Genomic DNA, 115,343 nt, shown 5'->3' with positions numbered 1-115,343 from the left:
GCGTGAACAGCAGCCGATGCTCGAACGCGCGCAGAAGTACATGGACGACCCGTCGCTGTTGCGCGCGATCGTCGCCGACGGTTGCGACAAGGCCCGCAAGTACGCCACGGAAACGATGCGCGACGTGCGCGAGGCCATGGGCCTGTCGTATAACTGAGCCGGCGGATCGCAGCGATGAGCACGCCCGCCGCCGTCATCCATGGATTGGGTGAGCCGTCGCACTGGGTGCGCCAATGGGCGCATCTGATCGCGCCCGGCGGCGCGGTGCTCGATGTCGCATCGGGGGCGGGGCGGCATGCACGCTTCTTTGCGTCGCTGGGCCACCCGGTGACCGCGCTCGATCGCGATGCCGCCGCACTCGGCACGCTGCGCGGCGAACCATTTATCACGCCGCTTGCCGCCGACCTCGAAGGTGCCGCGTGGCCGTTATCGGCCGACGCGAGGTTCGCCGCCGTGGTGGTAACGAACTATCTGCACCGGCCGCTATTTCCGCAGCTACTGCGCGCGCTGGCGCCGGGCGGCGTACTGGTTTACGAGACCTTCGCGCAAGGAAACGAAAGCGTCGGCAAGCCCTCCAATCCAGCGTTTCTCCTCGCGCCCGGCGAGCTTCTCGACAGGGTGCGCGGCCAGCTCCGGGTGGTCGCGTTTCAGGACGGTTTTCTCGCGCAGCCGCGCCCGGCCTACGTCCAGCGGATTTGCGCCATTCTGGAGGCGGAGCGCCCAGACGACCCCGTGCAGGCGGCGCCCCCGCCTTGTTACGAGTTGGCTGGCTAATCCGCTACAATCGCGGTTTACCTGATCAAATTCATGGCGTTTCATGACTAACGGCAACCACAGCAACGACGGCGTTCAGATTCGCGGCAGCATTCCTGCCATCATTACCCCGATGCTCGAAGACGGCAGCCTCGATCTGCCGGCGTTTCGCAAACTGATCGACTGGCACATCGCGGAAGGCACGGATGGGCTCGTGGTGGTCGGCACGAGCGGCGAGTCGGCCACGCTGTCGGTCGAAGAGCACGTGCTGATGGTCAAAACCGCAGTCGAGCACACGGCGGGCCGTATTCCGGTGATCGCGGGCTCGGGCGGCAACTCCACCACCGAAGCGATCGAACTCACGCAGCAGGCGAAAGACGTTGGCGCGGACGCGACGCTGCAGGTCGTGCCGTACTACAACAAGCCGACCCAGGAAGGCATCTATCGCCACTTCGCGAAGATCGCCGAAACCGTCGATCTGCCGGTGATCCTTTACAACGTGCCGGGCCGCACCGTTGCGGACATGAGCAACGAGACCGTCCTGCGCTGCGCGCAGGTGCCGGGCATCGTCGGCGTGAAAGAAGCGACCGGCAACATCGAGCGCGCCGCGCATCTGATCAAGTCGGCGCCCGCGCATTTCGGCATCTACAGCGGCGACGATCCCACCGCGATCGCGCTGATGCTGCTCGGCGGCCACGGTAACATTTCGGTCACCGCGAACGTCGCGCCGCGCGCAATGAGCGAACTGTGCAAGGCCGCACTCGCGGCGGACGCGAAGACCGCGCGCGAGATTCATCTGAAGCTCCTGTCGCTGCATAAAAACCTGTTCATCGAATCGAATCCGATTCCGGCCAAATGGGCGCTGCAGCAACTGGGCCGGGTGCAGGGCGGCATCCGCCTGCCGCTCACGCCGCTCGCCGCGCAGTATCACGAAGCGGTGCGCGCCGCGCTGCGCGAAGCAGGGCTGCTGGCCTAAGCGGTTCGACCGCGGCATCCCGCAGCGCCAACCAAAGACCGCCACCGGCATTCCCTTAACCGACGTCGATCCAGCCCACGTTCCCGGCAGAACCAGGCACCGCGTTCCAGCATCACGAAGGACCTCATGAAACGTTCCGCACTTTCCCTCCACGCAACCCGCATGGCGGCGCTGGCGCTTGCCCTGACGACGCTCGCCGGCTGTGACACGCTGAACGACTGGTTCGCTTCCGACCGCGTCAACTACAAGGGCGCGGGGAGCGCGCCGCCGCTCGCCGTTCCGGGCGACCTGAGCACCTCGCCGACCGATCAGCGTTATGTCGCACCGCCCGCCAATCTGGCGCTGGGCGGCGCGACGGCGCGCAGTGTCACGGCAGCGGGCAACGCGACCGAAGGCCAGCCGACCGCGCAGGACCCGTTCGGCATGCACATCGAGCGTGATGGCGATCGCCGCTGGCTGGTGATCGACGGCCGCTCGCCGGAACAACTGTGGCCGCAGCTGCAGGAGTTCTGGCAGGAAAACGGCTTCGTCCTGAAAACGGACGCGCCGGCCACCGGCATCATGGTGACCGATTGGGCGGAAAACCGCGCGAATATTCCGGACGACTGGTTCCGCCGCACGGTGGGCAAGGTGATCGACTTCGCGTACTCGTCGGGCACGCGTGACAGCTTTCGCACGCTGGTGTCGCGCGGCTCGTCCGACACCACGGACATTTCGATCACACATAGCGCGATGGAAGAAATGATGACGGGCCAGGACAAGACGTCGTCACGCTGGGAAGAGCGTCCGCGCGACCCGGCGCTCGAAGCGATGTTCCTCGCCAAGCTGATGGAGAAGTTCGGCCTGACAGAAGCGCAATCGAAGCAATTGCTGACCGACGCACGCCCGGCTACCGCGTCGGCGACGATCGACAAGAGCGCGGGTGCGTCGACGCTCGACCTGCAGGAATCGTTCGACCGTGCATGGCTGCGCGTGGGCCTCGCGCTCGACCGCACCAATTTCACCGTCGATAACCGCGATCGCGCGAAGGGCATCTATTACGTGCGCTACGCGGACTCGATGCAGGAGCTGAAGCGGGAAGGGCTGCTCGGCAAGCTGTTCTACAGCGGCAGTAGTTCGTCGAAGAAGCCGGGTCAGGAATTCCTCGTCAACGTGCGCTCGAAGAGCGACTCCGTGACGCAGGTGGCGGTGCTCGACGCGAACGGTCAGGTGGACACGTCGTCCGACGCGCAGCGCATTGTGACGCTGCTGCACGCGCAACTCAACTAAGCGAGCCGTGCGCTTCGCGAGTCTCGGCAGCGGCAGTGAAGGCAATGCGTTGCTGGTGGAGGCGCAAAGCGGCGCGACCACCACGCGCGTGTTGCTCGACTGCGGCTTTTCGGCGCGAGAAGTCGAGCGGCGCCTGACGCGGATCGGCGCGAGCGTCGAAGGTCTCGACGCCATTCTGATCACGCATGAGCATAGCGATCACATCGGCAGCGCGCTGACGCTGGCGCGCAAGTGGTCGATTCCGTTGCACATGAGCTGGGGCACCGCCCGCGCGGTAGGCGCCGATGAAGCCGATGTCGACCTTCAGGTGTTGTGGGGCGACGAGGCGGTGGCGATCGGCGACCTCAGCATCCTCCCTTACACTGCCCCTCACGATGCCCGCGAGCCGTTGCAATACGTGTTCTCGAATGGCGCGAGCCGGCTCGGCGTGCTGACCGACGTCGGCACGTCCACGCCGCATATCAGCGCGGTGCTGAGCGGCTGCGACGCGCTCGTGCTCGAATGCAATCACGATGTGCGGATGCTCGCGGGCAGCCGCTACCCGCAATCGTTGAAGGCGCGCATCGGCGGCAATCATGGGCATCTGAACAATGACGCGGCGGCCGATATTCTGGCTTCGCTCGACCGCTCGCGCCTTCGCCACCTCGTCGCTGCGCATTTGAGCCAGCAAAACAATCTGCCGGAACTGGCGCAGGCGGCGATGGCCGGTATATTGGGTGCGGCGCCTACCGACGTGGTGGTCGCTTCGCAGGATGAGGGGTTTGCTTGGCTGAGCGTGTGATGCCCGGCCGTGGGTGGTGGATCGATCACGATCGCTAACGCCGCAAGCATTGCGGCGGGACAAAGAAAAAGCCCATAACGATTTCTCGTTATGGGCTTTTTTCCTTCAGGGCGAAGCGTTCTGGGAACACCGCGCCCGCGTCAGACTCAGTTGCGGTTGCCGCCGAAGATGCCGAGCAGCGCGAGCAGGTTGACGAACACGTTATACAGGTCCAGATAGATCGCGAGCGTGGCGGTGATGTAGTTCGTTTCGCCGCCGTTCACGACGCGCTGGACGTCGAACAGCATGTAGGCCGAGAAGATCACGATGGCCATCACCGAAACCGTCAGCATCAGTGCCGACAGTTGCAGGAACACGTTGGCGACCGAAGCCAGCAACAGCACGATCACGCCCATGAACAGCCACTTGCCGAGGCCGGAAAAATCGCGCTTGCTGACCGTGGCAATGGTGGCCATTGCCGTGAAGATCACACCAGTGCCACCGAAGGCGAGCATGATCAGCGACGGCCCGTTCGAAAAACCGAGCACGAAGCTCAGGATGCGCGACAGCATCAGGCCCATGAAGAACGTGAAGCCGAGCAGCACGAACACGCCGAGCGAGCTGTCTTTCGTTTTCTGGATCGCGAACATGAAGCCGAACGCGATCGCGAAGAACGCCAGCATGCTCATTGCCGGGCTGGTGGCGGCGAACAGCGTGAAGCCGGTGGCGAGACCCACCCACGCGCCGAGCACGGTCGGAATCATGGACAGCGCCAGCAGCCAGTAGGTGTTCCGTAGTACGCGGTTGCGCGTTTCGACCGTGCTGACAGCGCCATTGCGGCCAAAGCTATACGGATGTTCGTTCATGGTCTCTCCTTACCTCAGAAACGTGTTTCGTGATGGTGGTACGGCGGTTGGGCCGCGCCGGGCGCATGGGGTGGCCGCGAGGCGCAGGTCTTCATTCCTAAGATTAGCGCCGAAGCACGGAGTTTCAATACCTCGAAATGCCCGTACGTCCTACGCTACCAGTATTTTAGAGCGCGTGCTGCGATCCTTTCAGTTCTGTAAGGGTTCAATCGCAATCATACACGGGAACATGCTACAATAGCGGATTCATTTGAATCTGTAACCTCTTAATTTTTTGGAGTTTTTATGGCGATCGAACGCACCCTGTCGATTATCAAGCCGGACGCAGTGGCCAAGAACGTGATCGGCCAGATCTACACCCGTTTCGAAAACGCTGGTCTGAAGATCGTGGCATCGCGCATGGTTCACCTGTCGCGCGCTGACGCGGAAAAGTTCTACGCCGTGCACGCTGCACGTCCGTTCTTCAAGGACCTGGTCGAATTCATGATCTCGGGCCCGGTTGTCGTGCAAGCGCTGGAAGGCGAAAACGCAATCCTGAAGCATCGCGATCTGATGGGCGCAACGGACCCGAAGAAGGCGGAAAAGGGTACGATTCGCGCCGACTTCGCGGACAGCATCGACGCTAACGCAGTCCACGGTTCGGACGCGGCTGAAACGGCTGCCGTTGAAATCGCATTCTTCTTCCCGCAAGTGAACGTCTACTCGCGTTAAGCCGCGCGTCAAGCCGGTTTGTTTTCACGCAGTTCGTGCAGCCGATCTGTTTTATCGCACGAATCGCCCGGCAAAGTAGTAAGGTAAAAGCAGCAGGAATGGGCGCGAACGGCATTGCGTTCATGCAGCTTGTTGCATGAACGCAGTCTCGCACTGAAATGGCAGGATTCGATATGACGAGCAGTCCCACCGTCAACCTTCTCGACCTTGACGCCCAAGGGCTGGTCGCCTATTGCGACAGCCTGGGCGAGAAGCCGTTTCGCGCCAAGCAATTGCAGCGCTGGCTTCATCAGTACAACGCTGCCGACTTCGACGGCATGACCGATCTCGCGAAGTCCATGCGCGAAAAGCTCAAAGGGCGCGCTTCGATCACGATGCCCGGCATCGTCAGCGACCATATTTCGACCGACGGCACACGCAAGTGGCTGATCGACGTCGGTAACGGCAACGCGGTTGAAACCGTCTACATCCCCGAAGAAACGCGCGGCACGTTGTGTGTGTCGTCGCAGGCCGGGTGTGCGGTCAATTGTCGTTTCTGTTCGACCGGCAAGCAGGGTTTCTCCCGCAATCTCTCCACCGGTGAAATCATCGGCCAGCTGCGCATGGCCGAATTTGCGCTGCGCGCATCGCGCGGCGTGGCCGGCGGCCGCGCCACGGGTGGCGACGGCAAGGGCGAGCGCGTGGTCACGAACGTCGTGATGATGGGTATGGGCGAGCCGCTGCTCAATTACGACGCGGTCGTGCCGGCCATGCGCCTGATGCTCGACGACAACGCGTACGGTCTTTCGCGCCGGCGCGTCACGCTGTCCACCTCGGGTGTCGTACCGATGATGGATCGGCTCGGCGCCGATCTGCCGGTGGCCCTCGCGGTCTCGCTGCATGCGCCTAGTGATCCGCTGCGCGACATGCTGGTGCCGTTGAACAAGAAGTATCCGCTGCGCGAACTGATGGCGGCTTGCCAGCGCTATCTGAAAGTCGCGCCGCGCGATTTCATTACGTTTGAATACTGCATGCTCGACGGCGTGAACGACAGCGAAGCGCAAGCGCGCGAATTGCTGGCCGTGACGCGCGACGTGCCGTGCAAATTCAATCTGATTCCGTTCAATCCGTTCCCTGAATCGGGCCTGATCCGCTCGAAGCCGGAACAGATCAAGCGGTTTGCACAAGTGTTGATGGACGCGGGCGTCGTCACCACGGTGCGCAAAACACGCGGCGATGACATCGACGCTGCCTGCGGTCAGTTGGCCGGTGCGGTTCAGGACCGCACGCGCCTTGCTGAGCGCACCGGGAAGGCAGCGAAGGTGATCGAGGTTCGCGCCGTGTAATCGCGCGGTATGGCAGGACCGTCGGCGTTCGCTGGAAAGTTGAGTCGATCCGCGAAAGTCGTCATGCCACCGTCGATTGAAAAGAAAGTTTGCAGAAGCGATCGGAAGCGGCACACAAAGCCGCGCATTTTGTTATAAACGGTCTGCGATCCGGGCGCGAGGTTTCAGCGGCTCCGGGTGGCACGAGTGAAAAAAGAATCGACGCGAAAGGATTTGGGATGAGTGAGCCGCAGCACCCGCAGCCGCACGACACAGACACGAACGAAGGCCATCCGGCGCCGGTTGCACGGGCGGTAGTGCAGCCTGTTGTGCAGTCGAACCTGGATTCGTTGGCGGCGGCTGGCGCACGCTTGTCCCAGTTGCGTGAATCGAAGGGCTGGTCGATCGAAGACGTATCGGCCCGCCTCAAGGTGTCGGTCAACAAGTTGCGTGCGCTCGAGTCGGGCGACATCAGCCAGTTGCCGGATACGACTTTCGCGCTCGGCGTGGTGCGTAGCTACGCGAAGATGCTCGGCGCCGATCCGGCGCCGTTCACGCAGGCATTGCGCCGCGAAACGGGTGTGCCGGCACCGGATCTGTCGATGCCGGCGTCGTCGGGTAAGGATTTGCCGCGTGGCCGGGTGTCGCTGTCGCTCGGCGGCGGCGGGCAGAAAAGCCGTTCGTGGCTGTGGGGCGTGGCGGCGGTTGTCGTGGCGGTGATTGCGCTCGCTATGTGGCATACCAATGGCGGCGATTCGACTGCGTGGCTTGCGCGTCTGAAAGCAAGCGCGAATGGCGCCACGGGCACCGCGACCGGCGCATCGGGCGCGGTGGCGCAGGGGCCGTCGGCGGGCGCGACTGCGGAAGAAGAAGCGTCGGCGCCGGAAGCGCCGGCCGCAGCAGAAAACGCAGCGTCGGCCACGCCGATGCCCGCGCCGCTGGCTACCGGTGCGGCGCCGTCATCGGCACCTGCGGTTACTGCAATGACGGCGGCGCCGAAGGGCGGCTCGCAGGCTCAGGCCGCGGCACCTGGCGCGAGCGCGCCGGCTGCCGTCGTGGCCGGGGCTTCGGCGGCAACGGTGGCGCCTGCTGCAGGCGAAGCGATCGTCGCGCTGCGGGTGACGCAGGACAGCTGGTTCAGCGTGCGCGGCAAAGATGGCAAGGAAGTGTTTTCCGGCCTCGTGCACGCAGGCGATACGAAGGAAGTGACAGGCGAGGCGCCGTTCAAAATCACGCTCGGCAACAAGGCCGGTCTCGAGTCGCTGACGCTCGACGGCGAACCGGTCGATCCGGCGAAATATTCGGCGGCCAAAGGGAATGTGGCGCGTTTCGCGCTGCCTTGACAGGTACGGTATGCGCCGCGGCCAACCAGTCTGCGGCGCTTTTTCAATTCAGGCGCTACGTTTTTGTGTAGCGCATGCGGCGTAAATGGGTTTTTCGATGCAATCCGAAGCTCAATCCCGATCCAGTAGCAAGATCGTTTCTAACGAACCGGTGTTCGGCGGCCAGGCTGCGCGGCGCAAGTCGCACGCAGTCGACGTGCGTTGGGGCGGCCAGCTCGTCACCATCGGCGGCGACGCGCCCGTGCGCGTGCAGTCGATGACCAACACGGACACGGCGGACGCGATCGGCACCGCGATCCAGATCAAGGAATTGGCGCAAGCCGGTTCGGAACTGGTGCGCATCACGGTGAACACGCCGGAGGCGGCCGCGGCCGTGCCGGCCGTGCGTGAGCAGCTCGACCGCATGGGCGTGTCGGTGCCGCTGGTCGGCGACTTCCACTACAACGGCCATCTGCTGTTGCGCGATTACCCCGCGTGCGCGGAGTCGCTGTCCAAGTACCGGATCAATCCGGGCAACGTCGGCCACGGCGCGAAACGCGACACGCAGTTCGCGCAGATGATCGAAGCCGCGGTGAAGTACGACAAGCCGGTGCGCATCGGCGTCAACTGGGGCAGTCTCGATCAGGACCTGCTCGCGAAGATGATGGACGAGAACGCGTCGCGCGCCACGCCGTGGGAAGCGCAAAGCGTGATGTACGAAGCGCTGATCCAGTCGGCGATCGGCTCGGCCGAACGCGCGGTGGAACTCGGCCTCGGGCGCGACAAGATCATCCTGTCGTGCAAGGTCAGCGGCGTGCAGGACCTGATCGCCGTGTACCGCGAACTCGCGCGCCGTTGCGAATTCGCGCTGCATCTCGGCTTGACCGAGGCAGGCATGGGTTCGAAGGGCATCGTTGCGTCGACCGCGGCGTTGTCCGTGCTGTTGCAACAGGGCATCGGCGACACGATCCGTATCTCGCTCACGCCGGAGCCGGGCGCATCGCGCACCGGCGAGGTGATCGTCGGCCAGGAAATTCTGCAGACCATGGGGCTGCGTTCGTTCACGCCGATGGTGATCGCGTGCCCGGGTTGCGGTCGCACCACCAGCACGCTGTTCCAGGAACTGGCGTCGCAAATCCAGACCTATCTGCGCACGCAAATGCCGGCATGGCGCGATCAGTATCCTGGCGTCGAAAAGATGCACGTTGCGGTGATGGGCTGCATCGTCAACGGTCCGGGCGAATCGAAGCAGGCCAATATCGGCATCAGCCTGCCGGGTTCGGGCGAAAACCCGGCCGCGCCGGTGTTCATCGACGGCGAGAAGGTCAAGACGCTGCGCGGCGAGAACATCGCGCAAGAATTCCAGCAAATCGTGAGTGACTACGTCGAGCGCCGCTACGGCCGCGCTGAAGCACTCAACTAAACATCGGCTATCGAACACAGATGACTGAACAGAAGAAAAAGCTCGAAAAGCTCTCCGGCGTGAAGGGCATGAACGACATCCTTCCGCAGGAAGCCGGGCTGTGGGAATTTTTCGAAACCACCGTCAAGTCGATGCTGCGTTCGTACGGATACCAGAATATTCGTACGCCGATCGTCGAGCATACGCAGCTGTTCAAGCGCGGTATCGGCGAAGTGACCGACATCGTCGAGAAGGAGATGTACAGCTTCACCGACGCGTTGAATGGTGAAAATCTGACCATGCGTCCCGAGAACACGGCGGCGGTGGTGCGTGCGGCTATTGAACACAACATGCTGTACGACGGTCCGAAGCGGCTGTGGTACGTCGGTCCGATGTTCCGTCACGAGCGTCCGCAGCGCGGCCGCTATCGTCAGTTCCATCAGGTCGGTGTGGAAGCGCTGGGCTTCGCGGGTCCGGACGCCGACGCTGAAATCATCATGATGTGTCAGCGGCTGTGGGACGACCTTGGCCTGATGGGTATCAAGCTCGAAATCAATTCGCTGGGTCTGGCGGAAGAACGCGCGGCGCACCGCGTCGAACTGATTGCGTACCTCGAAAAGCACGTCGACGTGCTCGACGAAGAAGCGAAGCGCCGTCTCTACACGAACCCGCTGCGCGTGCTGGACACAAAAAATCCGGCCATGCAGGAAGTCGCGCAGAACGCGCCGAAGCTGATCGATTTTCTCGGTGACGAGTCGCGTGCGCACTTCGAGGGTTTGCAGCGCATCCTGAAAGCGAACAACGTCCCGTTCACGATCAACCCCCGTCTCGTGCGCGGTCTCGATTACTACAATCTGACCGTGTTCGAGTGGGTGACCGACAAGCTCGGCGCGCAAGGCACGGTCGCGGCTGGCGGCCGCTACGATCCGCTGATCGAGCAGCTCGGCGGCAAGCCGACGGCAGCGTGCGGCTGGGCGATGGGCGTCGAGCGGATTCTCGAATTGCTGAAGGAAGAGGATCTCGTGCCCGAGGCTGAAGGCTGCGACGTGTACGTGGTCCATCAGGGCGACGCCGCGCGCGAGCAGGCCTTCATCATCGCGGAACGTCTGCGCGATACGGGGCTCGATGTGATCCTGCATTGCAGCGCCGACGGTCAGACGGCCAGCTTCAAATCGCAGATGAAGCGCGCCGACGCGAGCGGTGCGGCATTCGCGGTGGTGCTCGGCGAAGACGAAATCGCCAACGGCATGGTCGGTGTCAAACCGCTGCGCGATACAAATGCTAACGGCGGTAAAAACGAGCAACATAACGTGCCCGCCGAAGACTTGACCGAATTTCTAATCAATGCGATGGTTGCAACCGCCGAAGACGGCGACGACTGATCGCGATGTCGCCGGGCCGATTGGCTCGACACGCACACGTATCAAGAAAGAGGAAATCGCCGGGCAATGAGTTACCACGACGAACAAGAATCGATTGAAAGTCTGAAGGCATGGTGGACGCAGTGGGGCAATGCAACCACGTGGATCGTGCTGGTGGCATTGGTTGCAGCAGCCGGATGGAACGGCTGGAATTTCTGGCAACGGCGCCAGGCGGCAGAAGCCGCGGTGCTGTATGACCAGGTGCAGCAAGCCGTGGCATCGGGTGACAAGGCCCGGATCACGCGCGCCGCCACCGACATGGAAGACAAGTTCAGTCGCACCGCGTATGCACAGATGAGCGCGCTGGGCGCAGCCAAGGCGCTCTACGCGGCAGGCGACGAAGCCGGTGCGAAGGCCCAGTTGCAATGGACCATCGATCACGCGAAGGACGACGAGTTCAAGCAGATCGCCAGGCTGCGCATGGCGTCACTGCTGCTCGACGAGAAGGCTTACGACCAGGGCCTCGCGTTGCTCGCCGAACCGCAATCCGACGCGTTCAAGGGCGTCGTGGCGAACCGCCGCGGCGATCTGCTCGCCGCCCAGGGCAAGCGCGACGATGCGCGCACGGCCTACAAACTCGCGCTCGACTCGCTGTCGAAAAACGACAGCTCGGCACGCCAGTTGATTCAGTTCAAGCTGGACGCGCTGGGCGGCTGACCGCCGCACATAGTGCGCCGCACGAACGACCAACCGGTCTCCTTTAATTAATTTCCTGAATGCTTCGTCCACCGATGAATCTGCTGAAACGTTACGCCGTGCCCGTTATCTGTGCGATGACCGTCCTCACGATGGCGGCTTGCTCATCCACGAAAGACGAGCGCCGCGTGCCGACGCCGCTCACCGAGTTCAAACCCGTGCTCGACGTGCAGCAGGCCTGGACGGCGAGCGTAGGCAAGGCGGGCCGTTACCTGTTCGCACCGGTCGCTGTCGGCAACGCGGTGTTCGCCGCAGGCGCGAACGGCTCGGTTGCGAAGATCGACGCGCAAACCGGCAAGGACATCTGGCGCGTCAAGCTGCGTGACGATCTGTCGGCGGGTGTCGGCAGCGACGGCACGCTCACGGCGGTCGGCGGTCTGAAGGGCGACGTCTACGTGCTCGGCGCGGATGGCAAACAGTTGTGGACCGCGAAGGCGCCGGGCGAAATCATTTCGCCGCCGCTGGTCGGCAACGGTCTCGTGGTGGTGCGCACGGTCGACGGGCAGCTCGTCGCTTTCAATGCGCAAACCGGCGAGCAGAAGTGGAACTACCGCAACCGCGCAGTGCCGCTCAATCTGCGGGTGTCGGCGGGCATGACCTTCGCGGGCGACGCGGCCGTGCTGGCCGGTTTCCCGGGCGGCTCGTTCGCCGCGATCAACCTGCAGACCGGCGACGCTTACTGGCAGACCCCGGTGTCGTATCCGAAGGGCGTGACGGAAGTGGAGCGTATCAACGACGTGACCGGGCCGCCCACGCTGGTCGGCTCGCAAACCTGCGCGGTGACGTTCCAGGGCCAGATTGGCTGTTTCGACGCGAACTCAGGCCGCGTGGTGTGGGAAAAGGCGTTCTCGAGCACGAGCGGCCTCGCGCAGGATGACCGCACCGTGGTGGCGGCGGACGACTGGTCGGTGGCGTCCGCGTTCGACGTCAACACCGGCGCGGTGCTGTGGAAGAATGACCAGTTGAAGAACCGCGATCTGAGCGTGCCGTTCCTGCTGGGCCGCGCTGCGGTGTTTGGCGACTATCAAGGCTACGTGCACTTCCTGTCGGCTGCCGACGGCACGCTCGTCGCCCGCGTGAAGACCGACGGCAGCGCGATTACCGCGGCACCGGTGCTGGCCGGTGAGACGCTGGTCGTGCAGACGCGCGACGGCGGCCTGTACGGCTTTCGCCCGCGCTGATCGCGCGAGGCTTGCGTTCGAGCGCGCAGGCCGGCTTCGCCGGCCGCGCGCGTTTCTGTCGAGCGGGTTTTGATTGTTGTCGTATCGCAAAGCAAGTAGAAGAATTTTGCCGGAGTGGCTGGTCCGGCAAGTCGGATCGGACAGGGCACGTGTGAGCCTCGTGTCCCTTGGTGGCTGCTTGCGGCACCACCTGTCGGCGGCCTCGCAGATCCATCGCCCGCGAACGGGCGTGCGGGCCGTCGAGCAAGAAAGACTGAATCTGGCGGCCCGTTGGCGCTGCCCATACAGCCAAATCCCCGTCCGCCCGGGTGTGCATATTGCCCGCACATCCGAGGCTGGTCGAATTCGTGATAATTTTCGTCAAACGCTGCCGTGTGGCGGTCGCATGGCGTCGCTACGCGAGCGGTCGATTTCGATCCCGCGTTTCACCGTGAACAACATCTGATGAAACCCGTTATTGCCCTCGTCGGGCGCCCCAATGTGGGGAAATCCACGCTGTTCAACCGCCTCACGCGCTCGCGTGACGCGCTGGTTGCCGACCTGCCCGGTCTCACCCGCGATCGCCATTACGGCGAGGGGCGCACCGGCGAGCGGCCGTATCTGGTCGTCGATACCGGCGGCTTCGAGCCGGTCGCGAAAGACGGCATCCTGCACGAGATGGCGCGTCAAACCCGCCAGGCGGTCGAGGAATCCGACATCGTCGTGTTCATCGTCGACGGCCGCAACGGTCTCGCGCCGCAGGACAAGTCGATTGCCGACTATCTGCGCAAGGTCGGCAGGCCGATCTTCCTCGTCGTCAACAAGGCCGAGGGGATGAAGTACACGACTGTCGCCGCCGACTTCTACGAACTCGGTCTCGGCGACCCGCGCGCGATTTCGGCCGCGCACGGCGACGGCGTCACGGAAATGATCAACGAGGCGCTCGGCGTCGCGTACGCCGGCCAGCCGGAAGAAAGCGACGACGAGAAAGCGGCGCGCGGCGTGAAGATCGCGATCGTCGGCCGTCCGAACGTCGGTAAGTCGACGCTGATCAACGCGCTGGTCGGCGAAGAGCGCGTGATCGCGTTCGACATGCCGGGCACCACGCGCGATTCGATCTACGTCGACTTCGAGCGCCAGGGCAAGCCGTACACGCTGATCGACACGGCCGGCTTGCGCCGCCGCGGCAAGGTGTTCGAAGCGATCGAAAAATTCTCGGTGGTGAAGACGCTGCAATCGATCTCGGACGCGAACGTCGTGATCCTGCTGCTTGACGCGCGCCAGGACATCTCCGAACAGGACGCGCACATTGCCGGTTTCGTCGTGGAGCAGGGCCGCGCGCTGGTGGTGGGCGTGAACAAATGGGACGGTCTCGATCCGCATGTGCGCGAGCGCACCAAAGCGGACCTCGAACGCAAACTAAAATTTCTCGACTTCGCGAAATTCCATTTCATTTCCGCGGCGGAGAAAACCGGTATTGGTCCGCTGATGCGTTCGGTCGACGATGCATACACTGCGGCAATGGCCAAGCTGCCGACGCCGAAGCTCACGCGCGCGCTGATCGATGCGGTCGAATTCCAGCAGCCGCGTCGTCGTGGTCCGGTGCGGCCGAAACTGCGTTACGCGCACCAGGGCGGACAGAATCCGCCGATCATCGTGATTCACGGCAACGCACTCGATGCGATCACCGAAACGTATAAACGTTACCTCGAAAACCGCTTCAGGGAAACTTTCAAGTTGACTGGGACTCCATTGCGAATAGAGTTCAGATCATCGACGAACCCTTACGCGGACAAAGGCTGAAACCCGCGTGCGTGTTGGGTTTGGGCGCAGGACCCCGGCTCTCGCGCAAAAACGAAAATCGGCTATAGTGTAGCGGTTGACGGCTGATCTCTTTTTCCTCACCGTCAATTCAGTCAACCTGCAAAAAAATACGGAGTTTGCTATGAGCAACAAAGGGCAATTGTTACAAGACCCGTTTTTGAACGCACTGCGTAAAGAGCATGTGCCGGTGTCGATCTACCTGGTCAACGGCATCAAGCTTCAAGGGAACATCGAATCGTTCGACCAGTACGTCGTGTTGCTCCGGAATACGGTCACCCAGATGGTCTACAAGCACGCAATCTCGACGGTCGTGCCAGCCCGCCCGGTGAATTTCCACCCGGATTCCGAACAGTCCTAACCCCCGTCGCGGCCGGCGTAGCGTCGCCCGTTGGCGATTACTCCCGGCCGCCTCATTTTGATACCCTCCAATTTGATCAATGCAGCGCTTGTCGGCATCGACTTCGGTAAGATCGATTTCGAAGCCAGTCTCGAAGAACTCAGCCTGCTCGCGCAAAGCGCGGGCGCGAATCCCTTAGTCACCCTCACCGGACGCCGCTCCAGTCCCGACGCGAAGATGTTCGTCGGCAGCGGCAAGGCCGAAGAATTGCGCCTTGCCTGTGAGGCGAACGACATCGAACTCGTGATCTTCAATCACGCTCTGGCGCCTGCGCAGCAGCGCAATCTGGAGCAAGCGCTTAATCGGCGCGTGGTCGATCGCACGAGTCTCATCCTCGATATTTTTGCGCAACGCGCCCGCAGTCACGAAGGCAAGCTGCAGGTCGAGCTCGCGCAGCTGCAATATCTGTCGACCCGGCTGATTCGCGCATGGACCCACCTCGAACGCCAGAAAGGCGGTATCGGTTTGCGCGGTCCCGGCGAAACGCAGCTCGAAACCGACCGCCGTCTGATCGGCGAGCGCATCAAGGCGCTCAAGACGCGGCTCGAAAAACTGCGCCGTCAGCACGGCACGCAGCGCCGCGCGCGCAGCCGCAACCAGACGATGTCGGTATCGCTGGTCGGCTATACGAACGCGGGCAAGTCCACGCTCTTTAATGCGCTCACGAAAGCTCAGGCGTATGCCGCCGACCAGCTGTTCGCGACGCTCGACACGACCTCACGGCGCGTCTATCTCGGCGACGAAGCGGGGCAGGTGGTGGTGTCCGACACGGTCGGCTTCATTCGGGAATTGCCGCACCAGCTGGTCGCGGCGTTTCGCGCGACGCTCGAAGAAACCATTCATGCCGACCTGCTTCTGCATGTGGTCGATGCGTCGAGCGCGGTGCGCCTCGACCAGATCGATCAGGTGAACGAGGTATTGCACGCGATCGGCGCGGACACGATCCGCCAGGTGCTGGTGTTCAACAAGATCGACGCGGTGCCGGAGCTGGCGGCCCGTGGCGACGCGGTCGAGCGGGATGAGTATGGTAATATTTCGCGCGTCTTTTTGAGCGCGCGCACCGGGCAAGGGCTGGATACGTTGCGTGCTGCCATCGCTGAAATCGCTACTGCTGAACCGCTTGCCGATACGTTGATCGATCGGTCGGAAGAAGGCCGGTCGGCAGCACCGCGCGACGACGACCGCAAGGTTCCAGAACTCGGGCACTGACCCATTCCAATTGCACTGACCCGCTGTCTACTCTGGTGAACGAACACAGGTGAACGATTACAACGAGCGGAGTATCTGGCTGCGCATGCGAGCCTTGCTTTCACTGAACGATCCGCGCTGGGGCCGGGGAGACGGCAATGGCGACCGGCAACGGCCCAACGATCCCAAGCGTCCGCCGAAGGACGGAGAAGGTCCGCCCGATCTCGACGAGATGTGGCGTGATTTCAACCGCCGCTTGAGCCGGATCTTCGGACGCAAGGGCGGTGGTGCGGGCGGCGGCCGTCCGGACAACGGACGTGGCGCGCGCATCGGCGTGGGCATCGTGATCGGCGTGCTGATCGCGATCTATCTCGGCAGCGGCGTGTTTGTCGTTCAGGATGGCCAGGCCGCGGTCGTCATCCAGTTCGGTAAGTATCGCTACACTGCAGGGCAAGGCGTGCACTGGCGTCTGCCGTATCCGTTCGAAGCACATGAGTTCGTCAATATCGGCCAGGTCCGCCAGGTCGAGATCGGCCGCAACAACGTGGTACGCCCGGCGAACGTGAAGGACGCGTCGATGCTCACGCACGACGGCGATATCGTCGACGTTCGGTTCGCGGTGCAATACCAGGTGCGCAAGCCCACCGACTATCTGTTCCGCAGTGGAGACCCTGATCAGAGCGTCACGCGTGCTGCTCAGTCGGCGGTGCGCGGCATCGTCGGTGCGCGCAGCACGAACGAAGTCCTCGATCAGGATCGCGAAACAATGCGCCAGCAACTGGTGGCGGCGATCCAGCAATCCCTCGATCAATACGAATCCGGCCTCGCCGTGACGGGTGTGACGATCCAGAGCGTGCAGATGCCCGAGCAGGTGCAGGCCGCGTTCGACGACGCCGCCAAGGTGCGTCAGGAAAACGAGCGCGCGAAGCGCGATGCGCAGGCTTATGCGGCGGATCTGTTGCCGCGTGCGCAAGCCGATGTGGCGCGCCAGATCGAAGAAGCGAAGACCTACAGCGAGAAGACGGTGGCGCAGGCACAAGGCGAAGCCGACCGCTTCAAGCAGGTATTCGCGCAGTACTCGAAAGCGCCCGCCGTGGTCCGCACGCGCATGTACATGGAAACCATGCAGCAGATTTACTCGACTACGACCAAGGTGTTTGTGGACAGCAAGAACGGCAACAACGTGTTGTATCTGCCGCTCGACAAGCTGGCCGAGCAGGGCCGGCAGCGCGTCGCCGACGCCGCTGCGGCCACGCCGGGCGCTGCGGCCGCAGGTGCGCCGCAAGCGGCGAGTGCCGCGGCGCCGTCGGGCGCTTCCGCCCCTGTCGCGGGAGCGGCAACCGCACCCGCCGCGAGCGATGTGCCCGCCAGCCAGCCGGGAGCCAGCGGCGCCTCGATGCGTTCACGCGAAGCCTTCCGCAATCGCATGCGCGAAGACGACGTTCAATAAGGAGCGCACAACATGAACAAGATCATTGCGCTCGTCGTGGCTGTCGTCATCGTGCTGTTTGCGGCTTCGTCGATGGTGTTCGTCGTCGATCAGCGGCACATGGCCGTGTTGTCGTCGCGTGGCGATACGCCGTCCACGTTGCTCGGCCCGGGTCTGCACGTCAAATTACCGCCGCCGCTGCAAACGGTTACGCTGGTCGACAACCGCATCCAGTCGCTCGACACGCCTGACGAAGACCGCTTCGCCACGTCGGATAAGACCGATCTGCTGGTCAATCCGGTCATCAGGTTCCGCGTGACCGATCCGCTCAAGCTGCTCGCCGAAACGAAGGGTGACGTGCAAAGCCTGCCGGACCGGCTCGCGTTGCTGTCGCGCACTGCGCTCGGCGATGCGTTCGGCAAGTTCACGCTGACCGATGCGCTCTCCAAACAGCAAAGCGTCGCCGACGAAGCACGCGGCGCGATGGACAAGGGCGCGGCCTCGCTGGGCGTGTCGGTGGTCGACGTGCAACTGACGCGTGTCGATTTCCCGGCGGGTATGACCGATTCGGTCTTCAAGCGGATGATCGCCGCCCGCGAGCAGATCGCCGCCGACGAACGCGCGAAGGGCGCGGCCGAGGCCAACCAGATCAAGGCGGACGCACTCGCGCAACAGCAGGCGGTGCTCGCCGATGGTTATAGCCAGGCGCAGACCATCCGCGGCGAAGGCGATGCGAAGGCAGCGGAAATCGCCGCCGAAGCGTTCGGCAAGGATCCGCAGTTCTATCAGTTTTATCTGAGCATGCAGGCATACAAGAAGACCTTCAAGCCGGGCGACCTGATCGTGGTCGATCCGAACAACGAGTTCTTCCGCTTCATGCGTAGTCCGACCGGTGGCGTTACGCCGGACGCTCCCGCGGTCTCGCGCAAACACTGATAACCGGAAGGCCGCGGCATTCGCATCGCGGCCCGTTGAATTCGCATGGATATAGCCGGCTCGTTACTGCTCGCGATCGCGTTGATGCTGATTATCGAGGGGATGTTCCCCTTCGTTTTTCCGGCCGCCTGGCGCGACACGTTCCGTAAAATAGCGGAACGGCCTGCGCACCAGATTCGCGTGGGCGGTCTGATCGTGATGCTGCTCGGGCTAATCCTGCTGTTCATCGTGACCTGACGGGCCGCGTCGGCGAGTGGGCGGCACGTGTGCTGCCCGATTGCTCGCAGGGCCAACGCCCGGTTTGGGTGCGCTGGGCGCTGTAGCACACGGTGATATCCGCTTGAAGCGCTGTCGGCGGATCGCGCCGATGCCCGCGACAGTCGCCAGAATCGAGCCGCCGCCCGCCATTCACACACTCACTTACCGGCGCTTCAGCCGCCGTGTTCAACGTCGTAGGACTGTATCGATGTCGACCTGGTTACTTCCCGAGAATATTGCCGACGTGCTGCCGTCGGAAGCCCGCAAGATCGAAGAGTTGCGGCGCCATTTGCTGGACCGTTTCCGTTCGTACGGCTACGAGATGGTGATGCCGCCGCTGCTCGAATACCTCGAGTCGCTGCTCACCAGTGGCGGCCATGATCTGAATCTGCGCACCTTCAAGCTCGTCGATCAATTGTCCGGCCGCACGCTCGGCCTGCGCGCCGACATTACGCCGCAAGTTGCGCGTATCGATGCGCATCTGCTGAACCGCCAGGGCGTTACGCGTCTTTGCTACGCGGGCAACGTCGCCCATACGCGGCCGCGCGGCCTGCACGCGACGCGCGAGCAGATCCAGATCGGCGCGGAAATTTACGGTCACGCCGGCCTCGAAGCGGATCTGGAGATCCAGCAACTGATGCTCGACGCGCTGCGTCTGGCCGGGCTCGCCAAAGTGCGCCTTGATCTGTGTCATGCGGGCGTGCTCGCGGCCTTGATCGAAGCTGAGCCGGCTGCGGCCGACCTCGGCCAGTCGCTCTACGACGCGCTGGCGGGCAAGGACGTGCCGCGCCTCGTCGAACTGACGGAGGGGCTCACGCCGGTGATTCGCGACGCGCTGCGCGCGCTGCCCACGCTGTACGGCGACGCCTCGATCCTCGACGAAGCCCGGGCGCGCCTGCCCAACGCACCGGCGATCGCCCGCGCGCTCGACGACCTCGCGTTCCTCGCGAGTCAGGTGGACGGCGCCGAAGTGATGATCGACCTCGCCGACTTGCGAGGCTATGCGTACCACAGCGGCGTGATGTTCTCCGCGTACGTCGACGGCGTGCCGAACGCGGTAGCGCGCGGCGGTCGTTACGACCACGTCGGCCAGGCTTATGGCCGGGCTCGCGCGGCAACCGGTTTTTCGCTCGATCTGCGTGAAGTCGCGCGCATCTCGCCGGTCGAAGCGCGCAGCAGCGCGATTCTCGCCCCGTGGCAGCACGACGACGCGTTGCGCGTGAGCGTCGCCGCGTTGCGCGATGCCGGTGAAGTGGTGATCCAGGCGCTGCCTGGCCACGAGCACGATCTGGATGAATTCGCGTTCGACCGCGTGTTGGTCGAGCGCAACGGTGCATGGGTCGTCGAACCGCGCGCCTGAGCGCGTTCCGGCTGATCCTTGAGGGGTTATTCCCGACACCTGCCAGACGGCGGCGAAAGTGCCGCTGAACCAGGCGCGGTGAGTCGCCGCGCCGTCTTTCCTATACCCAACATAACGTGCATACCGTTGAGCGGAAACGGAAAAATTCGGAAGGTTCCGCGAACATAGGTAGAATACGTTTTTAACCAGCTTACGAAACAACATGTCTGCCAGCGCAGTGAATGTGAACCCCGGGCGTAACGTCGTCGTCGTGGGAACCCAGTGGGGTGATGAGGGCAAGGGCAAGATCGTCGACTGGCTGACGGACCACGCCCAAGGCGTCGTTCGCTTCCAGGGCGGTCACAATGCCGGTCACACGCTCATCATCGGCGGCAAGAAAACCATCTTGCGTCTGATTCCGTCGGGCATCATGCATCCCGGCGTCGCGTGCTACATCGGCAATGGCGTCGTGTTGTCGCCGGAAGCGCTGTTCAAGGAAATCGGCGAACTCGAAGCCGCCGGCGTCGATGTCCAGAACCGCCTGTTCATTTCCGAAGCCACTACGCTGATCCTGCCGTATCACATCGCCATCGACCAGGGCCGCGAAGCGCGCCGTGGCGCGGGCAAGATCGGCACGACCGGCCGCGGCATCGGCCCGGCCTACGAAGACAAGGTGGCACGCCGCGGCTTGCGCGTGCAGGACCTGTTCGAGCCGGCGACGTTCGCCGAACGCCTGCGCGAAAACCTCGACTATCACAACTTCGTGCTCACGCAATACCTGGGTGTCGCCGCTGTCGACTTCCAGCAAACGCTCGACACGATGCTGAGCTACGCCGACCGTCTGAAGCCGATGGTCACGGATGTTTCGCGCCGTCTGTACGACGCGAATGCCGCCGGCAGCAATCTGCTGTTCGAAGGCGCGCAAGGCACGCTGCTCGACATCGACCACGGCACCTATCCGTTCGTCACGTCGAGCAACTGCGTGGCAGGTGCGGCGACGGCGGGCGCGGGCGTCGGTCCGCAAAAGCTGAACTATATTCTCGGTATCACCAAGGCGTACTGCACGCGCGTCGGTTCGGGCCCGTTCCCGAGCGAACTGTACGATGCGGACAACGCCGCGCGTCAGGAAGCGATCGGCCTGGAACTGGCCACCGTCGGTAAGGAATTCGGCTCGGTCACCGGCCGTCCGCGCCGCACCGGCTGGCTCGACGTCGCCGCGCTGCGCCGCTCGATCCAGATCAACGGCGTGTCGGGTCTATGCATGACCAAGCTCGACGTGCTCGACGGCCTCGACGAAGTGAAGCTATGCGTCGGCTACACGGTCGACGGCAAGAATGTCGATCTGCTGCCGCGTGGCTCGTCGGAAGTCGCGCGTTGCGTGCCGGTGTACGAAACCTTCGCGGGCTGGAAGGAAAGCACCGTCGGCATCAAGGAATGGGACAAGCTGCCGGCCAATGCGCGCGCGTATCTGTCGCGTGTGCAGGAAGTCGCGGGCATTCCGATCGACATGGTGTCGACCGGTCCGGATCGCGACGAGACCATTCTGCTGCGTCATCCGTTCAAGGTTTAAGCCATGGTTCAAGGTGTACCCATGATCGCGATGAAAGATCCGCGCAATGACGACAAGAACCTGTGGGTCGGCTGGGACGAGTATCACCGGCTAATCGAATTGCTGGCGCTCGACGTGCACGAATCGGGCTGGAAGTTCGATCAGATCCTGTGCCTCGCGCGCGGCGGCCTACGCGTGGGCGACCAGCTCTCGCGCATCTACGACCTGCCGCTGGCGATTCTCGCCACCAGCTCGTATCGCGAAGCGGCCGGCACGGAGCAGGGCGAACTCGACATCGCGCAATACATCACGATGACGCGCGGCGAGCTGCACGGCAACGTGCTGCTGGTCGACGACCTGGTCGATTCGGGCGTCACGCTGGCGCGGGTTCAGCAGCATCTGAAGGAACGCTATCCGGCGATTACCGCGGTGCGTTCGGCGGTGCTCTGGTACAAGGGCTGCTCGAAGGTGAAGCCCGATTACCACGTGCAGTATCTGCCCACCAATCCGTGGATTCATCAACCGTTCGAGGAGTGGGACACGGTTCGTCCGCACAACCTCGGCGCGTGGATCAAGCGCGGTGTCGCGCAGGCGCAGGAGTCGTCGGGAGAGTGATGTGGACTTCGGCGCTTTAACCATCGCGTCGTTTGCACCGCAGTGCCCGCAAAGCGGAGCCCGTATGGGCTCCGTTTTTTTTTGCGCATCCATCCCGCCTGCGCGCGGCTCGAATGCACTTCGCAATCCGCGTGATGGCGGCGCCGGCCGGACGGCCGACCCCGCAGACGCGTGCAAAACGCAGTGCTACACTGCGCGGACTATCCACGTGGTGTATCCACAACAAGCAGGGCGGCGTCAGGCGGGCAGTTTAGAATAGCGGTCGTTTTTTCCGCTCAGGGAACGGATTCCTCGCGTCTATGACAGATAACAATCACGAGCACAAACAGCCACTGCCTTCCCTCGCGATTGCTGCGATCGGAGTGGTGTTCGGCGATATCGGCACGAGCCCGTTGTATTCGTTGAAAGAGGCATTCAGCCCGTCGCACGGCATTCCACTGACCGAGCAATCGATCCTCGGTGTGATCTCGCTGCTGTTCTGGGCGATCATGATCGTGGTCGGCGTCAAGTACGTGCTGTTCGTGATGCGCGCGGACAATAACGGCGAGGGCGGCGTGCTCGCGCTGATGGCGCTGGCGCTGCGCTCGCTGGACGAGAAGTCGAAAATGGCCGGCCTGCTGGTGATGCTCGGCATCTTCGGCGCCTGCATGTTCTATGGCGATGCGGTGATTACGCCGGCCATCTCGGTGATCTCGGCGGTCGAGGGCCTCGAGATTGCGGCGCCCCATCTGTCACATCTGGTGCTGCCGCTGACGATCGTCATCCTGATTCTGCTGTTCTGGATTCAGCGGCACGGCACGGCGATGGTCGGCCGCCTGTTCGGCCCGATCATGGTGGTGTGGTTCGTCGTGCTCGCCGCGCTCGGCCTGTGGCATATCGGGCAGGCGCCCAACGTGATCCGCGCGCTGAACCCGTATTACGCGTACTCGTTCATGGCCGCGCACGTGCTGCAGGCCTATGTGGTGCTCGGCTCGGTCGTGCTGGTGCTGACCGGCGCCGAAGCGCTGTACGCCGACATGGGCCACTTCGGCGCGAAGCCGATCCGCATGGCGTGGTATCTGCTGGTGATGCCGTCGCTGGTGCTGAACTATTTCGGCCAGGGCGCGCTGCTCATGCACGACCCGAAGGCCATCGAAAATCCGTTCTTCCTGCTCGCACCCGACTGGGCGTTGCTGCCGCTCGTCGTGCTGTCGACGGTGGCGACGGTGATCGCCTCGCAGGCCGTGATCTCCGGCGCGTATTCGCTGACGAGCCAGGCGATCCAGCTTGGCTACGTGCCGCGCATGAAGATCCTGCACACGTCGGAACTGGCGATCGGGCAGATCTATGTGCCCGTGGTGAACTGGATGCTGCTGTTCATCATCCTGTGCATCGTGATCGCCTTCAAGAGCTCGGACAATCTCGCCGCCGCGTACGGTATCGCGGTGACGGCGACGATGGTCATCACGACGATCCTCGCGTGCGTTGTGATGGTCAACGTGTGGAACTGGAACAAGCTGCTGGTGGCGTTGATCATCGGTGTGTTCATGACGATCGACCTGGGCTTTTTCGGCGCCAATCTGCTGAAGGTCGAGGAGGGGGGCTGGCTGCCGCTCGGTATCGGCGCACTGCTGTTCTTCCTGCTGATGACCTGGTTCAAGGGCAGGATGATCGTCAAGGAGCGCACGGCCGCCGACGGTATCCCGCTGATGCCGTTCCTGCAGGGGTTGCTTGCCCATCCGCCGCATCGCGTGTCGGGGACGGCGATCTATCTGACCGGCAGCGATACGCTGGTGCCGGTGAGCCTGCTGCACAACCTGAAGCACAACAAGGTGCTGCATGAACGCACGATCTTCCTGACCTTCGTGACGCGCGATATTCCGTACGTGAACGACGCGGAGCGTGTGACGGTCAAGGATTTCGACGGTGGTCTGTATCTCGTGAAGGCGGCGTACGGCTTCAACGAAACGCCCGATGTGAAGGCGGTGCTGCTCGAAGTCGGCCGCACGCACGACATGACCTTCGAGCTGATGGACACGTCGTTCTTCCTCGCTCGCGAAACGGTGGTGCCGACGCAACTGCCGGGCATGTCGGTGTGGCGCGAGCGCGTGTTCGCATGGATGCATCAGAACGCCGCGAAGCCGACGGACTTCTTCAGCATTCCGGCCAACCGGGTGGTGGAGTTGGGAACCAAGATCGAGATCTGAGCACGGTCACAGCGGGTTGCTGGGCGCTTCGTACGACGGGGCGCGAAAACAAAAAGCCCACGCGATTGCGTGGGCTTTTTGTTTGGGTTTCTTCAAGGGCTTCGTTGCCGCATCGGCGCATTCATCGCCGCGCGAGCGCTCAGGCGATGAAGGTGCGCACATGCCTGCCCGGAAGCATACGTAGGCCAGCGCGTGAGCGGGTCAACATACCGCCCACGCGCAAACCCGACGCGCTTACTTCTGCTTGAGCTTCGCGAACGCGGCAGCCATCGCACCACCCGGTTCCGGTTCGCGCGAGCGTTGCTGCGAAGCGCCTCGTCCTGCACCGCCCGAGCGGGCGGCACCGCCGCGATCCTGCTGCGCGCCGCCGCCGCTGCGTGCTGCAGCCGCGCCGAACTCGTCGTCCAGACGCATGGTCAGCGCGATGCGCTGACGCTTCACGTCGACTTCGAGCACCTTCACCTTGACGATCTGGCCGGCCTTGACGACTTCGTGCGGGTCCTTGATGAACTTCGTCGACATCGCCGATACGTGCACGAGACCATCCTGATGCACACCGATGTCGATGAACGCGCCGAACGCCGCCACGTTCGTCACCACGCCTTCGAGCACCATGCCCGGCGTCAGATCGCTGACCTTCTCGACGCCTTCGCGGAACGTCGCGGTCTTGAACTCGGGGCGCGGGTCGCGGCCCGGCTTTTCGAGTTCGAGCAGAATATCGCGCACGGTCGGCAGGCCGAAACGCTCGTCGACGAATTCACTCGGTGACAGCCCGCGCAGCGCGTCGCGATTGCCGAGCACTTCGCCGACCTGCTTGCTGATCTTCGCGAGCATCCGTTCGACGACCGGATACGCTTCCGGGTGCACCGACGAACGGTCGAGCGGATTCTCGCCGTTGTTGATGCGCAGGAAGCCGGCGGCCTGTTCGAAGGTTTTGTCGCCGAGACGCGGCACCTTGCGCAGCTGCTCGCGCGACGGGAACGGACCGTTCGCATCGCGATAATCGACGATGTTGCGCGCGAGCGTTGCGTTCAGGCCCGACACGCGCGCGAGCAGCGCGACCGACGCGGTGTTCGCATCGACGCCGACCGCGTTCACGCAGTCTTCGACCACCGCGTCGAGCGAGCGCGCCAGTTCGCGCTGATTGACGTCGTGCTGATACTGGCCGACGCCGATCGCCTTCGGCTCGATCTTCACGAGTTCGGCGAGCGGGTCCTGCAGGCGGCGCGCAATCGACACTGCGCCGCGCAGCGACACGTCCATGTCGGGGAATTCCTTCGCCGCGAGTTCGGAGGCCGAGTACACCGACGCGCCCGCTTCGGACACGACGATTTTCTGCAGCTTGAATTCCGGATGACGCGCAATCAGCTCGCTCGCGAGCTTGTCCGTTTCACGCGACGCCGTGCCGTTGCCGATGCTGATCAGCTCGGCCTGCGTCTGCGCGCAGATGCGCGCGAGTTTCGCGATGGAGCCGTCCCAGTCGCGGCGCGGTTCGTGCGGATAGATCACGTCGGTGGCGAGCACCTTGCCGGTTCGATCGACCACCGCGACTTTCACGCCGGTGCGCATCCCCGGATCGAGACCGATCACGGCCTTCGGGCCGGCGGGTGCGGCCAGCAGCAGGTCCTTCAGATTGCGCGCGAACACGCGGATTGCTTCGTGTTCGGCTTCGTCGCGCAGGTTGGTCAGCAGTTCGTTTTCGATGTGCGGCTGCACCTTCACGCGCCAGCACCAGCGGCACACGTCGGAGAGCCATTTGTCGGCCGGGCGGTTCTGATTGGCGATGCCGAAGTGGCGCGCGATCAGCGCTTCGCCCGGATGCGGCACTTGTGCGTCGAGCTCTTCGCCGAGGCCCAGCTTGACCATCAGCACGCCCGCATTGCGGCCGCGGAACAGCGCCAGCGCGCGATGCGACGGCACCGTGCGGATGGTCTCCGCGTAATCGTAGTAGTCGCGGAATTTCTCTTCTTCCGCGTTCTCCTTGCCCTCGACCACTTTCGACGACACCACGCCCTGGTTGAACAGGTAGTCGCGCAGCTTGCCGAGCAGCTCGGCCGTTTCGCCGAACTGTTCGGAGAGGATGTCGCGTGCGCCGTCGAGCGCGGCCTTGACGTCGGCGACGCCTTTCTCGGCGTCCACGTACGCGGCGGCTTCGGTTTGTGGATCGAGCAGCGGATTGGCCAGCAGCGCGTCGGCGAGCGGCTGAAGACCGGCTTCACGCGCGATCTGCGCGCGCGTGCGGCGCTTCGGCTTATACGGGAGGTACAGATCTTCCAGCACCTGCTTGCTGTCGGCGCCTTCGATCGCGCTGCGCAGCTCGTCGGTGAGCTTGCCCTGTTCGTCGATGCTCGTGATGATCGCGGCGCGCCGGTCTTCCAGTTCGCGCAGATACAGCAGGCGTTCCTCGAGATTGCGCAGTTGCGTGTCGTCGAGATTGTCGGTCACTTCCTTACGGTAGCGGGCGATGAACGGAACAGTCGCTCCTTCGTCGAGAAGTTGCACCGCGGCCGCGACCTGGCGCGGCTGGACGGACAGTTCGGCGGCGATGCGCTGTACGATCTTGAGTGCTACGGTTTCCGTCATAAGGTCTTGGTGTTCCTGCGGACTCAGTCAGGGGCCGCGCGCTGACGGCGCGTCGGGACACGCCGGGCGTGTGCGCTGCGACCAGGTTGCTGGAGCGGGGCATTTTGCCATAAATGCCAAAGGGCTCAACCGCAGGGTGATAGAATTTCGGGCATGTTCCGCTGACCCTCTACGACGTTGCCAATCTCCTTGTCCCTCAACCGCCTGGGCTCCCGCTTGGTCTCTCGCCTGTCACCGGGTTTGTCGCCGGTATTGCCAGAATCGCCGCTGTTTTCGTCGCGTTTGTCGCTCACCTCGATGGTGTCGGCGGCGCGCGCCGCGCTTGGGTCCATGTTCGGGTCCACCTTCGGGTCCACTATCATCGCGCAGCGGATGTTCGCCGTATCGTGCGCGTCGTGTGTGATGGCGGCCGCGCTGGCCCTGTCCGCAACACCGGTCGCGGCGCAAACGCCGGCGTCGGCGGGCAATAGCCCGGCGGTGCCCGCGGAGGCTGTAGCGCCGGCAGCAGCAACAACCGCGCAGGACGAAGCGCCGGCCGGCGACGCGGACACCGACAGCGCGGCGAGTGCCGATAGCGCGAGCGACGCGGCCGCACCGGACAACTCGTTCGAAGCGCGGCAACGCGCGCTGGATCAGCGCAGCGACGAGAACAACTACACCTACGGCGTCGCGCAGCACAATTGCTACAGCCGGTTCTTCGTCAATCACTGCCTGAACCGGGCGCGCGACAGCATGCGTGCGGTGCAGGCGGAGATCCGCAAGGAACAGCTCGCGCTCGACGGCGAGCAGCGTGCGCAACGCGCGCGCGCGCGCGACGAACGGGCCGCGCTGCGCCGCGCCCGCAACGAAGCGGATGCGCCGCAGCGTGCCGCCGAAGATACGCGCAACGAACAGGCTTACCAGGACAAGCAGCGTCAGCACGCGATCGATCAGGCACAACGCGGCGCCGAAGCGCCGCAACGCGCGGCCAACGCGCAGGCCTACGAGGACAAGCAGCGCCAGCATGCGATCGATCAGGCGCAGCGTGGCATCAGCCCGTCGCAGGGGGCGGCCAATCAGCAGGCCTACGATCAGAAGCAGTCCGACTATCAGCGCAAGCTCGAGGAAGCGCGGCAGCAGGGCGCGCAGAAGGCGCAGGAGCGCGTTGAGAAGCAGCAGAGCTTCGAGAAGAAGCAGGTCGATGCCGCCCAGCACAAGGCCGATGTGGAAGCGCGTCAGAAGCAGGCGACCGAGAAGGCCGAGCAGAAGCGGCAAGACCAGTTGAAGCAGCAGCAACTCGAAGAGCAGCAAAAACAGCAACAGCAGCAACAGTAAATGTGCTGTAGTGGGTCCTGGCGGGTTCTGGCCAGGACCGTAGTCCGTAGTCGCCGTAACGCGTTTTAAGCCGGACAGCAACCTCAGGCGTCGGTCTGCGCGCGCAGCCCGCGCCGCAGACGGGAGGAGGCGAGCATGCGCGATCATCACCACGTCATCAACGCGGACACACTTCGCGACCGGATTCTGCAACTGGAATCGGAGCACAGTGGGCTCGATCGGTTGATCGACCGAATGTCGGATGAGCCCGGCATCGACGACTTCGAGTTGCAGCGCCTGAAAAAGCGCAAACTCAAAGTCAAGGACACCATCATCTTGCTGCAATTGCAGCTCGAACCGGACGCACGCGCCTGAGTTCGCGGCCTGGCAGGCGCCGGGCGCGCGCCGCGCGAGCCGGACTTTGCAGGAACGCTTGCCTTGAATTCACCGCTTGAAACTTCATCCCGGCGCACGTCGGACGACGACACCGCAGCAGCTACCGGCACGCCGGCGCCGCGTCCTGGCGCGTCCGCGCTGAGCGCGTCGTTAAATCCGCGGCGCGTCGCCGAGCTGGATCAGATCTTCGCCGACGACGGTCTGCTGGCCCGGCAGATCGACGGCTATCGCTCGCGGGCCTCGCAGATCGAAATGTCGCGCGCAGTCGCCGCGGCGATGGAAGCGTCGGGCCGCGCGATGCCCGAGCCCGCGATGTTCGAGGCGCAGAAGCGTCCTGCACGGCGTCTGCAGACGGCCGGCGCGGCCGGCGCCGAGGCCGCGGCCGACGCCTCTGAAAACACCGGAGCGAGCGGACTCGACGGCAGTGAGAACACGCTGATCGTCGAAGCGGGCACGGGCACCGGCAAGACCTATGCGTACCTCGTGCCGGCCATGCTGTGGGGTGGCAAGGTGATCGTCTCCACGGGCACCAAGCACTTGCAGGACCAGCTCTTCCAGCGCGACATTCCGACCGTGCGCGACGCGCTCGCGGTGCCGGTGTCGGTCGCGATGCTCAAGGGGCGCGCCAACTACCTGTGCCACTACTATCTGCAGCGCACCGCGGATAACGGCCGTCTGCCGTCGCGCCAGGAAACCTCGTATCTGCAGGACATCGTGCGCTTCGCGAAGATCACGCGCACCGGCGACAAGGCCGAACTCGCGAGCGTGCCGGAAACGGCGGCGGTGTGGTCGATGGTCACGTCGACGCGCGAAAACTGTCTCGGCCAGGAGTGTCCGCATTACAAAGACTGCTTCGTGATGCAGGCGCGCCGCGAAGCGCAGCAGGCCGATATCGTGGTGGTCAACCATCACCTGTTTTTCGCCGACATCATGTTGCGCGACACCGGCATGGCCGAGCTGCTGCCCACCGCGAACACCGTCATCTTCGACGAAGCGCATCAGCTGCCCGAGACCGCGACGCTGTTCTTCGGCGAGACGCTGTCGACCACGCAGTTTCTCGAGCTCGCGCGCGACTCGGTCGCCGAAGGTCTGGGCCATGCGCGCGAAACGGTCGACTGGGTCAAGCTCGGCGCGACGCTCGAGCGCGCGGCGCGCGATGTGCGGCTCGCGTTCAAGGAAGACTCGGTGCGTTTGTCGATCGGCCAGTTGCCCGACGATCATCCGCTGTTCCCCGCGCTCGAAACGCTCGAAACCGAACTCGACGCATTGGCTACCGCGTTGGCGGGGCAGGCCGAACGCGCCGAGTCGATCGGCGCGTGTCTGCGTCGTGCGCGTGAATTGCAGGGCGTGCTGGCCGGCTGGACCACGCCGCCCACCGCGACCGAGCGCAATGCCGCCGACGCACAGCAGGCCACCTCGAACGACGGCAACGCCGAACGCGCGGACCCGAACGAAAAGGTGCGCTGGATCGAAGTCTTCTCCCATACCGTGCAGTTGCACGAGACGCCACTGTCGGTCGCGCCGATCTTCGCGAAGCAGCGCGCCGGCGTGCCGCGTGCGTGGATCTTCACGTCGGCGACGTTGTCGGTGCGCGGCGACTTCACGCACTACGCCGCGCAGATGGGTCTGAACGCCAGGCGCTCGATGACGCTGCCCAGTCCCTTCGACTATCCGACGCAGGGGCTTCTGTACGTGCCGCGCAACTTGCCGCAGCCTTCCTCGCCGATGTTTACCGACGCCGTGTTCGACGCCGCGTTGCCCGCGATCGAAGCCTCGGGCGGCGGCGTCTTCATGTTGTGCACGACGCTGCGCGCGGTGGATCGCATCTCGGCGAAGTTGCGCGACACGATCGAAGCGCGCGGCTGGAACTACCCGCTGCTTGTGCAGGGCGATGCGAGCCGCACCGAGTTGCTCGACCGGTTCCGCTCGTACGGCAATGCGATTCTGGTGGGTAGCCAGAGCTTCTGGGAAGGGGTGGACGTGCGCGGTGATGCGCTGTCGCTAGTGGTGATCGACAAGCTGCCGTTTGCGCCGCCTGACGATCCGGTGCTGTCGGCGCGGCTCGATGCGTTGACGAAGAAAGGCTTGAGCCCGTTTGCCGTGCATCAGTTGCCGCAGGCCGTGATCACGCTGAAGCAGGGCGCGGGCCGTCTGATTCGCGCGGAGACCGATCGCGGTGTGCTGATGATCTGCGACACGCGCCTCGTCGACAAGCCGTATGGACGTCGTATCTGGCAAAGCCTGCCGCCGTTCAAACGTACCCGTGAGATCGAGGTGGTGCGCGAGTTCTTCGAAGAGAATTCGACGCCGGTTCAATAGGCCGGATGTGGGTCGAACCGCCGTTGAAAAACGGCGCCTGAATGGCAAAACGCCACGGATGTGAATCCGTGGCGTTTTGCTTTACCACCCGCGAAATCGGGAAGATTTCGCGGTGCGGTTTTCGCCCAGAGGCGAGCCCTAAGCTACAGCTTAGTTGCTTGCAGCCGAAGCCGGAGCAGCAGCCGAAGCAGCAGCGCCTGCGTCCGAAGCAGCAGCGCCTGCATCCGAAGCAGCAGCCGTAGCCGAAGCAGCAGCGTCGCTCGCAGCAGCAGCCGAATCGGAAGCTGCAGCAGCAGCCGGTGCCGAAGCAGCAGCTGCGTCGCTAGCCGGGGCAGCGGCCTGATCGTTGCTCTTGTTGCATGCAGCCAGTGCCACAGCTGCCAACAGGGATGCTACGAGGAGGGATTTCTTCATGATCACGTCCTTTTATGGTTTAAAGGTAAGCAACAGCGCAAAATAAAACCGGTAATGTGCTCCAACACCGACCTGGGCCGCTGGTGGAGACGCTCTTTCGACGAGCTGGAATCTTCCCTACGGCTTGGGCGGAAATTATATGCACTTTCGTACTGACAGTCGATAAATCCGGGGTCAATACGTTGTCTTTCTCATACAAAATTTCAACGGTACGGTATATAGCAGGCGAGCAGAGTTACGCAAGCTCGCCCACTTGTATCCAGCCCGCACAATACCACTCGTGTAGCAGTGCTGTCACCGACGAATCGTGTGAGAGTGTTACAAAGCGTTTCGCACTCAAGCACCGGTGATCCGCGAGATCAAACAGCCATTTTTTTGCGCCATCAAATGACGTTTCTTCTCCATTTACGAAGAAAAAACGGCGGTTGTACAACAGATTGGTCTTGCGGTCGAGCCGCAGGCCGGACTTCGCTGCCTGACTGATAAAACGGGCTTCGTTGAGCGGCCTTTGCGGCGGATCAAACACGACACTCGGCTTCGGTTCGCTGAGATAGGTGCCAAGGAACGACGCAATATCCTGCTCTTTCCATTTGATGCCAGCAAGGATTGCGCCAACCTTCTCGACCAGCGCCGCCGGCAACTCCGCAGGACGGTCGACGGCGGGCTGCTGCGGATCGCGGTAAAGCGCGCCCGTCCTGCCCGCCGATTCGCCGCGCTCGGCCAGATGGTAGAGAAACTGCGCGGTCAACTCGCTCGCGGCAGGGGCGCGAAAGCCGATCGAGCAGGTCATGCATTCGCCTTCCGCGATGCCGTCATGCGCGATGTGCGGCGGCAGATACAGCATATCGCCCGGCTCGAGCAGCCATTCCTCTTCGGCCTGGAAATTCTGTAAAACTTTCAAAGGCAGGCCGGCTTGCAAGGTCAGATCTTTCTGCGAGCTGATGCGCCAGCGCCGCTTGCCTTTTACTTGCAAAAGAAACACATCGTAGGAATCGAAGTGGGGGCCTACGCCGCCGCCATCGGTTGCGTACGAGATCATCAGGTCGTCGAGGCGCGCGTCCGGCACGAAGCGGAAGCGGTCGAGCAACGCGCGCGCGCGATCGTCGTAAAGATCCACGCCTTGCACGAGCAGCGTCCACGCGCGCTGCTTCACCGAGGGCAGTTCGTCGGGCGCGAACGGGCCGTGCTCGAGCTGCCATTTGTTGCGGAAGTGGGTGATCAGGCGCGCTTCGACTTCGTCCTGATCGGCCAGTTCAAAGAATTCGTCACGTGAGAGCGGCGCCTCGACGTTCGGAATCGCCTGGCGAATCAGCAACGGCTTTTTTTGCCAGTACCGGCGCATGAATTGCGACGGACTCAAATTGCCGAGCAACGCAGTCGGCGTGTCGGGCGAGGGTGGAAGAACGGCAAGCGCCGGCTTTGAAGCCGGCGACGAATTCCGTGCCGAAGCTGCATCGGCCGGGTGGTCTGTGGGCCGCTTGGGCATCGTATAATGTGAGTTGTATTCTGGAGAATCGAATGAAAATCGCAAAGAACACCGTCGTGTCGGTCGCTTACAAGCTATCGGATGCGCAGGGCAATCTGATTGAAGAAAGCGACGAGCCGATGGTCTATCTGCACGGCGGCTATGATGGCACGTTCCCCAAGATCGAGGAAGAGCTCGACGGCCACGAGGCCGGCTTCGAGACTCAGATCCAGCTCGAACCGCAAGACGCGTTCGGCGAGTACGATGCCGATCTCGTGAAGATCGAGCCGCGCGATCGTTTCCCGGAACCGCTTGAAGTCGGCATGCAATTCGAAGGCACGCCGGAAGAAGGCGACGAGGATCTCGACTCGCTCGTCTACGTGGTGACCGAAGTCGCGGAAGACAAGGTCGTGCTCGACGGCAACCATCCGCTCGCGGGCATGGCGCTGCGTTTCGCGCTGACCGTGAAAGACGTACGCCCGGCTACCGAAGACGAAATCCAGCACGAGCATGCGCATGGTGCTGACGGCCTCGAAATCCTCGACGAAGACGACGAGGAAGACGAAGACAAGTCAGGGCCCACTCTGCACTGAACTTGCCGGCACGCCGCCGGGCACGCTCGAGCCTGATGAGGTGCCGGGCGCGTGCGGCGTGGAGGCCGGGGCGGGCGGCGCCGACATCGCCGGTCCATATCCGCCGCCGCCCTGATCGGCCGGCAGGCGCGGCACTTGATCCGGTTGCGGCTCGCCGGGAGTCTGCAGTAGCGGCGGCAATTCCGATGCCGGTCCGAGTGCGGGTACGGCCGGCATCGAAGCAGCCGGTTCCTCGCGCGGCCATGCCGGTTGCGTCGCGGGCATCGGCATATGCTTCGGCACATCGCGCACGCTCACACGGAACGGCGGTTTCCTGCCGGGCTCCGCTTCAATCTGAATCCATTGGTTAAGACGATCATGCGGCGCAAGCGCGACTCGCGTGAGATTCGTCACCAGCATCCCCTTGTCATTGCGTAGCGGCTGATCGATCACGAAGCCGCCGTTGGCGCGTTCGTCGTCCTCGTGTATTACCAGTATGGGTCCGTGGAAAATCTGCGCGAGCTTGACAAGGCTGCGTTTGAATTCCATGAAGCCGTCGCGGCGAGGGCTGTGCGCAAAGCGCAGCCACGCGAAACGGTCAGGCCGTTCGTAACGTTCCGGATCGAAGTCGCCCTGAAGGAATACGACGATCGCGCGCGCGTCGCGGCGTTTGGCGTATTCGCCGGCGTGTTCGAGCCAGAAGGCATTGGCGATGACCCGGTCTTCGAATTCACCGTTGCGGCCGCCCGCGGTCAGATAGTGATTGTTCGGGCTCGGCGCATTCAGGCCGACGAACACGATGTCGCCGGGCTTGTCACCTTTGTCGCCCGAGTTGTCGTTGGATAACCAGCGCACGTTCTCGCGAAACGGCCGAAAGCGCGAGACTTCGCTTTCGCGCGTCAACGCGATCGGATTCTGGCCCATCGACGTGGCGTCCGCGAACAAAGTCTGACGCAGCAGGTCGAGCCTTTCGACCGGGTCGAAGCCACCGGCTTCGGCCGTGCCGCAATCGACCCAGTCATGTTGGCCCGGAATGAAGAATAGAGGGATGCGCGAGGTTTCGAGCAGCGTGTGACGGCGCTCGTAGAGCGCATCGCGGCAGGCTTCTTTCGGTCCCTTCAGATTGCCGTTGTAGACGATGAACGACACGTCGCGCTCGCGGTTGATCGCCTCGATCAGCCGCTGCGTGGCGGGTTCGTCGGCGGGGCCGTGCATCGTGTTGGCGACGACCGCGAAGGTAAAGCGCGGCGCCGCGGCGTAGGCGGGCGTGGCGAATGCGATGAGTCCCGCGAGAGACAGAAGTCCCGCGAGAGCGCCGATCAACGCGAAAGCGAAAGTCAGCGCCGCGCGAATTCCGCGCGGACGCTGCGAGGGCCTGTGTGCGTCAATGATCCGCATCCGGCGCGGAGGCCAGTTCGTGCAGCTCGTACAGCAGATCGAGTGCTTCGCGTGGGCGCAGATCGTTGGGGTCGATGCCGCGCAAACGTTCGACGAGTGCCTGCATCGCGGGCGATGCCGACGCTTGTGCGGACCCGGCGTCGTGTTCAACATCGTCCGCGTCTTCGACCAGCATCGGCATGGGCGCGGCGAACAGATCGAGTTGCGGCGCGGGCTGCGCCGCCGACTGCTGTTCGAGATGGGCGAGATGCTTGCGCGCCGCGCGAATCACCGCGTTCGGCACGCCCGCGAGCTGCGCGACCTGCAGACCGTAGCTCTGATTGGCCGGACCTTCGCTGACCGCGTGCAGGAACACGATACCGTGTCCATGTTCGACCGCCGACAGATGGACGTTGGCAGCATGCGGAAACTCGGCCGGCAACTGCGTCAGTTCGAAGTAGTGCGTGGCGAACAGCGTATGGCAGCCATTGTGCGCAAGCAGATGCCGCGCGATGGCCCACGCCAGCGCGAGCCCGTCGAACGTCGACGTGCCGCGGCCGATTTCATCCATCAGCACGAGGCTTTGCGGCGTGGCGTCGTTCAGGATCGCAGCGGCTTCGGTCATCTCGACCATGAAGGTCGAGCGGCCGCCGGCCAGGTCGTCGGCCGCGCCGATGCGTGTGAAGATGCGGTCGATCGGGCCGAACGCAGCGCGCCGCGCCGGCACATAGCTGCCCACGTACGCGAGCAGGGCGATCAACGCGGTCTGGCGCATGAAGGTCGATTTACCGCCCATGTTCGGGCCGGTGATCAGCAGCAGTTTGCGCTCGGGCGTAAGCGTGCAGTCGTTGGCGATGAACTGCTCGACCTGCGCCTCGACGACCGGGTGCCGTCCCTGTTCGATCTCGATGCCGGTGTCCGGCGAAAACGTCGGCGCCACCCAGTCGAGCGCGCGGGCGCGCTCGGCGAATGCGGCGAGCAGATCGAGTTCGGCGAGCGCCGAGGCGACCCGCTGGCAATCCGGGATGAAGGGCAGCAGCGTTTGCAGCAGCGCGTCGTACAGCGAACGTTCGCGGGCGAGCGCGCGCTCCTGTGCCGACAGCGCCTTGTCCTCGAAAGTCTTCAGTTCCGGCGTGATGTAGCGCTCGGCGTTTTTCAGCGTTTGACGGCGGCGATAGTCGTCGGGCACCTTGTCGGTCTGGCCGCGCGTGACTTCGATATAGAAGCCATGCACCTTGTTGTATTCGACGCGCAGATTGCCGATCCCGGTACGTGTGCGCTCACGCGTTTCGAGGTCGATCAGGAACTGTCCGCAGTTTTCCGAAATATCGCGGAGTTCGTCGAGTTCCGCATCGTAGCCTCGCGCGATCACGCCACCGTCGCGCACCATCGCCGCGGGCTCCTGCGCGACCGCACGCGTGAGCAGTTCGACGCAGGCTTGCGGCGGTTCGAGCGACGCATCGATGCGCGCGAGCGAATCCGCGTTCGACGACACGGCCGCGAGTTGCGCACGCAGTTCGGGCAGTGCGATGAAAGTGTCGCGCAGACTGGACAGATCGCGCGGGCGCGCCGACAGCAGGGCGAGCCGCCCTGTGATCCGTTCGATATCCGAAATCTTCCGCAACGCGCCGCGCAGCGTGTCGACGTCCGCGCCCGGCGGCGCGTCGAGCAATGCGCCGATCGCCTGCTGACGCCCCTGCGCCACCGCGGACTCGCGCGGCGGATGATGCAGCCAGTGACGCAGCAGACGGCTGCCCATGGTCGTGCAGCAGGTGTCGAGCAGCGAACACAGCGTGGGCGATTCGGTGCCGCGCAGCGTTTCGGTGAGTTCGAGGTTGCGGCGCGTGGCAGGGTCGAGGCCGATATATTCCGATTCGTACTCGACCTTCAGACTGCGCACGTGACGCAGTTGCTGTCCCTGTGTGGACGCCGCATACAGCAGCAGCGCGCCGGCCGCGCCGCACGCGCAGGTCAGCGAATGCGCGCCGAAGCCGTCGAGGCCCGCCACTTCCAGCTGATCGCACAGGCGTTGCGTGCCCGAGGCGATATCGAAATGCCAGACCGGCACGCGTGTCAGCGCACTCGCGTTCACGGGCGGCGTCCAGCTTGCGGAATCGGAGGGCGTGTCGGCGACCAGAATTTCGGCGGGACGAATCCGCTCCAGTGCGGCCGCCACCTGGTCGGGCGCGACTTCCGCGAGGCGCAGCGCGCCGCTCGCCAGATTCAGCCACGCGAGGCCGACGCTGGTCGCGACGCCGCGCCGGTTGTGCGCGACGCACATGGCGAGCAGATAGACGTCGTTCTTGTCGGACAGGAGCGCTGCGTCCGTCAGCGTGCCCGGCGTGACCACGCGCACCACCTTGCGCTCGACCGGGCCCTTCGACGTGGCCGGGTCGCCGATCTGCTCGCAAATCGCGACGGATTCGCCGAGCTTCACCAGCTTGGCGAGGTACTGTTCGACCGCGTGATGCGGCACGCCCGCCATCTTGATCGGATTGCCGCCCGACGCGCCCCGTTGCGTGAGCGTCAGATCGAGCAGACGCGAGGCTTTTTCCGCGTCTTCGAAAAAGAGTTCGTAGAAGTCGCCCATCCGGTAGAACACCAGCGTGCCCGGATGCTCTGCCTTGATGCGCAAATACTGCTGCATCATCGGCGTGTGTTGTGCGACGTCGTTGGCCGCTGCGGTTTGAATGCCCATCCTCGGTGTCTTCTTGCGTTAGCTGTTCAGGGCGTGAGTTTAACCCGCCGGCGCAGCGAGCGGACCCTGGCCGGATGGCCAATCCGCGCAGCGGTTCGTCCCGCGCGGTGCAGCGGCTTGCGCGCGCTCGAATGCGCACGGCGTGCCGCTGCGATGGCGTCATTCCCCGGCCATCGCCCGCATGTCCACCGTGCGCTCGTTCACCGCACTGCGCCGTTTGGCGAGCCACATCATGAACGTGATGAAGCTGCCGAACACGACGATGATCCATTGCGCCGGCATCTTCGCGGTGAGCAGCAGCGCATAGGCGCCGAGCATCAGCAGCACGGCGAGGTTCTGGTTGAAATTCTGTACGGCGATCGAATGGCCCGCGGACAGCAGCGTCGCGCCGCGATGCTGAAGAATCGCGTTCATCGGCACGATGAAAAAGCCCGAGAGCGCGCCGAGCAGGATCATCAGCGGATACGCGAGCAGGATATAGAACGGCGCGACGTACGAGCCGATCCGGATGCCAGCGCCCGGCGGGAACAGGTCCTTGTTGTAGAAGGCCATCGCGATCGCCACCGCGCCGGTCAGAATGCCGACCGGCAGCACCCGCAGCGACTTGCGCAAGGGAATCAGCGCGGCCGCCGCGGCTGCGCCGGCCGCGATGCCGAGCCCTGTCACCCCTTGCATCACCGCCGCCTTCGATAGCGATAGCCCGAGGTTCACATTGGCCCATTTGAGCACCAGCAATTGCAGCGTCACCGCGCCGCCCCACATCAAGGTGGTGACCCACAGCGCGATCTGCGCGAGTTTGTCGGCCCACAGCACGTTGAAGCAGTGATAGAAATCGCCGACCAGCTTCGTGGGTTCTGACAGACGATTCGGATAACGGGCGCCGGTATCGGGAATGAACATGTTGATCGCGGCGGCGATCGCGTAGGTGATCATCACCGCGAACATCGCCAGATCGGCGGCGGAGCGGATTAGCGGCAGCTGCGCATGGGCGACGAATCTGTCGGCGAAGCTGCTGATCAGCGCGCCGCCCACCATGGTGCCGACGATGGTCGAGAGGACTGTCGCCGATTCGAGCCACGCGTTCGCCTTGACGAGCTTTTCCGCGGGCAGCAGTTCGGTGAGGATGCCGTACTTGGCGGGCGAATACGCGGCCGCGCCGAAGCCGACCACGCCGTAGGCGATCATCGGGTGAACGCCTGCGATCATCATCAGACAGCCGCTCGCCTTCAGCGCATTCGAGATGAACATCACGTGGCGCTTTTGCAGCGAGTCGGCGAATGCGCCGACGAACGGCGCGAGCAGCACGTACGAGACGGTGAAGAAGATCTGCAGAAGCGGGGTGATCCAGGCGGCCGAGCGGATCACGGAGAGCAGCGCGATGGCGGCGATCAACAGGGCATTGTCCGCGAGCGACGAAATGAACTGCGCCGCGATGATCGTGTAGAAGCCTTTGGACATGAATGGCGGTATGCGTTATCTGACGCGGTGGAGCGGGAGCTTGCCTCACTTGGGGGAATCCTTTCCCCCCGCAATTCCCCGCACGATTAGGCGAGGGGACAGCATACCCGGCTTGTGTCAAAGGCGTGACGGATCGTTCATCCGATGCTGTCATTTCCACGCCGGGACAGATCAGCACCAATCCCGTTTTCGAGAATATGACGGATTACCTGTTCAGTCGATGAATTGACGGATTATTCATTCTATTTTGCAGTGCAATTGCACTGTATTTCCAAAACGCGTTCCTCCACCATGAAAGATGGTTGAATTGACTTTGCCCGCTTTATTTAAAATTGTTATTTCATTAATTGGAAAAAGTCATAATGAAAAATTGGTAAACAGTGACGATATCCGGGTTGAATCTGCGCCGCTGGTGGCGCGCGTGCAGACGACGTGCGCAAAGTGTGCGCAGGCCTTGCAGCAGGAGGGGCGTGAGGTCGAATGCCCAGCTCGACAACGCGGTGGACATGGTGCTGTCCGCGCTGGTCTACGTCTTGGTCACGGCAATGCCGATCACGTGCAGGCCCGTGTCCGATACGCGATAAATGTCAGGGATTGTCAGGTTTATTCGCGTTGCATGATCTGCGAGCAATTTTTGGATTCGTGTCATTGCTTTCTCACGAATACAGTCCGCGCGCCCCCGACAAAGCCTGTAAGGCGGTGACGAAGACCACGCCCACGCCTGGGCCGGTCTTTCCGGCTGTAGATTCGTGCAGCGAGGCTGTCTCATTTATATTGCATCGGCTAGTGCATGCTCGTTGTAGACGATCCCAAGGCACAGGGTTCCATCTCGTCTTCGGCAACAGAGCAAGCCTCAAACGGCGGAAAGGTCGACTGAGATGGTATGATTTCTATTTAATGACGCCGCTCGGGCCGCGAAATTAAAGTTCGATCTGTACTTTAGAGATTATTCCGTCATGCAACGAAACTCATCCGCACTTGCGAGCGCAGCACGCAAACTGGACGCGGATAATTTTTCCGTTTTTTCATTGATCAGCGTTGCCAGAAGTTGTTAATTATCGAGACAGATTAACAATGAAGTACATCTCTGCTGTTGAATGTTCGAATCAAGTTGTCGCCCTCTACAGAAAGGGGGACTTCAATGCGGCTCTTGATGCTGCAATATCATCCAGCAGATGCGGAAATATTAAATATCGCGCGGGCGCGCGCATTTCAAATGGGCCGATTGGACAGTGCAGGCGTCTGCTGGTCCCAAGCCGTTGAAAAAAATCCAGATAGCGCGAATGCGCAGACCAACATGGGCTTGGTGCATAGAAGCCGAAAATGTCTTTCGGAGGCGGAAGCATGCTTTCGACGTGCGCTGGCGATCAACTCAGACCATATGGCCGCTTTGTTTAATCTTGGTGACACGCTTCGTATCCAGAGGCGCCTTGGTGAAGCAGAAGCGACATAACGTCAGGCTATCGGTGTTAATCATGATAATGCTGAGGCGTTTGCGAAATTGGGTTTTCTGTTAAAAGATTTCGGACGTTCGCAGAAACCGAGGCGGCCTACCGGCATGCTCTCGGTATTTCTCCGGATAATGCCACTTATAAACTACAGCTCGGCGTGCTGCTCTTGTATGCAGGGCGATGGTCGGAGGGAGGGGCACTTTTCGAGGCCCGCCTGGATAAGGGATTTAAAGGGGTTTTGTGCATCCTCCTTTGATCGGATTCCCTCGGTGGCAAGGCGAATCATTGATGGGAAAGACCTTGCTCATCTTGCCCGAGCAGGGATTCGGAGATCAAATTCAACTGGTCAGATATGCTGGCGTATTGAAGCATCGCGGAGCGAAACGCATTACTCTCGTCTGCAAGCCTGAAATTCGAGCGATATTTGAATCTGTCGAAGGCATAGACTCGGTAATCTCCACTATCGTATTTAATACTTCCAGATGTCAGGCACACGATTTTTGGAGGTACATACATAGCGTTCCATTCCTGCCCGGAACAACTGCAGCAACTATCCCTGCGAGTTTGCCTTACCTGAGCGTGCCAAAGAAAAGGATTGAGAATTGGTCGCGCCGCCTCCCCAAGTCCGGACTGAAAATCGCCGGACGAAGCAGCGCGCCGGCACGGCATCCCGCTTGTAGCACGAACGCGCATGCGATGCAGAGCCGCCAACAAAAAAGCGGCCGAAGCCGCTTTTTTGTTCAACACGCCGGCGCAGGGCCGAATTGATGCCGGTTCGAGCTTGAATCAAAGCCGAAGCAATATCGACTCAGGCCAGCACCCTGACGACAGCCGTCCTTAAGCCGACTGCTCGCGCGTGCGGCTGTAACGCGACAGGACCGGGATCATCTGCGCATAGATCTTCGGGTTGCCCGCGACGATTTCGCCGACGTGCAGGAAGTCCGAGTCGCCCGTGTAGTTGCCGACCAGACCGCCGGCTTCCGTGATCAGCAGGCTGCCCGCGGCCACGTCCCACGCACTGAGGCCTTGTTCGAAGAAGCCGTCCATGCGGCCCGCGGCGACGTTCGCCAGATCGAGCGCGGCGGCGCCCGGACGGCGCAAGCCCGCGCAGGCTTCGGTCATTTCAGCGAACTGGCGGCCGTAGGCTTCGATGCCGTCCTTTTCACGGAACGGGAAGCCGGTGCCGATCAGGCCGTCGGCGAGACGGTCGCGCTTGGCCACGCGGATGCGGCGGTCGTTCAGGAACGCGCCACGGCCGCGCGACGCGGTGTACAGGTCGTTGCGGGTCGGGTCGTAGACCACCGCCTGCGTCACGATGCCCTTGTGCGCGAGCGCGATCGACACGCAGTAGTACGGAAAACCGTGGATGAAGTTGGTGGTGCCGTCGAGCGGATCGATGATCCACTGGTACTCGGATTCGTTATCCGACTTGCCGGATTCTTCGGCGAGGATCGCATGATCGGGGTAGGCGGTCTTCAGCGTGTCGATGATCGCCGCTTCAGACGCTTTGTCGACCTCCGTGACGAAATCGTTGTGCTGCTTCTTGCTGACCTGGATCAGATCGAGGTCGAGCGACGCGCGGTTGATGATCTGGGCTGCGCGGCGCGCGGCCTTCACAGCGATATTGAGCATGGGATGCATGAGACTGATCCTTGTGCCGGGGCAGCACGGCTGCTGGCCGGTAAATGAGCGCTAAACCTGCGCTGACTGGGCGCCCGAAGAGCGCGGAAACAGCACGGAACGCCCGCCCGGTACAGGACCGGTGCGCATTCCGCCGACGGAGACGAATTGAATAAGAACGAGGCGCCCGGTTGAGCGAAGGGCCGAAACCGGGCGCGAATCCTGGTATTTTACCTGAGTCCGGGCGACGCGGCAGCGTTCGCGTTGGGGGCGGGAATTCGGCGGCGAGCGGGGCGCTTTGGGGCGCTGTGGAGCAGCCGCATGGCCGGTTCGCGGCGGCGGAGCGGGGAACGTCTGGCGGAGGGCTTCGCTTCTGCAAGGCGGTCGCCTCCCCGGCTGCCCGGCTGTCACGCGGCGGTGAAATTGCGCTCCGCCGGCAGCGGCGTGGCGAGCGCGAAGTGGCGTCGCGGGCGGCGTCACCGCTTCTGTGTGACGACCGCCTGACTCGTTGCCTGGCCGCCGCGGGCGATGAAATTGCCTTCGGCCGGCAGCGGCATGGCAACGGCGAAGTAGCGCCGCGGCCGCCACATCGTTCGCCTGGCGGTGCGGAATTCGCCGCCCCGCCTCGCGGCAATTCGGAGCCTGCCCGAGGTTGGCGCTACCATACGCGTCTTTAGCTTGCAGAGTGCCATCGTGGACCACACCCACCATTCCTCCGATCCCGCCGTGGCCGAGCTGCGCGGCGGCTTCACCTCGACACGCTTCGTGCTCGTCGAACCCAGCCATCCCGGCAACGTCGGCGCGGCGGCGCGCGCGCTGAAGACGATGGGCTTCTCGCGGCTCGTGCTGGTGTCGCCGCGCGTGCCGCATGTGCAGAGCGATCCGGAAGCGATCGCGATGGCGAGCGGCGCCGACGACGTGCTCGCTTCCGCGCACGTCGTGCCGACCCTTGCCGACGCGTTGGTCGGCGTGCACTGGTCGATCGCGCTGACCGCGCGGCTGCGCGAATATGGTCCGCCGCAGTGGACGCCGCGTGCCGCGGCCGCGGTCGCGCATGACCAGGCGGTGCATGGCGAGATCGCGCTGGTGTTCGGCAACGAGCGCACGGGTCTGTCGAACGAGGACGTCGAGCGCTGCAGCGCGCTCGCGCATATTCCGGCCAATCCGGCCTACAGCTCGCTGAATCTCGCGCAGGCCGTGCAGGTGCTGGCGTACGAATTGCGCACTGAGTATCTGTCCGAGGATGACGCGACGGCCCGCGCGCTGGTCACCGCTCAGGCGAGCGCGACGCAGGTCGAACCGGCCGGCCCGCGCGCGGCGAGCGACGAAATCGAAAGCATGTTCACGCATCTCGAGAGCGCGCTGGTCGCCCTCGACTTCCTCGATCCGGCCAATCCGAAAAAACTGATGTCGCGCTTGCGGCGGCTCTTCGCGCGCTCCGGGCTGGAGCGCGAGGAAGTGAACATCGTGCGCGGCATCGCAAAGCACATTCTGCTGAAGGCGAAGCGAACCGACGGCGACGCACCCTGAGCCGCATTCGGCCGACGACCTTGCCGGCAGCGTGGACTTCCGGCAGGTTTCTCGCAATCGACCTACAATCCCCGCAACGTTCTAACTAAATCTGCAGCCGTGCTAAGCGGCCGCATCGCCGTCATGCGTGACGCAGCAGTGTCGCAGCGCGCAGACGGTCCTTCTCCCACAACACACTGTCCCTGCTATGTTCACGAGACTTCGCGAAGACATCGCCACGATCCGCGAGCGCGACCCCGCCGCCCGCAGCGCATGGGAAGTGCTCACGTGTTATCCGGGGCTGCACGCGCTCGTGCTGCACCGGCTCGCGCATGCGTGCTGGCAGGCGAAGCGCCGCTGGCTCGCGCGTTTCATCTCGCAGATGGCGCGCTTCATGACCGGCATCGAAGTCCACCCGGGCGCGACGCTCGGGCGGCGCGTGTTCATCGATCACGGTATGGGGGTGGTGATCGGCGAAACCGCGCAGATCGGCGACGACTGCACGATCTATCAGGGCGTGACGCTCGGCGGCACGTCGCTCACGCGCGGTGCGAAGCGGCATCCGACGCTCGAACGCGGGGTGATCGTCGGCGCGGGCGCGAAGGTGCTCGGCGGCTTCACGATCGGCGCGGACGCGAAGATCGGCTCGAACGCCGTGGTGACGAAACCGGTGCCCGCGCGCGGCACGGCGGTGGGCAATCCAGCGCGGATCATCGTGCCCGCGGCGGCGAGCACCGCCAACGTAGACGGCAACGACGCCGCACGCGATGCGAAACGCGCGAGCGAACGCAGCGCATTCTGCGCATACGGCATCACGCCGAATGCGGACGATCCGGTGTCGCTGGCGATTCACGGGCTGATCGATCATGCCGCCACGCAATCGAAGCGTATCGACGAGATCGTCGACGCGCTGGAGCGCTTGGGCACGAGCCTCGAAGGTCTGCAAGGCTTGCAGGGCGCGGACGCGGCGTTGCTCGATTTGCGGCGCCTGTCGGCCGCGATTGCAGGGAAAGAGGAAGGTGCGGTGGCGCAGCGGTAATCGCCGGCGGGCCGGTCGTTGTGAAGGGTGGCGCCGGCTCGGGAGGTTTCTGGCGGGGTGGTTTCAGACGGCGGGCCTTGCCGCAGGAAGCAAAGCCGGCAAGCCCATTTCAAACGAGTCGGCCGCGAGCCGAGCCATTTCGGATCAGCGTGTCGTCAAGCGAGTCAGCGTAAAGCAAGTCGACTTCAAGCGGGTCGGCAGGGCAGTAAGCCAAAGATCAAACCGGCCAGAAGTCAGGCCACTCACGTCGACCAGTCTCACTCAGCCAGCCTCATCCCAACGGCAACGCCCGAATCCCATCCGCATCGATCCGCAGATACCCGCCGCGGTGGGCGCCATGGTCGAGATCCCAATCCGGCAGAACCCAGCGTGTGCCGCCCGGCTCGCGATGCCGCGCGGGCAGATGCGTGTGCCCATGGATGATCGTCGCCGTTTTCGACGCTTTGAACAGCGCGGCAACGGCCTTCGCCGTCACGTCATACTTCAACGAGACCGGCCGCATGCGGCCATGCTCGCTCTTCGCGCGCATGTTTTCGGCGAGCCTCTGGCGCCAGCGAAACGGTGACGCGAGAAACAGCATCTGCGCGAAACGGTTGCGCGCGAAACGCCGGAACATCTGATAGCCACGATCCGCGGTGCACAAACCGTCGCCATGCGCGAGCGCGACACGGATGCCGAACGCGGTGATCACGAACGGATCGGGCAGCCAGATCGCGCCGGCCACTTTCATGAAGCGCTTGCCGAGCAGAAAATCGCGATTGCCGTGCATGATGTAGAGCGCGATGCCGCGCTCCGACAGCGTGTGCAGCAGCGCCGCAATACGCGCGACGAACGGCTCGACCAGCATGTCGTCGCCGACCCAGTACTCGAACAGATCGCCGAGTATGAACACCGAGTCCGCCTGCTCGGCGGTCACGCGAATGAAATGCTCGAACGCGGCGACCGTATGCGGGATCGCCTCGCTCAAATGAATGTCGGAGAGGAGAAAAAACGGGCGTGCGGCGCGCGGGCGTTGGCCCTCGCCAGGCACGCCCGCGGCGACGCTTCGCAGCGGCGTCTCTTGCAGCATTGAAGGTGCCTGATTTCAGTTCAAACGAGTCGACGCGTGGTGGATTAGTCGACGATCACAGCCTTTTCGATCACGACGTCGTCGGCGGGCACGTCCTGATGGAAGCCCTTCGAACCCGTCTTGACCTTCTTGATCTTCTCGACCACGTCCATGCCGTCGACGACCTTGCCGAACACCGCGTAGCCCCAGCCCTGCGGCGTCGGCGACGAGTGGTTCAGGAAGTCGTTGTCGTTCACGTTGATGAAGAATTGTGCCGTCGCCGAATGCGGGTCGTTGGTGCGCGCCATCGCGATCGAGCCGTTGACGTTCTTCAGGCCATTGTTCGCTTCGTTGTTGATCGGCTCGGCCGTCGGCTTCTGCTTCATGCCGGGTTCGAAACCGCCGCCCTGGATCATGAAACCGTCGATCACGCGGTGGAACACCGTGTTGTCGTAGTGGCCGGCCTTCACGTAGTTGAGGAAGTTCTCAACCGACTTCGGTGCTTTCTCAGCGTCCAGTTCGAGTTTGATGACGCCGTGGTTCGTATGCAGTTCAACCATGATGGAATCCTTTGATGAACGGGTGGGTAAAAAGGGCGCGGCGAGTCGTCATGCGTTGCGTACTGCATTGACGGCGGCCCGCGCCGGGGCGTGGATTGTGCACCAACAAGTCGACGTGCGGGCGTTGCTGTGCTGATTCGAGAGCACGCTTGCGTTCGTTCATGCGCGCTCGTCGTGTTTCGTCCGCTTAGCTGCTCACTTACTTGCCGACCACCGTGGCCGACTGGATCACGATCGGCGTCTTCGGCACGTCGCTCATCGGGCCGCGCGAGGTGGTGGGCGTGGCTTCGATCTTCTTCACGACGTCCATGCCGCTCGTGACCTTGCCGAACACCGCATAGCCGCTGCCGTCCGGATTCGGATAATCGAGGCCGGCATTGTCCACCGTGTTGATGAAGAACTGCGCGGTGGCCGAATTCGGATCGCTGGTGCGCGCCATCGCGAGCGTGCCGGTCAGGTTCTTCAGACCGTTGCGGCTCTCCAGAGGAATCGGCGCGCGCGTCGGCTTCTCGGCGAAGCTCTGCGTGTAGCCGCCGCCCTGAATCATGAAGCCGGGAATCACGCGATGGAAGATCGTGCCGCTGTACTGGCCGGACTTCACGTAGTCGAGGAAATTCGCGACCGTCTTCGGCGCTTTCTCAGGATACAACTCGACGCGGATGTCGCCCTCCGATGTCTTGAGCAGCACGGACGGATGCGCGGCTTGCGAACCGGACTGGGCAAAAGCGGGTGCGTTTGCGATCAGGGCGGCGCTGCCGAGCGCCAACATCAACCATTTCATGAAAATCCTCGGGGTTGGAAAAAGCGGAGTGCCCACAACGTGCCGGCGTTACTGCGACGGCGCCATGTAGGGCGGCATGGCGAGCGAGCCGTTCGCGCCGCCGAACTGGAAGCTCGGTGTCTGGGGCATGGTCATGTTCGAGATGGCGCGGCCCGTGGCGCTGTCCGCGGGCGCTGCCGCTGCGGCGGACCTGGCCGACGCCCCCTTCTTCGGCGGCGAGACGATCTTCTGAATGTCGGCGAGACGCTGCGTGGTCGTGGCGCTCGCCTTGCCGAGCCCTTGCGCGTGACGGTAAGCTTCGCTCGCCATGCGCAGATACACGTCGCCGAGATTCTCGTACGCGAGGCCGTAGCTCGGGTTGGCCTTGGTGGCGGTTTCGAGCGCGGTGCGCGCTTCGATGAGATGGCCTTGCTTTGCGTACAGCGCGGCGAGGTTGTTATACGGCTCGGGCAATTCGGGGTACAGCTGCGTGAGTTCGGTGAACGCGGCGATCGCTTCGTCGTCGCGATTCAGGTGCGCGAGCACGGTGGCGCGTTTGAACTTCGCCTGCGCGTCGCGCGGATTCGATGCGATGCGAGCATCGAGCTGGGTCAACGACGCTTCCCAGTTTTTCTGCGCAATCGACGCGTCGATTTCCGGCGTGTTATCGCGCACCGCGGGACCTTGCGGCATCACGCCGGCCTTCTGTGCATAGGCTGCCGCAACGGGCAGGGCCGCGAGAGCGACGGCCACGGTGACGCGCACGGCGAGGGTGCGCGCAGCACCGCGCATGAGGCCATTGCACGCCGTCGCGGCGAGGGTCGCAGCGCTGTGCGCGCGGCCGCTGGAAGGTTTCATAGGCTTGGGTCTGGATGTTATACTCCGACCCATTCTAACAAAAGGTCTGCGCGTTCCGTCGAACCGCAAACTGTCTTTTCGCCACTCGTGGTCGTCTCCGCTTTGAGCGCAGCTTGATCGCCGCACCAGGTGCGCCGGTTTTGCTGTATGCGACGCACCCGTAGTCTTTCTGGCGGGGCGCGGCGCGTCTGAAACACAATGCGGATTTCTTTCGGCCCACGCACCGTTCTCTATGGAATCACTGCGCATCTACAACACGCTCGCGCGTGACAAGCAAACTTTCGTGCCGCTGCAAGCAGGCGTCGTGCGGATGTACGTCTGCGGGATGACCGTGTACGACTATTGTCACGTCGGTCACGCGCGCGTGATGGTCGTGTTCGACATCGTGCAGCGCTGGCTGCGCACGCTCGGCTATGACGTGACCTACGTGCGCAACATCACGGATATCGACGACAAGATCATCCGCCGCGCCGTGGAGAACGGAGAGACGATCAAGTCGCTGACCGACCGCTTCATCGACGCGTTGCATGAAGACGCGGACGCGCTCGGCATCCAGCGGCCCGATCTCGAACCGCGCGCCACCGACTTCATTGCGCAGATGCTCGACATGATCGGGACGCTCGAAGCGAACGGCTACGCGTACCAGGCGAGCGACGGCGACGTCAACTACGCGGTGCGCAAATTCGCCGGCTACGGCAAGCTCTCGGGCAAGTCGCTCGAAGACCTGCGCGCGGGCGAACGCGTCGCGGCCAACGACGCGAAACAGGACCCGCTCGACTTCGTGTTGTGGAAGCAGGCGAAGCCTGACGAACCCGCCGACACCGGCTGGGAATCGAAGTACGGGCGCGGCCGTCCCGGCTGGCATATCGAGTGCTCGGCGATGGGCTGCACGCTGCTCGGCGATCAATTTGACATTCATGGCGGCGGCCAGGATCTGCAGTTTCCGCACCACGAAAACGAAATTGCGCAAAGTGAAGCCGCTACCGGTCAAACCTTCGTCAATTACTGGATGCACAACGGCTACGTACAGATCGACAATGAGAAGATGTCGAAGTCGTTGAACAATTTTTTTACGATTCGTGAAGTGCTGGCGCAGTACGATGCAGAGGTCGTGCGGTTTTTCATCGCACGCGCGCATTACCGCTCGCCGTTGAACTACAGCGACGTGCATATCGACGACGCCCGCAGCGCGCTCGCGCGTTTGTACACCGCGCTGAAGGACGTCACGCCGGACGCCGCGGAGCTCGACTGGAACGAAGCGCATGCGCAGCGTTTCCAGGCGGCAATGAACGACGACTTCAACACGCCGGTTGCAGTGTCGGTGTTGTTCGAGTTGGCAACTGAAGTGAACCGCACGCGCGACCCCGCGCTGGCCCGTCAATTGCGTGCGCTCGGCGCCGTGATCGGGCTGCTCGGCCGTGAGCCGCGCGCGTATCTGCAGCAGGCCGCGGGCACCGCAGCACAAGGCGCGCTCGAGCCCGCCGCGATCGAAGCGAAGATCGCCGCGCGCGTGGCCGCCAAGCAGGCGAAGGACTATGCGGCAGCAGACCGGATCCGGGCCGAATTGCTCGAGGCCGGCGTTGCACTTGAAGACAAACCCGGCGGGTTGACCGAGTGGCGGCGCGTGTGAGCGCACCTCGTACTTCCCTCTGATCGACTCGCCAGGCAGGAGGCAGGATGGCAACGGCCACGAAGACGCCGGCTAAACGAGCCGCGTCTCAGACAAACGCGGCAGCTGCGGCAAAGTCGACACGCACGTCGGCTCGCGCGGGCAGCGGCGCAGTACAGAAAGCATCGTCGAAAGCCACTGCGGTGGCGGCGAAGAGCGCAGCGGGCGTAGGAGCGTCAGCGAAGAAGGCCACGCTCAAGCGTGCGCTCAACGGGACGTCGGCGCACGCGCCTGTCGCAAAGCGCGCCAAGGCGTCGCGTGTAAAAGGCAATGGCGCATTGCCGGCCGAACTCGCCGGCGACATGCAGGAACTCGCACGCGACACCAACGCGGGCGAAGTCGTGCGCAAGACGCGCGCATCGGCGAGCGCCGGTGGCGAAGCGGCGAGTGCGAGCGATGCGGCGGTGCCCGTGCAGATCGGCGGCCTCACGCCCGAAGTCACGCGTCCGGCGTATTGGGACAAGGCGTGTGCGGACCTCGTCAAGCGCGACCGTATTCTGAAGAAACTGATTCCGAAATTCGGCCCGGTGCATCTGCTGAGCCGTGGCGATCCGTTCGTCACGCTCGCGCGCTCGGTGGTGGGGCAGCAGATTTCGGTCGCGTCCGCCCAGGCGGTGTGGGCGAAAGTCGAGGGCGCGTGTCCGAAGCTCGTGCCGCAGCAGTTCATCAAGCTCGGTCAGGAGAAGCTGACCGCGTGCGGGTTGTCCAAACGCAAGGCCGAGTACGTGCTCGATCTCGCGCAGCATTTCGTGTCGGGTGCATTGCACGTCGGCAAGTGGATGTCGATGGAAGATGAGGCGGTGATCGCCGAGCTCACGCAGATTCGCGGCATCGGCCGCTGGACCGCGGAGATGTTCCTGATCTTCAATCTGTCGCGTCCCGATGTGCTGCCGCTCGACGACCTCGGCCTGATCCGCGCGATCAGCGTCAACTATTTCAGCGGCGAACCGGTCACGCGCAGCGAAGCGCGCGAGGTCGCGGCGAACTGGGAACCGTGGCGCACGGTCGCGACCTGGTATATGTGGCGTAGTCTCGATCCGTTGCCGGTCGACTACTGAACAACAAGAAACGAGGCTATCTCAAAAACTATCGATTGTTAGATTTCGATAGTTGCGAGATGGTTTTGACAGCGGCGAGCGCGGTTAGAATACGCGCTGCCGGTAAGTCCAAGGATTACAACCAATGAAGACCACCTTTCTGGATTTCGAACAGCCAATCGCTGAACTCGAAGCGAAGATCGAAGAATTGCGCTTCGTGCAGGACGATTCGGCCGTCGATATTTCGGAAGAGATCGAGCGGCTGTCCAAGAAGAGTCAACAGCTCACCAAAGATCTGTACGCGAACCTCACGCCGTGGCAGGTTTCGCAAATCGCCCGTCATCCGCAACGCCCATACACGTTCGATTACGTGAGCGAGCTGTTCACCGATTTCCACGAGCTGCATGGCGACCGCAACTATGCGGACGACCTGTCGATCGTCGGCGGCCTCGCGCGTTTCAACGGCCAGGCCTGCATGGTGATCGGCCATCAGAAGGGCCGCGACACGAAGGAGCGCGCGCTGCGCAACTTCGGCATGCCGCGCCCGGAAGGCTATCGCAAGGCCGAACGCCTGATGCGTCTGGCCGAAAAATTCAACCTGCCGATCTTCACGTTCATCGACACGCCGGGCGCGTATCCGGGCATCGGTGCGGAAGAACGCGGCCAGTCGGAAGCGATCGGCCGCAATCTGTATGTGATGGCCGAACTGAAGACGCCGCTGATCGCGACGATCATCGGTGAGGGCGGCTCGGGCGGCGCGCTGGCTATCGCTGTCGGCGATAGCGTGCTGATGCTGCAGTTCTCGACCTACTCGGTGATTTCGCCGGAAGGCTGCGCGTCGATTCTGTGGAAGAGCGCCGCGAAGGCGCCGGAAGCTGCGGAAGCGCTCGGCCTGACCGCGCATCGTCTGAAGGCGCTCGGTCTGATCGACAAGATCGTCAACGAGCCGCTCGGCGGCGCGCATCGCGACCCGAAGGGCATGGCCGCCATGCTGCGCCGCGCGCTCGCCGACTCGCTGCGCCAGTTCCAGGGCATGAGCATCAACGACCTGCGTCAACGCCGTTTCGAACGGTTGATGTCGTACGGCAAGTTCAAGGAAACGACGCCGGGTGCCTGAGCCCGCGCGCGTTCTCTTTCGTCCATCAGCGCTTCGCGCGCTAACGACGTGACTCCCATCGCCGCTTCGCCTGCCGAGCGCCTCGTTATCGAGGCAGTCGGCCTGGCGCTGTCCGCGCTTCCCGCAAGCGCGCGCATCGCGGTGGCATTCAGCGGCGGTGTCGATTCGAGCGTGCTGCTCGATGCCGCAGTGCGTGTCGCGGGCGCGTCGCGTTGTGTCGCGCTGCATGTGCATCACGGGCTGAGTCCTCATGCAGATGCGTGGCTCGCGCATTGCCAGGCGTTCGCGCAGGAACGCGGCGTCGAATTCGACGCGCGGCGCGTCGAGGTGTCGCGTGCTAGCGGCGTGAGCGTCGAGGCGGCGGCGCGCGATGCGCGTTATCGCGCGCTGGATGCGATGTGCGCGGCGCGCGGCATTCACACGCTCTGGCTCGCGCAACACGCCGACGATCAGGCGGAAACCGTCTTGCTGCAACTGCTGCGCGGCGCGGGTCTCGCGGGCCTTGCGGCGATGGCGCCCGAGTTCACGGCGCCTGGCGCGTGCGCGGCGCGCGTGAGGCCGTTGCTACATCTGTTGCGCGCGCAACTCGAGCACTATGCGAGCGCGCGCGCCTTGCACTGGATCGATGACGAGTTGAATGCGGACACCCGCTACGCGCGCAATGCGTTGCGTCACGAGGTGACGCCGGCGCTGGCGGTCCACTTTCCCGGTTTTCGGGACGCGCTGGCGCGCACGGCCGCGCATGCTGCGTCCGCGCAGCGCCTGCTCGATGCGCTCGCGCGCATCGACATGGACGCGGTGTCCGCGGACGAAGGGCGCGCGCTGTCGCACGATGCGCTACTCGCGCTCGACGACGATCGTGCGCTCAATCTGATGCGTTACTGGATGCGCACGTTGGGTCTCGCGGCGGCATCGAGCGCGCGTCTGAGCGATGCGTTGCGCCAACTGCGCGAAGTGGACGCGGCGGCCGACGGGCATCGTCTGCGTGTCGATCATGCAGGCCAGGCGTTGCGCAGCTATCGCGGTCTCGTGTATTGGGAAGCGGGCGACAGCAGGGAAGCCGCCGATGAAACCGCGCTCGCCGCGCGCGAGATCAGCGAACTCGCGTGGCAGGGCGAATCGATCTGGCGTTTGCCGCAATGGCGGGGCACGTTTGTGTTTGCGCTCGAGGAGCAGGGGACTGCAGAGGCAGGCTCGGATGCCAATGCGACACTCCCCCTCGACGTCCTGCGACGCGCTGTGCTGAGCGCCCGCTCGCGCAGCGGCGGCGAACGAATGCGCACGAGCGACGCGCCCGGCGCACCGACCCGAACGCTCAAGAACCTGTTCCAGGAACGCGGCATCCCGGCATGGAAGCGCGACGTGCCACTGCTCTATATCGGCGACGAACTGCTGTTCGTGCCTTGGCTCGGCGTGAATCGCGCAGCGTTGCCGGCCTCGGCCGACACCGGCGGAGCACGCATCAGAATCATTTGGCGCGAAGACCTGCTGATCGCCTGACCGGCCGGTCGGACTGCGCTGTGAAGCGAGCGACAATCCGGGAAATAGGGCGCAAATCCCCACGAAACAAGCCTTTGCAGCACTGATTTCGCGGCTTTCGATGGCCGCTGCGGCTTGTCTTTTTACGCCCAATCGGGTACGTTTACCTGCTTGCCCGACCCGATTTCGCCGTCGCTTTTGTCGCTATCGCCGGTTGCGAGCGTGATCCGTCGTTTCCCGTTAAGTCACTAGCGATCATTCCCGGGCAAACCCGCGCGTGTTGCACGCGCGCTGCATTTACGCCGCCACACACTTTGCCGTCGTTCACAAGACGTTGCGCTCCTGTGCTTTTGTGCGGTCATCTCCAGCGCGCCAGCGCGGTTTCTCTTCCAGTTCAGAACGACAATGGCACTCATCGTACATAAATACGGCGGCACCTCGATGGGCTCGGTCGAGCGCATCAAGAACGTCGCCAAGCGCGTCGCGAAATGGCATAAGGCTGGCCACAAGATGGTCGTCGTGCCGTCGGCGATGTCCGGCGAAACCAACCGCTTGCTCGGTCTCGCGAAAGAAATCACGGCTCAACCGAGCGCGCGCGAACTCGATATGATCGCCGCCACGGGCGAACAGGCCAGTTCGGGCCTGCTCGCCATCGCGTTGCAGGACGCCGGCGTCGACGCGGTCAGCTATGCAGGCTGGCAAGTGCCGATCAAAACGGATAGCGCGTTCACGAAAGCGCGCATCAGCGAAATCGACGGCGAGCGCGTGTTGCGCGACCTCGACGCAGGCAAGGTGGTGGTGATCACCGGCTTCCAGGGCATCGATCCGGACGGCCACATCACCACGCTCGGCCGCGGCGGTTCGGACACGTCGGCCGTCGCAGTCGCGGCGGCACTGAAAGCCGATGAGTGCCTGATTTATACCGACGTCGACGGCGTGTACACGACCGACCCGCGCGTGGTCGAAGAAGCGCGCCGCCTCGATCGCGTAACGTTCGAAGAAATGCTGGAAATGGCCAGCCTGGGTTCGAAGGTGCTGCAGATCCGTTCGGTGGAATTCGCCGGCAAATATCAGGTGAAGACGCGCGTGCTGTCGAGCCTGACCGATCCGCTGATGCCGCTCGACGCTGAAATGAAGTCGGGCACCCTGATTACTTTTGAAGAAGACGAGACCATGGAAAAAGCAGTCATCTCGGGTATCGCGTTCCAGCGCGACGAAGCTCGTATCGCCGTGATGGGTGTGCCCGACAAGCCGGGCATCGCCTATCAGATTCTCGGCCCGGTGGCGGACGCAAATATCGACGTCGACATGATCATCCAGAACCAGAGCGTCGAAGGCAAAACGGCGTTCACGTTCACGGTCGGCCGTGGCGACTATCAGCGCGCCATGGAGATCCTCACCGGCCAGGTGCAGGGTCATGTGCAAGCCGAAAAGGTGCTCGGCGATCCGAAGGTGTCGAAGGTGTCGGTGGTCGGCGTCGGTATGCGTTCGCATGTCGGCATCGCGAGCACGATGTTCCGCACGCTGTCGGAAGAGGGCATCAACATCCAGATGATCTCGACCTCCGAAATCAAGATTTCGGTGCTGATCGACGAGAAGTACATGGAGCTCGCGGTGCGCGCGCTGCATAAGGCGTTTGATCTGGATCAGGCGTAAATGGTTTGAATAACGGGGCGCAACGAAGCGCCCCGTTTGCTCTGGCGCGACCAATGCGAATAAATTGCGTCGGCAATGACAAACCTGGCACAAAAAGTGTTCTTCAGACATTGACCTTCGACGTTCGGCCCGCTATTATCTTGGCTTCGTCGCACTGACTCCCTGTGCGACAGAAAGTTTGGGAGACGTGGCCGAGAGGTCGAAGGCACTCCCCTGCTAAGGGAGCATCTGGGCCAAAACCTGGATCGAGGGTTCGAATCCCTCCGTCTCCGCCAGCAATGGCGGCAAACCCCGCAGAGTCCAGGCTCTGCGGGGTTTTGTTTTTTCAGCTCGTAGTTCAGTGTGGATGCGCGTCGGCACTTGCTAAATGCTGGCGAAACAGCCGTGCTGTTTGCATCGACGATGCCTGTTTGTCGATGCCCATTGTCACAGCGATGAAAGCGCGATAAGTGCATCGCACGCATCGAGCACGCTTGAACGCCGCGCGTACTTCAATTACAACCCTGCCTCGTTTTCACCAGAATGCGCTCGCGTGTAACCAGACGTTACGTAGCCGCCGACGCTGCGATGTTGTGCATCAGTTATTACAAACGTGAAATACGCGGAACGCTGCCTTGCGTTATATTTCCGCCCACAGAACACATTCTTTCAAAGGGTGATCAATGAAGTCCGCTCGTTTAGTTCCACTTCTGCTCGGGGTATTGACGTTGGGTGCATCGGGTGCGGCAATGGCCTCAGGGCTCAACGTTGGGGTCAATATCGGCATTCCCGCGCCGGTCTACGTCGCGCCGGCGCCGATCTACGCACCGCCTCCGCCGCCTCCGCCGCCCGTCGTGTATCAGCCGGCTCCGGTGTACTACGGTGGCCCGTCGATCGTCGTCGGCTGGCATGGCGACCGCTACTGGGACGGCCGCCGCTACTGGGCGCGCGATGACTGGTATCGCCACCATCCGCCGGGCCACAGCGACTACGGCCACCATCACTACGACAATCATCGCGGCTGGCACTAGGCGGTCGAGCGCGATCAGGTTGGCGTCGTCGATTCAGGAAAAAACCGCCCGGCAGGGCGGTTTTTTTATGCCTGTCACGCATGCACGCCCTGCTTGCGAATAGAGCGGCCGCGACGCGAGCTGCGCCCGCGTGTTGCAGCCTATACGTCATGCCGTGACATTCGTTGCGAGACCGCAGACGCCTTCAATATTCACTCGGCTGCCGCGGCCATCCCGCCCACCACCGCATTGAAGCCGCTATCGACGTGCACGATTTCGGCCGTCACGCCGGCCGCCAGATCCGACAGCAGGAACGCCGCGGTATTGCCGACCTGTTCGATCGTTACGTTGCGTCTGAGCGGCGCATTCTGCTCGACGAAGTCGAGAATCTTGCCGAAGCCCTTAATGCCGCTCGCGGCCAGCGTCCTGATCGGTCCCGCCGAAATGCCGTTCACGCGCACGCCCTTCGCGCCGAGCGACACCGCCAGATAACGCACGCTAGCTTCGAGCGAAGCCTTGGCGAGCCCCATCGTGTTGTAGTTCGGAATCGCGCGTTCGGCGCCGAGGTAGCTTAGCGTCAGCAACGACGCGTCCGGCGTGAACATCGACTGTGCGGCCCTGGCGAGCGCCGGGAAGCTGTACGCGGAGATGTCGTGCGCGATGCGGAAGTTTTCGCGCGTCATGCCGTCGAGGAAATCGCCGGCAATCGCTTCGCGCGGTGCAAAGCCGATCGAGTGAACGAGTCCGTCGAGGCCGTCCCAGTGTTCCTTGAGCGAAGCGAAGAGGGCGTCGATCTGTGCGTCCTCGGCGACGTCGCAGGGAAATACGAGGTTGCTGCCGAATTCGGTGGCGAATTCGGTGATGCGCGCCTTGAAGCGCTCGCCGACATAGGTGAAGGCCAACTCGGCGCCTTCGCGCCGGCAGGCTTGCGCGATGCCGTAGGCAATCGAGCGGTTCGACAGCAAGCCGGTTAGCAGGATGCGTTTGCCAGCGAGGAAGCCCATGACATCTCCTGAACGTTCGGCGCGCCGCGCACGCGAAGATCGCGCGCTCGGGATGCGCGGACCGCGCGGATTAATTGGGTAGAATTCTCTCACACTGCAATTGCCCACTGACCAACAAGGCCCCTATGACAATTGGCTCGCGACGGGTTCAAACGCCTCCTGCATTTCGATGCCGCGTGATTGACGAACCCTCGCACGGCCCCGCGCGTGCCGGGCTGGCAGTGGTGTGCCGTGCATGGCGTCCGGTGCGCGCCGTGGGGACAGCCTGCTTGTTTGCCATGGCTGGATTGCTCGCGGCGTCGCAGGCTCACGCGGCTCATGCGATCGCCCAATACGGCGAGCCGAAATACCCGGCCGGTTTCAAGCACTTCGACTACGTCAATCCGGATGCGCCGAAGGGCGGCACGCTGGTGCTGGCCAACCCGAGCCGTCTCACGAGCTTCGACAAGTTCAATCCGTTCACGCTGCGCGGCAATACGGCGCCCGGCGTGGACCTGCTGTTCGAAAGCCTGACTGTGGGCAGCAGCGATGAAGTCGCGTCCGCCTACGGGCTGCTCGCCGACGACATCAACGTCGCGTCGGACGGCATGTCGGTGACGTTTCACATCAATCCGCGCGCGCGTTTTTCCAACGGCGATCCGGTCACCGCCGACGACGTCAAGTTCTCGCTCGACACATTGAAGAGCCCGCAGGCCGCACCGCAATTCGCATCGATCTTCGGCGAGATCGAGCGCGCGGTGGTGGTCGATCCGCACACGGTCCGCTTCGAGTTTCGCCAGCGCAATCGCGAGTTGCCGCTGCTCGCGGGCGGCATGCCGGTGTTCTCCCGCAAGTGGGGATTGAAGCCGGACGGCAGCCGCATTCCGTTCGACCAGCTCGCATTCGAAAAGCCGATCTCCAGTGGCCCGTATCTGATCGAGCAGTACGACAACGGCCGCACCATCACCTATCGGCGCGACCCGAATTACTGGGGCGTGGATTTGCCGGTGCGCGTCGGCATGAACAACTTCGATCGCATCGTCTACAAGCTGTACTCGGATGCCACCGCGCGGCTCGAAGCGTTCAAGGCGGGCGAATACGATGCGCTCGTCGAATACGTCGCGCGCAACTGGGTGCGGCGCGATGTCGGCAAGAAGTTCGATAGCGGCGAGCTGATCAAGCGTGAGTTCCCGCAGCACAACGGCACGGGCATGCAAGGCTTCATCCTGAACACGCGTCGGCCGTTGTTCCTGGACGTGCGCGTGCGCAAGGCGCTCGATCTCGCGCTCGACTTTCAGTGGCTGAACCGGCAACTGTTCTTCAATCAATACCGGCGTATCGACAGCTTCTTCGCCAATACGGATTTGCAGGCGAAGGGCCTGCCTTCGCCGGGCGAGCTGGCCTTGCTCGAGCCGTGGCGAGCGCAACTCGACCCCGCCGTATTCGGCCCGCCGCCGAAGCAGCCGGACACCGATGCACCGGGCTCGCTGCGCGCCAATCTGCTGCAGGCGCGCGAGCTGTTGCAGGAAGCCGGCTGGACCTATAGCGACGGCGCATTGCGTAACGCCAAAGGCGAGCCGTTCCAGTTCGAGATTCTCGACGACTCCGGCTCGGCTGCGTCGATGGAGCCGATCGTCGCGACTTTCATCCGCAATCTGCAGAAGCTCGGCATTACCGCGACGTTTCGTGTGTCGGACTACGCGGTCTATCAGAAGCGTCTGGACGCGTTCGACTTCGACGTCACCACACTGCGCATGCCGGACGTGCAGGTGCCGGGCTCGGAGCAGATCGAGCGCTTCGGCAGCAAGGCCGCCGATACCAAGGGCTCGGACAACGCGATCGGCTTGAAGTCGCCGGTGGTCGACGCCGTTCTGAACGCGCTCGTGCATGCGCAGACGCGCGAGCAACTGGTCGATGCGACGCATGCGCTCGACCGGCTGCTGATGCATGGCTACTATGTCGTGCCGCATTGGTACAGCGGCACGCATCGGGTGGCGTTCAAGCGCGGGCTCGCGTGGCCGAAGACGCTGCCGCTGTACTATGGCGCGGAAGGCTGGATCACGTCGATGTGGTGGCACGAGCAACCGCAGCCCCATGCGCAGCCTCAGCCGCAACCGCACTCGTAGCCACAACCGCAGCCGCGCCAGCGCGCCCCTCACTTATCGTCTTCGCACCGGAACGCCGCCTATGTGGAGCTACATTCTCAAACGCCTGTTGCTGATGATCCCGACCTTGCTCGGCGTACTGACGCTGACCTTCGTCGTGATCCAGTTCGTGCCGGGTGGCCCGGTCGAACAGATGCAGCACGAATTGCGCAAAGGCGCGGAGGGCGGCGCGCCGTTCGGTCTGCGCTCGCATAGCGGCGTCGACGCGCAACAGCTCGCGCAGCTGAAGCAACTGTACGGCTTCGACAAACCGCCGCTCGAACGTTACGTGCTGATGCTCAAGCGCTTCTCGACCTTCGACCTCGGGCAGAGCTATTTCCGCCATCAAAGCGTCTGGTCGCTGATCGTGTCTAAGCTGCCGGTGTCGATCAGCATCGGCCTGTGGACCTTCTTCCTCACGTACCTCATATCGGTGCCGCTCGGCATCGCGAAGGCGGTGCGCAACGGCTCGCGCTTCGATATCGCGACGAGCCTCGTGGTGCTGATCGGCTACGCGATTCCGGGCTTCGTGCTTGGCGTGCTGCTGCTCGTGCTGTTCGGCGGCGGCACGTTCCTGCAACTGTTTCCGCTGCGCAATCTCACCTCGGACAACTGGGCGCAGCTGAGTCTCGGCGGCAAGATCGTCGACTATCTGTGGCACATCACGTTGCCGATCACCGCTTCGGTGGTCGGCAGTTTCGCGGTCGTCACGATGTTGACGAAAAACGCTTTTCTCGACGAGATCCGCAAGCAATACGTGCTGACTGCGCGCGCCAAAGGTTTGTCGGAGAAGCGCGTGCTGTGGAAGCACGTGTTCCGCAATGCGCTGTTGCCGTTGATCGTGGGTTTTCCGGCAGCGTTCATCGGCGCGTTCTTCACGGGCAGTCTGCTGATCGAAACGCTTTTTTCACTCGACGGGCTCGGGCTGCTCTCGTATGAATCGGTGGTGCGGCGCGACTATCCGGTCGTGCTCGGCACGCTGTATCTGTTCACGCTGATCGGCCTCGCGACCAAGCTGATCTCCGACCTCTGCTATGTGTGGGTCGATCCCCGCATCCAATTCGAACAGCTGGAGCGCTGATGAATCGAGCCCGTCTTTCCGTCGACGCGCAGGCGCGCACCGAACGCGCGCGCGCGTTCGTGTCGCCATCGCCCGCGCGCCGCGTATGGCAGCGTTTTCGCCAGCAGCGCCTCGGCTACTGGAGTCTGATCGTGTTCGTGGTGGCGTTCGCGGCGAGCCTCGCGGGTCCGCTGTGGTCGAACGACAAGCCGCTGGTGGCGCGCTACGACGGCCACCTGTATTTCCCGATGTTCAAGACTTACGCGGAGACCACGTTCGGCGGCGATTTCCCGACCCCGGCCGATTATCTCGATCCGTATATCAAGCATCGCTTCGACGCGCCGGGCAACTTTGCGGTGTATCCGCCGAATCGCTACTACTACGACACGCTGAATTACTTCTCGAAGGCGCCGAACCCTGCGCCGCCGTCGCGCGAGAACTGGCTCGGTACCGACGACCGCGGCCGGGACCTGTTCGCGCGGCTGCTCTACGGCTTCCGGGTGTCGGTGGAGTTCGGACTCGTGCTGACGCTGATCGGCACGGTACTCGGCATCGCCGCGGGCGCCGTGCAGGGTTACTTCGGAGGACGTATCGATATCGTCGGGCAGCGGTTGATCGAAATCTGGAGCGCGATGCCGGAGCTTTACCTGCTGATCATTTTCTCGTCGATCTTCGAGCCGGGCTTCCTTCTGCTGATCGTGCTGCTCTCGCTGTTCGGCTGGATCGGCCTGTCCGATTACGTGCGCGCGGAGTTTCTGCGCAATCGTCACCAGGACTACGTGCGCGCGGCGCGAGCGATGGGTTTGTCGAACTGGCAGATCATGTGGCGCCACGTGCTGCCCAACAGCCTGACACCGGTGATCACGTTCCTGCCGTTCCGCATGAGCGGTGCGATTCTCGCGCTGACGAGCCTCGACTTTCTCGGCCTCGGCGTGCCGTCGCCGACACCGAGCCTCGGCGAACTGCTCGCGCAAGGCAAGGCGAATCTCGACGCGTGGTGGATCTCGCTGTCCACTTTCGGCGTGCTGGTCGCGATGCTGTTGCTGCTGACCTTCATGGGCGACGCGCTGCGCAACGCGCTCGACACCCGCATCTCCGATGCGATGCGCGCTGGAGGCAATCAATGAGCGCAACGCTTCAGAACGGCGCGCCGCCGCTGCTGGAACTCGAGCATCTGCGCGTGAGCTTCGGCGACACCGTCGCGGTGAACGACGTCACGCTCGCGATCGAGCGGGGCGAGCGGGTGGCGCTGGTCGGCGAGTCGGGCTCGGGCAAGAGCGTGACCGCGCTATCGATCCTGCGGCTCCTGAGCGACGCGCAAGTGAGCGGCTCGATCCGTTTCGACGGCGAGGAGCTGCTGGCCAAAAGCGAACGCGAGATGCGCGGCATGCGCGGCTCGGACATCGCGATGATTTTTCAGGAGCCGATGACCGCGCTCAATCCGCTTTATACGGTCGGCGACCAGATTGCGGAGACCATTGTCGTCCATGACGGCGTGACGGCGAGCGAGGCGCGCAAGCGCGCGGTCGCGCTGCTCGGGCGCACCGGTATCGCCGAGCCGGGCAAGCGCGTGAACAGTTACCCGCATCAACTGTCGGGCGGGCAGCGCCAGCGCGCGATGATCGCGATGGCGCTCGCGTGCCGTCCGCGGCTGTTGCTCGCCGACGAGCCGACCACGGCGCTCGACGTGACGATCCGCGCGCAGATCGTCGACCTGCTGCTGGAACTGCAGCGCGACGAAGCGCAAAAGCGCGGCATGGCCGTGCTGCTGATCACACACGATCTGAATCTGGTGCGGCACTTCGCGCAGCGCATCGCGGTGATGGAGCGGGGCGTGCTGGTCGAGAGCGGGCCGGTTGAGCAGGTGTTCGACGCGCCGCAGCATCCGTACACGGAGCGCCTGCTGGCGAGCCGGCCGCAGCGCACGGTGGTGCCGGTGCTGCCGATCTCGCCCGTGCTGCTCGAGGCGCGTGAGGTCTCCGTTGATTTCAAAACGAAGCTGCCGGGCTTTGCCGGCTGGTTTCGCTCAGGACGGTTTCGCGCGGTCGCCGAGGCGAACGTGTCGGTTCGGCAGGGCGAGACGCTGGGGATCGTCGGCGAATCGGGGTCCGGCAAGTCGACCCTCGCGATGGCGTTGCTCGGTCTGCAGCGCACCGTGCACGGCGCGATCGAATTTCAGGGCAGGGTGCTCGGCAGCTATCGCGGCGCCGAGCAGACCGCCTTACGGTCGAACATGCAGGTTGTGTTTCAGGATCCGTTCAGTTCGCTTTCACCGCGTCAGACGATCGAGCGGATCGTCGGCGAAGGGCTGGCGCTGCATCGGCCGCAGATGACCCCGCAAGCGCGGCGCGACAAGGTGATCGCGGTGCTGCGCGAAGTCGGGCTCGACCGCACGGTGCTGTACCGCTATCCGCACGAATTTTCCGGCGGCCAGCGGCAGCGGATTGCGATTGCGCGCGCTTTGGTGCTCGAACCACGCGTGCTGATCCTCGACGAACCGACCAGCGCGCTCGACGTTTCCATTCAGCAGCAAGTGCTGAAACTGCTCGCCGGGTTGCAACAGAAGTACAACCTCGGCTTCGTTTTCATCAGCCATGATCTGGCCGTGATCGGGGCAATGGCGCACCGCGTCGCGGTGATGCAAAACGGTTCGATTGTCGAAAGCGGAGAGGTTGAGAAGATTTTTGCGACACCCGCGCACCCTTACACGCGAAAGCTGCTGAAAGCGGCGCTTGACCGTTGATTTTTCACCCTTTCACCAATTGGGTGCGTATCTCGATTGAATTTTTCTATTTGTTTTGACACGTGAATACTTACTGGCTAGTATCGACCAAACTTTTTTCCGTAGACCCCTGATTTTTTGGCAAAAACTACCGACCAATGCGGCACAGAAACTTAACCCAGGCTTGCACGCGCGTCGTCGCCGGGATGTTCATTGGCGTCTTGATGGCAGCAGCTCCCGGCGCTTTCGCCGACGAAGTAAGCAGTTTCAATCAGAATGCCTCACTTTCGACCTCCACCGGGTCGAATCCCTTGTCCTTCTCCAGCCCGCAAGCAGGCGCTTCCGACAGCGACAGCGGCGCCAAATCGTTCCTGTCCGGCATGGCTGGCAAAGCGGGCGACGTAGTGGTCGGCGCGCTGAACATGATCGGCGTTCGCTACCGTTGGGGCGGCAACACGCCTGATTCGGGGCTCGATTGCAGCGGTTTCGTACGCTACGTGTTCCAGGACACGCTCGGCATGGCGCTGCCGCGCCGCGCGGAAGAAATGAGCCGCGTCGGCGAAAAGGTTCGCGTGAGCGACCTGAAGCCGGGCGATCTGGTGTTCTTCAACACGATGCGCCGTACGTTCTCACACGTGGGCATCTATATCGGCGACAACAAGTTCGTGCATTCGCCGTCCACGGGCAGCACGATCCGCGTCGACGACATGGATAGCGGCTATTGGGAAAAGCGCTTCACCGGTGCGCGCCGGATCGAGGCGTCGTATCAGGAAGGCGAAGATCTGCGCAAGCGCGTGAATGCGACGATCGGCGGGAATAACTGATTCCGGCCGCGTCGGTGTTTTAAGCGCGATAAAAAGCCTGCTTCGGATGAAGCAGGCTTTTTGCATTCTGGTGGCGGTTTGAGAGCGGCGAGGTGGTTGTCTTGTGCGATTTTCGGGCCGGATAGGCTGAATTTGCGCCGGCTCTTGCTGAGGGCTCCGCCCGAACTTTGACCGGCTGCCGTGCCGCTGACAGCCCACCGGCGCCGTCCCAGCCTCCGCCCCGGCCAACTTACGCCGTCGCCCGGCTCGCGGCCAGCTTGCGCTGCAACTCCGGCATCATCTTCGCCACCGCTTCCTCGCCCGCGAGAATCGCCGCGTTGCGCTGCGAAAAATCGCTGCCGCTCATCGCGGCCAGATTTGGCCGGATCACGACATCGGCGTACTTGTCGAGTTCATAGGCCTTGATCGTCTGGCCCATGATGGTGAAGGTCTGCATCAGCACGTCGAACGAACTGGCGGTCAGGCCGCTCTCCGGGCGCTGCGAAATATCCACGGCGATCACGAAGTCCGCGCCCATCTTGCGTGCGAACGAGGCGGGCACCGGGCTCACCAGACCGCCGTCGACATATTCGTGACCGCCGATCGTCACCGGCTCGAAAATCGACGGCACGCTGCACGACGCGCGCACCGCGACGCCCGTGTTGCCGCGTTGGAACAGAATCGGCTGACCGGTTTTCAGATCTGTGGCCACCACGCCGAGAGGCTTCGCCATCTTCTCGATCGGACGGTTGTTCAGCGTCGTGTTCAGATAGTTCTGCAGCGCGATGCCTTGCAGGAAGCCCCGCGTGCGAAATGGCATCGCCCAGTCGCTTATCGACGCCTCGTCCATGGTCAGCGCGAGCTTGTTCAACGCAAAGCCGTTCATACCCGATGCGTACAGCGCCCCGACCACCGATCCGGCGCTGGTGCCAGCCACCAGATCGACATGGATGTTGCGCGCCTCCAATGCCTTGATCACGCCGATGTGCGCGAAGCCGCGCGCGGCGCCGCCGCCCAGCGCCAGCGCGACACGGACCGGCCGCTGCGCTTTGTCGAGCGGCGGCGGGTTGGCGGTGGGCGTGGCGGCGACCGGCGAGTTGTCGGTTTTGCCGCCGCCGGTCGTGGTGCAGGCGGCCAGCACCGCCGAGGCGGCTGCCAATGAAAAGTTGCGGCGGGCGAGACGGGGCGACGAGGGTTTCAACGAGTTCTCCAGCAACGGCGCGGGCGACGCGACCGGCGTCGCCGCGGGCCGCGTTCAGACCGATAGTCAAACGGACAGGATCGCCAGCGGCAATTCCACGCACTGCGGATCTATCGGCAACCGCAGCGCGCGCACATCATAAATCAAAGGCCCATGCGCGCGGCGGGCTGGTAATGAAACGTTGCAGAGGAAGCATTCGAGTGGCTTGGGGCGGTTTCGCCGAGGCTTCAGGGCGGCTGCTCGGGCTCGGGCTCGGCGCACGTGCGCGGCCGGAGCGGTGCGCAAGCGCCTCGGCTCAGCTCGGCGAAACACGCATCTCGCGCAGCGCGCGAGCGGCTCGGTTGCCTTCAGGCGGTCCCCGTTGAAAACATAGCCCTGCGACCAGGCCAGCGGGCGCCGCAGTCCACTGCTCGCACGATACATCCCGGAAGTTTGCCGGGCGCACGCGCGCCGACACCGCCAAGCCAGCCCTTAAAGCCCATTCCACACGCTAGCCGAGGCCTCGCGGACACCGCCATCGTCCATTCGGCCGAGGCCAGGCAACGCGCGCGCGGAAGGTATAATTCGCCTCTCGCATTTAATTCCCTCGTGTCCATGCACGGCGCTTTTCCGCCGCATGGGCGCGGTCCGCTGCCGCGCCTGACGGGCTATGTCCGCCCGGGCGCCGGCGCCAGTCTTCCGAGTAACCGCTAATGACCACCTCCGTTCGTACCCGTTTCGCACCGAGTCCCACCGGCTTCATCCACCTCGGCAACATTCGCTCCGCGCTTTATCCGTGGGCGTTCGCGCGCAAGATGAAAGGGACCTTCGTGCTGCGGATCGAGGACACCGACGTCGAGCGCTCCACCAGTGAATCCGTCGATGCCATTCTCGAAGGCATGGCGTGGCTCGGCCTCGATTTCGACGAAGGCCCGTTCTACCAGATGCAGCGCATGGACCGTTACCGCGAAGTGCTCAAAGAGATGCAGGACGCCGGGCTCGTTTACCCGTGCTACATGTCGACCGAAGAGCTCGACGCGCTGCGTGAACGGCAGCGCGAAGCCGGCGAAAAGCCGCGCTACGACGGCACGTGGCGCCCCGAACCGGGCAAGGTGCTGCCGCAGCCCCCGGCAGGCGTGCAGCCGGTGCTGCGCTTCCGTAACCCGCTGACGGGCGTGGTCGCATGGGACGACGCGGTGAAGGGCCGCATCGAGATCTCGAACGAGGAACTCGACGATCTCGTGATCGCGCGTCCCGACGGCACGCCGACGTACAACTTCTGCGTGGTGGTCGACGATCTGGACATGCGCATCACGCACGTGATCCGCGGCGACGACCACGTGAACAACACGCCCCGCCAGATCAACATTCTCCGTGCGCTGGGCGGCGAGCCGCCGGTATACGCGCATTTGCCGACCGTGCTGAACGAGCAGGGCGAGAAGATGAGCAAGCGCCATGGCGCGATGAGCGTGGTGGGCTATCGCGATGCCGGCTATCTGCCGGAAGCGGTGGTCAACTATCTGGCGCGACTCGGCTGGTCGCACGGCGACGCGGAAGTATTCTCGCGTGAGCAGTTCGTCGAATGGTTCGATCTTGATCACCTCGGCAAGTCGCCGGCCCAGTATGACCACGACAAGCTGAACTGGCTGAATGCGCACTACATCAAGGAAGCCGACAACGCGCGTCTCGCGGAGTTGGCAAAGCCGTTCTTCGCCGAGTTGGGTATCGACGCAGCGGCGCTTGCACAGGGCGCGGATCTGACCGCAGTGGTGGGCTTGCTGAAGGATCGCGCGTCGACGGTGAAGGAGATCGCGGAAAACGCCGCCATGTTCTATCGCACACCGGCGCCCGATGCCGAATCGCTGGCGCAGCACGTGACCGACGTGGTGCGTCCGGCACTGGCCGATCTGGCCGCCGCACTGAAGACCGTCGAATGGAGCAAGGAGGCGATCGCCGCCGCGCTGAAGGCGACGCTCGGCACGCACAAACTGAAGATGCCGCAACTGGCGATGCCGGTTCGTCTGCTGGTGGCAGGCACGACGCACACGCCGTCGATCGACAGCGTGCTGATGCTGTTTGGCCGTGACGTGGTCGTGAGCCGTATTGAAAAAGCGCTGGCGTAAGCGGGTGCGTTCATACGCGCGTTGAGAGGGTTTGCATGCGGCTTGAAAAAAGTCGCATGTAATTGCGCAAAGGGTATTTACAAAGCGCAGATTGGCCACTAAAATCTCGTTTCTCTGATGTGCAGGGGGTATAGCTCAGCTGGGAGAGCGCTTGCATGGCATGCAAGAGGTCAGCGGTTCGATCCCGCTTACCTCCACCAACAAAAGAGTAAAGTTGTTCAGAAGTCTGGAAGTTGTAGAAAAAAAGACTTCACAAGCGCTTGAAACGTAGTTAGAATATCGGTCTTTGCTGTTGGCAAAACGAAATAACTAAGAAGTTAGCGTGAGTTAGCAGCAGATTAAAGACAAATCTGAAAAGATTATGTCCCCTTCGTCTAGAGGCCTAGGACATCACCCTTTCACGGTGAGTACAGGGGTTCGAATCCCCTAGGGGACGCCAAACATCAGCGTCGCTTTAGTGTTCGGGTTAAAGCCCGATTGGCAGTAAAGCAATGCAGCTTGCAGAGAAATAACCGACGCTCGCAAGCTTGGGTGTAAAGACTGGAGTGGTAGTTCAGTCGGTTAGAATACCGGCCTGTCACGCCGGGGGTCGCGGGTTCGAGTCCCGTCCACTCCGCCAGACAAAGCCCGTTCATTCAAATCTGAACGGGCTTTTTCATTAAAGGTGTAAGCAGTACGTTGTCCCCTTCGTCTAGAGGCCTAGGACATCACCCTTTCACGGTGAGTACAGGGGTTCGAATCCCCTAGGGGACGCCAAGACATCGGCGTCGTTCGGTTGGAAGTTTGAACGGTGCAGTAGGTGCAAAATCTGGAGCGGTAGTTCAGTTGGTTAGAATACCGGCCTGTCACGCCGGGGGTCGCGGGTTCGAGTCCCGTCCGCTCCGCCAGATTTGAGAAAGCCCACTTCGAAAGAAGTGGGCTTTTTTTATTTCCGCCGACCATCCCGCCTGGTATGCTCCTCGGGACAAACAGCCATTGCCAGCGTGCGCGCGCTGTTTTACCGTTGACCGACCCATCTTCGTGTTCCGCCATGTTCGATCCAACCGAAGCTCCGTCACCGTTTCATCTGCGCAATGCCAGCATGGACGATTTCGAGTTCGCCGAGGCGCTGACTCGCAACAACATGGGCGGCTACTATCGCCGGCACCATCTCGTGTGGCGGGCCGATCTGTTTCTCGGCAGCTGGCGCGAGTCGGAGAATTTTATTCTCGAAGTGGACGGCCAGGCGATCGGCGTGTTGCGCATCACGCAGGAGGGCGATTCCCTCCATATCCGCGATGTGCAGATTGCCGAAGGTCATCGGCGGCACGGCGCCGGCACGTATCTGCTCGACATCTCGCATCAATGGGCGCGCGAGCGTGGGCTGCGCGAATTGCAGTTGCGCGTGTTCGTGGACAATCCCGCGGCGCGGCTGTATCAGCGCAAGGGCTACAAGCTCGCGGGGCCGCGTCTGGCACAGCTCGGCGCGATCCGTCATCTCGCGCGGCGGGTCTGAGATCGACACTCAGTTCGCGGCGCCGTTCGACGCGTTCGCGCGATCCTGCGCCGATTCGTCGTCCGTCTCCGCGGTGCCGAGTTCGCCGTCTTCCACGCGATGCTCCGAGCCGCGCTCGATGAATGCGCGCGGACTCTTACCGAACGCGCGCCGGAACATCGCGGAGAACGCGCTTTGGCTCTGATAGCCGAGTTCCCGCGCGACATGCGAGAGCGGCCGTCCCTGGCTCAGCAGCGGAATCGCGCGCGCGAGGATCGCCTGCTGACGCCATTGCGAAAAACTCACCCCCAATTCCTGCCGAAACAGCCGCGCGATCGTGCGCGTACTCGCACCCACGCTGGACGCCCATTGTTCGAGCGACTCGCCGTGAGTCGGATCCGCGATCACGGCCTCGCATAGCGCACGCAGACGTTTTTCATTGGGCATCGGCACGGACAGCGGCAGCGGCTCCGAGCGCGTCAGTTCGTCGAGCGCGAGCGCGCCGAGCAACTGTTCGCGTGCGGCCGAAATGCCGGGCGTATCGAGCGCGGCGATGACTTCGCGCAGCAGATCCGAAACCTCGACGACGCGCGGCGTATCGAGCCCCGCCGGCACCGTGCTTTCGGTGATGTAGAGCGTGCGCAGAAACGCATCTTCGACGGCCACTACCTCGTGCGTCACATGCGGCGGCACCCAGATCGCACGCGATGGCGGCACCATCCAGGTCGTGCCTGTCGTCGCGACGCGCAGCACGCCGCGCGACGCATACGCCACCTGCGCCCACGCATGCGTATGACGCGCGATGCGCCAGCCGGACGGCATTTGCCGCGAGCGCACGCGGATCGGGTGCGTCTCGGTTGGCTGGAACTCGGGCGGAATGTCGGCGAAGCGCACGAAGCTCGACAATTCGGTGTCGGCGGACGAAGTCATGGCGAAGATCGGTCCAGGGAACGGAGTGCCGGAAGTCGGCGCGGTGCGTGGCGATACCGGATGCGCAAGTTCCGCGTTCACAGGTCCACGACCATAACTCCGCGACCACACTCCCGGCGGGCCTCATCATTGTAGATGTTGGCCGCAGCCCGCCGTTGCATAATGTCCCGACTGTCCCGCCCTAGAGGAGACCCCCATGAGCTTTGCTACCGCGGACTTGTGCGACACGCACGAAGACCAGTTGACACTCGGCACGCTGCGCGTGCTCGAGCCGGTCTTTCACCTGTTCAGTCGCACTGAGTGCTTCAGCGGCGAGGCGGTGACGCTGAAGGTATTCGAAGACAACGCGCTCGTGCGCACCACGCTCGAAGAGAAGGGCGCGGGCCGCGTGCTGGTGGTCGACGGCGGCGGCAGCCTGCGTTGCGCGCTGGTCGGCGGCGATCTCGCGCAGATCGCGGAGCAGAACGGCTGGGCCGGCATCGTGCTGAACGGCTGCGTGCGCGACACGCTGGAACTCAACGAGGTCAACGTCGGCGTGGCGGCGCTCGCGACCTGCCCGCGCCGCGCCGAGAAGCGCGGTGCCGGCGAGCGTGACGTGGCGGTGCAGTTGCCCGGTGCGCTGGTGCGTCCCGGCGAATGGATCTACGCGGACATCGACGGCGTGCTCGTCGCGAGCGCGGCGCTGAATTGAATTGAACAGGAACGCCGGCTGAACCGTGGCCTGACCGGAAGCCACACCCTCATTCAAGGAGAGCGAACGACGATGCAAACCGTCTTTGTATACGGCACGCTGCGTGCCGGTGAAGTGAACGACATCAGCGAAGCCGCGGCGCGCAACGAGATCGACGCGCCGAATCTGCTCGGCACGGCCTCGGTGCGCGGCCATCTGTTCGACTTCGGTCTCTATCCGGGTCTTGTCGTCGACGAAGCGGGCGTCGACGTGATCGGCGACGTCTACGAAATCGATGATGCACTGGTCGCGGTGCTCGACGAAATCGAAGCCGTCTACCCCGGCGTCGAAGATCGCTTTCTCGCGCGCGAAGTGATGGTGAAGGTGGACGGCGACGTGGTGAATTGCCGTTTCTATCCGGTCACGCCGAATGCGGTGAAGGGCCTGCCTGAAATCAAATCCGGCGACTGGGTCGAATACCGAAACTCGCGCTGACTGGCTGAGCGCGCCGTACGGCGAATCGGCGAAAGGTGACAGGCGTGACGCGTGAAAAAAAAGGCCCGGCAGGCTTGCGCCTGGCGGGCCGTGCGGTCGGTCAGTCTTGCGGCTCGAGCCGCCTTGAATCCGCATAGGGGAATGAAGGCACCTCGCTACAGCCGCTACAGCATCACGCGGAGCTTATCCACCGCATAGCGCCACACGCCCGGACGGCAGGACGCGCGTCAGCAACCTCAAAGCTCCTCGTACAACGGCAGCGTCAGGAAGTCGGTGAACTGCTCCGACGTCGACATCTCCTCGAAGATCTGCGCGGCGCGCTCGTACGGCTTCGTATCGCCGCCCACCGCCTGCTTGACCTTATCGAGTTCCTGCACCGCCAGCTCGCGCACGAGTTCGACCGTCACCTTGCGGCCGTCGTCGAGCTTGCCCTTCGGCGAGCGGATCCACTGCCAAACCTGCGAGCGCGAGATTTCCGCGGTAGCGGCGTCTTCCATCAGGTTGTGAATCGGCACGCAGCCATTGCCCGCGAGCCACGAGCCCAGGTAGTGAATGCCGACGTTGATGTTGTTGCGCAAACCGCCTTCGGTGATCGGCGTCTCGGGACGGAAGTCCGTCAGGTCGATGGCCGTGACGAGCACGTCGACGCGTTGCTTGCCGATCTGGTTCGGCTTGTCGCCGAGCACTTTGACGAACTCTTCCATGGCGATCGGCACGAGGCCCGGATGCGCGACCCAGCCGCCGTCGTAGCCGTCGCCGGCATCGCGTGCCTTGTCGGAGCGTACACCGGCCATTGCCTTGTCGTTGGCCGCCGGGTCGTTCTTGATCGGGATCAGGGCGCTCATGCCGCCGATCGCCGGCGCGTTGCGGCGATGGCAGGTCTTCAGTAGCAACAGCGCATACGCGCGCATGAACGGCGAGGTCATCGTGATCTGCGAGCGGTCGGCGAGGCAGAAATCGCGATCGGCCTTGAACTTCTTGATCGCCGAGAAGATGTAGTCCCAGCGGCCGGCGTTCAGCCCCGAGCTATGCTCGCGCAGCTCGTACAGAATCTCGTCCATCTCGAACGCGGCGACAATCGTCTCGATCAGCACCGTCGCGCGAATCGTGCCGCGCGGCACGCCAACCGCTTCCTGCGCGGCGATGAAGATGTCGTTCCACAGACGCGCTTCCAGATGGCTCTCCATCTTCGGCAGATAGAAGTACGGGCCCGAGCCGCGCGCGACCAGTTCCTTCGCGTTGTGCACCATGAAGAGCGCAAAATCGAAGATGCCGCCCGACACGCGCTTGCCATCCACCTTCACGTGCTTCTCGTCGAGATGCCAGCCGCGCGGACGCACGATCAGCGTGGCGACCTTGTCGTTCAGCCGGTACGACTTGCCGTTCTGCTCAAGCGAAATCGTGCGGCGCACCGCGTCCTTCAGATTGATGTGCCCGGTGATCTGGTTGTCCCAGCTCGGCGCATTCGAATCTTCGAAGTCGGTCATGTACGAATCAGCGCCCGAGTTCAGCGCGTTGATGATCATCTTGCGCTCGACCGGACCGGTGATCTCCACGCGGCGGCATTGCAGGTCTTGCGGCAGCGGCGCGATTGTCCAGTCACCCTCGCGCACGGATTTCGTCTCGGCGAGGAAGTCGGGACGCTCGCCGGCGTCGAGCCGTTTTGTGCGCTCCGCGCGCGCCTGCAGCAATTGCTGGCGGCGCGGCTCGAACGTGCGATGCAGCGCGGCGACGAGTTCGAGCGCTTCGCGCGTGAGGATCGCGTCAAAGCCCGGCTTGATTTCAGCCGAGATGTCCATGCCCTGCGGCAGCGACAGTGATGAGAGCGAATTCGCCATGTGTTCTCCTTGGTCGGTCAGATTGTGCAAATCGTGGATGTTGAAAAAGCGTTGGGATAGTCCGTGGAGCCGCCGTCACGTGCCAGGGCTGTGGCGTCTGCGGTGGCTGCCGGGATGGTTCGGAGAACTGACTGAGCGGCGAGGCGATGCGAGGGCCTGCAGAAAAGCAAGCAGGTCGTTCATGCCGCCGCCCGTACCATGCGGCGCGACGCCCAGTTCTTCGACGGGAGCGTTTTGCCGGTTGAGCCAGAACGTGGTGAAGCCGAACCACGTCGCGCCCGCCACGTCCCAGCCGTTCGACGACACGAAGACGATGTCGCGCGGCGGTGCGTCGAAGGCTCGCGTGCCCAGTGCGTACGCGGCGGGCGAGGGCTTGTAGGCGCGCACGGTGTCGACGGAAAGCACGTGGTCGAACAGTCCGCACATACCGGCGCTTTTGAGCGCAATGTCGAGCATCTGCGGATTGCCGTTCGAGAGAATCGCGAGGCCGAGGCGTGCAACGGGTTCGTCGGCGGCGGGCGTCAAAGGCGTCGACGCGGGTTCAGGGCCTGCATCCGCGTCGCGTAACGCGCGCAGCGCCGGCACCGCATCGGGAAACGCGGACAGGCACGCGTATTCGTCCATCAACCGCTTCTCGGCGGCGCGGCCCAGCGTGAGCTGAAGCTTTTTCGCGGCGAAGCGCAGCGCGTCGAGCGTGATGTCCCAGAACGGCCGGTAGTGCGCGCCGGGTGCGTCGGCGGGAGCGGCCAGCGTGCGCAGTTGCGTGTACTCGATCTGCTTCTGGCGCCACAGCTGCGAGAGCGCGTCGCCGTGACCGGGGAATATCTGCTCGGCGGCGGCGATCACCGAATGCACGTCGAAAAGCGTGCCATACGCGTCGAAAATCACTGCTTGGGGGGAAGGTGTCGTTGTGGCCGACATTGCCGTGCACTCCTGTCAGAGGTCAGGACGGATTGTATTAGTGATACTCGACGCTAAAAAAGAAGCTAAACATCACTTGATCTTTTACTTTCATCCACCTAATCTGACGCGCACCCTCACTTTCACGCGTAGTCCGAGCAATCTCCTTCGGGCCTCGCGGCGCGCATCTCCTATGGATCGTTTCAAGCAGATCGAAACTTTTGTCGCCGTCGCGGCCAAGGGCAGCCTGTCGGCCGCCGCCCTGGCCGAAGGTGTCGCGCCCGCGATCATCGGCCGCCGCGTCGACGCGCTTGAAGAGCGGCTCGGCGTCAAGCTGCTGGTGCGCACCACCCGCAAGATCACGCTGACTTTCGAAGGCTCCGCGTTCCTCGAAGACTGCCAGCGCATCATTCACGACATGCAGAACGCCGAAGCGAGCGTGTCGGAGGGGGGCGTGAAGGCGAGCGGCCATCTGCGGCTGTCGGCGCCGGCCGGTTTCGGGCGGCGGCACGTCGCGCCGCTGGTGCCGGCGTTCACCGTCGCGCATCCGGACGTGTCGATCACACTCGATCTCTCCGACCGGCTCGTCGATCTGGTCAACGAAGGTTTCGATTGCGCGGTGCGGCTCGGCGAATTGCCGGATTCGTCGCTGGTGTCCCTGAAGCTCGGCGAAAACCGGCGCGTGTGCGTGGCGTCGCCGGGCTATCTGAGCCGGCGCGGCGCGCCGCACACGCTGGCCGATCTCGCGCGGCACAACTGTCTTGCGCTCGGTGCGAGCGCCAACCAGCAGCGCGGCTGGATGTTCCAGCAGGGCGACAAGGTGGTGTCGATCAAAGTGTCCGGCACGATGGAATGCTCCGACGGCGCAGTGCTGCACGAGTGGTGTCTCGCCGGCCACGGACTCGCGTGGCGCTCCTGGTGGGAAGTCGGCACCGACATCGCGGCGGGGCGGCTCGTGAGCGTGCTCGACGAATTCGCCGCGCCGCCAATCGGCATCCACGCGGTGTTTCCGCAGCGCCGCCATCTGCCGCTGCGGGTGCGGCTGTTTCTGGACTTTCTCAAGCATACGTATGGCCATCCCGGCTACTGGGGCTGATGCGCGGCGTCGCGAGCAACCCGTTTCCGATATGCGGACAGACCCCTGGTGAATCCATGCCCTCATTTCCGCGACCTACAATCGATTGAAGCGGCTTACAAGCCGAGCCTCGTTGGACGCTCACGCCGCGCTGCGCGCAGCCGGCGACGGAGGGCATCATGTTCAGGCACATCCTGGTTCCGACTGATGGTTCCGACCTGTCACACAAAGCGATAGACGGCGCGATCGATCTGGCGCAGGCCGTCGGCGCGCGGATCACCGCATACGCGTGCCTGCCGCAATATCCGTACTCGCCGTTTTCCGACGTGGTGGTCGAGCCGCCCGCCGAATTCCTGCAGCGCAGCGAGCGCGAAGCGCGCGTGCATCTGCGGGAAGTGGAGATGGCCGCGCGGCGTGTCGGCGTGGTCGTCGACAGCCGGACCAGCGTCCATCCGGCGCCTTACCTCGGCATCATCGAAGCGGCGGAGCAGGGTGCTTGCGACGTGATCTTCATGGCGTCGCACGGGCGGCGTGGCCTAGGCAGTCTGCTGATCGGCAGCGAAACACAGCGGGTGCTGACGCATACGAAGATTCCGGTGATCGTGTACCGCTGAACGGCAGTTGGGCAGCGCCTGGGGGCGTCAAAAAGCGCGCCGGCGGCGAAGCCGGCGCGCCACTACTCGCCGGCGCGCTGCGCTGTGCCGGCGCTTTCTCCGCTGCTGCGAGTTTTCTCCCAGACTCCGGCCGCCGGGGCTGAGAGTCGATACCTCCGGCGACGCGGCTCCTCCCTGTGACGGCGGCTCTCTATCGGAGCCGTTTAATCGTCTTCTGCGCTGGCGTTTCGGCGATCAGGCCGCGAGGCCGACATGCTCGGCGACGACGCGGCCTGTCGCGTAGCCTGTCAGGCCACCTTCTTGTCGAAGAACTGCTCGTCTTCTGTCGAGCCGTGCAGCGCGGTCGTCGACGCTTCGCGTTCGACCGTTTGCGTCACGGCGTCGAAGTAGCCGGTGCCGACTTCGCGCTGATGCTTCACCGCGGTGAAGCCCTTTTCGGCTGCGGCGAACTCGGCCTGCTGCATTTCGACGAAGGCCGTCATCTGGTTGCGGGCATAGCCGTGCGCGAGGTTGAACATCGAGTAGTTCAGCGCGTGGAAGCCGGCCAGCGTGATGAACTGGAACTTGTAGCCCATCGCGCCGAGTTCGCGCTGAAACTTGGCGATGGTCGCGTCGTCCAGGTTCTTCTTCCAGTTGAACGACGGCGAGCAGTTGTACGACAGCAGTTGATCCGGGAATTCCTTGTGGATCGCGTCGGCGAATTTCTTCGCGAACTCGAGGTCCGGCTTGCCGGTTTCGCACCAGATCATGTCCGCGTACGGCGCGTAGGCGAGACCGCGCGAGATCGCCTGTTCGAGGCCCGGCTTCGTGCGGTAGAAACCTTCGACCGTGCGTTCGCCGGTCAGGAACGGCTTGTCGTTCTCGTCGATGTCCGAGGTCACGAGGTCGGCGGCTTCCGCGTCCGTGCGGGCGAGCAGCACGGTCGGCACGCCGGAGACGTCGGCGGCCAGACGCGCGGCGGTCAGCTTGGCGACGTTTTCGCGGGTCGGCACGAGCACCTTGCCGCCCATGTGACCGCACTTCTTCACCGACGCGAGCTGGTCTTCGAAGTGCACGCCCGCGGCGCCTGCTTCGATCATCGCCTTCATCAGTTCGAACGCATTCAGCACGCCGCCGAAACCGGCTTCCGCGTCGGCGACGATCGGGGCGAAGTAGTCGATATAGCCTTCGTCGCCCGGGTTCTTGCCTTCCGACCACTGGATCTGGTCAGCGCGCGTGAGCGTGTTGTTGATGCGCTTCACGACGAGCGGCACCGAGTTGGCCGGATACAGCGACTGGTCCGGATACATTTCGCCGGCGACGTTCGCATCGCCCGCCACCTGCCAGCCGGACAGATAGATCGCCTTCAGGCCTGCCTTGACCTGCTGCATCGCCTGGTTGCCGGTCAGTGCGCCGAGCGAGTTGACGAACGGCTCGTTGTTGACGCTTTCCCAGAGCTTTTCCGCGCCGCGTTTGGCGAGCGTGTGTTCCACCTGAACCGAACCGCGCAGACGGATCACGTCCTGCGCCGAGTAGGTGCGCTTGATGCCTTTCCAGCGCGGATCGGTATCCCATTGCTGCTGGAGTTGCTTCGCCTGTTCTTCGCGGGTGATGGTCATCGTGTTCTCCTTGGGTTGCCTGTAATGGATGGGTGACTCTGTCTTCGTCGAAGCGGCTGGCCGTCAGGCGTTTCGTTTCGTGAAGTCTTATATAAGAGTCTAGGCAAACCGAAGATCCCGCAATAGTCGACCGGAAGTGTTTTTCGTATATTTATTATTGTTTTTATTCAATGCGTTACGATCACTGTTCCACATAGAGAAACGACTTTTCCCCTGTTGCAACGGCGCCTCTTGTGCCTTGCAGCATGATTTTTTACGACGCAAAAAAATTTACCACATCGTGAAATTTAGGGATGCTCAAGCTACGGACGAAAAAAAACCGGTGCCTGAGCACCGGTTTCTTCCGACTGAGTGGGCGGCGCGAAGCCGTCCGGAGTCTTTTACATGCTGATCCTGCTACTGCTGCCGGATAGCTTAGCTGCCGCGACGCGCCGTGCGCGGGCCGTCGCTGCGGCGTGCGCCGTAGCCGCCGTCGCGCGAACCGCCGTAGCCTTCACGCGAGCCGCCACCGAAGCCGCCTTCACGCGAACCGCCGCCAGCCGACTTGCCGGCCCAGCCGCCGCCGCTACCGCTACCGCTGCGCGAACCGCCGCCGTTGCCGGCCGGCTTGCCCGAACCGCTGCCGAAACGACGGCCACCGCCGTTACCGCCGCCCGGACGGCCGCGGCCGCCAAAGCCAGGACGGCCGTTGCCCGTCGGCGCCGACTTACGCGGCTCGAAGCCTTCGACGACGTTGACCGGCAGCGGGGTGCGCACGAAACGCTCGATGCGCTTCAGCGCGCCTTGTTCCGCGTGATGCACGAGGCTCACCGCGATACCCGAGCGGCCGGCACGGCCGGTACGGCCGATACGGTGCACGTAGTCTTCGGCGAACTTCGGCAGGTCGTAATTGAACACGTGCGTGATGCCCGGGATGTCGATACCGCGAGCGGCGACGTCCGTTGCCACTAGCACGCGCACGCGACGCTCGCGCAGTGCCTTGATGGTGCGGTTGCGCGCGCCTTGCGGCAGATCGCCGTGCAAAGCGGCCGATTCGAAACCGGCGTCGGCAAGACGTCCTGCGAGCTGGTCGGCGTCCATCTTGGTTGCCGTGAACACGATGGCCTGGTCGAGGCCTTCGTCACGCAGCAGATGGTCGAGCAGACGGTCCTTGTGATCGCGGTCGTCGACGTAGTGGACGGTTTGCGCGATGTTGGTGCGCTGTTCCAGACGCTGAACGATTTCGATACGCTCCGGATCCTTCAGCAGACGGCCGGTCAGCGAACCGATCTTGCCGTCGAGCGTGGCCGAGAACAGCATGGTCTGACGCGTAGCCGGCGTAGCGGCGACGATCGTTTCGATGTCTTCGATGAAGCCCATGTCGAGCATGCGGTCGGCTTCGTCGAGCACGAGAATCTGCAGTTGCGACAGGTCGATACGGCCGCGTTCGAGGTGGTCGATCAGACGGCCCGGCGTGGCAACCAGGATTTCCGGGTTCTTCGCCAGCAGCATCAGCTGTTGGCCGTAAGCGACGCCGCCCAGAATGCTGACGGTGCGCAGGCGCTTGAGGTGCTTGCCGTACGTGGCGGCGGCGGTCGTGACCTGCATCGCGAGTTCGCGGGTCGGCGTCAGGACCAGCATGGTCGGACGGGCAACCGGTTGCGGACGGCGCGTGTTGCGGGCGCCGTCGGCCGGACGCGGTTCACGCGGCTGGCTGGCTTGCGCCTTTTGCAGTTGCGAGAAACGCTCGATGGCGGGCAGCATGAACGCGGCGGTCTTGCCCGAACCGGTCGGGCTCGAGACCAGCAGATCGCGACCGGCGATGCCGGCCGGGATGGCGCGTTGCTGAACCGGCGTCGGGTTCTGGTAACCAGCGGCGGTCAGCGCGGAGACGACATCCGCGGAGAGACCAAGCGACGCGAACGTCGGGCCGGTCGGGACTGCGGCTTCAGCGGCGACGGCTTCCGGAGCGGCAGCAACGGCTGCGGCTTGTGCGGGTGCGTCGGCGAGACCGAGTGCCTGATCGGCGATGGCGTTCAACGGGCTGGAGGTGTTGCTCGAAGTCATGAGAATCCTTGGTACACAGGGAATTAAAACGTCGGCGCCAATCGGCATACCCAAGTCGTCGGATTCAGCGAGCAAAGAAGCAGCGAGCAAATCGAAAAACGGGGGCAGCTCGCGACAATGAAGGCGAGCTTTTCGTTAGAAGCTGTATCGGATGCGACATGCCAACACGGCGTGCCGCCAGCCTGGGACATGATCGCCCGAAGTGGGCTAGGCAGGAGGGGACAGGTTCTAAACTGGATTGGAGCTAAACGCTACGAGGCGCTGCGCCGCAAGGGCCGCTACTTGAAGCGGGCAAAGCAGTGAAGCGCAGGCCGCATTATATAGGGTTTTGTTGCACTGCGCCACTATTAGGACATTTCCGAGCCGAAAAGTTTGCGAATCCGGCTGCTGAACGCTGTCGTTCGGACGGCTGGGCAGCGTCGCGGCGCGTTGTCGGTGCTCGAAAGAAAGCCCCGACTGGAGCGTCGCCCGCCGCTTCGCGCGCTCAGGCCGCGGCGCCGTTCTTCAACGATTCGACGAGCTCGACGTATTGCTGCTTCGCAGCGTCCTGCGCGGTGCCCTTGAGCGCGGCCCACGCGTCGTACTTGTATTTGCCGACGATGTCGGTAAAGCCCGGCTTCTCGCCCTGAACGTCGCCGCGGGTGGCTTGCTTGTAGAGCGCGTAGAGGCGCAGCAGCGTGAGGTTGCCCGGACGCTCCGGCAACTGCTGCACTTCTTCGTGGGCTTTGGCGAATTGGGCGTCGATGTCTGTCATGGTGGTGTTGCCCGCCGGGCGGGGTCAGATGAGGATCGGCCGACGATGATAACAACTGCATGCGCTCGCGTGGGCGAGGGCTTATTCCAAACGGCGCCGCCGCCAGGACGCAACGCCAAACCTCATTGACGCGCGCGGCGCCGATTACAATACGGTCCATGACTCAAACTGTGCTCCTTGCCCTCGATACCTCGACCGAATTCTGTTCGGTCGCGCTGCTGTCCGTTCCCGTCGACGCCGCTCAAACTGGCGCGGCCCCCCGGCTCTGGGTTCGCCACGAGCAGACCGGCGCGGTCTCCAGCACGCGGCTGTTGCCCGCCATCGGCGAACTGTTCGACGAAGCCGGCCTGACGCTCGCGGACTGCGACGCCATCGCGTTCGGCTCCGGTCCCGGATCGTTCACGGGCCTGCGTACCGCGACCGGCGTCGCTCAAGGCCTCGCGTTCGGCCTGAACCTGCCGGTCGTGCCGGTCAGCACACTGCTGGCCTGCGCGGAGAGCGCGCGGCTGCGCGATCCGGCGGCGACGCGCGTACTCGCCGCGCTCGACGCCCGCATGGACGAAATCTACTGGGCCGACTACGCGTGGGACGAGGCCCAACAGGAATGGCGCACCGTTCAGACGGCCTCGCTCGATGCGCCAGAGCGGCTGGTGCTGCCCGACACGCCCTTCACGCTGGCCGGCAACGCCGCCGCGGCGTTCGGCGCGCGGCTGCCTGCAGCGGCCGCCGCGCGGACGGTCGACGGCGAAGCGCTGCCGCATGCGGTGCCGCTCGCGCACGCGGCGCTGCGTGCGTTTCGCGCCGGCCGCACGGTGCCCGCCGACCAGGCCGCGCCGGAATACGTGCGCGACAAGGTTGCGCAGACCACGGCGGAGCGTATTGCAGAGAAAGCCGGGAAGGCAGAAAAGGCCGCGAAGGCCGAACGGGACGCGGGACTCGCGCAGAGCCCTCAGGATGCCCGCGACAGCGCAACCCAGCCCGCGCCCGCCGCCGGCGCACCTCACGGCGAGGGCCGGCAATGAGCGGCGTGTTGCTCGCGGACCGCTACATGTCGCCGATGACCGAAGGCGATCTGGACGAGGTCGCCGCTATCGAAAAGGTCGCGTATGAGTTTCCGTGGAGCCGGGGCAATTTCGGCGACTCGCTGCGCAACGGCTATTTCGGTGTCTGCTTGCGGCACGTGACCGGCACGCTGATCGGCTATTGTGTGCTGATGCCGGTCGTCGACGAAATGCATCTGCTCAACCTGTGCGTCGCGCCCAGCGCGCAAGGTGCCGGCGCCGGCCTCGCGCTGCTGCGCGAGGCGGTGCGCATCACGCACGCCGAAAAACTCGAGGGCCTGCTGCTCGAAGTGCGGCCGTCGAATCATCGGGCGATCCGGCTGTACGAACGCTTCGGCTTCGCGTCGATCGGCCGGCGCAAAAACTATTATCCGGCGCGGCATCGCAGCCGGGAGGACGCCATCGTGATGCGTTTCTCGTTTGCCACGGAGGGCGCAGATGGCGCTGCATGAATCGGTATTGGAAGAGTTCGGCCTGACGACGCTGTGGGTGCGTCGCGGGATGGCGGTGCAGCCGAAGGTCGAGGATGTCGGCGCCGGGCCGCGTGCGGATGCGCTAGCTGCGCATGGTGCGCGTCTCGACGATGTGCACGGGGCAGGGGAAGCGTCGGCGGCTCTCGCACAGGATGCGCAACGGCCCGCGATGCGTGCCGGCGAGGCGCGGCAAGCCGAGCGCCCGCAGATGCCGGGCGAGCACCGCGCGCCGGTTCGCGGCGAGCAGGTGGCTCCGTCGGCGGGCGCCCGGGAGCGGTTCGATGATCGCGCCGCCTCGGCGCGGGCGAGCGAGCCGTCGCGATCCACGCAACAGAGCGAGGGTGATGAGCGTCGGATGCAGCCCGCGCACGATGCCGCGCAGGACCGGCCAGCAACGCCCGTCGAAGTGCGGCAACAGACGCAAACACAGGCGCAAACACAGCCGCCCGCAACACGCGAATCCGCCCAGCAATCTCAGCAGGCGCCGCAGCGCCAGCCAGTCGGGCAGCCGCGCTCCCCGGAGCCGCCGCCATTCGATGCGCCGCCCGACGACGATTTCGCATGGTTCGACGACCTGCCTGCACACGCGCCGTTGGAAGCCCGCCGTGACACGCCTGAACTGCCGGCCGTCCACACGCTCGACTGGGACGCGCTGAGCGAGCGCGTTGCCGATTGCCGCCAGTGCCGTCTGTGCGAGAAGCGCACGAACACCGTATTCGGCGTCGGCGATCGCGCCGCGGACTGGATGCTGATCGGCGAAGCGCCCGGTGAGAACGAAGACCGTCTCGGCGAGCCGTTCGTCGGTCAGGCGGGCAAGCTGCTCGACAACATGCTGCATTCGCTGGCGCTCGCGCGCGACACCAATGTCTACATCGCCAACGTGATCAAATGCCGGCCGCCCGGCAACCGCAATCCCGAGCCGGACGAAGTCCTGCAGTGCGAGCCGTATCTGCAACGTCAGGTGGGGCTGGTCAAGCCGAAGCTGATCGTTGCGATGGGCCGCTTCGCGGCGCAGAGTCTGCTCAAGACCGAAGCGAGCATTTCGGCGCTGCGCGGTCGCGTGCATGAGTACGAAGGCGTCCCGGTGATCGTCACCTATCACCCGGCGTATCTGCTGCGCCGGCTGCCCGACAAGGCGAAGGCCTGGGCCGACCTATGCCTCGCCCGCGATACGTGGCACGCAGCGGGCGGCGCGCCGTCGAACGCGGCGAAGTGATGACCGCCGGTGGACCGGCGGCGCATGTCGCCGCCGCGCCAGGCAACCACGCCGCGCTCCTCGATTCGTTGCTCGGCACCTTGCGCGACCCGGCCGTGCGCGATCTCGCATGGCTGCTGCTGAGCGCCGACCTGTTGCGCCCGCAAGCGCCGATGGGCGCGCTCGCGAATCCCTTCGATTCCCAGCAGGAACTTCAGGCAAGCGTCGCCTGGCTGTGTGCGCTCGACGCCGCGCCGCAGCCGCTGCATCTCGAGCTCGCGGCGACGCGCATCACGCGTCTTGGCCGATACGCCGAACGGCTGCTCGGCTGGTTCCTGCAACACGGGCCGGCGGCGCGGCTGGTCGCGGCCGGTGTGCCGTTGCGGCGCGCGGGCATCACGCTCGGCGAATGCGATTTTCTCGTGGAGTCGCGTGAGGGCGCGCGGCTGCACTGGGAGTTGGCGGTGAAGTGTTATCTGCATGCGGGCGGAGGGCGCGAGGAGGGGCAGGGAACGTCACAAGCGCACGCGCGCCTCGCTGATTACGTCGGGCCGAATCTGAAAGACCGCTTCGATCTCAAGCTCGCGCATCTGCTGAACCATCAACTGCCGTTGAGTGCGCGCGAAGAGTTCGCGTCGGTCGGTTATGCGGGGCCGTGGACGCCGGAGATGTTCGTCAAAGGCTGGCTGTTTTACCGGCATGGCGAGAGGCCGGCGGACCCCGTCGAACTCGATCCGGCGCATGGCCGCGGCTGGTGGACCACGCGCAGCGATTGGCCGGCGTTCGCGGCGGCGCAGGCGCAAAAGTGGCGGCAGTTGCCGCGGCTCGAATGGCTTGCACCGAGGCGCGTTGCGCAGGAAAACGAGCAGGGTGGGAGCGAGGCCGCTGGATCGCTTTGGGTCGACGCGCAAACGCTTGCGGCGCAGATTTCAGCTCGGCATGGACCGGCGATGGTCGTCGCTCTTGTCGAGGATCGTGCCGGCTATCTGGTCGAACGCTCTCGCGGTTTCATCGTGCCGGACGAGTGGCCGGAGCAGGCGTGGAACTACGCGCGGAAGTAGTGGAGTGGCAGACGGTACGACGCAGTCGCTCTCGACGCAGCGAAGCACGTGTCACGATCTCGCCGGGGACGATCGATCGGAATGATTGCCGGATTTGACGGTGCGTACGAGCGGCCCGAGCAGACGCGAACTACGGCGCGGCAGTAGCGGAGTCGCAGGCGGTATGACGTAGTCGCTTGACACAACGCGAAGCCAATCACGATCTCGCCACTCGCCAGTAACGATCGGTCGGAACGTTTTTGTGGGTTTCACCGTGCCGGACGAGTGGCTCGGGAAAGTGCGGAACTACGCGCGGCGTAAGCGGAGCAGCAGGCGGTACAACTCACCCGCTCGTCGCTACGCGAACCACGTCACGGTCTCGCTGCGCTCCACTGCCGATCGATCGAACACTCGCGCTGCTTCAGCGTGCCAGGCGCGCGTCCTGACCAGACACAAAAGAAACGCCGTACAAGCAGCGGTGAAACACAGCGGACAGCCAACCACGCCCCCTACACCGCGCCGCTCACCACCACCGATAAAAATGATGCACCGGCCCGACACCCCCGCCTACATCGAGCCGATCACTAGCCTGCAACGCACCGGTCAAATAAACTTTCGCATCGGCCACCGCGCTCGCGAGATCGCCGCGTTGAGGAATCAGCGCCGCAATCGCCGACGACAGTGTGCAACCCGTGCCGTGCGTATTCTTCACCGGCACGCGCGGGCCGCCCAGACGCAATGTGCCGCTGTCCTGTACCAGCCAGTCGGGACTATCCGCCGCGCTCAGATGGCCGCCCTTCATCAGCACCGCGCGTGCGCCGAGTGCGCGCAGCGCTTCGCCTTGTTCGACCATACCGGCTTCGTCGGTAGCCGGCTGCACGCCGAGCAGCGCGGCGGCTTCGGGCAGATTGGGCGTCAGCAGATCCGCGAGCGGCAGCAATTCGTCGCGCACCGCCGCGACCGCATCCGGCAGCAGCAGCGCATGATTGCTCTTCGAGATCATCACCGTGTCGAGCACGACGTGCTTCGGCTTGTGACGACGCAGCGCATCGGCGACCGCGCGGGCGATCGGCGCGTTCGCCAGCATGCCGATCTTCACCGCGTCGATGCGGATGTCGTCGAACACTGCGTCGAGTTGCGCGGTAATGAAGGCCGGGTCCGGCGCGTGAATCGCGGTGACGCCGCGCGTATTCTGCGCGGTGAGCGCGGTGATCACGCTCGCGCCGTAAGCGCCGAGCGCCGAGAAAGCCTTCAGATCGGCCTGAATGCCGGCGCCGCCGCCCGAGTCGGAACCGGCGATCGTCAGCACATTGGGAATCGTTTGCGTCATGGTCAAGCGAGGAAGAAGGAAGGCGCGGGCACGCTCGTGAGCACGGCCCGCGGCAAACTCAGTGCTTGGCTTCGCCGATCAGCGCGACCGAGTCGAATGCGCGCTGGTTGGCCTGGTGGCGCCGCATCACGAGCCACATCATCAGGCACACGAAGGTGCCGAACAGCACGATCACCGCGGTGACCGGCACGTCGAGCCACACCAGCACCGCGTACAGGCACAGCATGACGAGCACCGAGAGATTTTCGTTGAAGTTCTGCACGGCGATCGAGTGACCCGCCGACAGCAGCACGTGGCCGCGATGCTGCAGCAGCGCATTCATCGGCACGACGAAAAAGCCCGACAGGCCGCCGACCACCATCAGGAAGATATACGCGAAGATCAGGTAGCCCGGCATATGCATGCGGCCGATCCGGAAGCCCCAATGCGCGGGAAACAGCTCGCGCGTGTAGAACGCCATCAGCATCACGGCGATCCCCATCATGATGCCGACCGGCAGCACCGACAGCGACTTCTTCAACGGCACGCGCGAGGCCGCGAAGATCGCGCCGCCCGCCACGCCGACGGCCACCACCGCCTGCAGGATCGCCGCCTCGGAGAGCGACATGTTCAGCGACACTTCGGCCCACTTCAGCACGATGAATTGCAGCGTCGCGCCGGCGCCCCAGAACAGCGTCGTGACCGCGAGCGAAATCTGGCCGAGCTTGTCGCGCCACAGCACGAGAAAGCAGTCGGCGAAATCGGTGATGAGTTTGATCGGGCCGCGCTCCTGTTTCGGATAACGCGCGCCGGTATCGGGAATGCGCAGATTGAACAGCGCCGCGATCACGTAGATGCCCATGATCACCAGCATCGCCGCTTCGGCGGGCGTGTTGACAGTGGGGATGTGCTGCCGCAGGATCGGCGCGGCGATGTGCGGACTGATCAGTGCGCCGCCGAGCACGGTGCCGAGAATGATCGAGCCGACCGTGGTGCCTTCGATCCAGCCGTTCGCGGCGACCAGCCGGTCAGGCGGCAGCAGTTCGGTGAGAATGCCGTATTTGGCGGGCGAGTACGCCGCCGCGCCGAAGCCGACGATGCCGTACGCGATCAGCGGATGCGCGCCGACCAGCATCGTGATGCAACCGACCACCTTGATGGTGTTGGTGACGAACATCACGCGTCCTTTCGGACGGGAGTCGGCGAAGGCGCCCACGAACGCGGCGAGAACGACGTACGACAGCACAAAAAACAGCTTGAGCAGCGGCGTCATCCAGTTCGGGGCGTGAAGATCTTTCAGCAGTGCGATAGCAGCGATCAGAAGCGCATTGTCGGCCAGCGACGAAAAAAACTGCGCGGCCATGATGGTGTAAAAACCTTTTTTCATCTGATGCGATGCTGTCCTCGCTGCGGTCTGTCCGCCCCGGCCGTTTGCAATACGTCCGGGCTTATGCCGTTCGAAATGGGTTGTGCGCACGGCTTTATATCACGAAAATAGCTGAATTCGGACTAGCAGAATCCTTGATCGCACCGCCCAGCGGACTGCCGAGCGTTGAAAACGCCCAGTAAGCCGCTGATTCGCAAGCGTCTTTACGAAAATATCCCATGCCGCGCCCCCTCTCAGCCACGATTCATACCGCCGCACTTGCCAATAATCTTGCCGTCGCACGACGCTACGCGCCAAAGTCCAAAATATGGGCCGTCGTCAAGGCGAATGCATATGGACATGGCCTTGCGCGAGTATTTCCCGGCTTGCGCGCAACCGACGGCTTCGGATTGCTGGACCTCGAAGAAGCCGTGAAGTTGCGTGAATTGGGCTGGGCCGGGCCGATTCTTCTGCTCGAAGGCTTTTTTCGTCCGACCGACATCGACGTGATCGACCGCTATAGCCTGACGACCGCGCTGCATTCGGACGAACAGTTGCGCATGCTCGAAATGGCGCGTCTGTCCAAGCCCGTCAACATCCAGTTGAAGATGAACACCGGCATGAACCGGCTCGGCTACACGGTGGAGAAATTCCGCGCCGCGTGGGAGCGCGCGCGCGCCTGCCAGGGCGTCGGCCAGATCACGCTGATGACCCATTTCTCGGATGCCGACGGCGAGCGCGGCATCACCTATCAGATGGAAGCGTTCGAGCGCGGCGCGCAGGGCATCGCGGGCGCGCGCAGCCTCGCCAATTCGGCGGCTACGCTGTGGCATCCGGGCGCGCATTTCGACTGGGTGCGCCCGGGCATCATTCTGTACGGCGCGTCGCCGTCAGGCGTGACGGCCGCGATCGAAGGCACCGGGCTGCAGCCGGCGATGACGCTCGCCTCGGAACTGATCGCCGTGCAGATGCTCAATGAAGGCAGCACCGTCGGCTACGGCTCGGCGTTCAAGGCGCGCGGTGCGATGCGTATCGGGGTGGTCGCGTGCGGCTATGCGGACGGTTATCCGCGGGTCGCGCCGGAAGGCACGCCGGTGATCGTCGACGGCGTGCGCACGCGGGTCGTCGGACGCGTGTCGATGGACATGCTCACGGTCGATCTGACGCCGGTGCCGACCGCCAACGTCGGCTCGCGCGTCGAGTTGTGGGGCAACGCGCTGCCGATCGACGACGTCGCGCAGGTGTGCGGCACGATCGGCTACGAGCTGATGTGCGCGGTGGCGCCGCGTGTGCCGGTGCGGGCGGAGTGAGACGCGCAGTCGAGCGCGTGACGAGCGGCGCGTTGGGCGCTGTTGGCGGCCCGGTCGCGCACAGCGTGGCGAATCAGGTAGTGCGCGGCGCGAGGCCGTCGCGGGCGGCTGCGCCAGTTTGCGCCTCGCGATGCGGTGTCCCTGTTGCCGTCGTGCTTCGCTTTTTGCGGCGCCGGCTGCATTGGAATGTGCGCTGTTGCTTGCACCGCTGAGCGCACTGCCTGGTGCTCCGCATTGTGCGTCGCGCACTATGCCGCTGCGTGTCGCCGGATTCGCGGCTGCGGCTGGCACCCAGGCGCGGAGCCGGCCATCGACTGCATCAACCGCATCAATCGCATCAACCGCACCAGGCGCATCAACCAGATCAATCCTAAGAACAGCAACACAGGCAATCACGCGTGGCTAAACCGAAGACGTTGTACATCTGCAGTGAATGCGGCGGGCAATCGCCGAAATGGGCCGGGCAGTGCCCGTCATGCAATGCGTGGAACACGCTGGTCGAATCGGTCGCGGAAGCGCCGTCCACGCACCGTTTCCAGTCGCTCGCGAAGAGCGCGCCGGTGCGGCGTCTGGCCGATATCGACGCGTCCGACGTGCCGCGCTTCTCCACCGGCGTCAGCGAGTTCGATCGCGTGCTCGGCGGCGGTCTGGTGCCGGGCGGCGTGGTGCTGATCGGCGGCGATCCGGGCATCGGCAAATCGACGCTGCTGCTGCAATCGCTCGCCGAAATCGCCGCCGACAAACGCGCGCTCTACATCAGCGGCGAGGAGTCGGCCGCACAGATTGCGTTGCGCGCACAACGGCTCTCGTTGCTGGAGCCTGGCTCGAAGGCGAGCGAGCTGCAATTGCTCGCGGAAATCCAGCTCGAAAAAATTCAGGCGACGATCGCCGACCAGCGGCCCGACGTCGCGGTGATCGACTCGATCCAGACGGTCTATTCCGACGCGCTGACCTCCGCGCCGGGCTCGGTCGCGCAGGTGCGCGAGTGCGCGGCGCAATTGACGCGCATCGCCAAGCAGTCGGGCACCACGATCATCATGGTGGGCCACGTGACCAAGGAAGGCGCGCTGGCGGGGCCGCGCGTGCTGGAGCACATCGTCGATACGGTGTTGTACTTCGAGGGCGACACGCATTCGTCGTACCGCCTCGTGCGCGCGATCAAGAACCGCTTCGGCGCGGTCAACGAGCTCGGCGTGTTCGCGATGACCGAGCGCGGCCTGCGCGGCGTGGCGAATCCGTCGGCGCTGTTTCTGTCGCAGCATGAGCAGTCGGTGCCGGGCTCCTGCGTGCTGGTGACGCAGGAGGGCACGCGGCCGCTGCTGGTCGAAGTGCAGGCGCTGGTGGACGCGGCCAACGCGCCGAATCCGCGGCGGCTCGCGGTCGGCCTCGAGCAGAACCGGCTCGCGATGCTGCTGGCCGTGCTGCATCGGCATGCGGGGATCGCTTGTTTCGATCAGGACGTGTTCCTGAACGCGGTGGGCGGCGTGAAGATCACCGAGCCCGCCGCCGATCTGGCCGTGCTGCTCGCGATCCACTCGTCGATGCGCAACAAGCCACTGCCCAAGGGGCTCGTGGTGTTCGGCGAAGTCGGCCTCGCCGGCGAAATCCGGCCGTCGCCGCGCGGACAGGAGCGGCTCAAGGAAGCGGCCAAACTGGGCTTCTCGGTCGCGGTCATTCCGAAGGCCAACGCGCCGAAACAGCCGATCGAAGGCTTACAGGTCGTTGCGGTCGAACGGATCGAACAGGCGATCGACCGGGTCCGCACGCTCGAATAGACGGGGCTGCGGCGCATCAGGGCGGCAAGCGCGCCGTAATGCGCCGTAAATATCGCCGCATTGTCTGTAACCTGAATGGCATTTCTTTTTTCTAAGCTGCGAGGGCAACCATCCCTTCTGATGCTCGAAAAAGGATCGCGCCTTGAAACAGTCAATTGAAACCGTCGCCGAGCGGCCGATACAGGTGCGCGGCTGTCGCGTGTCCGCACCGATCCGCCAGCCATGGGGCGACGCGTGCCGGATCGTCGAGTGGATCGACACGGCGGGACAGATATCGCGGCGCGTGGTGGCCGAGGACGCCACGGCCGCCGAGGTCCGCGCCACGATCAACCGTCACGTCGAAGGCCGCAAGCACCTGCTGTACGACGACGAAAAGACGCCACGCCAGACGTTGCCGCGGCAGACGGCTGTGCGGCGCTGAGGGTAGGGTGGCGGTGCTCAGCAGCTAACGTGCCTCGCGCTAAGTGCTTCGCTGTCAACACCGCATCGGCTGAAACCAGCCGAACGAAGCCGTAGGCAGGCAGACGCTACCCCTTCAGGCCATCGACGGTATCCGCATCATCCGCATCGCCCTCGGGCTGCGCCGCGTACGCCTGCGGATCGAACAGCGGATGCCGCGCCGCTTCGGCCGCCGTCAACACCGGCGACACGCAGCAGTCGAGCGGCTCCAGCAGCAGCACCCAGTCCGCCAGCGCACGCGCGCCGATTACGTCGGCCAGCTCCCGCGTGAGCGCGTCCGCGTCCGGGCCGCCGATCGCCTGGCCAAGGCTCCAGTGGCGCGTCGCCCACTCGGGCCGGTCGAGCGCCATGCACAGCGTTTCCCAGAATTTCAGTTCGAGCGCGCCGACCGCGAGCCAGCGGTGATCGAGTGTGCGGTACAGGTTGTAGCACGGCACGCCGCCGTTCAGCAGACCGGCGCCGGGGGCCGGCGCAGCACCTTCGTTGGCGAGCGCGACTTGCGCGACGATGTTGTGCGCATGCGTGACATGCGTCATCGAGACGTCGACGAAGCGGCCCTCGCCGCCGCGCGACACATGCCATAACGCGGCGAGAATCTGCGTGACCGCGCTCAAGGCGCCGCCGAGCAGGTCGGCGATCTGGAAATTCGGCAGGATCGGCGAGCCGTCGCGGCTTGCCAGTTGGTCGAGTACGCCCGCATAGCCGATGTAGTTCAGATCATGGCCCGCGTGATCGACGAACGGCCCGCTCGCGCCATAGCCGCTGATCGCGCAGTAGACGAGCCGCGGATTGGCCGCGCGTAACGTGGCGTAGCCGATGCCGAGACGCTCCATCACGCCGGGCCGGAAGCTCTCGATCAGCACGTCCGCTTCCGCCGCGAGCGCACGCAACACATTGCGTCCCGCATCGGATTTGAGATCGAGGCGTGTCTCGCGCTTGCCGCGATTGACCATCCGGTAGAACGCGCCGGGCCGGCCGGCCACGCGGTCGCTCGACGATTGCATCATCGTGCGGGTGGGGTCGCCCGCGCCGGGGGCTTCAATTTTCAGCACGTCGGCACCGAGCTCGGCGAGCCGCAGCGCGGCCACCGGCCCCGGCAGCAGACGCGTCAGGTCGAGAACGCGCAGCCCCTGCAGCGCAGGCGGTACCGCTGTAGCCGATGACATGGATGATGCTGTCGCGGAAGACAAAGCCAACCTCTCGTCGGTGCCGGCGCGGACCGGAAACTGCGTGCCGCTAGCCGATTTGTTCGAGTTCCTCGTGAGTCTCGAGCCATTCGGCTTCGAGCGTTTCGAGGCGCGCGTTCACATCTGCCTGACGGCGGATCGCCTCCGTCAGTTTGTTTTTCTGCTCGGGTTCGTAGCTGGCCGGATCGACGACGAACGCATCCAGCGCCGCCTTCTCCGTGTTGAGCGCGTCCATTTCCTTTTCGATCTTCGTGATGCGGCTTTGCAGCGGCTTCTTCAGATACGCGAGCTTCTGCCGCGTTTCCGCTTCGAGGCGGCGCTGCTCCTTGCGATTCACGCCACTATCGGCGCCGCTGTCCGCGCCGCCGTTCGCGCCATTGGCCGCCGTGCCCGCCTTGAGCGCCGCGCGCTGCGCGGCCGCATGTTGCAGCAGCCAGTCGCGGTAGTCGTCGAGATCGCCGTCGAATTCAGTCAGACGGTGCTTCGCGACCAGCATGAACTGATCGGTGGTGGCTCGCAGCAGGTGGCGGTCGTGCGATACCAGAATCAGCGTGCCTTCGAATTGCGCGAGCGCCATGGTTAGCGCGTGCCGCGTTTCGAGATCGAGGTGGTTGGTCGGCTCGTCGAGCAACAGCAGGTTGGGCTTCTGCCAGATGATCAGCGCGAGCGCGAGGCGCGCCTTCTCGCCGCCCGAGAAAGGCGCGATCTTCGAGGTCGCCATCTCGCCGGAAAAATTGAAGCTGCCGAGGAAATCGCGCAGTTCCTGCTCGCGCGTGTCCGGCGCGAGACGCGCGAGGTGTTGCAGCGGGGTGTCGTCCGCGCGCAGCGTTTCGAGCTGATGCTGCGCGAAGTAGCCGATACGCAGCCCCTTGCCTTCGCGCACGCGGCCGCCGAGCGCTTCGAGCGTGCCGGCGAGCGTCTTGATCAACGTCGACTTGCCCTGGCCGTTCGCGCCGAGCAGGCCGATGCGCTGACCGTTCTGGATCGACAGCATCACGTGGTCGACGATCGGAATCTCGACGCCTTCTTCGCCGTGGTAACCGCAGCGCACGTCTTCCATCACCATCATCGGATTCGGCGCGGAGTCGGGCGCGCGGAACTCGAATGTGAACGGCGACGTTGCATGCGCCGGCGCGATCAGTTCCATCTTTTCGAGCGCCTTCACGCGGCTCTGCGCCTGGCGCGCCTTGGTGGCCTGCGCCTTGAAGCGGTTGATGTAGCTCTGCAGATGCGCGACCGTACGTTGCTGCTTTTCGTACGCGCTCTGTTGCAGCGCGATCTGCTGCGCGCGCAGCACTTCGAATTGCGAGTAGTTGCCGCCGTAGCGCTTGATCTGCTGTTGTTCGAGGTGCAGCGTGACGTTGCAGACCGAGTCGAGAAATTCGCGGTCGTGCGAGATCACGATCAGCGTGCCGGCATAGCGATGCAGCCAGTCTTCGAGCCAGACGATCGCGTCGAGGTCCAGGTGGTTGGTCGGTTCGTCGAGCAGCAGGAGATCGGAGCGGCACATCAGCGCCTGGGCGAGATTCAGCCGCATGCGCCAGCCGCCCGAAAAGCTGCTGACCGGCTCGCGCGTCTGTTCGAGCGTGAAGCCGAGGCCGAGCAGCAATGCTTCTGCGCGCGCGGGCGCGGTGTAGCCGTCGGCGTCCGCGAACGCGGCGTGCGCTTCGCCTTCGGCTGCGCCGTCGTGCGCGGCGGAGGCGGCGGCGATGCGCGCCTCGATCGCACGCAACGCGGCGTCGCCGTCGAGCGTGTAGTCGAGCGCGGTCTTGTCCGCGGCAGGCGTTTCCTGTGCGACGTGGGCGATGCGCCAGGTGGGCGGCATGGAAAAATCGCCGCCGTCCGCATGCAGTTCGCCGAGCAGCACGGCAAACAGCGTCGACTTGCCCGCGCCGTTCGCCCCCACGAGGCCGGCCTTTTCGCCGGGGTTGAGGGTGAACGTGGTGTTGTCGAAGAGCGGCTTGGTGCCGCGCGCGAGGCTGAACTGATTAAAGCGGATCACGACGAGGCCGGCTGAAGAAAACCGCTATTTTAGACTGCCCGGCGCGACACCGGGCGCTCAGCGGGGATCGGCCATTCGGACGACTGTTGTGGCGCGGCTTTTGGCATAGACTGACGGCTTTCACGGGGAGAGCACATGACATCGATTTATTCGTTTTCGGCACGCACGCTCGGCGGCGAGGAAGTGAGCCTCACGCAGTATCAAGGCAAGGTGTTGCTGATCGTCAATACGGCGAGCGAATGCGGATTCACGCCGCAGTATGCGGGCTTGCAAAAGCTGTATGACGCCTATGCCGCGCGCGGGCTCGCGGTGCTCGGTTTCCCATGCAACCAGTTCGGCAAGCAGGAGCCGGGCGACGCCGCGCAGATCGGCAGTTTCTGCGAAAAGAACTACGGCGTGACCTTTCCGATGTTCGACAAGATCGACGTGAATGGCGCGAACGCGCATCCGCTGTTTCGCTATCTGACGGGCGAGGCGCCGGGGTTGCTGGGGCTCGAGGCGATCAAGTGGAATTTCACCAAGTTTCTGATCGGCCGGGACGGCAATGTCGTGAAGCGCTATGCGCCGCTCACCAAGCCTGAAGCGATTACAGAGGATATCGAAAAGCTGTTGTGAGACGCTGAGGCGGTGGCGTGGCGCTTCCAGGACCCCTAGAGGATCGGTGAAAAAAGCCGCGCCACGTGCATTAGCACGCGCCGCAGCGCGCTCGCGTGCCGGTATTCGTTGCGATCGATTTCGAGCGACTCGGCGAAATCGTTCAGCAACATCGTTTCGACTTCCTGCGCGAAGCCGTGGTCCACGGTCAGCACCATGATCTCGAAGTTCAGCCGGAAAGAGCGGTTGTCGAGATTGGCGCTGCCGATCGCGGCGGCCACGCTGTCGATCAGGATGACCTTCTGATGCAGGAAGCCCGGCTGGTAGCGGAAGATGCGGATGCCCGCGCGCAGCGAGTCGTATGCATACAGCTTCGAAGCGGCGAATACCACCAGGTGGTCGCGCCGGCACGGAATCAGGATGCGCACGTCGACACCGCGCAGCACCGCGAGCCGCAGTGCCGAGAACACTGCTTCGTCGGGCACGAGGTAAGGCGTGGTGATCCAGACGCGCTCGCGCGCCGCATTGATCGCTTCGACGAAGAAGAGTGAACAGGTCTCCTGCTTGTCGGCCGGACCACTCGGCACGACGAGGCAGTGCATGCCTTCGTTCCTGGAAGGGTCGCCGGGTGTCGCTGCGGGCATAGCGAATTCAGGCAACTGTTGGGTGGCCCAGTGCCAGTCCTCGGTGAAGACGAATTGGATGCTCGCGACCGCCGGGCCGCGCACCTCGATATGCGTATCGCGCCACGGCGACAGTGGCGCCCTGCCGCCGAGATATTCGACGCCCACGTTATGGCCGCCGACAAACGCTCGCTCACCATCCACCGCAACGATCTTGCGGTGATTGCGGAAGTTCAGTTGCAGGCGGTTGACGAAACGGCGGTTGGTCGCAAACGGATGCATCTCGACTCCGCCCGCGCGCAGCGCCGCGACGTAGCGGTGCGGCAGATCGAAGCTGCCGATGCTGTCGTACAGGAAGTAGACGCGCACGCCCTGGCTGGCCTTGGCGATCAGCGCGTCCTTGAGCATCTCGCCGAGCGCGTCGTCGCGCACGATGAAGAACTGCACGATCACGTAGTGACGCGCGTTCCCGATCGCGTCGAAAATGGCCTCGAACGTTGCGGCGCCATTCACCAGCGTGCGCACGGAATTGCCCGGCAAAAACGGCATGCCGCCCAGACGCGTGAGCGAATGCGCAAACCTGCCGCCGAGCTGCTGCGTCGGCAATCCCGCCGACGAAGCCTGCGTACCCCATTCCGGTGGATGCGCACGCGTGCGCAGCAGTTCATTTTCGACGCGGCGCGCGTCCGCATAGCCGGCGAATTTGCTGCGCCCGAGGAAGAGGTAAGGGACCAGTGTCAGATAAGGCATCGCGACGAGCGACACGGCCCACGCAATCGCGCCTTGTGATGTGCGGGTGTTGAGAATCGCGTGACATGCCGCGATCACGCCGAGGATGTGGGCGAGAGCGACCAGCGGGCCGACGTGAAGCAGGTCGAATTGCATAAGCTCGCGAAGAGTTGGCGAAGCGGCGCGGCGCTACCCGCACCGCGCCTACACCACTAGCCGACGGAACCTCAGACTGGCAGATCCGCCGCCTGAATCAGAAACACGTTGTCGTCGCCGGCACTGGTCGACAGCCACACGAGATCCAGACCGCCAAACGCCGCTTCGACATGCGCGCGCTCGTTGCCGATCTCGACCACCAGCACGCCGTCTTCGGTCAGCCAGTTGCGTGCCTCGGCGATGATCCGACGCACGATGTCCATGCCGTCCGCGCCGCCCGCGAGCGCCATGTCCGGCTCGTGCTTGTATTCGGCGGGAAGTTCCTGCATCGACGCCGCGTTCACGTACGGCGGATTGCTGATGATCACGTCGTAGCGGCGCTCGGCGAGCGGCGCATACAGATCGCCTTCGAACAGCGCGATGCGGTCGTCGAGCTTGTAGTCCGTCACGTTGCGCGTCGCGACTTCGAGCGCGGGCGCCGACAGATCCACCGCGTCGATATCCGCGTTCGGGAACGCATGCGCCGCGAGAATCGCGAGGCATCCGGAGCCGGTGCACAGTTCCAGCACGGCGCTCACCTGTTCGGGATCTTCCACGTACGGTTGCAGACCGTCCTGCAGCAATTCGCCGATGAACGAACGCGGCACGATCACGCGCTCATCGACGTGGAAGCGAAAGCCGTGCATCCACGCTTCCTGCGTGATGTACGCGGCCGGCACGCGGTCGGCGGCGCGGCGCTCGATCACGTTCAGTACTGCGTCGATCTCGGCCGCGCTCAGGCGCGCGTCGAGAAACGGATCGAGCAGATCGAGCGGCAGATGCAGCGTGTGCAGGATCAGGTAGGCGGCTTCGTCGTACGCGTTGGCCGAGCCGTGGCCGAACGACAGCTCGGCCTGGTTAAAGCGCGACACCGCGAAACGCAGCAGGTCGCGGACAGTGGAAAACGGAAGCGTCATCGCGAATAGTCCTTGGTCAGGCGATCAGTTGTTCGAGCACGCGGCGATACACGTTCTTCAGCGGCTCGATGTGTGCGACTTCGATATGTTCGTCGATCTTGTGGATGCTGGCGTTCAGCGGGCCGAATTCGATCACCTGCTCGCAGATGCGCGCGATGAAGCGGCCGTCCGACGTGCCGCCGGTGGTCGACAGTTCGGTGGCCACGCCGGTTTCGTCCTTGATCGCCTTCGCGAGCGCGTTCGACAACTCGCCGCGCGGCGTCAGGAACGGCAGGCCGCTCACGTTCCATTGCAGATCGTATTCGAGGCCGTGTTTGTCGAGGATCGCATGCACCCGTGCCTGCAGACCTTCGACCGTGCTGGCCGTCGAGAAGCGGAAATTGAACATCACGTCCGCGTGGCCGGGGATCACGTTGGTCGCGCCGGTGCCGCTGTGGATGTTCGACACCTGCCACGTGGTGGGCGGGAAGTATTCGTTGCCGTCGTCCCAGCGTTCGGCCACCAGCTCGGCCAGCGCAGGCGCAAGCAGATGCACCGGATTCTTCGCCAGATGCGGATAGGCGATATGGCCTTGCACGCCTTTGACGATCAGCTTGCCCGACATCGAACCGCGCCGGCCGTTCTTCACCATATCGCCGAACTGCGCGCTCGACGTCGGTTCGCCGACGATGCAGTAGTCCATACGCTCGCCGCGCGCCTGCAACGCTTCGACGACCTTGACGGTGCCGTCGGTGGCCGGGCCTTCTTCGTCGCTCGTGATCAGGAACGCGATCGAGCCGCGATGTGCGGGGTGCGCCGCGACGAATTCCTCGCTCGCCACCACGAAGCCCGCGATCGACGCCTTCATGTCCGCCGCGCCGCGGCCGTACAGCTTGCCGTCGCGCCGGGTCGGCTCGAACGGCGCCGAGTGCCACTGTTCGAGCGGGCCGGTCGGCACCACGTCGGTGTGTCCTGCGAACGCGAGCAGTTTGCCCCTGGTGCCGTCGCCGCCGCGTTTGACGGCCCACAGGTTGGTCACGCCGTTCGATTCGATCGTCTCGTGCTCGAAGCCGAGCGCGGACAGGCGTTCGATCAGGAGGCGCTGGCAATGCTGGTCGTCGGGCGTGACGGACGCGCGCGCGATCAGTTGTTCGGTAAGTGCGAGGGTGCCGGACATGGATTCAATACGAGCCACTTTGAAATGAAAAAATGCCGGCTGGCGGTTGATCACCGCAGCCGGCAACAGCGTTTGATGCACGCGGCGTGTGCCGCGCTTACTGCTTGCTTTTGCTTACTCGTTCTACGTGCTGCGTTCAGTCACACGCTTCGGATCACGCGAACAGCGCCGCATACTCGTCCGCGGAAAAACCGAGCGACTTGACGCGCCCGTTGACCACCAGCACCGGGCGCTTGATCACCGACGGCTTGTGGATCATCAACGCGATCGCGCCCGGCTGCGTGTCCGCGGCCGCTTTCATGTCGTCGGACAGACCGCGCCACGTCGTGCCGCGACGGTTCAGCAACGCGTCGAGCTTCACGTCCTTCAGCCAGTCCTGCACGAGCGGCTCGGTCACGCCGGCCTTCTTGAAGTCGTGAAACTCGAACTCGACGCCGTGTTCTTCCAGCCACACGCGGGCCTTCTTCACGGTGTCGCAGTTCGGGATGCCATAGACGACGGTTTTCGTGCCGCGCGCCATCAATCGCCTCGCAGCAGCTCGTTCAGGCCGACCTTCGCGCGGGTCTTGGCGTCGACCTTCTTGACGATCACCGCGCAGTACAGGCTGTGCGAACCGTCCTTCGACGGCAGGTTGCCCGCCACCACCACCGAGCCCGCCGGAATGCGGCCGTACGTGACTTCGCCGGTTTCGCGGTCGTAAATCTTGGTGCTCTGGCCGAGGTACACGCCCATCGAGATCACCGAGTTCTCTTCGACGATCACGCCTTCGACCACTTCCGAGCGCGCGCCGATGAAGCAGTTGTCTTCGATGATGACCGGGTTCGCCTGCAGCGGCTCCAGCACGCCGCCGATGCCCACGCCGCCCGACAGGTGCACGTTCTTGCCGATCTGCGCGCACGAACCGACGGTGGCCCACGTGTCGACCATCGTGCCTTCGTCGACGTAGGCGCCGATGTTGGTGTACGACGGCATCAGCACGACGTTCTTCGCGATGAACGAGCCGCGGCGCGCGATCGCGGGCGGCACCACACGGAAGCCGCCGGCGGCGAAGTCTTCAGCGGTGTAGTTGGCGAACTTCGACGGCACCTTGTCGTAGAACTGGCTGTAGCCGCCGGCCGGCATCGGCGCGTTGTCTTCGAGGCGGAACGACAGCAGCACGGCTTTCTTCAGCCACTGATTGACGACCCAGTCGCCGTCCTTCTTTTCGGCGACGCGGAGCAGGCCCTTGTCCAGTTGCTCGATCGCGTGGGCGACGGCTTCGCGCACGTCGGCCGGAGCGGCCTTCGGCGACAGGTCGGCGCGGTTTTCCCAGGCGGTGTCAATGATCTGCTGAAGTTGTTGCGACATATGCGTGCTTTTCTGAAGAGTTGAAGTCTGAAGAGGGGATGCGATGCGCCGGGCGTTCGGTTGCGAGGTTCCGGGGTCCGGATGGCCTCGCGACACTCAACCGGCGAGCGCTCGGCAAAAATCGACGACCCGCTGCGCGCCCTCGGTGCATTCGTCGACGTCGGCGACGAGCGCGAGGCGCACGAAATTGCGGCCGGGATTCACGCCGTGCGCGGTACGCGCGAGGAACGAGCCTGGCAGAACCGTCACATTATAGTCGGCGTACAGGCGCCGGGCGAACTCGGTGTCCGACAGACCGGTGCGCGAGACGTCCGCCCACAGGTAGAACGCGGCGTCCGGCAGGCGCACGTCGAGCACCCCGGCGAGCATCGGCGTGACGGTGGAGAACTTCTGCACGTACTTCGCGCGGTTCTCGCGCACGTGCGTTTCGTCGTTCCACGCGGCGATGCTGGCGCTCTGGAACACCGTCGAGAGCGCCGCGCCGTGGTAGGTGCGGTACAGCAGGAAGGCCTTGAGGATCGCCGCGTCGCCGGCGACGAAGCCCGAGCGCATGCCCGGCACGTTCGAGCGCTTGGACAGGCTCGACAGCATCACCAGCCGCTCGAAGCCGCGGCCGAGCTTGTGCGCGGCTTCCAGGCCGCCGAGCGGCGGATTCGCTTCGTCGAAATAGATTTCCGAGTAGCACTCGTCCGACGCGATCACGAAACCATAGCGGTCCGACAGCGCGAACAGCTCGCGCCAGTCGTCGAGCGTGAGCACGGCGCCGGTCGGGTTGCCGGGTGAGCAGACGTACAGCAGTTGCGTGCGGGCCCAGATGTCGGCCGGCACGGCCGAGTAGTCGCACGCGAAGTTGCGCGCCGGATCGCTATTGACGAAGTACGGCTGCGCGCCGCCTAGCAGCGCCGCGCCTTCGTAGATTTGGTAGAACGGGTTCGGACAGAGTACGATCGCAGGTTCGCCGCCGGCGTTGCGCTGCGGGTCCAGCACCGTCTGGGCGAGCGCGAACAGCGCCTCGCGCGAGCCCGACACCGGCAGCACCTGGGTGGCCGGATCGAGCGGCGGCAGGTTGTAGCGCTGAGTGACCCAGTTCGCGATCGATTCGCGCAGTGCGGGCGTTCCGAGCGTGGCCGGATACGCGGCGAGGCCGCCGAGCGAGGCCACCACGGCGTCGCGGATCAGCGCGGGCGTGGGATGTTTCGGCTCGCCGATGCCGAAGCTGATGTGCGCGAGGCCGGCGGGCGGCGTAACGTCCTTGAAAAGGACGCGCAGCTTTTCGAACGGGTAGGACTGAAGGGAATCGAGTAGCGGGTTCACTGGGCGGATCGAGCCTGATCGAAGATGGGCGCAGATGGATACTGGAAGAAGCGCTGGAAGAAGCGCGGCACGCGCACCGGTGGCGCAGCCCGCTCAAGCGCGGGGCGGACCGGCCGGTAGCGTCGGCAAGCGGATGATTATAACGTGGCGCGCATGACGCGGCGGACAACGTGGCGGGCATCGCGAGGCGAGGGAAGGCGAGCTGGCCGGCAGGCGGCGCGCGGCCGATAAGCAGTCGTCAGGCAATCGGCGAGCAGTCGTCAGGCATGGCACGGCGGCGCGCGCCGCCAATTGCGGCTGCCTCCCCGCCATGTCGCGCAACACACCGCGCAGCAAACGAAAGACATCGCGCCGCCAGGCAGCGGCGCAACCCACCAGGCGGCGCAGCGAATGCGTTGCAGCGGGAACGACGCGAGCCGCACACGGTTCGCGCAAGAAAAGCAGCAGGAGCAGCAATGTACGCAGTAGTTCAGGAGACAGCCGCACGACGCGGACGGACACCCGCCGCATTCGTGGACGGCAAGACCGGGAGCCCCGCGCGATGACCCACTGGCTTCGCAACGGCTGGCCGACGCTCGCGATCATGCTGGGCGCATCGGTATGGGGGATGATCTGGTATCCGCTGCGCATGCTCGCGGCGCTCGGCGTCACCGGCACCGCGGCCAGCGCGCTGACAAGCGCCGCCGGCTGCCTGTTCGTGCTGCTGGTGCGCCATCGCGCGCTGAAGACGGTGCGCTGGCACTGGCTGCTGCCGACGCTCGCGCTGGCTGCGGGCGTCACCAATCTCGGCTTCGTTTGGGGCTCGATTCACGGCCAGGTGATGCGCGTGCTGCTGCTGTTCTATCTCACCCCGGCGTGGACCGCGCTCTTTGCGCACTTCATTCTGCACGAGCGGCTGACATGGGCGGGCGCGGGCCTCGCGGCGCTGTCGCTGGCCGGCGCGATGACCATGCTGTGGTCGCCGCAACTTGGCATTCCGCTGCCCGGCAATCTCGCCGAATGGGCGGGCCTCGCAGGCGGCATGGGCTTCGCGATGAGCAACGTGCTGATTCTCAAGACGAGCCGCGTGCTGCCGGACATGAAGCCGGAGATGCGCACCGCGACCATCTTCGGCGGCGCGGCGCTCTTCAGCGCCTGCGCGTCGCTGTTCGAAGCGATGCCCGCGCCGCCCACCGGCGCGCATCTGGGCACCGCCGCGTGGCTCGTGCTCGGGCTCGGTCTGCTGCTGGCGTCGAACAATATGCTGGTGCAGTACGGGCTCGCGCGCGTGCCGGCCAACCGCGCATCGATCATCATGCTGTTCGAGATCGTGGTCACCGCGTTGTCCGCGTGGCTGTTCGCCGGCGAGACGCCGGGCCCGCGCGAATGGGCCGGCGGCGTGTGCATCGTGCTGGCGTCGGCGCTGTCGAGTTGGGTGCATCGGAGCAAGGCCGTGCCGCCCGATCCGGCCACCGGGGACGCGAGCCTCGACGACGCGCGCGATGCCGGTCGCGACGACCATAAGGGCGGTAAGAATCGCCCGCGTGCGATGGTATGATTGCCCCTCATTGGCCGGCGCATGTCTGACCGCGTGCCGCCGGCGCCCGTGTCGCGATGGATCGCGGGCTGCTTCGCCTTAACGGCGAACGGCTCACGCGGCCTTCACGAGCCACTTATCATTTTCCCTTTTCAAACAGCGAAATCGCCGTGCGTCTGACCTCGATCAAACTCGCTGGCTTCAAGTCATTCGTCGATCCCACGCATTTCCAGGTCCCGGGCCAGCTGGTTGGCGTGGTGGGACCGAACGGGTGCGGCAAGTCCAACATCATCGATGCCGTGCGCTGGGTGCTCGGCGAATCGCGCGCCTCCGAGCTGCGCGGCGAATCGATGCAGGACGTGATCTTCAATGGCTCGACCGCGCGCAAGCCCGGCAGCCGCGCCAGCGTCGAACTCGTGTTCGACAACGCCGACGGCCGTGCCGCCGGCCAGTGGGGCCAGTATGCCGAAATCGCCGTGAAGCGCGTGCTCACGCGCGACGGCACGTCGAGCTACTACATCAACAATCTGCCGGCGCGCCGCCGCGACATCCAGGACATCTTCCTCGGCACCGGCCTCGGGCCGCGCGCGTATGCGATCATCGGCCAGGGCATGATCGCGCGCCTGATCGAGGCGAAGCCGGAAGAGCTGCGGGTGTTCCTCGAAGAAGCCGCCGGCGTGTCGAAGTACAAGGAACGCCGCCGCGAGACCGAGAACCGTCTGCACGACACGCGCGAGAATCTGACGCGGGTCGAGGACATCGTCCGCGAGCTGGGGACCAACCTCGAGAAGCTCGAAGGCCAGGCGGTGGTCGCCACGCGCTACAAGGAACTGCAGACCGACGGCGAAGAGAAGCAGCGTCTCTTGTGGCTGTTGCGCAAGAACGAAGCCGGCGGCGAGCAGGAACGCCAGCAACGCGCGATCGAACAGGCGCAGATCGACCTCGAGGCGCAAACCGCGAAGCTGCGTGAAGTCGAAGCGCAACTCGAAACGCTGCGGGTCGCGCATTACTCCGCGAGCGATGCGATGCAGGGCGCACAAGGCGCGCTGTACGAGGCGAACTCGGAAGTCAGCCGCCTCGAAGCCGAGATCAAGTTCATCGTCGAATCGCGCAACCGCGTGCAGGCGCAGATCGCCGCGCTGAGCGCGCAGCGCGAGCAGTGGCAGTCGCAAGCCGAAAAGGCGCAGGGCGACATCGAAGACGCCGAAGAGCAACTGGCCGTCGCCGAAGAAAAAGCCGCGCTCGCCGAAGACGAAGCCGCCGCGAAGCACGACGCGATGCCCGCGCTCGAAGCGCGTTGGCGCGATGCGCAAACGGAGCTGAACGCGGAGCGCGGGGGGATCGCGCAGACCGAACAGGCGTTGAAGCTCGAAGCCGCGCATCAGCGCAATGCCGATCAGCAGTTGCAGCAGCTGCAGCAGCGTCACGAGCGCCTGAAGCTGGAAGCGGGCGGCCTCGACGCGCCCGACGAAGCCCAGCTCGAAGACCTGCGCATGCAGCTCGCCGAGCACGAAGAGATTCTGCACGACGCGCAGGCGCGTCTCACCGACGCGCAGGAAACGCTGCCGCGTCTGGACGCCGAACGCCGCACCGCGCAGGAACGCGTGCAGGCCGAAAGCGCGCAGATTCATCAGCTCGACGCGCGCCTTGCCGCGCTCAAGCAGCTGCAGGAAAACGTTCAGACCGAAGGCAAGATCCAGCCGTGGCTCGACAAGCACGAACTGGGCGGCCTACCGCGTCTGTGGAAGAAGCTGCACGTCGAAGCCGGTTGGGAGACCGCGCTCGAAGCGGTGCTGCGCGAGCGCCTCGCGGCGCTCGAAGTGTCGAACCTCGACTGGGTCAAGGCGTTCGCCACCGACGCGCCGCCCGCCAAGCTCGCGTTCTACGCGCCGCCGGTCGCCGGTCAGCCGGCCGCCGCGCCGCCCGCGTTGAGGCCGCTGCTGTCGCTCGTGCGCATCGACGACGCGGGCATCCGCGCGGTGCTAACCGACTGGCTCGGCCTCGCATTCGTCGCCGACGACCTGCAGCAGGCGCTTGGCATGCGTTCGCAATTGCCGGAAGGCGGCTCGTTCGTCGTGAAGGCGGGGCATGTGGTGACGCGCGTCGGCGTGCAACTGTATGCAGCCGATTCCGAACAGGCCGGCATGCTGGCCCGGCAGCAGGAAATCGAAAACCTCGCGCGCCAGGTGCGCGCGCAGGCCTTGCTCGCGGATGAGGCGAAGGCCGCCGCGATCCGCGCCGAAGCCGCGCACACGCAAGCCGCGCAGGCGCTGACCGATGTGCGCCAGCAGGCCGAGCGCGCGACGCAGCGCGTGCACGCGCTGCAGATGGATGTGCTCAAGCTCACCCAGGCGCACGAGCGTTACACGCAGCGCAGCACGCAGATTCGCGAGGAGCTCGAAGAGATCACCGCGCAGATCGAAGAGCAGCGCGCGATGCGTGCGGAATCGGAGGCGAACTTCGAGCGGCACGACGGCGAACTGGCCGAACTGCAGGCGCGTTTCGAAGATCACCAACTGGCCTTCGAAGCGCTCGACGAAGAACTGACCACCGCACGCGGCCAGGCGCGCGACCTCGACCGTGGTGCCACCGACGCGCGCTTCGCCGCGCGCAACATGGCGAACCGTATCGACGAACTGAAGCGCAGCATCCAGGTCGCGCACGAGCAGAGCGAGCGTGTCGCGGCGTCGCTGGAAGACGCGCGCGCCGAGCTGGAGACGATCAACGAGCAGACCGCGCACACTGGCTTGCAGGACGCGCTCGACATCCGTTCGGTCAAGGAAGAGGCGCTGCACGCCGCGCGCCTCGAACTGGACGATCTGACCGCCAAGCTGCGCGCGGCCGACGAAACCCGCCTCGCCACCGAGCGCGCGCTGCAGCCGCTGCGCGAGCGCATCAACGAATTGCAGTTGAAGGAGCAGGCCGCGCGCCTGAACGGCGAGCAGTTCATCGAGCAGCTCGCGGCGGCGGGCGTCGACGAGGCGGAGTTGCAGGCCAAGCTCACGCCGGACATGAAGCCGTCGTATCTGCAAGGCGAAGTCACGCGCATCAACAACGCGATCGTCGCGCTCGGGCCGGTCAACATGGCCGCGCTCGATGAGCTGAAAGCGGCCACCGAGCGCAAGTTCTTCCTCGACTCGCAATCGGCCGACCTGACGAGCGCGATCGAAACGCTCGAAGACGCGATCCGCAAGATCGACGCCGAAACGCGCACGCTGCTGCAAGGCACCTTCGACGAAGTGAACCGTCATTTCGGCGAACTGTTCCCGCGTCTGTTCGGCGGCGGTCAGGCGAAGCTGATCATGACCGGCGACGAGATTCTCGACGCCGGCGTGCAGGTGATGGCGCAGCCCCCGGGCAAGAAGAATTCGACCATTCACCTGCTGTCGGGCGGCGAGAAAGCGCTGACCGCCACCGCGCTGGTGTTCGCGATGTTCCAGCTGAATCCGGCGCCGTTCTGTCTGCTCGACGAAGTGGACGCGCCGCTCGACGACGCCAACACTGAACGTTTCGCGAACCTCGTACGGGCGATGTCGGACAAAACCCAGTTCCTGTTCATCTCGCACAACAAGATCGCGATGGAAATGGCGCAACAGTTGATCGGTGTGACCATGCAGGAGCAGGGCGTGTCGCGCATCGTCGCGGTCGACATGGAAACGGCGGCCGGTTTCGCCCAGAATATCGTTTGAGTTAACGCCTTCGCGGGCGTCCGCGTTCAGCGCAGCGGCTTGCATGGCAGGCCGCGCGACACGTGGAGCGGGCGCATAGCCGCGCGGATAAAAGAATTGCTGATGGAGCATGCATGGACGAGTTGACACTCGGTTTGATCGGCGCGGGTGCCGTGGTGGTCGGGGGCGTGGTTGTGTACAACGCGTGGCAGAGCGCGAAGGTGCGTCGCAGGATGCCGCGCCCCATGCCGGCCGAGACCGCTGAAAGTTTCGCGCGGGACGATCAGGAGGAGCAGAGCCCGTTCATCGAACCGGCCCGGCCGACTACGCGCCGCGAACCGGTGGTGAATTCCGATGCGCCGACGGAAACGGCTGAGGCGCGCGTCGAGCCGACGTTCGGCGGCAGCCCCATCGCGCCGCTCGACACGCCGGCCGATATTCAGGCCGACACCGTCACGCCGAACGGCTTTCCGGAAGCCGAGGGCGTGGCCGAAGCGGAAGGCGAGCATGTTCATACGGCCGCGGCCGGTGAGGGCAAGCCGGCGCCGGCCGCCCATGACACCGCACGCGAGGACAACGAGCGGGCCGAACCGGTTCTGCCTGCCGCCACGACGATCTCGTCGGCGCCGCCGGCCATCGTCGATCGGCGGATCGACTGCATCGTGCCGATCCGTCTGAACGGCCCGGTTGCCGGCGACAAGGTGATTCCGCTCGCGCAGCGCCTGCGCCGCGCCGGCAGCAAGCCGGTGCATATCGAAGGCAAGCTCGAAGGCGGGGCGTGGGAGCTGCTGCAAAACGGCGCGCGCTATGAAGAATTGCGTGCGGCCGCGCAGCTCGCCAATCGCAGCGGCGCACTCAACGAGCTGGAGTTTTCGGAGTTCGTGACCGGGGTGCAGCAATTCGCCGACGCGCTCGATGCATCGCCGGAATTCCCGGACATGCTCGAAACGGTGGCAATGGCGCGCGAGCTCGACGGCTTCGCCGCGCAGTGCGATGCGCAACTGTCGATCAACGTGCTGTCCGACGGCGCGCCGTGGTCGGCGAACTACGTGCAGGCGGTGGCGTCGCAGGACGGCTTGCTGCTCTCGCGCGACGGCACGCGGTTCGTCAAGCTCGACGCTCGCCAGAGCCCGGTGTTCATGCTGCAGTTCGGCGACACCAACTTCCTGCGCGACGACCTCACCTACAAGGGCGGCCAGATGATCACGCTGGTGCTCGACGTGCCGGTCGCCGACGAAGACATCCTGCCGTTCCGGCTGATGTGCGACTACGCGAAATCGCTGGCTGAGCGCATCGGCGGACGGGTGGTCGACGACGGCCGCCGTCCGTTGCCGGAAAGCGCGCTGCTCGCGATCGAGAAGCAGTTGATGACGCTCTACGCGAAACTCGAACAGGCCGGGATTCCGGCAGGGTCGCCGGCCACCCGGCGCCTGTTCAGCCAGTAACCCGCACGGTTTTCCGGTGTCTCGACGGCCGCACGATGTGCGGCCGTCGTCGTTTGGCGCGCTGCGTCCGCGTGGCGCGACGCAGCGCGCGAGCGCCTGCCGGTACCGGCGCCCAGCGAACCCGCAGTGAACCCCCGCTATCATCCCGCCGCCACGCTAAAACAAGCCCCGTATGCAGCCCATTCGGCCGATGTAAAGGGGCACGCTTCCTGCGATAATCGAATGTCCGAATTTCATCAAGAACCGTCAGAGAGCATGGCCAGAACTTCCGTCTCCCCCTCAGCAACCAGCGCTCCGGCCGAGCGCGCCGTATGGCTGCGCGCGGAACTCGAACGCGCGAACTACGCGTACTACGTGCTCGACCAGCCGGAGCTTCCCGACGCCGAATACGACAAGCTGTTCAAGGAACTGGAGCGCATCGAGACGGAGCATCCGGATCTGATCGTGCCGGATTCGCCCACCCAGCGCGTGGGCGGCGAGGCGGCGAGCGGCTTCGAGCAGGTCGTGCACGACCAGCCCATGCTGTCGCTGAACAACGGTTTCGCCGATGAAGACATCGTCGCGTTCGACAAACGCGTCGGCGACGCGCTCGGCAAGAACGCGAGCGAGCCGCCGGTCCCGGTCGATTACGCGGCGGAGTTGAAATTCGACGGCCTCGCCATCTCGTTGCGTTACGTCGACGGCGTGTTCGTGCAGGCGTCCACACGCGGCGATGGCACCACCGGCGAGAACGTCACCGAAAACGTCCGCACGATCCGCTCCATTCCGCTCAAGCTCAAAGGCAAGCGCGTGCCGCACGTGCTCGACGTACGTGGCGAAGTGCTGATGTTCAAACGCGATTTCGAACGCCTGAACGAGCGCCAGCGCGCGGCCGAGCAGAAGGAATTCGCCAATCCGCGTAACGCGGCGGCGGGCAGTTTGCGGCAGCTCGATTCGAAGATCACCGCGCAGCGGCCGCTGTCGTTTTTCGCCTATGGCATCGGCGTGCTCGACGGGATCGAAATGCCGGCCACGCATAGCGAACTGCTCGACTGGTACAAGGAGCTCGGCTTGCCGGTGAACGGCGAGCGGGCGGTGGTGCAGGGCGCGGACGGCTTGCTGGGTTTCTTCCACGCGGTCGGCGAGAAGCGCGACACGCTGCCGTACGATATCGATGGCGTGGTCTACAAGGTCAACCGGCGCGACGAGCAGGACGCGCTCGGCTTCGTGTCGCGCGCGCCGCGTTTTGCGCTCGCGCACAAGTTTCCCGCGCAGGAAGCGTTGACCCGGCTCGTCGCGATCGACGTGCAGGTCGGCCGCACCGGCGCGATCACGCCGGTGGCGCGCCTCGAGCCGGTGTTCGTCGGCGGCGCGACGGTCACCAATGCCACACTGCATAACGAAGACGAAGTGCGCCGCAAGGACATCCGCATCGGCGACACGGTGATCGTGCGGCGCGCCGGCGACGTGATTCCCGAAGTGGTGAGCGCGCTGCTCGAGCGCCGCCCGGCCGACGCCCGCGAGTTCGTGATGCCGACCCAGTGCCCGGTGTGCGGCTCGAACATCGAGCGACTGCCCGACGAGGCGATTGCACGCTGTACCGGCGGGCTTTTTTGTCCGGCGCAGCGCAAGCAGGCGCTGTGGCACTTCGCGCAGCGGCGCGCGCTCGATATCGACGGGCTCGGCGAAAAAATCATCGATCAACTGGTCGAACAGAATCTGGTGCGCACGCCGGCCGATCTGTTCAACCTCGGCTTCGCGACGCTCGCGGAACTCGACCGCTTCGCCGACAAGTCCGCGCAGAACCTGCTCGATTCGCTCGAAAAGGCCAAGCACACCACGCTGGCGCGCTTTATTTACGCGCTCGGCATCCGTCATGTGGGCGAATCGACGGCGAAAGATCTGGCCAAACATTTCGGTTCGCTGACGCCGATCATGGACGCGTCGGTCGAGGCGCTGCTGGAAGTCAACGACGTGGGGCCGGTGGTCGCCGAATCGCTGCATCAGTTCTTCGCTGAAGAGCACAACCGCACGGTGATCGAGCAACTGCGCGCGCCGGGCAAGGTCACATGGGCGGAAGGTCCGCCCGCGCCGAAGGCGCCGCAAGGCGTGCTGGCCGGCAAGACCGTGGTGTTGACCGGCACGCTGCCGAACCTGTCGCGCGAAACGGCGAAGGAAATGCTCGAAGCCGCCGGCGCTAAAGTGGCGGGGTCCGTGTCGAAGAAAACGGATTATGTGGTCGCGGGAGCCGACGCCGGCAGCAAGTTGGCGAAAGCCGAGGAACTCGGCATCCCCGTACTCGACGAAGATGGTATGCATCAGCTCCTGGAGGGGCAGTTATGATCCGCGAAATTCTCAAGATGGGCGATCCGCGTCTGCTGCGTATTGCCGATCCGGTCGATCACTTCGACACGCCCGAACTGCATGAACTCGTCAAGGACATGTTCGAGACCATGCATGACGCAGACGGCGCGGGCCTCGCCGCGCCGCAGATCGGCGTCAATCTGCAGGTGGTGATCTTCGGCTTCGGCAAGAACGAGCGCTATCCGGATGCGCCGCCGGTGCCGGAAACGGTGCTGATCAATCCGACCATCACGCCTGTCTCGCTCGATATGGAGGAAGGCTGGGAAGGCTGTTTGTCGGTGCCGGGCCTGCGCGGCGCGGTGAGCCGCTTTTCGATGATCAAGTATCACGGCTTCGATCAGTACGGTAAGCCGATCGACCGGGTGGCAGAGGGCTTTCACGCGCGCGTCGTGCAGCATGAATGCGATCACCTGATCGGCAAGCTGTATCCGATGCGGATCAACGATTTCGCGAAGTTCGGTTTCACCGAAGTGCTGTTCCCGGATATGGATCCGAATAGCGATGATTGACGTGGTGGCGATGTGCGTTGCGCGGTGGGTGCGCGCAACGCACTGCGGCCGCGGTGAGCCGCATCGGCGCCGGCAATAAAAAACCCACGCATCTGCGTGGGTTTTTTATTGGGTCGCGCCGGTCCTGACTCTTCGCTCCTCGCTCAGACAGGCGCTCGCGGCATCATCAGAACGACTCGTCCGCCGACAGATAGCGCCACTGTCCCGGCGGCAGCGCGCCAAGCATCACGCGACCCATCCGCACGCGCTTCAGGCCGATCACTTCGAGGCCGACCAGTTCGCACATCCGGCGAATCTGGCGCTTCTTGCCTTCGCGCAGCACGAAACGCAACTGCTCGCCGTTTTGCCACTCCACCTGCGCCGGTTTCAGCGGCACGTCGTCGAGCGACAGGCCGTGGCGCAGCAGTTCGAGGCTTGCGGGCGGGAAGTGGCTTTCGACGTCGACAGTGTGCTCGCCGTAAGCCACGCGCACCAGATACTCCTTGTCGATCTCCGAATGGCCGCCGATCAACTGCTTGGCGACGCGGCCGTCCTGCGTCAACACCAGCAGGCCTGTCGAGTCGATGTCGAGGCGGCCGGCAGGCGCGAGCTGGCGCAGATGCGCGACCGAGAAGCGGATCTCCGAATGGTCGCCGTCCCAGCGATTCTCCGGCGTGACCAGCGTGATGGCCGGCTGATAGCCGTCTTCCGCCTGGCCCGAGACCAGACCGACAGGCTTGTGAATCAGCACCGTCACCTGGCTCGCTTGCGCGGCTTCGGCGGCGGGGTCGATCTCGATGCGCTGATCCGGACGAACCTTGGTGCCGAGCGTGTCGACGCGCTCGCCATCCACCAGTACCCAGCCTTTTTCGATCCACTCGTCGGCTTCGCGGCGCGAGCACAGGCCGAGTTCGGACATCAGTTTCGACAGACGCAGCATGCCCGGCGCGTCTTCGTAATCGCGACGCGGGGTGCGCGGGGCCGCATCGGCGCCGCTCTCGGCGTCACGGCGCTCGGCGCGTGCCGCTGAAGCCGGGCCGCGTGGCTTGTCGGCGCGTGCAGGGCGGTCGTTGCCGAAACGGCGGGGCGCGGACGGCAGGGTTTTGTCGACGCTGCGTGCCGGGCGTTCGCTGCGCTCACCATTGCGCGGCGGGCGGTCGCTGAATTCGCGTTTGGCCGGCGCCCGCTCGGTGCGGTCGCCGCGGTCGTTGCGGTCATCGCGCGGTGCGCGTGCCGGACGGTCCGAGCGGTCAGCGTAGCCGCTTTTTACGGGGCTGGCGAAGCTGCGTCCGGATGAGCCGCGCTCGCCTTCGAAGCGACGCGGCGCGCTGTCGCTACGCGGTCCCCGGTCGCTCCGGTCGCTGTTGCGGCGCTCTTGCGGAGCGCCACGGTCGTTGCCGAAACGGGGGCGATCGGATGCGTCACGCTCGCGGCGCTCCGGACGTTCGGCGCGCGGGCCAGCATTCGACGGTCGGTCTGCGCCCGGGCGCGAACCGCTGAACGGACGGCGTTCGCCGTCGTCACGGCGCGGGGGCCGGTCGCCAAAACTGCGCGGGGCGCGTTCGCCGCGATCACCCGTGCCTTCGGAGCGCCGGGGTGCACGTTCGCTGCGGTCACCGGCGCCTTCGAAGCGGCGGGGTGCGCGTTCGCCGCGGTCACCTGCACCTTCGAAACGGCGAGGTGCGCGTTCGCCACGCTCACCAGCAGCGCCTTCGAAGCGGCGGGGTGCGCGTTCACCACGGTCACCAGCACCTTCGAAGCGGCGAGGCGCGCGTTCACCACGATCACCAGCACCTTCGAAGCGGCGGGGTGCGCGTTCACCACGGTCACCTGCACCTTCGAAGCGGCGAGGCGCGCGTTCACCACGATCACCCGCACCTTCGAAACGGCGCGGTGCGCGTTCACCACGGTCACCTGCACCTTCGAAGCGGCGAGGCGCGCGTTCACCACGATCACCAGCACCTTCGAAACGGCGAGGCGCGCGTTCACCGCGATCACCTGCACCTTCGAAACGGCGAGGCGCGCGTTCACCACGATCACCTGCACCTTCAAAGCGGCGGGGTGCGCGTTCACCGCGATCACCCCCTGCGCCTTCACGGCGCGGCGGCCGATCCGATGTCGTCCTGCGCGGCGCACCTTCGGCACCCGCGTCCCGCGAGCGCGCAAACGACCCTTCCGCACGCGGCCCACGCGCACCGCCACCCGTCGGCTTACCACCCACGGGCCGCTTGCCGCCACCCGCTGCGCCAGCGCCTTCGCCCCGCGCCCCGCTGGAACCCGCCATCGACGGCTTCGGTGCCGCCGGACGCGTCGGCTTACGTGCCGACGTGCTACCGGTACGGACAGGGGCGCGTTCGGACGAAGCCGGCCGCGGGTGCTTGGCTGTTAATTTGACTCGCATGAAATCTCACACTGCAATCGCGCGCAGCAGTTCGGTCTCGACCTGAATTTGCAGGCGGTTGTCCGACAGACCGTGTCCATCCAGCAGGAACACGTCTTCGACGCGTTCGCCGAGCGTATTGATCCGCGCCGACGCGACGCCGACCCGGTGCTCGGCCAGCACGCGCGCGATCGAATAAAGAAGGCCTGGCCGGTCGTTCGCCGACACGGACAGGATGTAGTATTGGCCGCGCTCGTCGGCCCGAAGATCGACGCGCGGCGTGACAGGGAAGGTCCGCGACAGCCGCGACAAACGGCCTTTCGACGGCCCCGGCAAAAGGGTTCCGTGGCCGGTGAGGCGTGCGGTCAGTTCCTGTTCGACCAGATTGGCAATATCGCGATAATGCACGTCTTCTTCGGTATGCGCGACGAGGAAATTATCAAGCGCATAGCCGTGGCGGGTCGTGCTGACCCGCGCATCCAGCACCGACAGGCCGTTGCGGTCGAAATACGCGCAAATCCCTGCGAACAGATCGGGCTGATCCTTCACGTACACGAGCACCTGCAACGCTTCGCCTATCGGCGACGGGCGAGCCCGCACGATCGCCGTCGGCGCTTCGACATGGCGATACAGCACGCGCGTTTGCCACGCGATGTCCGCCGCGTCGTGGCGCAGGAAGTAGCCGATGTCGAGCTTGTCCCAGAGCGCCTTTTGCGCGCCTTCCGGCACGGTTTCGAGGCGCAGCAGCGCGAGCGCCTCTTCCTGGCGGGACTTCAGTTCCGAATGCGCGTCCGGCCGCGCGCCGCCGAGGACAGCCAGCGTCGCGCGGTACAGATCTTCGAGCAGCTTGCCTTTCCACGTGTTCCAGACTTTCGGGCTGGTGCCGCGAATGTCGGCCACGGTCAGCAGATAAAGTGCGGTGAGGCGGCGCTCGGTGCCGACGAGTTCGGCAAAGCGCTTGATAACTTCCGGATCGCTCGTATCCTGCTTCTGCGCGACCTGGCTCATCGTCAGATGCTGCTGCACCAGCCAGACGACCAGGTCGCCGTCCTCGCCCTCGATGCCGTGATGGCGGCAAAAGCGCCGCGCGTCGACCATGCCCAGCGTGGAATGATCGCCGCCGCGGCCCTTGGCGATATCGTGAAACAGCGCCGCCACGTACAGTACCCACGGCCGTTCGAGGTTGGCGATCAACTGGCTGCAGAATGGATACTCGTGCGCGTGTTCGGCTACGGCAAAGCGGCGCAGATTGCGCAGCACCATCAGGATGTGCTGGTCGACGGTGTAGACGTGATACAGGTCGTGCTGCATCTGCCCGACGATGCGCCGGAAATTCAGCAGGTAGCGCCCGAGCACGCTCGTCTGGTTCATCAGCCGCAAAGCGTGCGTGATGCCCGCCGGCTGCTTCAGGATGTCCATGAACAGGCGCCGGTTTTCCGGATCGCGCCGCCAGTGCTGGTCCATCACATCGCGCGCGTTGTAGATCGCGCGCAGCGTGCGTGCCGACAGGCCTTTGACGCCCGGCGTCTGCTCATACAGCAGGAAGGCTTCGAGGATCGCGTTCGGCTCGCGCTGGAACACGTCGTCGCTGGCGATTTCCAGCATCCCCTGCTTTTCGACGAAGCGCGCCGACAGCACGCGCGTAATGCCGCTCGTGCTGGGAAAGAGTTGCGCCTCGATGTTCTGGATCAGGATCGTGGCGAGCTGCGTGACGGCCTTGGCGGCCCAGTAGTAGCGGCGCATCAGCTGTTCGCTGGCGCGCTTGGTGACGGTCGGCTTGTAGCCGAAGCTCTCGGCCACGGGCGTCTGCAGGTCGAACACCATGATGTCCTGACGACGCCCGGCGATCACATGCAACCGCGCGCGCAGCGACTTCAGGAAACCTTCGTTGTGGCGCAGTTCGCGCGCTTCGCGCTCGGTGATCAGCTCGCGCGCCTCGAGTTCGCGCCAGCTGCTGCCGAAACCGGCCGCCTGGGTGATCCAGAGAATCAGCTGGAGGTCGCGCAGGCCGCCCGGGCTTTCCTTGATGTTGGGTTCGAGCGCGTACGGCGTGTCCTGAAACTTGGCGTGGCGCTGGCGCATTTCCAGCACTTTCGCCTGAAAGAAGGCTTTCGGGTCGAGCGCCGCGCGGTAGCGCTTTGCAAAGTCGTCGAACAGCGCGGCGCTGCCCGTGATACGCCGCGCTTCCAGCAGCGAGGTGCGCACGGTGACGTCGTTGGCGGCTTCTTCGAGACATTGCGACACGCTGCGCACGCTGCTGCCGAGTTCCAGCCCCAAATCCCACGCGAGGCTGATAAAACGCTCGATGCGCGCTTCCAGATGCTCGATCGGCGCATCGGGCAGCAGCACGAGGATGTCGATGTCGGAGTGCGGCGCCAGCTCACCCCGCCCGTAGCCGCCGACGGCCAGCAGCGCCAGTTCGTCCGGCAGTTCGCACGTGTCCCAGGCGGCGCACAAGGAGTCGTCCGTCGTGCGCGCGAGGGCGGCCATCAACGCATCCACGTTGGTGGCCGTTCTGAAGCGTTCCAGCAATTGGGCTTTGGCCACTTTGTAGTCCGCCTTCAGCGACGTGGCATGGGATGGGGCGACGACTGGAACACTACTCATTGGCAGGTGGACGGTAAGGTCGGAGGTCGGTCAGGCGGTGGTGGCGACGATCGGCGGACGCGCCGGCGTGCCCGCGGAAACGGTCAGGACGTCGTAACCGGTTTCCGTGACGAGCACCGTGTGTTCCCACTGCGCCGACAGGCTGCGGTCCTTGGTCTTGACGGTCCACTGGTCCGGCATGGTGCGGATGTCGCGGCGGCCGGCGTTGATCATCGGCTCGATCGTGAAGATCATGCCGGCCTGCAGTTCGAGCCCGGTACCGGGGCGGCCGTAGTGCAGGATTTGCGGGTCTTCGTGGAATACCGTGCCGATGCCGTGGCCGCAATATTCGCGCACCACGCTGTAGCCCTGGCCTTCCGCATGCTTCTGGATCGCATGGCCGATGTCGCCGAGATGCGCGCCGGGGCGCACCTGGTCGATGCCGAGCCACATGCATTCGAAGGTGGTCTGCACGAGCCGTTTGGCCAGAATCGAGCCTTCGCCGACGATGAACATGCGGCTCGTGTCGCCGAAATAGCCTTCCTTGATGACGGTGATGTCGATGTTCAGCGCATCGCCGTTCTTCAGGGTCTTGTCGCCGGGGATGCCGTGGCAGATCACGTCGTTGACGGAAATGCAGGTGGCTTTCGGGTAGGGCGGGTAGCCGGGCGGCTGATAATTCAGCGGCGCCGGAACCGTGCCCTGTTCCTTCAGCATGTATTCGTGACACAGACGGTCGAGTTCGCCGGTCGTGACGCCGGCCTTGACGAACGGGGTAATGTAGTCGAGCACTTCGCTCGCAAGTTTGCAGGCGACGCGCATCTGCGCGATATCGTGTTCGTTTTTGAGCGTAATAGCCATGAGTCGGGCCTGAAATGCGATTTATTGCGAGATTATCGCACCATATTCTCGCTGCCGCAGGCTTTTGCGGCGGGGCTGGCGCGTTTGACGGGCGCTTTTGCCGGCTGCCCGAGCAGCAGTCTGGCGGGTCTGCGGATAGTGGTCCGGGCAAACTGCCGGGACTTTGACGAGCGCCACGCCGTACTGAGGAGACGCCCGTGTCCGCGCCGCACGCGTTGCGGCGATGGCAAACTCGCGGTGCAACCCGGCCGCGGCAAAGGGGAGCGACCAGGCGGGTTGAGTCAGTTCATAGGCGCGTGCTATAATCTTTGGCTAAGTCGATCCATGTCCTGTTTTAATTTGCTCAGTATGAGTGTCTCATAGGGAGCAAAGGCAGGCAGGGAGGCTTCTCATAACGCCGGTTGCCTGCGCTATGAGGTAAGGCGGTACCAGGCAGCAAACTCGCAAGCCGGCGCACCCAGGGTGTCCGTCGCGTTCCAGCCAAAGAAGAAGGCGGGCGCGGCCGATACGGCAGTCGGCTTAAGACCCAACCCTCGCGGAGATTTTCATGGCAGTTACCATGCGTCAAATGCTGGAAGCCGGTGTCCACTTCGGTCACCAAACGCGCTTCTGGAACCCGAAGATGGCCCCCTTCATTTTCGGCCATCGCAACAAGATTCACATCATCAACCTCGAAAAGACGCTGCCGATGTACAACGACGCGCTGAAGTACGCGCGTCAACTGGCAGCGAACCGCGGCACGATCCTGTTCGTCGGCACGAAGCGTCAATCGCGCGACACGATCGCTGAAGAAGCGCAGCGCGCTGGTATGCCGTTCGTCAACGCACGCTGGCTCGGCGGCATGCTGACCAACTTCAAGACGCTGAA

96 protein-coding genes and 6 tRNA genes (2 of these 102 cut by a window edge) are annotated in these 115,343 nt (G+C 64.2%); 68 read left to right on the top strand and 34 right to left on the bottom strand.

What is annotated here, in order from left to right; translation table 11 throughout:
* The 5 genes from ACZ9H4_RS21160 to ACZ9H4_RS21140 form a co-directional block, all read left to right on the top strand.
* Positions 1–157: the 3' portion of a tryptophan--tRNA ligase gene (locus ACZ9H4_RS21160; protein ID WP_476120674.1), read on the top strand. It extends 1,046 nt beyond the left edge of the window; 157 of the gene's 1,203 nt are visible here — the last part of the coding sequence; its start codon lies beyond the left edge, outside the window; its stop codon occupies positions 155–157.
* A 17-nt stretch (positions 158–174) separates the two neighbouring features.
* Positions 175–774 (top strand): class I SAM-dependent methyltransferase, encoded by a 600-nt coding sequence (locus ACZ9H4_RS21155; protein WP_408144062.1) that lies wholly within the window; start codon positions 175–177, stop codon positions 772–774.
* A 43-nt stretch (positions 775–817) separates the two neighbouring features.
* Positions 818–1,729, top strand: a complete 912-nt coding sequence (gene dapA / locus ACZ9H4_RS21150) for a 4-hydroxy-tetrahydrodipicolinate synthase (protein WP_408156282.1) — start codon at positions 818–820, stop codon at positions 1,727–1,729.
* A gap of 126 nt (positions 1,730–1,855) precedes the next feature.
* Entirely contained in the window at positions 1,856–2,998 is a 1,143-nt protein-coding gene (bamC, locus tag ACZ9H4_RS21145; protein WP_476120671.1) for an outer membrane protein assembly factor BamC, read from the top strand.
* Positions 2,999–3,005: 7 nt separating this feature from the next.
* Positions 3,006–3,779 (top strand): MBL fold metallo-hydrolase, encoded by a 774-nt coding sequence (locus tag ACZ9H4_RS21140; RefSeq protein WP_476120669.1) that lies wholly within the window; start codon positions 3,006–3,008, stop codon positions 3,777–3,779.
* A gap of 146 nt (positions 3,780–3,925) precedes the next feature.
* Here ACZ9H4_RS21140 and ACZ9H4_RS21135 read toward each other — a convergent pair whose 3' ends face one another.
* Positions 3,926–4,624 (bottom strand): Bax inhibitor-1/YccA family protein, encoded by a 699-nt coding sequence (locus tag ACZ9H4_RS21135; protein ID WP_168669848.1) that lies wholly within the window; start codon positions 4,622–4,624, stop codon positions 3,926–3,928.
* Positions 4,625–4,909: 285 nt separating this feature from the next.
* Here ACZ9H4_RS21135 and ndk point away from each other — a divergent pair, with 285 nt between their 5' ends.
* The 17 genes from ndk to ACZ9H4_RS21050 all read left to right on the top strand — a co-directional run bounded on the left by ndk (position 4,910) and on the right by ACZ9H4_RS21050 (position 24,361).
* A complete protein-coding gene (gene ndk / locus ACZ9H4_RS21130) occupies positions 4,910–5,335 on the top strand; it encodes a nucleoside-diphosphate kinase (protein ID WP_042322811.1) in 426 nt (141 codons plus the stop codon).
* Positions 5,336–5,508: 173 nt separating this feature from the next.
* Complete coding sequence (gene rlmN / locus ACZ9H4_RS21125) at positions 5,509–6,660, top strand: dual-specificity RNA methyltransferase RlmN (protein WP_476120666.1); 1,152 nt, start codon at positions 5,509–5,511, stop codon at positions 6,658–6,660.
* Positions 6,661–6,878: 218 nt separating this feature from the next.
* A complete protein-coding gene (locus ACZ9H4_RS21120; RefSeq protein WP_476120664.1) occupies positions 6,879–7,982 on the top strand; it encodes a RodZ domain-containing protein in 1,104 nt (367 codons plus the stop codon).
* A gap of 85 nt (positions 7,983–8,067) precedes the next feature.
* Positions 8,068–9,384, top strand: a complete 1,317-nt coding sequence (gene ispG, locus ACZ9H4_RS21115; RefSeq protein ID WP_408144075.1) for a flavodoxin-dependent (E)-4-hydroxy-3-methylbut-2-enyl-diphosphate synthase — start codon at positions 8,068–8,070, stop codon at positions 9,382–9,384.
* A 20-nt stretch (positions 9,385–9,404) separates the two neighbouring features.
* Entirely contained in the window at positions 9,405–10,745 is a 1,341-nt protein-coding gene (gene hisS / locus ACZ9H4_RS21110) for a histidine--tRNA ligase (RefSeq protein WP_408324170.1), read from the top strand.
* 66 nt (positions 10,746–10,811) lie between these two features.
* Positions 10,812–11,441 (top strand): YfgM family protein, encoded by a 630-nt coding sequence (locus ACZ9H4_RS21105; protein WP_408144079.1) that lies wholly within the window; start codon positions 10,812–10,814, stop codon positions 11,439–11,441.
* Between the two features lie 74 nt (positions 11,442–11,515).
* Positions 11,516–12,661 (top strand): outer membrane protein assembly factor BamB, encoded by a 1,146-nt coding sequence (gene bamB / locus ACZ9H4_RS21100; RefSeq protein ID WP_408144081.1) that lies wholly within the window; start codon positions 11,516–11,518, stop codon positions 12,659–12,661.
* A gap of 444 nt (positions 12,662–13,105) precedes the next feature.
* Positions 13,106–14,443: a ribosome biogenesis GTPase Der gene (gene der, locus ACZ9H4_RS21095; protein WP_408157068.1), complete on the top strand. Its 1,338-nt coding sequence runs from the start codon at positions 13,106–13,108 to the stop codon at positions 14,441–14,443.
* 142 nt (positions 14,444–14,585) lie between these two features.
* Positions 14,586–14,822: an RNA chaperone Hfq gene (hfq, locus tag ACZ9H4_RS21090; RefSeq protein ID WP_006051315.1), complete on the top strand. Its 237-nt coding sequence runs from the start codon at positions 14,586–14,588 to the stop codon at positions 14,820–14,822.
* Between the two features lie 72 nt (positions 14,823–14,894).
* Positions 14,895–16,070 (top strand): GTPase HflX, encoded by a 1,176-nt coding sequence (gene hflX / locus ACZ9H4_RS21085; RefSeq protein ID WP_408144085.1) that lies wholly within the window; start codon positions 14,895–14,897, stop codon positions 16,068–16,070.
* Between the two features lie 49 nt (positions 16,071–16,119).
* The gene (gene hflK, locus ACZ9H4_RS21080) at positions 16,120–17,499 is read left to right on the top strand and encodes an FtsH protease activity modulator HflK (protein ID WP_408144087.1); all 1,380 of its coding nucleotides are present in this window, start codon (positions 16,120–16,122) and stop codon (positions 17,497–17,499) included.
* 12 nt (positions 17,500–17,511) lie between these two features.
* Positions 17,512–18,414 (top strand): protease modulator HflC, encoded by a 903-nt coding sequence (gene hflC, locus ACZ9H4_RS21075; RefSeq protein WP_408144089.1) that lies wholly within the window; start codon positions 17,512–17,514, stop codon positions 18,412–18,414.
* Positions 18,415–18,459: 45 nt separating this feature from the next.
* Positions 18,460–18,651, top strand: coding sequence for a DUF2065 domain-containing protein (locus tag ACZ9H4_RS21070; protein WP_121317405.1), 192 nt, complete (start codon positions 18,460–18,462; stop codon positions 18,649–18,651).
* 229 nt (positions 18,652–18,880) lie between these two features.
* Positions 18,881–20,032 (top strand): ATP phosphoribosyltransferase regulatory subunit, encoded by a 1,152-nt coding sequence (locus ACZ9H4_RS21065; RefSeq protein WP_408144092.1) that lies wholly within the window; start codon positions 18,881–18,883, stop codon positions 20,030–20,032.
* A gap of 202 nt (positions 20,033–20,234) precedes the next feature.
* Complete coding sequence (locus ACZ9H4_RS21060) at positions 20,235–21,581, top strand: adenylosuccinate synthase (RefSeq protein ID WP_121317409.1); 1,347 nt, start codon at positions 20,235–20,237, stop codon at positions 21,579–21,581.
* Positions 21,582–21,584: 3 nt separating this feature from the next.
* Positions 21,585–22,175 carry a phosphoribosyltransferase gene (locus ACZ9H4_RS21055; RefSeq protein WP_168669864.1) on the top strand — a complete coding sequence of 197 codons (591 nt, stop codon included), beginning with the start codon at positions 21,585–21,587 and terminating at the stop codon, positions 22,173–22,175.
* Positions 22,176–22,474: 299 nt separating this feature from the next.
* Positions 22,475–24,361 (top strand): potassium transporter Kup, encoded by a 1,887-nt coding sequence (locus ACZ9H4_RS21050; protein WP_408144095.1) that lies wholly within the window; start codon positions 22,475–22,477, stop codon positions 24,359–24,361.
* 234 nt (positions 24,362–24,595) lie between these two features.
* Here ACZ9H4_RS21050 and ACZ9H4_RS21045 read toward each other — a convergent pair whose 3' ends face one another.
* Positions 24,596–26,944, bottom strand: coding sequence for a Tex family protein (locus ACZ9H4_RS21045; RefSeq protein ID WP_476120657.1), 2,349 nt, complete (start codon positions 26,942–26,944; stop codon positions 24,596–24,598).
* 330 nt (positions 26,945–27,274) lie between these two features.
* Here ACZ9H4_RS21045 and ACZ9H4_RS21040 point away from each other — a divergent pair, with 330 nt between their 5' ends.
* The 3 genes from ACZ9H4_RS21040 to ACZ9H4_RS21030 all read left to right on the top strand — a co-directional run bounded on the left by ACZ9H4_RS21040 (position 27,275) and on the right by ACZ9H4_RS21030 (position 30,952).
* Positions 27,275–28,258 (top strand): hypothetical protein, encoded by a 984-nt coding sequence (locus tag ACZ9H4_RS21040; protein ID WP_476120813.1) that lies wholly within the window; start codon positions 27,275–27,277, stop codon positions 28,256–28,258.
* Positions 28,259–28,393: 135 nt separating this feature from the next.
* Positions 28,394–28,612: a DUF465 domain-containing protein gene (locus ACZ9H4_RS21035; protein WP_042322843.1), complete on the top strand. Its 219-nt coding sequence runs from the start codon at positions 28,394–28,396 to the stop codon at positions 28,610–28,612.
* A gap of 63 nt (positions 28,613–28,675) precedes the next feature.
* Positions 28,676–30,952 carry a DNA repair helicase YoaA gene (locus ACZ9H4_RS21030; RefSeq protein ID WP_408144101.1) on the top strand — a complete coding sequence of 759 codons (2,277 nt, stop codon included), beginning with the start codon at positions 28,676–28,678 and terminating at the stop codon, positions 30,950–30,952.
* Between the two features lie 150 nt (positions 30,953–31,102).
* Here ACZ9H4_RS21030 and ACZ9H4_RS21025 read toward each other — a convergent pair whose 3' ends face one another.
* Entirely contained in the window at positions 31,103–31,366 is a 264-nt protein-coding gene (locus ACZ9H4_RS21025; protein WP_168669870.1) for a hypothetical protein, read from the bottom strand.
* Positions 31,367–31,601: 235 nt separating this feature from the next.
* Positions 31,602–32,852, bottom strand: a complete 1,251-nt coding sequence (locus tag ACZ9H4_RS21020) for a JmjC domain-containing protein (RefSeq protein ID WP_476120653.1) — start codon at positions 32,850–32,852, stop codon at positions 31,602–31,604.
* Between the two features lie 32 nt (positions 32,853–32,884).
* Here ACZ9H4_RS21020 and ACZ9H4_RS21015 point away from each other — a divergent pair, with 32 nt between their 5' ends.
* Positions 32,885–33,424 (top strand): FKBP-type peptidyl-prolyl cis-trans isomerase, encoded by a 540-nt coding sequence (locus tag ACZ9H4_RS21015; protein WP_121317423.1) that lies wholly within the window; start codon positions 32,885–32,887, stop codon positions 33,422–33,424.
* On the opposite strand, the gene ACZ9H4_RS21010 is transcribed toward ACZ9H4_RS21015, so the two are convergent.
* The 4 genes from ACZ9H4_RS21010 to ACZ9H4_RS20995 form a co-directional block, all read right to left on the bottom strand.
* The gene (locus ACZ9H4_RS21010; protein ID WP_408324157.1) at positions 33,404–34,801 is read right to left on the bottom strand and encodes a metallophosphoesterase family protein; all 1,398 of its coding nucleotides are present in this window, start codon (positions 34,799–34,801) and stop codon (positions 33,404–33,406) included. The two genes, ACZ9H4_RS21015 and ACZ9H4_RS21010, sit on opposite strands and share 21 nt — an antisense overlap.
* Positions 34,788–37,478, bottom strand: a complete 2,691-nt coding sequence (gene mutS / locus ACZ9H4_RS21005) for a DNA mismatch repair protein MutS (protein WP_476120650.1) — start codon at positions 37,476–37,478, stop codon at positions 34,788–34,790. Before mutS ends, ACZ9H4_RS21010 begins: the two co-directional genes overlap by 14 nt.
* 159 nt (positions 37,479–37,637) lie before the next feature.
* On the bottom strand, positions 37,638–38,936 hold the full coding sequence (gene lplT, locus ACZ9H4_RS21000) for a lysophospholipid transporter LplT (protein ID WP_476120648.1): 1,299 nt from the start codon (positions 38,934–38,936) through the stop codon (positions 37,638–37,640).
* A gap of 343 nt (positions 38,937–39,279) precedes the next feature.
* Positions 39,280–39,444, bottom strand: coding sequence for a hypothetical protein (locus tag ACZ9H4_RS20995; RefSeq protein ID WP_408144112.1), 165 nt, complete (start codon positions 39,442–39,444; stop codon positions 39,280–39,282).
* A 633-nt stretch (positions 39,445–40,077) separates the two neighbouring features.
* On the opposite strand from ACZ9H4_RS20995, the gene ACZ9H4_RS20990 reads away from it, so the two are divergent.
* Both ACZ9H4_RS20990 and ACZ9H4_RS20985 read left to right on the top strand, forming a co-directional pair.
* On the top strand, positions 40,078–40,389 hold the full coding sequence (locus ACZ9H4_RS20990) for a tetratricopeptide repeat protein (protein WP_476120646.1): 312 nt from the start codon (positions 40,078–40,080) through the stop codon (positions 40,387–40,389).
* 286 nt (positions 40,390–40,675) lie between these two features.
* Entirely contained in the window at positions 40,676–41,155 is a 480-nt protein-coding gene (locus ACZ9H4_RS20985) for a glycosyltransferase family protein (RefSeq protein WP_476120644.1), read from the top strand.
* A gap of 69 nt (positions 41,156–41,224) precedes the next feature.
* Here the strand turns inward: ACZ9H4_RS20985 and ACZ9H4_RS20980 are convergent, their stop codons facing one another.
* Positions 41,225–42,028 carry an inositol monophosphatase family protein gene (locus tag ACZ9H4_RS20980; RefSeq protein WP_121317432.1) on the bottom strand — a complete coding sequence of 268 codons (804 nt, stop codon included), beginning with the start codon at positions 42,026–42,028 and terminating at the stop codon, positions 41,225–41,227.
* A gap of 672 nt (positions 42,029–42,700) precedes the next feature.
* On the opposite strand from ACZ9H4_RS20980, the gene ACZ9H4_RS20975 reads away from it, so the two are divergent.
* Both ACZ9H4_RS20975 and cysE read left to right on the top strand, forming a co-directional pair.
* Complete coding sequence (locus ACZ9H4_RS20975; protein WP_408144116.1) at positions 42,701–43,537, top strand: RNA methyltransferase; 837 nt, start codon at positions 42,701–42,703, stop codon at positions 43,535–43,537.
* Positions 43,538–43,724: 187 nt separating this feature from the next.
* Positions 43,725–44,555 (top strand): serine O-acetyltransferase, encoded by an 831-nt coding sequence (gene cysE, locus ACZ9H4_RS20970; protein WP_408157050.1) that lies wholly within the window; start codon positions 43,725–43,727, stop codon positions 44,553–44,555.
* A 271-nt stretch (positions 44,556–44,826) separates the two neighbouring features.
* On the opposite strand, the gene ACZ9H4_RS20965 is transcribed toward cysE, so the two are convergent.
* Positions 44,827–45,624 carry a UDP-2,3-diacylglucosamine diphosphatase gene (locus tag ACZ9H4_RS20965; protein ID WP_408144120.1) on the bottom strand — a complete coding sequence of 266 codons (798 nt, stop codon included), beginning with the start codon at positions 45,622–45,624 and terminating at the stop codon, positions 44,827–44,829.
* 44 nt (positions 45,625–45,668) lie between these two features.
* Entirely contained in the window at positions 45,669–46,163 is a 495-nt protein-coding gene (locus tag ACZ9H4_RS20960; protein WP_168669883.1) for a peptidylprolyl isomerase, read from the bottom strand.
* Between ACZ9H4_RS20960 and ACZ9H4_RS20955 the strand changes: the two genes are divergently transcribed.
* Positions 46,162–46,299, top strand: coding sequence for a hypothetical protein (locus tag ACZ9H4_RS20955; protein ID WP_476120641.1), 138 nt, complete (start codon positions 46,162–46,164; stop codon positions 46,297–46,299). The two genes, ACZ9H4_RS20960 and ACZ9H4_RS20955, sit on opposite strands and share 2 nt — an antisense overlap.
* Positions 46,300–46,362: 63 nt before the next feature.
* Here the strand turns inward: ACZ9H4_RS20955 and ACZ9H4_RS20950 are convergent, their stop codons facing one another.
* Positions 46,363–46,944, bottom strand: a complete 582-nt coding sequence (locus ACZ9H4_RS20950) for a peptidylprolyl isomerase (protein ID WP_476120639.1) — start codon at positions 46,942–46,944, stop codon at positions 46,363–46,365.
* Positions 46,945–46,992: 48 nt separating this feature from the next.
* Positions 46,993–47,781, bottom strand: coding sequence for a tetratricopeptide repeat protein (locus tag ACZ9H4_RS20945; RefSeq protein WP_408144127.1), 789 nt, complete (start codon positions 47,779–47,781; stop codon positions 46,993–46,995).
* A 232-nt stretch (positions 47,782–48,013) separates the two neighbouring features.
* On the opposite strand from ACZ9H4_RS20945, the gene cysS reads away from it, so the two are divergent.
* The 7 genes from cysS to ACZ9H4_RS20910 all read left to right on the top strand — a co-directional run bounded on the left by cysS (position 48,014) and on the right by ACZ9H4_RS20910 (position 55,749).
* A complete protein-coding gene (gene cysS, locus ACZ9H4_RS20940) occupies positions 48,014–49,411 on the top strand; it encodes a cysteine--tRNA ligase (RefSeq protein WP_476120636.1) in 1,398 nt (465 codons plus the stop codon).
* Positions 49,412–49,458: 47 nt separating this feature from the next.
* A complete protein-coding gene (locus ACZ9H4_RS20935) occupies positions 49,459–50,508 on the top strand; it encodes a DNA-3-methyladenine glycosylase family protein (protein WP_476120634.1) in 1,050 nt (349 codons plus the stop codon).
* Between the two features lie 124 nt (positions 50,509–50,632).
* Entirely contained in the window at positions 50,633–51,604 is a 972-nt protein-coding gene (locus tag ACZ9H4_RS20930; RefSeq protein WP_042322870.1) for an acetyl-CoA carboxylase carboxyltransferase subunit alpha, read from the top strand.
* 48 nt (positions 51,605–51,652) lie between these two features.
* Positions 51,653–53,104, top strand: a complete 1,452-nt coding sequence (tilS, locus tag ACZ9H4_RS20925; RefSeq protein ID WP_476120632.1) for a tRNA lysidine(34) synthetase TilS — start codon at positions 51,653–51,655, stop codon at positions 53,102–53,104.
* A gap of 384 nt (positions 53,105–53,488) precedes the next feature.
* Positions 53,489–54,739, top strand: a complete 1,251-nt coding sequence (locus tag ACZ9H4_RS20920; RefSeq protein ID WP_408144134.1) for an aspartate kinase — start codon at positions 53,489–53,491, stop codon at positions 54,737–54,739.
* Between the two features lie 181 nt (positions 54,740–54,920).
* Positions 54,921–55,014 (top strand) — tRNA-Ser (locus ACZ9H4_RS20915).
* Positions 55,015–55,401: 387 nt separating this feature from the next.
* Positions 55,402–55,749 (top strand): hypothetical protein, encoded by a 348-nt coding sequence (locus ACZ9H4_RS20910; protein WP_408144136.1) that lies wholly within the window; start codon positions 55,402–55,404, stop codon positions 55,747–55,749.
* Between the two features lie 191 nt (positions 55,750–55,940).
* On the opposite strand, the gene fabI is transcribed toward ACZ9H4_RS20910, so the two are convergent.
* Positions 55,941–56,732, bottom strand: a complete 792-nt coding sequence (fabI, locus tag ACZ9H4_RS20905; RefSeq protein ID WP_408157042.1) for an enoyl-ACP reductase FabI — start codon at positions 56,730–56,732, stop codon at positions 55,941–55,943.
* 125 nt (positions 56,733–56,857) lie between these two features.
* Between fabI and ACZ9H4_RS20900 the strand changes: the two genes are divergently transcribed.
* The 5 genes from ACZ9H4_RS20900 (at position 56,858) to ACZ9H4_RS20880 (ending at position 63,461) form a co-directional block, all read left to right on the top strand.
* Positions 56,858–58,837: an extracellular solute-binding protein gene (locus ACZ9H4_RS20900; RefSeq protein WP_476120629.1), complete on the top strand. Its 1,980-nt coding sequence runs from the start codon at positions 56,858–56,860 to the stop codon at positions 58,835–58,837.
* 61 nt (positions 58,838–58,898) lie between these two features.
* Positions 58,899–59,936: a microcin C ABC transporter permease YejB gene (locus ACZ9H4_RS20895; RefSeq protein ID WP_121317474.1), complete on the top strand. Its 1,038-nt coding sequence runs from the start codon at positions 58,899–58,901 to the stop codon at positions 59,934–59,936.
* Complete coding sequence (locus tag ACZ9H4_RS20890) at positions 59,936–61,042, top strand: ABC transporter permease (RefSeq protein ID WP_408144142.1); 1,107 nt, start codon at positions 59,936–59,938, stop codon at positions 61,040–61,042. The genes ACZ9H4_RS20895 and ACZ9H4_RS20890 overlap by 1 nt, the downstream gene beginning before the upstream one ends.
* Positions 61,039–62,658, top strand: a complete 1,620-nt coding sequence (locus ACZ9H4_RS20885; RefSeq protein ID WP_476120626.1) for an ABC transporter ATP-binding protein — start codon at positions 61,039–61,041, stop codon at positions 62,656–62,658. Before ACZ9H4_RS20890 ends, ACZ9H4_RS20885 begins: the two co-directional genes overlap by 4 nt.
* 137 nt (positions 62,659–62,795) lie before the next feature.
* On the top strand, positions 62,796–63,461 hold the full coding sequence (locus tag ACZ9H4_RS20880) for a C40 family peptidase (protein ID WP_408144146.1): 666 nt from the start codon (positions 62,796–62,798) through the stop codon (positions 63,459–63,461).
* A 229-nt stretch (positions 63,462–63,690) separates the two neighbouring features.
* Here ACZ9H4_RS20880 and ACZ9H4_RS20875 read toward each other — a convergent pair whose 3' ends face one another.
* A complete protein-coding gene (locus ACZ9H4_RS20875; protein WP_408144148.1) occupies positions 63,691–64,641 on the bottom strand; it encodes a patatin-like phospholipase family protein in 951 nt (316 codons plus the stop codon).
* Positions 64,642–65,333: 692 nt separating this feature from the next.
* Here ACZ9H4_RS20875 and gltX point away from each other — a divergent pair.
* The 7 genes from gltX (at position 65,334) to ACZ9H4_RS20840 (ending at position 68,238) form a co-directional block, all read left to right on the top strand.
* The gene (gene gltX, locus ACZ9H4_RS20870) at positions 65,334–66,743 is read left to right on the top strand and encodes a glutamate--tRNA ligase (protein WP_408144150.1); all 1,410 of its coding nucleotides are present in this window, start codon (positions 65,334–65,336) and stop codon (positions 66,741–66,743) included.
* Positions 66,744–66,867: 124 nt separating this feature from the next.
* Positions 66,868–66,943: transfer RNA gene (locus tag ACZ9H4_RS20865), tRNA-Ala, on the top strand.
* A 163-nt stretch (positions 66,944–67,106) separates the two neighbouring features.
* Positions 67,107–67,182: transfer RNA gene (locus tag ACZ9H4_RS20860), tRNA-Glu, on the top strand.
* A 103-nt stretch (positions 67,183–67,285) separates the two neighbouring features.
* Positions 67,286–67,362: transfer RNA gene (locus ACZ9H4_RS20855), tRNA-Asp, on the top strand.
* 61 nt (positions 67,363–67,423) lie between these two features.
* Positions 67,424–67,499 (top strand) — tRNA-Glu (locus tag ACZ9H4_RS20850).
* 54 nt (positions 67,500–67,553) lie between these two features.
* Positions 67,554–67,630, top strand: a tRNA-Asp gene (locus ACZ9H4_RS20845).
* Between the two features lie 143 nt (positions 67,631–67,773).
* Positions 67,774–68,238: a GNAT family N-acetyltransferase gene (locus ACZ9H4_RS20840; protein ID WP_408144152.1), complete on the top strand. Its 465-nt coding sequence runs from the start codon at positions 67,774–67,776 to the stop codon at positions 68,236–68,238.
* A 9-nt stretch (positions 68,239–68,247) separates the two neighbouring features.
* On the opposite strand, the gene ACZ9H4_RS20835 is transcribed toward ACZ9H4_RS20840, so the two are convergent.
* Positions 68,248–69,147, bottom strand: coding sequence for an AraC family transcriptional regulator (locus ACZ9H4_RS20835; protein WP_408144154.1), 900 nt, complete (start codon positions 69,145–69,147; stop codon positions 68,248–68,250).
* Positions 69,148–69,343: 196 nt separating this feature from the next.
* On the opposite strand from ACZ9H4_RS20835, the gene rraA reads away from it, so the two are divergent.
* Positions 69,344–69,838: a ribonuclease E activity regulator RraA gene (gene rraA, locus ACZ9H4_RS20830; RefSeq protein ID WP_476120622.1), complete on the top strand. Its 495-nt coding sequence runs from the start codon at positions 69,344–69,346 to the stop codon at positions 69,836–69,838.
* Positions 69,839–69,910: 72 nt separating this feature from the next.
* Complete coding sequence (locus tag ACZ9H4_RS20825; RefSeq protein ID WP_121317490.1) at positions 69,911–70,312, top strand: gamma-glutamylcyclotransferase family protein; 402 nt, start codon at positions 69,911–69,913, stop codon at positions 70,310–70,312.
* 236 nt (positions 70,313–70,548) lie between these two features.
* On the opposite strand, the gene aceB is transcribed toward ACZ9H4_RS20825, so the two are convergent.
* Complete coding sequence (gene aceB / locus ACZ9H4_RS20820) at positions 70,549–72,150, bottom strand: malate synthase A (protein WP_476120620.1); 1,602 nt, start codon at positions 72,148–72,150, stop codon at positions 70,549–70,551.
* 75 nt (positions 72,151–72,225) lie between these two features.
* Positions 72,226–73,071, bottom strand: coding sequence for a (S)-2-haloacid dehalogenase (locus ACZ9H4_RS20815; RefSeq protein ID WP_476120618.1), 846 nt, complete (start codon positions 73,069–73,071; stop codon positions 72,226–72,228).
* Between the two features lie 172 nt (positions 73,072–73,243).
* Here ACZ9H4_RS20815 and ACZ9H4_RS20810 point away from each other — a divergent pair, with 172 nt between their 5' ends.
* Together ACZ9H4_RS20810 and ACZ9H4_RS20805 are read left to right on the top strand one after the other, a co-directional pair.
* Complete coding sequence (locus ACZ9H4_RS20810) at positions 73,244–74,146, top strand: LysR family transcriptional regulator (RefSeq protein ID WP_408144162.1); 903 nt, start codon at positions 73,244–73,246, stop codon at positions 74,144–74,146.
* A gap of 158 nt (positions 74,147–74,304) precedes the next feature.
* Complete coding sequence (locus tag ACZ9H4_RS20805) at positions 74,305–74,739, top strand: universal stress protein (protein WP_408144164.1); 435 nt, start codon at positions 74,305–74,307, stop codon at positions 74,737–74,739.
* A gap of 287 nt (positions 74,740–75,026) precedes the next feature.
* Here ACZ9H4_RS20805 and aceA read toward each other — a convergent pair whose 3' ends face one another.
* The 3 genes from aceA to ACZ9H4_RS20790 all read right to left on the bottom strand — a co-directional run bounded on the left by aceA (position 75,027) and on the right by ACZ9H4_RS20790 (position 79,137).
* On the bottom strand, positions 75,027–76,331 hold the full coding sequence (aceA, locus tag ACZ9H4_RS20800; RefSeq protein WP_408144205.1) for an isocitrate lyase: 1,305 nt from the start codon (positions 76,329–76,331) through the stop codon (positions 75,027–75,029).
* A 420-nt stretch (positions 76,332–76,751) separates the two neighbouring features.
* Positions 76,752–78,383: a DEAD/DEAH box helicase gene (locus tag ACZ9H4_RS20795; protein ID WP_408324136.1), complete on the bottom strand. Its 1,632-nt coding sequence runs from the start codon at positions 78,381–78,383 to the stop codon at positions 76,752–76,754.
* Positions 78,384–78,867: 484 nt separating this feature from the next.
* The gene (locus ACZ9H4_RS20790; RefSeq protein ID WP_408144167.1) at positions 78,868–79,137 is read right to left on the bottom strand and encodes an acyl-CoA-binding protein; all 270 of its coding nucleotides are present in this window, start codon (positions 79,135–79,137) and stop codon (positions 78,868–78,870) included.
* Between the two features lie 158 nt (positions 79,138–79,295).
* Here ACZ9H4_RS20790 and tsaB point away from each other — a divergent pair, with 158 nt between their 5' ends.
* Genes tsaB through ACZ9H4_RS20770 form a run of 4 tightly spaced genes read left to right on the top strand, consistent with a single transcriptional unit; the run spans position 79,296 to position 82,927 of the window.
* Complete coding sequence (gene tsaB, locus ACZ9H4_RS20785) at positions 79,296–80,159, top strand: tRNA (adenosine(37)-N6)-threonylcarbamoyltransferase complex dimerization subunit type 1 TsaB (protein WP_408157024.1); 864 nt, start codon at positions 79,296–79,298, stop codon at positions 80,157–80,159.
* Entirely contained in the window at positions 80,156–80,650 is a 495-nt protein-coding gene (gene rimI / locus ACZ9H4_RS20780) for a ribosomal protein S18-alanine N-acetyltransferase (RefSeq protein WP_408144170.1), read from the top strand. The genes tsaB and rimI overlap by 4 nt, the downstream gene beginning before the upstream one ends.
* Entirely contained in the window at positions 80,637–81,887 is a 1,251-nt protein-coding gene (locus tag ACZ9H4_RS20775; protein WP_476120614.1) for a uracil-DNA glycosylase, read from the top strand. The genes rimI and ACZ9H4_RS20775 overlap by 14 nt, the downstream gene beginning before the upstream one ends.
* Positions 81,887–82,927 (top strand): DUF1853 family protein, encoded by a 1,041-nt coding sequence (locus tag ACZ9H4_RS20770; protein WP_476120612.1) that lies wholly within the window; start codon positions 81,887–81,889, stop codon positions 82,925–82,927. The genes ACZ9H4_RS20775 and ACZ9H4_RS20770 overlap by 1 nt, the downstream gene beginning before the upstream one ends.
* Before the next feature lie 502 nt (positions 82,928–83,429).
* On the opposite strand, the gene thiD is transcribed toward ACZ9H4_RS20770, so the two are convergent.
* Together thiD and lplT (ACZ9H4_RS20760) are read right to left on the bottom strand one after the other, a co-directional pair.
* On the bottom strand, positions 83,430–84,236 hold the full coding sequence (gene thiD, locus ACZ9H4_RS20765) for a bifunctional hydroxymethylpyrimidine kinase/phosphomethylpyrimidine kinase (RefSeq protein ID WP_408144174.1): 807 nt from the start codon (positions 84,234–84,236) through the stop codon (positions 83,430–83,432).
* 58 nt (positions 84,237–84,294) lie between these two features.
* Positions 84,295–85,602, bottom strand: coding sequence for a lysophospholipid transporter LplT (lplT, locus tag ACZ9H4_RS20760; RefSeq protein WP_408144176.1), 1,308 nt, complete (start codon positions 85,600–85,602; stop codon positions 84,295–84,297).
* 218 nt (positions 85,603–85,820) lie between these two features.
* Between lplT (ACZ9H4_RS20760) and alr the strand changes: the two genes are divergently transcribed.
* The 3 genes from alr to ACZ9H4_RS20745 all read left to right on the top strand — a co-directional run bounded on the left by alr (position 85,821) and on the right by ACZ9H4_RS20745 (position 89,087).
* A complete protein-coding gene (alr, locus tag ACZ9H4_RS20755) occupies positions 85,821–86,891 on the top strand; it encodes an alanine racemase (RefSeq protein WP_408144178.1) in 1,071 nt (356 codons plus the stop codon).
* Positions 86,892–87,289: 398 nt separating this feature from the next.
* Entirely contained in the window at positions 87,290–88,666 is a 1,377-nt protein-coding gene (gene radA / locus ACZ9H4_RS20750; protein WP_132373910.1) for a DNA repair protein RadA, read from the top strand.
* A 142-nt stretch (positions 88,667–88,808) separates the two neighbouring features.
* Positions 88,809–89,087, top strand: a complete 279-nt coding sequence (locus tag ACZ9H4_RS20745; RefSeq protein WP_408144181.1) for a DUF2866 domain-containing protein — start codon at positions 88,809–88,811, stop codon at positions 89,085–89,087.
* 106 nt (positions 89,088–89,193) lie between these two features.
* On the opposite strand, the gene ACZ9H4_RS20740 is transcribed toward ACZ9H4_RS20745, so the two are convergent.
* The gene (locus tag ACZ9H4_RS20740; RefSeq protein ID WP_476120608.1) at positions 89,194–90,291 is read right to left on the bottom strand and encodes a CaiB/BaiF CoA transferase family protein; all 1,098 of its coding nucleotides are present in this window, start codon (positions 90,289–90,291) and stop codon (positions 89,194–89,196) included.
* Between the two features lie 70 nt (positions 90,292–90,361).
* Positions 90,362–92,314, bottom strand: a complete 1,953-nt coding sequence (locus tag ACZ9H4_RS20735) for an ATP-binding cassette domain-containing protein (protein WP_476120606.1) — start codon at positions 92,312–92,314, stop codon at positions 90,362–90,364.
* 135 nt (positions 92,315–92,449) lie between these two features.
* Here ACZ9H4_RS20735 and ACZ9H4_RS20730 point away from each other — a divergent pair, with 135 nt between their 5' ends.
* Positions 92,450–92,929, top strand: coding sequence for a glutathione peroxidase (locus ACZ9H4_RS20730; RefSeq protein WP_408144187.1), 480 nt, complete (start codon positions 92,450–92,452; stop codon positions 92,927–92,929).
* A 35-nt stretch (positions 92,930–92,964) separates the two neighbouring features.
* Here ACZ9H4_RS20730 and cls read toward each other — a convergent pair whose 3' ends face one another.
* The 6 genes from cls to dapC form a co-directional block, all read right to left on the bottom strand.
* Positions 92,965–94,416 carry a cardiolipin synthase gene (gene cls, locus ACZ9H4_RS20725; protein WP_408144189.1) on the bottom strand — a complete coding sequence of 484 codons (1,452 nt, stop codon included), beginning with the start codon at positions 94,414–94,416 and terminating at the stop codon, positions 92,965–92,967.
* Positions 94,417–94,487: 71 nt separating this feature from the next.
* A complete protein-coding gene (gene prmB, locus ACZ9H4_RS20720) occupies positions 94,488–95,372 on the bottom strand; it encodes a 50S ribosomal protein L3 N(5)-glutamine methyltransferase (RefSeq protein WP_408144191.1) in 885 nt (294 codons plus the stop codon).
* Between the two features lie 16 nt (positions 95,373–95,388).
* Entirely contained in the window at positions 95,389–96,528 is a 1,140-nt protein-coding gene (gene dapE, locus ACZ9H4_RS20715; protein WP_476120603.1) for a succinyl-diaminopimelate desuccinylase, read from the bottom strand.
* Between the two features lie 154 nt (positions 96,529–96,682).
* Positions 96,683–97,048 carry an ArsC family reductase gene (locus ACZ9H4_RS20710; RefSeq protein ID WP_006053008.1) on the bottom strand — a complete coding sequence of 122 codons (366 nt, stop codon included), beginning with the start codon at positions 97,046–97,048 and terminating at the stop codon, positions 96,683–96,685.
* On the bottom strand, positions 97,048–97,875 hold the full coding sequence (gene dapD / locus ACZ9H4_RS20705) for a 2,3,4,5-tetrahydropyridine-2,6-dicarboxylate N-succinyltransferase (protein ID WP_476120600.1): 828 nt from the start codon (positions 97,873–97,875) through the stop codon (positions 97,048–97,050). Before dapD ends, ACZ9H4_RS20710 begins: the two co-directional genes overlap by 1 nt.
* A 96-nt stretch (positions 97,876–97,971) precedes the next feature.
* Positions 97,972–99,189: a succinyldiaminopimelate transaminase gene (dapC, locus tag ACZ9H4_RS20700; RefSeq protein ID WP_476120598.1), complete on the bottom strand. Its 1,218-nt coding sequence runs from the start codon at positions 99,187–99,189 to the stop codon at positions 97,972–97,974.
* 541 nt (positions 99,190–99,730) lie between these two features.
* Between dapC and ACZ9H4_RS20695 the strand changes: the two genes are divergently transcribed.
* The 5 genes from ACZ9H4_RS20695 to def all read left to right on the top strand — a co-directional run bounded on the left by ACZ9H4_RS20695 (position 99,731) and on the right by def (position 108,670).
* The gene (locus tag ACZ9H4_RS20695; protein ID WP_408144197.1) at positions 99,731–100,726 is read left to right on the top strand and encodes a DMT family transporter; all 996 of its coding nucleotides are present in this window, start codon (positions 99,731–99,733) and stop codon (positions 100,724–100,726) included.
* A 149-nt stretch (positions 100,727–100,875) separates the two neighbouring features.
* Positions 100,876–104,394, top strand: a complete 3,519-nt coding sequence (smc, locus tag ACZ9H4_RS20690; RefSeq protein ID WP_476120596.1) for a chromosome segregation protein SMC — start codon at positions 100,876–100,878, stop codon at positions 104,392–104,394.
* A gap of 113 nt (positions 104,395–104,507) precedes the next feature.
* Positions 104,508–105,818, top strand: a complete 1,311-nt coding sequence (locus tag ACZ9H4_RS20685; RefSeq protein ID WP_408157102.1) for a cell division protein ZipA C-terminal FtsZ-binding domain-containing protein — start codon at positions 104,508–104,510, stop codon at positions 105,816–105,818.
* Positions 105,819–106,073: 255 nt separating this feature from the next.
* Positions 106,074–108,140, top strand: coding sequence for an NAD-dependent DNA ligase LigA (gene ligA / locus ACZ9H4_RS20680; protein WP_408149157.1), 2,067 nt, complete (start codon positions 106,074–106,076; stop codon positions 108,138–108,140).
* Positions 108,137–108,670, top strand: a complete 534-nt coding sequence (def, locus tag ACZ9H4_RS20675) for a peptide deformylase (protein ID WP_408157104.1) — start codon at positions 108,137–108,139, stop codon at positions 108,668–108,670. The genes ligA and def overlap by 4 nt, the downstream gene beginning before the upstream one ends.
* 166 nt (positions 108,671–108,836) lie before the next feature.
* On the opposite strand, the gene ACZ9H4_RS20670 is transcribed toward def, so the two are convergent.
* The 3 genes from ACZ9H4_RS20670 to map all read right to left on the bottom strand — a co-directional run bounded on the left by ACZ9H4_RS20670 (position 108,837) and on the right by map (position 114,476).
* Entirely contained in the window at positions 108,837–110,933 is a 2,097-nt protein-coding gene (locus ACZ9H4_RS20670) for a pseudouridine synthase (protein ID WP_476120593.1), read from the bottom strand.
* Positions 110,934–111,056: 123 nt separating this feature from the next.
* Positions 111,057–113,636: a [protein-PII] uridylyltransferase gene (locus ACZ9H4_RS20665; protein ID WP_476120591.1), complete on the bottom strand. Its 2,580-nt coding sequence runs from the start codon at positions 113,634–113,636 to the stop codon at positions 111,057–111,059.
* A 30-nt stretch (positions 113,637–113,666) separates the two neighbouring features.
* Positions 113,667–114,476, bottom strand: coding sequence for a type I methionyl aminopeptidase (map, locus tag ACZ9H4_RS20660; RefSeq protein ID WP_476120589.1), 810 nt, complete (start codon positions 114,474–114,476; stop codon positions 113,667–113,669).
* A 547-nt stretch (positions 114,477–115,023) separates the two neighbouring features.
* On the opposite strand from map, the gene rpsB reads away from it, so the two are divergent.
* Positions 115,024–115,343, top strand: the 5' end (the start) of a protein-coding gene (gene rpsB / locus ACZ9H4_RS20655) for a 30S ribosomal protein S2 (protein WP_042323115.1). It continues 433 nt past the right edge of the window; only the first 320 of its 753 coding nucleotides appear in the window; it begins with the start codon at positions 115,024–115,026; the stop codon falls past the right edge of the window.

This window comes from Paraburkholderia sp. TE9906 (assembly GCF_056279605.1).
This window is presented reverse-complemented; position numbering and strand designations above follow the sequence as displayed.

Excerpts from the sequence above, each read along its gene's own strand:
- ACZ9H4_RS20710 (WP_006053008.1), bottom strand. The coding sequence starts at position 97,048 with ATGGCGCGCGGCACGAAAACCGTCGTCTATGGCATCCCGAACTGCGAC.
- bamC (WP_476120671.1), top strand. The coding sequence starts at position 1,856 with ATGAAACGTTCCGCACTTTCCCTCCACGCAACCCGCATGGCGGCGCTG.
- thiD (WP_408144174.1), bottom strand. The coding sequence starts at position 84,236 with ATGACGCAAACGATTCCCAATGTGCTGACGATCGCCGGTTCCGACTCG.
- cysS (WP_476120636.1), top strand. The coding sequence starts at position 48,014 with ATGGAATCACTGCGCATCTACAACACGCTCGCGCGTGACAAGCAAACT.
- lplT (WP_476120648.1), bottom strand. The coding sequence starts at position 38,936 with ATGTCCAAAGGCTTCTACACGATCATCGCGGCGCAGTTCATTTCGTCG.
- ACZ9H4_RS20835 (WP_408144154.1), bottom strand. The coding sequence starts at position 69,147 with ATGACTTCGTCCGCCGACACCGAATTGTCGAGCTTCGTGCGCTTCGCC.
- rraA (WP_476120622.1), top strand. The coding sequence starts at position 69,344 with ATGAGCTTTGCTACCGCGGACTTGTGCGACACGCACGAAGACCAGTTG.
- ACZ9H4_RS20880 (WP_408144146.1), top strand. The coding sequence starts at position 62,796 with ATGCGGCACAGAAACTTAACCCAGGCTTGCACGCGCGTCGTCGCCGGG.
- ACZ9H4_RS20665 (WP_476120591.1), bottom strand. The coding sequence starts at position 113,636 with ATGAGTAGTGTTCCAGTCGTCGCCCCATCCCATGCCACGTCGCTGAAG.
- ACZ9H4_RS21045 (WP_476120657.1), bottom strand. The coding sequence starts at position 26,944 with ATGACGGAAACCGTAGCACTCAAGATCGTACAGCGCATCGCCGCCGAA.
- ACZ9H4_RS21010 (WP_408324157.1), bottom strand. The coding sequence starts at position 34,801 with ATGCGGATCATTGACGCACACAGGCCCTCGCAGCGTCCGCGCGGAATT.
- ACZ9H4_RS21065 (WP_408144092.1), top strand. The coding sequence starts at position 18,881 with ATGTCGACCTGGTTACTTCCCGAGAATATTGCCGACGTGCTGCCGTCG.
- ACZ9H4_RS20740 (WP_476120608.1), bottom strand. The coding sequence starts at position 90,291 with ATGTCATCGGCTACAGCGGTACCGCCTGCGCTGCAGGGGCTGCGCGTT.
- ACZ9H4_RS20980 (WP_121317432.1), bottom strand. The coding sequence starts at position 42,028 with ATGCATCCCATGCTCAATATCGCTGTGAAGGCCGCGCGCCGCGCAGCC.
- ACZ9H4_RS20895 (WP_121317474.1), top strand. The coding sequence starts at position 58,899 with ATGTGGAGCTACATTCTCAAACGCCTGTTGCTGATGATCCCGACCTTG.
- dapA (WP_408156282.1), top strand. The coding sequence starts at position 818 with ATGACTAACGGCAACCACAGCAACGACGGCGTTCAGATTCGCGGCAGC.
- dapD (WP_476120600.1), bottom strand. The coding sequence starts at position 97,875 with ATGTCGCAACAACTTCAGCAGATCATTGACACCGCCTGGGAAAACCGC.
- ACZ9H4_RS21070 (WP_121317405.1), top strand. The coding sequence starts at position 18,460 with ATGGATATAGCCGGCTCGTTACTGCTCGCGATCGCGTTGATGCTGATT.
- bamB (WP_408144081.1), top strand. The coding sequence starts at position 11,516 with ATGAATCTGCTGAAACGTTACGCCGTGCCCGTTATCTGTGCGATGACC.
- ACZ9H4_RS20965 (WP_408144120.1), bottom strand. The coding sequence starts at position 45,624 with ATGCTGCAAGAGACGCCGCTGCGAAGCGTCGCCGCGGGCGTGCCTGGC.
- ACZ9H4_RS20775 (WP_476120614.1), top strand. The coding sequence starts at position 80,637 with ATGGCGCTGCATGAATCGGTATTGGAAGAGTTCGGCCTGACGACGCTG.
- rlmN (WP_476120666.1), top strand. The coding sequence starts at position 5,509 with ATGACGAGCAGTCCCACCGTCAACCTTCTCGACCTTGACGCCCAAGGG.
- ACZ9H4_RS21025 (WP_168669870.1), bottom strand. The coding sequence starts at position 31,366 with ATGAAGAAATCCCTCCTCGTAGCATCCCTGTTGGCAGCTGTGGCACTG.
- hflC (WP_408144089.1), top strand. The coding sequence starts at position 17,512 with ATGAACAAGATCATTGCGCTCGTCGTGGCTGTCGTCATCGTGCTGTTT.
- hisS (WP_408324170.1), top strand. The coding sequence starts at position 9,405 with ATGACTGAACAGAAGAAAAAGCTCGAAAAGCTCTCCGGCGTGAAGGGC.
- cysE (WP_408157050.1), top strand. The coding sequence starts at position 43,725 with ATGTTCACGAGACTTCGCGAAGACATCGCCACGATCCGCGAGCGCGAC.
- ACZ9H4_RS21020 (WP_476120653.1), bottom strand. The coding sequence starts at position 32,852 with ATGCCCAAGCGGCCCACAGACCACCCGGCCGATGCAGCTTCGGCACGG.
- ACZ9H4_RS20885 (WP_476120626.1), top strand. The coding sequence starts at position 61,039 with ATGAGCGCAACGCTTCAGAACGGCGCGCCGCCGCTGCTGGAACTCGAG.
- ACZ9H4_RS21015 (WP_121317423.1), top strand. The coding sequence starts at position 32,885 with ATGAAAATCGCAAAGAACACCGTCGTGTCGGTCGCTTACAAGCTATCG.
- map (WP_476120589.1), bottom strand. The coding sequence starts at position 114,476 with ATGGCTATTACGCTCAAAAACGAACACGATATCGCGCAGATGCGCGTC.
- ACZ9H4_RS20930 (WP_042322870.1), top strand. The coding sequence starts at position 50,633 with ATGAAGACCACCTTTCTGGATTTCGAACAGCCAATCGCTGAACTCGAA.
- alr (WP_408144178.1), top strand. The coding sequence starts at position 85,821 with ATGCCGCGCCCCCTCTCAGCCACGATTCATACCGCCGCACTTGCCAAT.
- lplT (WP_408144176.1), bottom strand. The coding sequence starts at position 85,602 with ATGAAAAAAGGTTTTTACACCATCATGGCCGCGCAGTTTTTTTCGTCG.
- ACZ9H4_RS20950 (WP_476120639.1), bottom strand. The coding sequence starts at position 46,944 with ATGAAATGGTTGATGTTGGCGCTCGGCAGCGCCGCCCTGATCGCAAAC.
- gltX (WP_408144150.1), top strand. The coding sequence starts at position 65,334 with ATGACCACCTCCGTTCGTACCCGTTTCGCACCGAGTCCCACCGGCTTC.
- ACZ9H4_RS21040 (WP_476120813.1), top strand. The coding sequence starts at position 27,275 with ATGTTCGGGTCCACCTTCGGGTCCACTATCATCGCGCAGCGGATGTTC.
- ACZ9H4_RS20900 (WP_476120629.1), top strand. The coding sequence starts at position 56,858 with ATGACAATTGGCTCGCGACGGGTTCAAACGCCTCCTGCATTTCGATGC.
- ACZ9H4_RS20790 (WP_408144167.1), bottom strand. The coding sequence starts at position 79,137 with ATGACAGACATCGACGCCCAATTCGCCAAAGCCCACGAAGAAGTGCAG.
- ACZ9H4_RS20960 (WP_168669883.1), bottom strand. The coding sequence starts at position 46,163 with ATGGTTGAACTGCATACGAACCACGGCGTCATCAAACTCGAACTGGAC.
- ACZ9H4_RS21135 (WP_168669848.1), bottom strand. The coding sequence starts at position 4,624 with ATGAACGAACATCCGTATAGCTTTGGCCGCAATGGCGCTGTCAGCACG.
- ACZ9H4_RS20945 (WP_408144127.1), bottom strand. The coding sequence starts at position 47,781 with ATGAAACCTTCCAGCGGCCGCGCGCACAGCGCTGCGACCCTCGCCGCG.
- prmB (WP_408144191.1), bottom strand. The coding sequence starts at position 95,372 with ATGACGCTTCCGTTTTCCACTGTCCGCGACCTGCTGCGTTTCGCGGTG.
- ACZ9H4_RS20920 (WP_408144134.1), top strand. The coding sequence starts at position 53,489 with ATGGCACTCATCGTACATAAATACGGCGGCACCTCGATGGGCTCGGTC.
- ACZ9H4_RS20815 (WP_476120618.1), bottom strand. The coding sequence starts at position 73,071 with ATGTCGGCCACAACGACACCTTCCCCCCAAGCAGTGATTTTCGACGCG.
- ACZ9H4_RS21050 (WP_408144095.1), top strand. The coding sequence starts at position 22,475 with ATGACAGATAACAATCACGAGCACAAACAGCCACTGCCTTCCCTCGCG.
- cls (WP_408144189.1), bottom strand. The coding sequence starts at position 94,416 with ATGCAATTCGACCTGCTTCACGTCGGCCCGCTGGTCGCTCTCGCCCAC.
- ACZ9H4_RS21120 (WP_476120664.1), top strand. The coding sequence starts at position 6,879 with ATGAGTGAGCCGCAGCACCCGCAGCCGCACGACACAGACACGAACGAA.
- ACZ9H4_RS20795 (WP_408324136.1), bottom strand. The coding sequence starts at position 78,383 with ATGACTTCGAGCAACACCTCCAGCCCGTTGAACGCCATCGCCGATCAG.
- rimI (WP_408144170.1), top strand. The coding sequence starts at position 80,156 with ATGAGCGGCGTGTTGCTCGCGGACCGCTACATGTCGCCGATGACCGAA.
- ligA (WP_408149157.1), top strand. The coding sequence starts at position 106,074 with ATGGCCAGAACTTCCGTCTCCCCCTCAGCAACCAGCGCTCCGGCCGAG.
- ACZ9H4_RS20840 (WP_408144152.1), top strand. The coding sequence starts at position 67,774 with ATGTTCGATCCAACCGAAGCTCCGTCACCGTTTCATCTGCGCAATGCC.
- ACZ9H4_RS21155 (WP_408144062.1), top strand. The coding sequence starts at position 175 with ATGAGCACGCCCGCCGCCGTCATCCATGGATTGGGTGAGCCGTCGCAC.
- ACZ9H4_RS20890 (WP_408144142.1), top strand. The coding sequence starts at position 59,936 with ATGAATCGAGCCCGTCTTTCCGTCGACGCGCAGGCGCGCACCGAACGC.
- ACZ9H4_RS20995 (WP_408144112.1), bottom strand. The coding sequence starts at position 39,444 with ATGTCCACCGCGTTGTCGAGCTGGGCATTCGACCTCACGCCCCTCCTG.
- def (WP_408157104.1), top strand. The coding sequence starts at position 108,137 with ATGATCCGCGAAATTCTCAAGATGGGCGATCCGCGTCTGCTGCGTATT.
- fabI (WP_408157042.1), bottom strand. The coding sequence starts at position 56,732 with ATGGGCTTCCTCGCTGGCAAACGCATCCTGCTAACCGGCTTGCTGTCG.
- ACZ9H4_RS20695 (WP_408144197.1), top strand. The coding sequence starts at position 99,731 with ATGACCCACTGGCTTCGCAACGGCTGGCCGACGCTCGCGATCATGCTG.
- ACZ9H4_RS20985 (WP_476120644.1), top strand. The coding sequence starts at position 40,676 with ATGGGAAAGACCTTGCTCATCTTGCCCGAGCAGGGATTCGGAGATCAA.
- ACZ9H4_RS20935 (WP_476120634.1), top strand. The coding sequence starts at position 49,459 with ATGGCAACGGCCACGAAGACGCCGGCTAAACGAGCCGCGTCTCAGACA.
- ACZ9H4_RS20805 (WP_408144164.1), top strand. The coding sequence starts at position 74,305 with ATGTTCAGGCACATCCTGGTTCCGACTGATGGTTCCGACCTGTCACAC.
- ndk (WP_042322811.1), top strand. The coding sequence starts at position 4,910 with ATGGCGATCGAACGCACCCTGTCGATTATCAAGCCGGACGCAGTGGCC.
- ACZ9H4_RS20730 (WP_408144187.1), top strand. The coding sequence starts at position 92,450 with ATGACATCGATTTATTCGTTTTCGGCACGCACGCTCGGCGGCGAGGAA.
- aceB (WP_476120620.1), bottom strand. The coding sequence starts at position 72,150 with ATGGCGAATTCGCTCTCATCACTGTCGCTGCCGCAGGGCATGGACATC.
- ACZ9H4_RS20670 (WP_476120593.1), bottom strand. The coding sequence starts at position 110,933 with ATGGCGGGTTCCAGCGGGGCGCGGGGCGAAGGCGCTGGCGCAGCGGGT.
- ACZ9H4_RS20825 (WP_121317490.1), top strand. The coding sequence starts at position 69,911 with ATGCAAACCGTCTTTGTATACGGCACGCTGCGTGCCGGTGAAGTGAAC.
- der (WP_408157068.1), top strand. The coding sequence starts at position 13,106 with ATGAAACCCGTTATTGCCCTCGTCGGGCGCCCCAATGTGGGGAAATCC.
- ACZ9H4_RS20810 (WP_408144162.1), top strand. The coding sequence starts at position 73,244 with ATGGATCGTTTCAAGCAGATCGAAACTTTTGTCGCCGTCGCGGCCAAG.
- ACZ9H4_RS21105 (WP_408144079.1), top strand. The coding sequence starts at position 10,812 with ATGAGTTACCACGACGAACAAGAATCGATTGAAAGTCTGAAGGCATGG.
- mutS (WP_476120650.1), bottom strand. The coding sequence starts at position 37,478 with ATGGGCATTCAAACCGCAGCGGCCAACGACGTCGCACAACACACGCCG.
- ACZ9H4_RS20955 (WP_476120641.1), top strand. The coding sequence starts at position 46,162 with ATGATGGAATCCTTTGATGAACGGGTGGGTAAAAAGGGCGCGGCGAGT.
- ACZ9H4_RS20770 (WP_476120612.1), top strand. The coding sequence starts at position 81,887 with ATGACCGCCGGTGGACCGGCGGCGCATGTCGCCGCCGCGCCAGGCAAC.
- ACZ9H4_RS21035 (WP_042322843.1), top strand. The coding sequence starts at position 28,394 with ATGCGCGATCATCACCACGTCATCAACGCGGACACACTTCGCGACCGG.
- hfq (WP_006051315.1), top strand. The coding sequence starts at position 14,586 with ATGAGCAACAAAGGGCAATTGTTACAAGACCCGTTTTTGAACGCACTG.
- ACZ9H4_RS21060 (WP_121317409.1), top strand. The coding sequence starts at position 20,235 with ATGTCTGCCAGCGCAGTGAATGTGAACCCCGGGCGTAACGTCGTCGTC.
- ACZ9H4_RS20685 (WP_408157102.1), top strand. The coding sequence starts at position 104,508 with ATGGACGAGTTGACACTCGGTTTGATCGGCGCGGGTGCCGTGGTGGTC.
- ACZ9H4_RS20990 (WP_476120646.1), top strand. The coding sequence starts at position 40,078 with ATGCGGCTCTTGATGCTGCAATATCATCCAGCAGATGCGGAAATATTA.
- ACZ9H4_RS21055 (WP_168669864.1), top strand. The coding sequence starts at position 21,585 with ATGGTTCAAGGTGTACCCATGATCGCGATGAAAGATCCGCGCAATGAC.
- tsaB (WP_408157024.1), top strand. The coding sequence starts at position 79,296 with ATGACTCAAACTGTGCTCCTTGCCCTCGATACCTCGACCGAATTCTGT.
- dapE (WP_476120603.1), bottom strand. The coding sequence starts at position 96,528 with ATGTCCGGCACCCTCGCACTTACCGAACAACTGATCGCGCGCGCGTCC.
- ACZ9H4_RS20910 (WP_408144136.1), top strand. The coding sequence starts at position 55,402 with ATGAAGTCCGCTCGTTTAGTTCCACTTCTGCTCGGGGTATTGACGTTG.
- ispG (WP_408144075.1), top strand. The coding sequence starts at position 8,068 with ATGGGTTTTTCGATGCAATCCGAAGCTCAATCCCGATCCAGTAGCAAG.